The organism is Streptomyces novaecaesareae, from assembly GCF_000716875.1.
GTDB classification, from domain to species: domain Bacteria; phylum Actinomycetota; class Actinomycetes; order Streptomycetales; family Streptomycetaceae; genus Kitasatospora; species Kitasatospora novaecaesareae.
On sequence record NZ_JNWQ01000016.1, the window covers coordinates 1 to 90,438 of the forward strand.

Here is a 90,438-nt window from a genome sequence, read left to right on the forward strand (position 1 = left end):
TGGACCTGCTGCGGCCGATCTACTCCCAGACCGCCGCGTACGGCCACTTCGGCCGTGAGCTGCCGGACTTCACCTGGGAGCGCACCGACCGCGTCGAGCGGCTGAAGGCGGCCGTCGCGTGACCCGGCCGCAGGAGAGCGCCCCCGAGGGCGCGTTCCGGTCCTCCCTCACCTGGGAGGACGGCGCCGTCCTCGCGGTGGACCAGCGCGCGCTGCCGCAGGAGCACCGGGTGCTGCGGCTGGAGACGGTCGACCAACTGATCGACGCCATCCGCTCCCTGGCCGTGCGCGGCGCCCCGGCCATCGGCCTGGCCGGGGCGCTCGGCGTCGCCCTGTCGGCCCACCGGCACCGCACCGGGGCCGACGGCGCGCTGGACGAGGCGGCGGTGCGGGCCGACAGCGCCCGGATCGCCTCGGCCCGTCCCACCGCCGTCCACCTGGCCCGGGCCGTCGAGCGGGTGCTGGAGCGGCTCCCCGACGGGCCCGAGGCCGTCCTGCGGGAGGCCGTGTCGATGCAGGCCGAGGACGCCGCCGTGAACCGGGCCGCCGTGCAGAAGGCCGCCGACCTGGTGGTGGCGCTCACCCCGGACCGGCCGCTGCGGATCCTCACCCACTGCAACACCGGCCGGCTGGCCACCGCCGCGGTCGGCACGGCCCTCGGCACGATCCTCGAACTCGCCGCCCGCGGGCGGGTCGTGGACGTGCTGGTGGACGAGACCCGCCCGCTGCTGCAGGGCTCGCGCCTGACCGCGTGGGAGCTCGGCGAGGCCGGGGTGCCGTACCGGGTGTGCGTGGACTCGGCGGCGGCCGCCGCGATGTCCCAGGGGCTGGTGGACTGCGTGCTGGTCGGCGCGGACCGGATCGCCGCCAACGGCGACACCGCCAACAAGATAGGGACGTACGGTCTGGCCGTGGCGGCCGCCCGGCACGGCATCCCGTTCGTCGTCGTCGCCCCCGAGTCGACCTGGGACCGCGACCTGCCCGACGGCAGCGGCATCCGTATAGAGCAGAGGGCAGCGGCGGAGGTCACCACCGTCGCCGGCGCGCCGGTCGCACCGGCCGGCGCGGCCGTCTTCAACCCCGCCTTCGACGTCACCCCGGCCGAGCTGATCACCGCCGTCGTCTCGGACCGGCAGGTCTTCCGGCCGGCGGCCACGGCAGCCACGGCGGGCGAGCCGGGCGGCGAACTCGGCGAGCGCATCACGGACCTGCTCACCTGCTTCCCCGACCACCCGAAGCCGGGGATCCTCTTCCGGGACCTGGCCGGCGTCTACGCCGAGCCGGGCCTGGTCGGGCGGATCGCGGACGGCATCGCCGACGCCTTCGCCGGGCAGTTCGACTCGGTCCTCGCCATCGAGTCCCGCGGGTTCGTGCTCGGCGCGGCACTCGCCGCCAGGACCGGGACGCCGCTCGTCCTGGCCCGCAAGCCGGGCAAGCTCCCCGGCCCGGTACACCGGGCGTCCTACAGCCTGGAGTACGGCGACGACCTGCTGGAGCTGCAGAAGGGCGCCGTCCGGCCCGGCGAGCGGGTGCTCTGCGTGGACGACGTGCTCGCCACCGGGGGTACCCTCGCGGCCGCGACCAGCCTCGTCACCGACTCGGGCGCCGAGGTGGCCGGGCTGGTCGCGGTGGTCGAACTGCTCGGCCTCGGCGGAGCGGAGCGGCTCTCCGCCCACCGCCTGCTGACCCTGAGCCAGGTGTCCGAGTGATCGCCTCCTCCGCCTCCGCCTCCGCCTCCGCCGAGACCGAGACCGCGACCGCGGCCGCCTCCGACGCCGAGCGCACGAGCGCGGGAGGCCGGCTCGCCGAGCTCTCCCGCGACCTCTACCGGCGCGGCTGGATGCCCGGCACCTCCGGGAACATCTCCGCCCTGCTCCCCGGGGAGCGCCGCGCCCTCATCACCGCCAGCGGCCGGGACAAGGGCGAACTGACGGCCGAGTCCATGGTCCTGGTGGACGCGGACAGCGGCCGGGCCGTCGCCCCGGGGGCGCTGCGGCCCTCCGCCGAGACGTCGATCCACGCCGCCGTCTACCGGACCACCGGCGCCGGGGCCGTGATCCACGTCCACGCGCCGTACTCCACCGTGACGGCCAGCAGGTTCCGCAGCGACCGGGTGAGCCCGCTCCGGCTCGAACACTTCGAGCTGCTGAAGGGGCTCGCGCTGACCGACCCGGCCGGCACCGACCTGCCGGTGTTCCCCAACTGGCCGGACGTGGGCCGGATCGCCGACGACGTCGCGCACTACCTGGAACGCACCCCGCAGGCCCCGCCCGGACTGCTCATCGCCCACCACGGGATCACCACCTGGGGACGCGACCTCGCCGAGGCCCGCAACCGCCTGGAGTGCCTGGAGGCGATCTGCCAGCTCCTGGTCCTCGGCATCGAGCCCGCCGGCCAGGCCACCGCCAACCCCGCCGAGGAGAACAGCCGATGACCCTGCTCCAGATCATGCCCGACCACGCGCCGGAGGAGGTCCTGCTGCGCACCGGTGACGAACACGAGATCGCCGCGGCGCTGCAGGAGTGCGGTGTCGAGTTCCGCCGGTGGAGCCTGCGGCGCGCGCTCACCGACACGGACTCCGCCGAGGACGTCCTCGCGCTCTACCGCGCCGAGGTGGACGACCTGTGCGCCCGCGAGGGGCTGCGGGTCGTGGACGTGGCCCAGCTCCTGCCCGTGCCGGGGCCGGAGTGGGAGGAGAAGGCGAGCCAGGCCCGTTCGACGTTCCTGGCGGAGCACCGGCACGCCGAGGACGAGGTGCGCTTCTTCGCCCACGGCGCGGGCTGCTTCTACCTCCACGTGGACGGCAAGGTGTACGCGGTGGTCTGCACGGCGGGCGACCTGCTCTCGGTGCCGGCCGGCACCCGCCACTGGTTCGACATGGGCGGACGCCCGGAGTTCGCCGCCGTCCGGTTCTTCAAGGAGAAGGACGGCTGGGTGGGCGACTTCACCGGCGACTCCATCGCCTCCCGGTTCCCGGACCTCGACGCGCTGCTGTCGGCGGGCGCGTGATCACGGCGACCGCACGGGCGGCCGTCCTCGACATCGAGGGCACCACCGGCTCCGCCGCGCACGTGTACGAGGTGCTGTTCCCGTACGCCCGGGTCCGGCTCGCGGACTGGTTCGCGAGCCACCGCGACGACCCCCGCCACGGCGAACTCCTCGCGGAGGTGGGCGAGGTGACCGGCACGGCGGTGGACGAGGCGGGGGCGATCGCCGCGCTGACGGCCTGGGCCGACGCCGACGTCAAGGCCGCCCCGCTCAAGCGCCTCCAGGGGCTGATCTGGGCCGAAGGCTTCGCCGACGGCACCCTCACCGGCCACGTCTACCCGGACGTGCCACCGGCCCTGCGCCGCTGGCAGGCGGCCGGCATCGACTGCTACATCTACTCCTCGGGCTCGGTGACCGCCCAGCGGGACTGGTTCGGCCACAGCAACGAGGGCGACCTGTCCGGGCTGCTGCGCGGCCACTTCGACCTGGGCAACGCCGGCGCCAAGACCGAGGCCGCCTCGTACCGGAGCATCACCCGGGCCATCGGGACGCCGCCGCACCTCACCGTCTTCCTCAGCGACCGCGTCGGGGAGCTCGACGCGGCCGCCGCCGCGGGCTGGCAGACGGTGGCGGTGCGCCGCCCCGAGGACCCGAGCGCGCCGATGGGCGAACACCCGCTGGTGGCCGCCCTCGACCAGATCCAGCTGAACGCCCACGCACCGGCCGGGCCGACCGGCCCGGGCTCACCGACTCCCCGAGACGAGGACCCCCGCTCATGACCACATCAGCAGACCCGGTGGCCGAGATCGCGGTGATCGGTGGCAGCGGGTTCTACCAACTGCTCGAAGGCGCCGAGGAGATCAAGGTCACCACACCGTACGGCGACCCCTCGGAGACCGTCTCCGTTGGGACGGTGGCCGGCCGCAAGGTCGCCTTCCTGCCCCGCCACGGCCGGGGCCACGCCCTGCCCCCGCACCGGATCAACTACCGCGCCAACCTCTGGGCCCTGCGCTCGCTCGGCGTCCGCCAGGTGCTCGCCCCCTGCGCCGTCGGCTCGCTGCGGCGCGAGCTGGGCCCGGGCAGCATCGTGGTGCCCGACCAGCTGGTGGACCGCACCTCGGGGCGCGTCCAGACCTTCTACGAGGAAGGCGCGGTGCACGTCTCCTTCGCCGACCCGTACTGCGCCGAGGGCCGGGCCGCCGTCATCGGGGCGGCCGCCACGACGGGTGACGCCGTCACGGACGGCGGCACCATGGTGGTGATCGAGGGCCCCCGCTTCTCCACGCGCGCCGAGTCCCAGTGGTACGCCTCGGCCGGCTGGTCGCTGGTCAACATGACCGGCCACCCCGAAGCCGTCCTCGCGCGCGAACTCGGCCTCTGCTACACCTCGGTGGCCCTGGTGACCGACCTCGACGCCGGGATCGACGCCACCGAGAGCGTCGCCCAGGAGGAGGTCTTCAAGGTCTTCGCCCGGCACACCGAACGCCTGCGCGCTCTGGTGCTGGAAGCGGTGGCCGGCCTCCCCGCGGAACGGCACTGCGCCTGTACCGGCGCCCTCGACGGGGTGACGCTGCCCTTCGACCTTCCGTAACAGCCCAGGGCCTGTCCGGCCAGGATCCGCCGGACAGGCCCTCGGCCGTACCGGAGCACCTCCGCCATCACGCGCGCTCGGCGCGCACGGAACAACAGGGAGACAGATGCCGAACACCAGGACAGCAGGGCGCTGGCGGTCGGTGGTGCCGGAGCCGGGGCCGGTACGGCCGCTCGCCGTCGCCGCACTCACCAGCCGGGTCGGCCGCGGCCTCTTCACCACGGTGCTGCCGCTCTACCTGACCCGGGTGGTGGGCCTGCCGGCCGCCCAGGTCGGCATCGGTCTGACGCTCGCCTCGCTGGTGGGCCTCGCCGCCGGAATCCCGGCGGGCTACCTGTCCGACGTCTTCGGCCCGCGCGGGATGCGGGCCGCCGCACGGGTCGCCGAGGCGCTGCTGCTCTGCGGCTACGTCCTGTTCGACAGCTTCGCCGGATTCCTCGTGGTGGCCTGCCTGGTGACGCTCTTCGAGTCCTCCGGCCTCGCCGCCGAAGGCGCGCTGATCGCCGGATCCGCGAAGCCCGAGCAGCGGGTGCACACCCGCGCCTACCTCCGGTCGGTCAACAACGCCGGCTGGACGCTGGGCGCCCTCATCGCGGGTGGCGCCCTGCTGGCCGACAGCCACCAGGCCTACCTGGCCGTGGTGTTGGTCGCCGCGGCCTGCTACCTGGTCTCCGCGGTGGCGACGATGCGGGTGCCGGCCGTCCCGCCGGCGCCGCGGACGAAGGACGGTCCGCGCTGGGTCGTCCTGCGCGACCGTCCGTTCGTCCTGCTGACCATGCTCAACGGGGTGCTCGGCATGAACCTCGGTCTGTTCACCGTGGCCGTGCCGCTCTTCATGACCACCCGCACCCACGTGCCGGTGGCGCTGTACTCGGTGCTCGTCCTGATCAACACGATCGCGGCCACGGTCTTCCAGGTCCGTGCCAGCCAGGGCTCCGACACCGTGCCCGGCGCCGCCAGGGCCCAACTGCGCGCCGGGATCCTGCTGGCCGGCTGCTGCGTGCTGTTCGCCCTCGCCGACGGGCGGAGCTCGTGGCTCGCCGCCGCCCTCCTGCTGGCCGGCGCCGCGGTGCACGTGGCGGGGGAGCTGTTCCAGTCGGCCGGCGCCTGGGGGCTGTCCTTCGAGCTGGCCCCGGAGCACGCGGTGGGCCAGTACCAGGGGATGTACGGGGTCGGCCGCGACCTCGGGCAGATCCTCACCCCGGTGGTCACCACCGCCGCGATGGTCAGCTGGGGCTGGGCCGGGTGCCTGCTGCTCGGTGCGATGTTCCTGGCGGCGGGAGTCGCCGTGCCGCCCGCCGCCCGCTGGGCCGAACACCGGACGGCCCGCGTCGCGGACCCGCAGGGGGCCGCCGTCTGACCGTCGGCGCCCGTACCCGTTCCCCTATGGCGAAGTGAGAGTCGATGGCTGTCGTACTGTCCGTATCGGGAAGTCCCTCGTCGCGCTCCCGCAGCACCGGCCTGTTGCGCCACGTCGACGCGATGCTGTCCGCCCGGGGGCACACCGTCCTTGCGCTGGACGTCCGCGAGCTGCCCGCCGAAGCGCTGTTCGGCACGGACCCGGGCCATCCCGAACTGGCCCGGGCCGCCGGGCTGTTCGAGCTGGCGGACGCCGTGGTGATCGCCACCCCGGTCTACAAGGCGGCGTACTCGGGGCTGCTGAAGTGCCTGCTGGACCACCTCCCGCAGCACGCCCTCGCGGGGAAGACCGTCCTGCCGCTGGCCACCGGGGGATCGACCGCGCACGTCCTCGCCATCGACTACGCGCTGCGCCCGGTGCTGTCCTCGATGGGGGCGTTCCACATCGTCCAGGGCTGGTTCGTCCTGGACCGCTGCATCACGCTCGACGAGCGGGCGGGCGTGACGGTCGACGGCGCGGCCGACGCCGGGCTGCGGGAGGTGGTCGACCGCTTCTGCACGGCGCTCGGCGGCCGCCTGCTGTCGGCCGCCCCGGCCGATGCCCGCTGACCACGGCGTGTGCCGCCCGCGATGGACGCGGCACACGCCGGTGGTCCGCCGGTCAGCCGGCCGGGGCCGGCCGGAGGTCGCCCTCCTGCTCCACCGCGACGCTCGCGGCGAACCAGTCGACCAGGTCCTGCAGGCGGCGGGCCAGCTCCTCCTCATCCGTCGCCGAGACGACCGCGTGTCCGGCCCGGGTCTGGGGAGCGGCGCCGGCGTCGTTGCGCAGGCTCTCGTCGAGAGCGCAGAACACCACCCCGGGACGGGCCATGACCTCCTCGTGGGCCGGCATGGCCCGGAGCACCCCGGGCGGGGCCGGCAGGCACACCGAGCCGAACACGACGCCGTCCGGGTATCCGGGCTCGGCGGTCAGGCCGGCCGGCCTGCCGAGCACCATACGGGCCCACTCGTCCCGCAGGTTGACGCGGAAGGCGTGCTGGAAGAGGTCGTCGATCCACAGGCCGCCCACGCGGGCCGCGCACTCGCCGAACACGACGCCCCCGTCGGGGGCCTGGAAGGCTTCGAGGTGGAACAGTCCGTCCTGGTACTCCAGGGCCTTCAGCGCCGTCCCGGCGAGGGAGCGCATCGACCGGTAGAGCTCCGGATACCGGTCGGGCCGGACGGCGGAGCTCCCGACCAGTCCGCCGTCGTGCATCCCGATGACGTTCTGCAGGTACTTCGACACGCCCAGGACCAGCACCTCGCCGTCGCGCACGAGGCCGTCGACGTGGAACTCCGTGCCGCGGACGAACTCCTCCAGCAGCCACGGGCCGTCACCCGACCCGGACGCCACTGCCAGGCATTCCCGGAGATGCTCGGGGCCGAGTGTGACGAAGGTATTGTACTGCCCCTTTCCGTCGATCGGCTTGAGCACCCTGGGGAATTCCAGTGAATCAAAATCCAGTGCCGTGGAGGAATCCACCGTCTCGCACCCGGCAGTCGCCACGCCCGCTCCGCGGACTTTCCTCTTCTGAATGAACTTGTCGCGCATGCCGAGCGATTTGACCGCGGCTCCACGGCTGAATCCGTAGAGGTCGGAAATCGCCGCGGCCGGCACGACGCAGAACTCCAGGACGCTGCAGACCGCGTCGAATTCACTGACCGGGAGCTCGGCGCGCTCCAGGCCGCCGAGGATGGCTGACACACTCGTCGGGTCGGTCACGGCTACCGTCGACACGCCTGCTGCCTGGGCTTTTGCGATGTCCCCGGGGGACACCGCGCAGGTGACACGTGCCCCGGCGCGGGTCAGCGCGGCCACCGCGCGGGGCATCCAGCCAATGTGGAGAACATGCGGGAGCTGATTCATCGATACGCTCCAGAGATCGGGCGAAGCGCCTTCGCGGCGAAATTTCGATTGCCCGGAGGATGCTAACAGCCGGACTTTGGACGCGCCATCGTCGGCAATCGAAAAAATGCGAGTGATCCACGCCACAGGTAGCCGCAGTATTGCCTGATGTACTTCTTGGGTAGCTTTGCCATCGCCGCCCGGGGAGGGCGTCCGGCGGGTCGGTTCTCCGCCGGTGCCGGCCACAATTTCGAGGCCCGGCATTCGGGCCCGGCATTCGAGGCCGCTATTCGTGGCCCGGCATTCGTGGCCGCAGCCGACGCCGCGCCACCGCACCGGCCGCGCCACCGCATCGACAGGAGGACGTCGTGACCAGCGAACCCGATCAGGACCGGGGGCCCACGCTCGGTGAGGTGCTGGGCTCGTTCCGGCCGGCCGGTCCGCCCGGAGCCGAGGTCCGCCACCGGCGCCGGCAGCTGGCGGACTTCGTCCGGGCCGCCGAGCCGCGGGTCCACCGGGCGCCGGCGGCGGACCGCGAGCGGATGCGCCGGCTCCTGGGGTGGGACGACGAGTCGCTGCACCGGTTCGTCTCCTCCCCGATGGTCGTGCACACCTCGACCCACGCCAGCCTGAACGCCTACGCTCCGATGCTGACGTTCCCCTGGTACGCGCTGCGGCTGATCAGCCAGGCGACCGGCTCCGCCGACGGCGGTACCCACCTGCGCACGCTGCTGACGCACAACAACGTCACCGACCACCGCTGGAAGCCCAACTCCTGGTGGCGCTGCGACCGGCACGGCCGGCTGGTGCGCACCCAGGTGCTCAGCCAGCGGCCGCGGTTCCGGCACCAGATCCTGCTGACCCAGCCCGTCCCGGAGATCACCGCGGACGACCTGGCCCCGACGGACACCGAGGCGCTCGAACTCGCCCGCCACGCCACCAACTTCGCCTACTTCGCGATGATCTACCGGATCTCGCTGGAACGGCAGCTCGGCCTGCACGTCCCGGGCGGAACCGTCGAGGTGCCCATCGACATGATGAACACCTTCTCGCTCACCACGGGCGACTACGACGGCTGGGTCGACACCCTCTACACCGGGGGCTACGGGCTGCGGGGCATCGGAGCGGACAACAAGCTGCAGGACCTGCCGCGCGAGAGCGCCGCCGCGCTGGCCCCGCCCGAGGCGCTGGACCTCCGCTCGACGCTCATCTGCCCCAACTACATGAACCTCGGCCACTCCTACCGGATGTCCGTGAGCGCGACCATCGGCGCCGACCGGATGACCGCGTACGAGGCGGAGATGGGCGAGGTCCTGTCCCGGTTCTTCAGGACGCTCGGCGAGGAGTTCGACCGCCCGCAGTTCCTGGGCGTCTCCCGCACCGAGATCGACCAGCTCGCACCACTGCCCGACCAGCTCGTGGCAGATCTCGCGGACCTGGGCGGCCAGCCGTCGTTCCCGCTGTACGCCGCGACCTACGGGGAGCGCCTGGTGCCCGCGCTCGACGCGGCCCTGGAGCGCCCGGTGGGGACCGTCGCGACGATCAGCGCGCGCGGCGCGGCCGCCCGGGCACTCGCCTGAACCCCGAAGCCACCGTCTGCCACTCATCGAGTACCCAACGAGTACCCATCGAGAGGAAGCACCGCAGTGACCAGTCTTGACCAGCACGGCGTCGTCATCCGCCGCAGCGAGCTGAAGTACACCGAGGAGGACGGCTGCTGGGTGAGCCGCCCGGTCGGCCCGCACGTGGACGCCCGGTTCGTCTCCGTCGACATCGTGCGCATCCCGCGCGGTGCCAGCTGGAAGCCGGACGTCTACCGGCAGGAGGAGACCACCGCGATCGTGTTCGAGGGCACCGGCTCGGCCCAGGTGGGCGACGAGACCAGCCCGGTGATCAAGGGCTCCACCGCCTACGCCCCGACGGACCAGCAGCTCACCTTCACCGCCGAGAGCGACGAGCTGACCGTGTACTTCTGGCGGGCGGTCCTGCCCGAGGGCAGCCCCCGCGGGTCCGCCCCGACGTTCTTCAACACCGTCTACGACACCTCGAAGGGCATCCACAAGTTCGCCGGCACCGGCGAGATCGCGCCGGTGGACAACGAGCGGCGCGCGTACATGAACTTCCCGCACTGGCCCGGCAACGGCTGCGCCTACCTGTGCATCAACAGCGGCATGGGCGCGCCGGGCAACACCTTCAACATCCACGCCCACCCGGGTGCCGAGGACGCGCTGTTCGCACTGGAGGGAAGCGGACAGTTCTTCCTCGGCGACCAGTGGCTCGACATGGAGCCCGGCGACGGGGTCTTCGCCCGCGCGGGCGCCCTGCACGGCACCCGCAACCCCGACCGCCCGGGGGCTCCCGAGCTGTTCGTCTCCGTCGGCGGGCCGGTCCCGTACGACGCGGAGCTCTACCGCGCGGCGGGCCTGTCGCCCGAGCTCGTCTAGGTCCCGTGCCACCCGCGGGCCGGGGCGCGTCTCCCCTAGGGCCCGTCTTCAAACCCCCGCCTGCGCGGCGACGCCGGGGCACGCGCCTCGCCGCGTTGTCGTCGGTCGCCGATGCTCCGCATGGACTCCCTCCTCCGCCTTGCGATGCACGCACCCCAACGCCGCCACGCCCGCCCTTCGGGCGGACGACGGGGGTTTGAAGACGGGCCCTGGCCCCGGCCCGCCCGGGTGGCGGCCCGTCAGCCGGGCCAGGGAGCCGGAGGACCAGAGGGCCGGAAGACCAGCGAGCCGGCACACCAGAGAGTCAGCGAACCAGAGAGCCAGAGAGAAGGTGCGTCCGATGCCAGTGGTCACCGTGGACTGGTGGAGCGGCAGCAAGCAGGAGAGCCGGCGCGAACTCGTCGAGGAGGTCACCGCGACCGTGTCCAGGATCGCCGGCTGCCCGCAGGACGCGGTCACCGTGATCATCCGCGACGTGGAGCAGAGCCATTGGGGCAAGGGCGGCCGACTCGCCTCGGACAACTGACAGTTCAACGTGACGCACGGCAACCGCCGGAGCGTCGGGAAGGCACAATGATGGCCGTTTTTGAACAGGTCGGCGCGATCGTCCGAGCGGCGGACCTCACCTTCCGCCCGGAGGCCGGGTGCTCGGTGGCGACCGCGGTCGGCCCGGACCTGGGCGCGAGCATCATCCGGCTCGACGTCGTCCGGGTCCCCGCGGGCGGACGGTGGGAGCCGCCGGAGTCGGCGGACGAGGAGAACGTCGTCGTCGTGTTCGCCGGGTCCGGCGAGGCGTGCTCCGGCGAAGCCCGGGCGCGGGTGGCCAGGGCCGACGCGGTCTACGCCCCCACGGGCGAGCGGTACGCCCTCGCCGCGGCGGACACCGACGGTCTGACCGCCTACGTCTGGCGCACCCGCCTGCTGCCCGGCCGCTCGCACGGGTCGCAGCCCGCCCGCTTCAGCAACCTGTGGCGCACGGACACCCAGCTCCGGGGTTTCGGCGGCACCGGGCAGGTGGCCGCCTCCGACCGGACCGCGACGATGAACTTCCTGTTCTGGCCGGGCACCGGAACCCCCCAACTGTGCCTCCACTGCGGAGTGATGCAGCCCGGCGAGTACTTCAACGTGCACGTCCACCCCGAGAGCGAGGAGGCGTTCATCGCCTTCGAAGGGGAGGGGCAGATGTACCTGGCCGACCGCTGGATCGACGTCTCGCCCGGTGACGCGCTGTTCGCGCCGCCCGGCGTCCCGCACGGCACCCGGCACGACAACGAGGACCCGGCGGCCGCCCGCTTCGCCACCTGCGGCGGCCCGACCCCCTTCGACCCGGTCCTCTACCAGCGCGCCGGCGTCCCGGCGCAGGTGAGGTGAGGCGCCCATGTGCAGGATCTTCGGACACTTCGACGCCCAGGCCACCCCGCACGAGCTGAGGACCGTCTCCGCCGTCCAACGCCACGGCGGGCCGGACAGCCAGGCCCTGGCGGTCGGCCGCGGCTGGGCGCTGGGCATCAACCGGCTGGCCATCATGGACCTGGCCGGCGGCCGGCAGCCGTACCGCCTCGGCGAGCACATCACCGTGGTGTTCAACGGCGAGATCTACAACCACGCCGAGCTGCGCCGACGACTGGTGGCCCGCGGCCACCGGATCGACGACGACTGCGACGGCTCCGTGCTGCCCGCGCTCTACGCCGAGTACGGTCCGGCCTTCACCGACCACCTCGACGGCATGTACGCCATCGCCGTGATGGACCTGCGCCAGGAGCCGACGCTCGTCCTGGCCACCGACGACCTGGGCATGAAGCCCCTCTACTACCAGTGGGACGCGTACCGCAGGCAGCTGCACTTCTCCTCCGAACTGCCGGCGCTGCTCTCCTTCCGCGACGTGCGGGCCGCCGTCTGGGAGCCCGGCCTCGACGAGTACCTGTCGACGAAGACCCCGTTCGGCGAGCAGACGATGTTCGACGGGATCCAGGTGCTGCCGCCGGCGGCCACCGTCCAGGTCAACCGCTCGGGCGGGCTGCGGATCCACCGGCGGGCCGTCCTGCCGGCTCCGGAGCCCGACACCGACCCGACGGCCGCCGCCGACCGCGTGCGCGCCCTGCTGCGCGAGGAGACGCACCGGCTGCTGCTCGCCGACGTCCCGGTGGCGGCGATCACCAGCGGCGGGCTTGACTCCAGCCTGGTCTCGGCCCTGGCCGCCGAGGCGGCCGACGCCCTGCACAGCTTCAACATCGCCTACACCGGCCGGTGGCCGAGCGACGAGCGGCACTTCGCCCGCGAGGTCGCGGAACGCAACGGGACCCGCCACCACCAGGTGGAGATCGACCCGGAGAGCTTCCCCGACCTGCTGCCCGACGTGGTCTGGCACCTCGGCCAGCCCAATGCCGACCCGATCACGCTCAGCACCTACGCGCTGTTCGCCGCGGTGCGCGACGCGGGCTTCACCGTGGCGCTCACCGGCGACGCCGCCGACGAACTCTTCGGCGGGTACGACCGGATCCGCACGGCCGTGGAGACCCCGGACGGCGAGGACTGGATCACCGGGTACGTCGACGCCCTCGCGGCGGTGCCGGCCGCGCTGCGCACGGAGCTGTACACCGCGGAGTACCGCCACTACGTCGCTGCCCGGGGGCCGGCCTCCGAGCGCATCGCCGGTGAACTGGCCGCCTCGGCCGGCGGCCGGATGGAGACCCTGACCGCCTTCGAGGTCGGTCAGCGGCTGCCCGCCTACCACCTGCGGCGGGTCGACCACCTCAGCATGTCCGCCTCCGTGGAGGTGCGGCTGCCGTTCTGCCAGCCGTCGGTCCAGCGGTACGCCCGATCGCTCCCGTCGGGCCTGAAGATCGCTCCGGGCCGGGGCAAGGAGGTGCTGTACCGCGCCGCCGACGGGCTGCTCCCCAGGTCGGTGCTCGAACGGCCGAAGCAGCCGTTCACCCTGCCGATCACCGCCATGATCGCGCCCGGAGGGGCCCTCCACGGCTTCGCCCGGGACGTCCTCTCGCCGGCCGCCCTGCACCGCCACGGACTGGTCGAACCGGCCCGGGTGGACCGGCTGTTCGACGAGCAGGCCACCCGGCCGTCGGACCGGTCCGCGCTGGCGCTGTGGTCGCTGATGATCCACCAGCTGTGGATCGAGCAGTTCTGCGCCGCCCCCGGCCGGAAGGCGGACGAAGCGCCCGCCCTCCCCGGCGACGGGACGGCCGCGTGATCGCGTACATCTCCCAGGCGGACGGCGCGCCGTGTCCGACCCTGGTGCTCGACGCCGCCGACCTGCCCGCGGCCGAACCCGAACTGCGGGCGGTGCTCACCGAGGCGCGGGAGTGGCTGGTGGAGACGGGGCACGCCGACGTGCTCAAGATCGCCATCGTGGCGCAGTCCCCGCATCCGCTGTTCGACCTGGACTACCGCTTCGTGCAGTGCCTGCCGGACCGGCTCGACGCGTTCGACTTCCAGGGCAGCTGCGGCCATTCGATCCTCGCCAGCCTGGTCGTCGCCAACGCCCGCCGGTGGCTGCCGCGCCCGGCGCCGGGCGACCGGGTCCGGCTGCGGATCCTCAACAACGGGGACCAGATCGTCTGCGAGGTCGACGAGTCGCGGCGCCACGGCGGCAGCTTCACCATGTACTTCGTCCAGCCGCCGGGGAAGAGCACGAGCCGGGTCCTGATGACCGGCCGCCCGGTCGACCGGCTGACGACCCCCGCCGGCGCGTACGAGGCCTCCCTGGTGTCCCTCGGCAACCCCTACGTCTTCGTCGACGCGAAGGAGCTGGGGATCGGATCGCAGCGCGAGCTGTTCGAGGCGGGCGACGAGGTGTTCGACGAGATGCTGCGGATCCGCCGTTCGGCCTCGGCCCTGCTGGGCCTGCCGGACACCAGCGTGTTCCCCAAGATCGCGATGGTGGCGGCCTACAGCCCCGGCCTGCTGAGCGCCCGGGCCATCAGCGTGCCGCGCTGGCACCCGACGCTGGCCCTGACCGGGATCACCTGCCTGGCCGCCGCGGCGACCGCGGCCGGCACGGTGCCGGCCCGGCTCTACGAGGAGACCGGGGGCCGCCCGCCGCAGGTCGAGATCGCCACGCCCGGAGGCCGCGCCAGCGCGACCTCCAGGGTCGAGGAATCCACGCAGGGGACGGTCCTGCAGTGGGTGAGCGTGAGCCGGAAACAGGCTCAGATCCGGTCCGGCCCACTGGAGATCGCGCCGGCCGTGACCATGACGAGGAGACTGAACGGTGCCCTTCACTGAAGCCATGTCCCGACCCGACGGCCGCGAGGCGCTGGCTGAACGGTACGCGCCGCTGTACCGGACCCTGGAGGCCGAGGCGGCCGCCGCGGACACCGCCGGCGAACTGCCCGGGCGGGTGCTCGACGCGCTGCGCTCGTCGGGGATCCTCGGCGCGGCCATCCCGCGCGAGTACGGCGGTCAGGGCGGTGACGCCGTCCTGACCAACCGGCTGATCGAGCAGGTGGCCGGCCTCGATCCCTCCGTCTCGATCATCCTGTTCCAGCACTTCGCGGTCAGCGCCCGGATCGCCGAGTGGGGGACGCCGGCCCAGCGCGCGTACTACCTGCCCCGGCTCGCCGACGGCTCGTGGCTCGCCGCCTCCGCGTGGAGCGAGAGCGGCGCCGGCGCGGACAAGCGCAACATCGCGACCAAGGCCGTCCGGGTCGCGGACGGCTGGGTCCTCGACGGCGCCAAGGCCTTCACCACCGGCGCGGGCCTGGCACAGGTGTACCTGATCCTCGCCCAGTCCTCGGAGCCGGGTGCCGGAGACCTGGTGTACGGCAGCGACGGGCAGAGCTTCTACCTCGTCGAGGCCGACACTCCGGGACTGGTCGCGGACACCAGCCTGGACCTGGTCGGCATGCGCGCCTCCGCGACGGGCTTCGTCGAGCTGCGCGGCTGCGCGGTGCCGGAGAGCGCCCTGCTCGGCCCGGTCGGGAAGGCGGCGACGATCATCGCCGGCGTGCGCGAGTCGGGAGCCACCCTGGGAGCCGTGGCGGTCGGCATCGCCGACGCGGTCTACCGGATGGCGCTCGCCAAGGCCCGTCAACAGCGGCTGACGAACGAGCAGTTGACCCGGCACCGGCTGTCCGACCTGTCCGCCCAGGTGGAGAGCGCCCGGGCGATCGTCGAGGCGGCGGGCCGGCGGGAGGGGCCGAACCCCGGCCTCACCACGCTGCGCAGCAAGGTGGTGGCCTCGACCCTGGCCGAGGAGATCTGCCTGCAGGTGCAGCGCTACCTCGGCAGCGCCGGCTTCATCGCGGGCCACCCGGTCAACCGGCTGGCCCGGGACGTCCGGGCCGTCTGCCTGATGGGCCCGACCAACGACCTCTGCCGTCAGTTGATCTCCGTGGAGCAGCCGTCATGACCGAACACGAAGTCCCGTACGACCTGGTGATCCGCGGCGGCCGGCTGGTCACCCCCGAAGGGGTCCGGCCCGGTACGGTCGCGGTGCGGGGCGGCAGGATCAGCGCGCTGCTGCCGCAGGACGCCCGGGTCACCGCCACCGAGACCATCGACGCGGCCGGCCGCCACGTGCTGCCCGGGGTGATCGACTCCCACGTCCACTTCCGCACCCCCGGGCTGACCCACAAGGAGGACTGGGCACACGGCAGCAGGGCCGCGGCCGCGGGCGGCGTCACGACCGTGATCGACATGCCCAACACCCAGCCGCCGACGCACGACGCGAAGGACGCGTGGGCCAAGGCGGCGCTCATCGAGGGGCAGTCCCTGGTGGACTACCGCTTCCACCTGGGCGTCGGCACGGACACCGTGGACGCCCTCGCCGATCTCGATCCGCGGGTGGCGACCTCCGTCAAGGTGTTCATGGCCGGCCACCACACCGCGCCGCACGTCATCCACGACCCGGCGGTGCTCGCCAGGATCTTCTCGATCGCGGCCGACCGCGGGCTGCGGGTGGTCCTGCACGCGGAGGACGGGGGACTGTTCGACCTCCTCGACGGCTACCTCCCCAGCCCCACCAGCTACCGCGCGTACGAGCCCGCGCGCCCGCGCACCGGCGGGATCGTCGCCGTCGCACGGGTCATCGAACTGGTCCGCGAGTACGGCACCGCGGCCCACATCCTGCACACCTCCTCGGCGGAGGAGTGCGACCTGCTGATGGCCGCCCGGGAGGCCGGCCTGCCGGTCACCTTCGAGGCCACGCCGCACCACCTGTCCTTCACCCGCAACGACATCACGCGCCTCGGCGCCCGCATCCGGCTCAGCCCCGCCATCCGCGAGGAGCGCGACCGGGAACGGCTGTGGGAGGCGCTCATCCAGGACGGACTCGCGACCCTGGGCAGCGACCACGCCCCGCACACCGTCGAGGAGAAGACCAGGCCGCCGGCGGACGCGCCGCCGGGACTGCCCGGCGTGCAGGAACTGCTGCCCGCCGTCTTCACCGGGATGCGGCAGCGCTGGCCGGACCGCCCGGTCGACGAACTGCTGTCCCAGCTGACCCGGCTGGCCGCCGGGCGCCCGGCCGAGCTGTTCGGCCTGGGGCGCAGCAAGGGCCGGATCGAGGTCGGGTACGACGCCGACCTCGTCGTCTTCGACGCCGACGCGACCTGGTTCATGACGGCCGACGACGTGCAGTCCAAGTGCGGCTGGTCGGCGTACGAGGGGGCGACCCTGGTCGGGCGCCCGGAGACGACGGTGCGGCGCGGGGAGGTCATCTGGGACCGGCGCACGGGCGAGTTCGGCAGCCCCGACGGCCGGTGGCTGACGGGCGACGGACAGTAGACCCGGTCGACGCGTGACCACCGCTCCGGGCGGGCAACCCGGTTGCCCGCCCGGAGCGCGTCCGGGCTGATCCCGGTCAGCGACAACGCCGCTTCGGTCAGGCGTGGAAGCGGTAGACGGCCTGGGCGACGGCGGCGGGCTTGGGCTGCCCGTCGATCTCGACGGTCAGGTCGACGGTGACCTCCGCGCCGCCCTTGACCTCGGTGACCGAGACGATCGCGCCGTGGGCGCGGATCTTGGCGCCGACCCGGACGGGGGAGGGGAAACGGACCTTGTTGAGGCCGTAGTTGACGGCCATCCCGATGCCGCGGACCTCCAGCAGTTCGCTCCACAAGGGGATGAGCAGCGAGAGGCTCAGGTAGCCGTGGGCGATGGTGCCGCCGAAGGGGCCGGCCTTGGCGCGCTCGACGTCGACATGGATCCACTGGTGGTCGTCGGTGGCGTCGGCGAAGGTGTTCACCCGCTCCTGGGTGATCTCCAGCCACGCGCTGTGGCCGAGGTCGGTGCCGCCGAGTTCGAGCAGTTCGGCGATGCCGTTGACGGTACGGGACATGGGGAAGCCTCTCGGTACGGGTCCAGGGGTCAGTGCTGCGGATGGGCGGCCCGGAGCGGGGCCTTGAGCAGCTTGCCCGCGCCGCTGCGCGGGAGGGCGTGGGCGAAGAGCACGGACTTGGGGATCTTGTAGCGGGCGAGCCGCCCGTCCAGGTGGGCGGTGAGCTCCTCGGCGCTCGCCTCGGCGCCGGGCCGCAGGACGACGACGGCGCGACCGACCTCGCCCCACTTCTCGTCGGGCACGCCGAAGACGGCGCACTCGGCGACGGCCGGGTGTTCCAGCAGGGCGTCCTCGACCTCGGCCGGGTAGACGTTCTCGCCGCCGGAGATGAACATGTCCTTCAGCCGGTCCACCAGCCGGATGTAGCCCTCGGCGTCCACCGCGGCGATGTCGCCGGAGCGGAACCAGCGGCCGTCGTGGAAGGCGGTGGCGTTCTCCGCGGGACGGCCCCAGTAGCCGGGTGTGACATGGGGCCCGGCGACCAGCACCTCTCCCGGCCGGTCCACCCCGACCGGATCGCCGAGCGGGTCCACCAGCCGTACGTCCGTGAAGAAGTGCGGTACGCCCGCCGTGCCGGCGTGGGTCAGCGCGTCCTGCCGGTCGAGCAGCAGGACGCCGGGGGAGGCCTCGGTCATGCCGTAGCCCTGGACGAAGGCCAGGCCCCGGTGGAGGTAGCGCCGGATGGTCCGGGCCGGGACGGGCGCGCCTCCGCAGAGCAGGTTGCGCAGGCTGCTGAGGTCCGCGCTCGCCCAGCCGGGCTCGGCGGCCACCGCGTCGTACATCGCGGGGACGCCGAACAGGCAGGTGACCCGGTGGCGTTCGATCAGCTCCAGGGTGCGGAGCGGATCGAAGGCGGACTCCAGGACGGCCGTGCCGCCCTTGAGCAGGGTGGGCAGGCAGGTCATGTTGAGTGCGGCGGTGTGGAACAGCGGCGCGCTGACCAGGGTGACCTCGTCGGCCGAGAGGTCCACGTCGACCAGGACGTTGAGGCTGTTCCAGAGGATGTTGCCGTGGGTGAGCATGGCGCCCTTGGGGGAGCCGGTGGTCCCCGAGGTGTACATGATCATGCACAGGTCGTCCGGGCCGACCGGCGCGTCGAGCGGCTCGGCCGGGGACCCGGCCAGGAGCGCCTCGTAGGAGTCGCCCTCGGCCTCCACCAGCTCGACGTCCGCTGCGAGTTCGGTGGCACAAGGCTGACGCACCGTCAGCAGCAGGCTGCTTCCCGAGTCCTGCAGTTGGTAGCGCAGCTCGGGCACGGCGAGGCGGGTGTTGAGCGGGACGAAGACCGCGCCGAGCTGCCCGGTGGCGAACAGGGCCTCCAGGAAGGCGGGGTGGTTCGGCCCCAGGAAGGCCACCCGATCCCCGTGCCGCACGCCGCGTGCGCGCAGCAGGTGGGCCAGGCGGGTGGCGCGGTCGTACAACCCGGCGTAGCTGGTGGCGCGTTCCTCGTGGATCAGGGCGGTGCGGTGCGGGGTCTTGCGGGCCCGGCGGGCGGGCCAGGACCCGATGCCTTGGTTCTGCAACGCGGGACTCCCTTGTCTGGCGTCACTGCTGCTTGTCGAGGCCGAGCAGCCTGGCGGCATTCTCCTTGAGGATCTTCGGACGGACCTCGTCCTTGATCGGGAGCTCGGCGAAGTCGGCGAGCCAGCGGTCCGGGCTGATCAGCGGGTAGTCGGAGCCGAAGAGCACCTTGTCCTTGAGCAGGCTGTTGGCGTACTTGACCAGCTGCGGCGGGAAGTACTTCGGGGACCAGCCGGACAGGTCGATGTACACCTGCGGCTTGTGGGTGGCCACCGCCAACGCCTCGTCCTGCCAGGGGAAGGAGGGGTGGGCCAGGATGATCGGCATCCCGGGGAAGTCGACGGCGACGTCGTCCACCAGCATCGGGTCGGAGTACTTGAGCCGGATGCCGCCACCGCCGGGGGCGCCGGCGCCGATCCCGGTCTGGCCGGTGTGGAAGACGGCGATCGCGCCGGCCTCCTCGATGGCCTCGTACAGCGGGTAGGCCATCCGGTCGTTGGGGTGGAAGGCCTGGACGTTGGGGTGGAACTTGAAGCCCCTGACCCCGAACTCCTCGACCAGCCTGCGGATCTGCCGTGCGGCCATCCTCCCCTTGTACGGGTCGACGCTCGCGAAGGGGATGATCACATCGGGGTTCTCCCGTGCGGCCTCCGCGACCTCCTCGTTGGGGATGGCCGGGGTGCCGGTGGCCGCCTCGGCGTCCACGGTGAAGACCACGCAGGCCATCCTCCGCTCGCGGTAGTGCGCGGCGATCTCCGGGAGGGTCGGGCGGCGGTGCTCCGCCTTGAAGTACGCCCCGGCGGCGGTGTCCAGCTCTGCGGAGAGCGACCCCTGGCCGCGCGAGGACACCTCGGCGTGCGTATGGACGTCGATGGCGACGAGTTCGTCCAGGTTCATCGGGCGGGCTCCCATGTCATCGGGTGGACTCCCAGTTCATCGGGCGGGCTCCCATCAGATCCGGGGCGCCGGAATGCCGTAGGTCTCCGGCACGCGCCCGACGGAGACGGGCCAGGCGGCGGCGATGGCGTCCGCGCTCCAGCCGCCGTCGGCGTAGGCGACGGAGACCTCCTGCGGGTGCGACCACAGGGCCAGCTTGTCGCCGCCGATCCCGATGCACTGCCCGGTGATCCCGGCGGAGGCGTCGGAGGCGAGGAAGGTGATCAGCGGGGCGACGTCCTCGGCGGTGCCGAAGCCCTCGCCCTTGCGCAGGCCGTCCGGCAGCGGGGTGCCGTGCTGCTCCAGGGCTTCGACGTGCGGGGCGAAGGCGGGGATGGTCCTGGTCATCGCCGTGGCCGCGACGGGGATCACGGCGTTGGCGGTGATGCCGGCCCTGGCCAGCTCCATCGCCCAGGTGCGGACCATCGCGGCGATGCCCGCCTTGGCCGCGGCGTAGTTGGTCTGGCCGAAGTTGCCGCGCTGCCCGGCGGGGGAGCCGGCGACGATGATCCGCCCGCCCCCGCCCTGCTCGCGCATCCGCTCCACGGCCGCCCGGACGCAGGTGAAGGTGCCGCGCAGATGGACCTGCACGACGGTGTCGAAGTCCTCGTCGGTCATCTTCCACAGCACCCGGTCGCGCAGCACGCCCGCGTTGGTGACCATGACGTCGAGCCGCCCGAAGGCCTCGACGGCGCGGGCGACCAGGGCGCCGGCCGTCTCGGTGGTGCCGGCGGCGGCGACCTCGGCGACGGCGCGGCCGCCGGCCGTCTCGATCTCCTTGACCGCGGCGGCCGCCGCATCCGCGTCGACGTCGTTGACCACGACGGCCGCGCCTGCGGCGGCGAGGGCCTTGGCGTAGGCGAGCCCGAGGCCGCGACCGCTGCCGGTGACGACGGCGACTTTGCCGCTCAGATCCATGCGACTGCTCCTTGGCTGGGGTGTCGGCGCGCTGGGGTTGTCGGTGCGCTGGGGTGTGCGCTCAACTTAGGCAGATTGCTGTCGGCCGTCAATGGAACTGCCGAATATTCGGATGCCTTCGCACCCCGGCCGCCCGGGCGTCCTACGCTGTGCCGGTGACCAGTCCCGATCTCGCCCCGCGTCCCCAGTCGCTGATGCTCAGCTTCTTCGGCATCCATGTGCTCGGCCGGGACATCGCCCTGTCCTCCGCCTGCGTGATCGACGTGTTCGCGCGGATCGGCGTCACCGAGGACGCCGTCCGCTCGACCCTCACCCGCATGGTCAGCCGCGGCCTGCTGGAGCGGCACCGCCAGGGCCGGAAGATGTACTTCGCGCTGACCCCGCGCGCCGTCGCCGTGCTGCAGGACGGGCACGACCGCATCTGGCGCACCGGCGCGGTCAATCGCGACTGGGACGGCCAGTGGACGCTGGTCGGCTTCTCCCTGCCCGAGGCCTGGCGGCGCGAGCGGCACGATCTGCGCTCCCGGCTGACGTGGGGCGGATTCGGTCCGCTGCAGAGCGGCCTGTGGGTCGCGCCGGGCGTCGTGGACGTCGGTGCGCTGCTGGAGGACCTCTCCCTGGCCGCTCACCTCCGGGTCTTCCGCGGCACGGTCCTCGAACCGACCGAGGTCGCGCAGGTGGTGGAGTCGGCCTTCGATACCGAGTCGATCGCCGCCGACTACCACGCCTTCCTGGACCGCTGGAGCGAGCCCGGCGCCGGCGGCCCCGACCCGCTGGGCGGGCAACTGCTGCTGCACACCGACTGGCTCGACCTGGTCCGCCGGGATCCGCACCTGCCCGCGGAGCACCTGCCCGCCGACTGGCCGGCGATCCGCGCCGAGGGGCTGTTCCACGCCCTGGCCCAGGGCTGCGCCGCCGCTGCGCGGGCGCAGGCCCAGCGGGTCCTGGACGCGATCCCGGCGCACTGACGGCCCTTCCTGGGAGGTCGATCCACCGCGCCGCCATCGACGGATCCTGGGCACTCTCTTGACCGTCGCCGAAAAACCGCCCTACATTCATCGGGTAGGCCCTGGTGCGGATCCGGGCCGCCGGGCTCCGTCCGCGACGGCCGCCTCCCGCTCCACCGTCTGATCAGCCACTACCCGTTCGCCGACATCGACCGGGCCGTGTGCGACATGACCGCCGGCACGGCCGTCAAACCGGTCCTCACCTTCTGAGGCCGTCCGCCGCTGCGGTGGCGGATCGGGTCGGGCCGGTCCCGCGGCGACGGCGGAGACCGGCCCGGAATCCCTGGTCAGCTGCGCAGGCTCCACTGCTGGTTGCCCGCGCCCGAGCAGGCCCAGAGCTGGATCTTCGTCGCGTTCGCCGTGCCCGTGCCACTGGCGTCCAGGCACAGGCCCGACTGCACTCCGGTGATCGTGCCGTCGGAGTTGACGTTCCACTGCTGGTTGGTCTGCCCGTTGCAGTCCCAGATCACCGCCGCGGTGCCGTTGCTGGTCCCCTTGGCCGAGGCGTCCAGGCACTTGTTGCCGTAGACCACGAGCTGCTTGCCCGCCGTGTAGGTCCACCGCTGGTTGGTTCCGCCGTGGCAGTCCCACAGCTGGGCCTGCGTGCCGTTGGTCGTGGAGGAGTTGCCGATGTCCACGCAACGGCCCGACGCCTGGCCCACGATCTCCTGGCTGCCGCCGCCGGGCGGGGGAGTGGTGGAGCCGAACTGGCTGAAGAACTTCCACACCTCGCCGGACGTCCAGGTGTGCCAGCCGTCGCAGGTGCACCCGTCGATCGGGCCGGGGTCGTGGCCCGCACCGTCGAACGCGGCCCACACGACCGGGTACCCGGGCTTGCACCCGGAGTAGGCGGTGACGATGTGCGTCAGGCTGCCGTACGCCGGCTCGGGCGGGTTCTGCGGGCTGCAGCCGTTGTTCCTGACGAACTGGTCACGCAGGGCCCGTCCCCCGGAGATGCCCAGGACGTTGTCCCGCAGGCCGTGGAGCCCCATGTACGCGATCGGCTGCGTACCGCCGCTGCATCCGCTGAGGTTGGCTCCGGAGTAGACCGCGACCGCGCGGAAGACCGTCGGCCGGGCGCAGGCGAGCGCATAGGTCATCGCGCCGCCGTAGCTGAAACCGGTGGAGAAGAGCTGGGTCGGGTCGACGCACAGGCCGGCTTCGAGCTGCCTGGTCATGTCGTCGACGAAGGTGACGTCCTGGCCGTTGGAGTTGGCCCAGCCGTTGTTGATGCCCTGGGGCGCGACGAAGATGGTGCCGTTGTTGTCGTTGTCCGCCAGGCGCCGCAGGCCGTAGTAGGACCAGTTGTACCCGTCGGTGCCGCCGGAGTCGACGTCGTTGGCGGTGCCGCCCACCCAGTGGAATCCGAAGACCAGCCGGTAGGGGCGGGTCTGGTCGTAGTTGGCGGGGACCCTCAGGATGTAGCTGCGGTTCTGGCCGCTGCTGGAGATGGTGTGGGTGCCGCTCGCCAGCGCCGGTGCGCTGCCGCAGCCGCCGGTACCCGCGGAGGCCCCGGCCGGAGCGGCGGCCGCGCTGGAGCCGGTGCCCGGCACCAGGCCGAGCACGGCCAGGACGAGGGCCATGGCGGCCACGAGGGGTGCGAACAAGGATCTGCGTTTCATCTGCTCTCCCTTTCCACTGTGGTTCGCGGCTTTCCACTGCGGTTCGCGGCGGAGTCCGACCAGGGCCTGTCCGCCGGACAGGCCCTAACCGAGGGCCCACTGCTGGTTGGACTGGCCGTTGCAGGACCAGAGTTCGACCGGGGCGGCGTCGGCGGTGGAGCCACCGGTCACGTCCAGGCACAGGCCGGACTGGACGCCCGTGACCGTGCCGTCGGAGTTGACGTTCCACTGCTGGTTGGCCTGGCCGTTGCAGGACCAGACGACCGCCTTGGTGCCATTGGTGGTGCCCCGGCTGGCGGCGTCCAGGCACAGCACGCTGCCGCCGACCGCGACCGTCAGCTCGTTCGACGAGGTGTGCGTCCAGGTCTGGTTCACCCCGCCGCTGCAGCTGTAGATCTGCTGCTGAGTGCCGAGTGTGGTGGTGGAGTTCGGGTCGTCCAGGCACTTGCCCGCACCCACCGCGCGCAGCGCACCCTTGCCGGTGGGGGTGGTGCCGCTGCCGTCCAGCCCCATGAAGTGGATGGCGTCGGCGGCCATCGGCGTGCCCTGGACGGGCAGTTGGTGCCCGGCCCCGACGATGCTGTAGGTCTCGACCTGCGTGATGCCGGAGCTGTTGGCGTAGCGGGCCCGGTTCCAGTTGGCGGCCGGGGTGTCACTCGACGACGGGGTCTGGCCCACCCCGAGGACGTTCGTCCACTGCTTGGTCTCTTCGCCGAGGTCGCGGTAGTTCAGGATGGGGTCGGCGGTGCCGTGCCACAACTGCACCCGGGGGCGCGGCCCGGTGTAGCCGGGATCGGCGCCGCGCACCAGGTCGCCCCACTGCTGCGGGGTCATGGAGACCTGGCCCCCGGCGCAGGGGCCGTTCCAGCCGCGCACCGTGCCCGTGTAGAAGCAGTGGTGGGGCACGCCCATGAACGCCGAGCCGGCCTTGAACACGTCCGGGTAGTCCGCGAGCATGACGTTGGTCATCATGCCGCCCGAGGACTCGCCGGTGACGTACACGGCGTTGCGGTTCCCGCCGTAGTGCTGCTCGGTGTAGGTGATCATCGACATCAGCCCGACCGGGTCGCTGCCGCCGTTGCGCTTCAGCGCCTGGTCGGAGGAGACGTCCCAGCAACTGCCGCCGGGGTTGGTCGAGGGGTAGATGACGATGAATCCGTACCGGTCGGCCAGCCCGCCGAAGTCGGTGCTGGAGTACAGGTAGGGCCCGGAGCCCTGGCAGCCGTGCAGGGCCAGCAGGATCGGCGGGTTGGCCTTGACGCTGTTCGGCACGTACACGTACATCTGTAGGCCGGTGGGGTTGTTGCCGAAGTCGGTGATCTGGGTCAGCGAGGCGGCGCCGGCCTGGGGCGCGGCGGACAGGCTCACGCCGAACGCGGCGCCGATCGCCAGGAGTACGGCGAGCAGGCGGGACTTCAGGTGCCGGGAACGCAGCATGGAACCTCTTCCTCCGCGGGCTGGTGACGGCGGTGGCGGTGAGCCGCCTGCCCCGGCTGCCCCACACGGGTCCGTCGCAGGCGTGTGAGCGCTCACATTTTCGATCGCGCTACCGGCTGCGCCCGCTCTTGTTTCGGTGGTGTTTCGGGCTGTTGACGCTGCATCAGTGGCTGCAAGCTGTCAAGGGATGGTTGGGTTCATCCCTGACTTCCCCGCGAAATGGCCGATCGGTTCGATCCCGCGGCTGAAAGTTTCACCGTGACGGCGAGGTGGACGGCCTTCGGGCGCTCGATGCGGGCGGCGCTGATCCGGGTCGACGCGCGGGGAGCCATACATCCTATGTTTGACGCCGTCAGGTCGGATGAATCGCCCCTCTTCCCTGCAGTAGAGCGGCGGAAGTTGTCAGAACCCTGGACAAGCACCCGACCTTTGGGGGTTAATCCATCCGATGTCATGGACGCTTCGAGTGGACCACTGTGCGGCTCCACAGCTGACACCACGTCCTCATGGAGAGGTGAACCCCTTGTCCCACTGTCCTTCAGGCGACAGCCGGCCGGTCAGCCGGTGGCGAACCGCACTTGCCGGGCTGCTCGCCCTGGTCGGCGCCTTCTCGGCGGTGCTGCTGCCCGCCGCACAGGCCCAGGCGGCCCCGGCCGCGGCCCCGGTGGCGTTCACCCTGGGAGGCACCCGCACCGACCAGAACGGCAACACCCTTCAGCTGCACGGGCTGGGCATCGTCAAGGCGGGAAGCACCTGGTACGGCTTCGGCGAGGACAAGACCGGCCAGACGTCGGCGAACACCTCGTTCCAGGACATCCCCTGCTACACCTCCAACGACCTCGGCACCTGGACCTACCAGGGCGTGGCCCTGGCCAAGCAGAGCAGCGGAGACCTCGGGCCGAACCGGATCGTCGAGCGGCCGAAGGTCATCTACAACGCGTCGACCAGCACGTACGTGATGTACGTGCACATCGACAGCGCCGACTACTCCGAGGCGAAGGCCGGCGTGGCCACCAGCAGCACCCCCTGCGGCCCGTACGTCTACCGGGGCAGCTTCCGGCCGCTCGGCAACGTCAGCCGTGACCTCGGCCTGTTCCAGGAATCCGACGGCACGGGCTACCTGCTGACCGAGGACCGCAACAACGGCGGCCTGCGGATCGACAAGCTCTCCGCCGACTACCTCTCGGTGGACAGCGCGGTCGCGCTCCTGGGCGGCGGCAGCATCGAGTCCCCGGCCATGGTGAAGGTGGGCGGCATCTACTACCTGATGGGGTCGCACCTGTCGGGCTGGTACCTGAACGACAACGTCTACGCCACCGCGACGTCCCCGAGCGGACCGTGGTCGCCGTGGCGGGACGTGGCCGCCCCCGGCACCAACACGTACGAGAGCCAGACGGCCAACATCATCACCGTCCAGGGCTCCTCGGGCACCACGTACCTCTACGCGGGGGACCGCTGGAACACCGGCGACCTGGGCAACTCCAAGCTGATCTGGCTCCCGCTGACCATCCGGGGGACGACGCTGAACCTCGGCCAGTACCCCAGCTGGTCCCTCGACACCTCCGCGGGCACCTGGTCGGCCGGCGGCGGAATCCCCGCCGCCGGCACCTACACCCTCACCAACGCGGCGAGTTCGATGCTGCTGGACGTGTCCGGTGCCTCCACGGCCACCGGAACCGGGGTCATCCAGTGGCCGTCGACCGGTGGTGCCAACCAGAAGTGGCGGCTCACCAGGGTGGCGGACAACATCTACACCCTGACCGGCGTCAACAGCGGACTCTGTCTGGACGTCCCCGGCTACTCGACCGCCACCGGCGTGCAGTTGCAGCAGTGGACCTGCAACGGCGGCACCAACCAGCAGTGGGCGCTGGACCTCACCGGCAGCCCCACCGGCAACAAGTACGTGCTGGTCGGCGTCGGCAGCGGCCTGACCGTGGGCACCGCCGGCTCGACCACGCAGGGAACGGCAGTGGACCAGGAGACCGGCGCGAGTTCGAGCGCCGCCGGCGAGAGCTGGACCCTGTCCTGACCGGCTGACTAGCTGACCGCGACGGGCCCGGTCGGGCGACCGGGCCCGTCCGGCGGGTGGCCGCAGCCGGTGCCGTCGTTCCTCGACCCGGACGGCGGGCGGATCGACCGGTGCCGTGGTCACGGCTGCGGCCGCTCCGGCGATGGGTGTGAGGGGCCCACCGGGCCGAGGTGGGCGTCCAGTACGGCGGCGACGAGCCGGTCGAGCCGGCTGCCGTCGGGGCAGTGCCCGTCCGACGCCGGTGGGCCGGCGGAGAGTTGGAGGCTGCCCCAGGCCCGGAGTTGGGCGATGCCGTGCAGGTTCGACCACAGTGCGGCGGCGGTGACGGTGGGGGGTGGTCCGGGCCGGGCGGTGTTCCGTTCCGCCCGGCAGTGGGCGACGAGCTCGACGATGCGTTCGAACAGTGGGAGCGTGGAGTCCCGCAGCCGGGTGCTGTCGAGCAGGTCGTGACGGAACATCAGCTCGAACATCGCGCGGCGCTCCAGTGCGTACCCGAGGTAGACCCGCGTGAGGGCGGCCAGCCTGTCCCGCGGCGTCGTCCCGCCGGCGACCGCGGCCTCGAAGCGGGCCCTGAGGTCCTCGAAGCCGCGTCGGGCGATCGCCGCGAGCAGGGTGCGGTGCGTGGGGAAGTGCCGGCGCGGCGCCCCGTGCGACACCCCCGCCCGGCGGGCGATCTCCCGCAGTCCCGAGGAGGCGGAGCCCTCGGTCAGTACCAGGTGCTCTCCGATGTCGATCAGTCGCTCTCGAAGAGAGCTCTCCTCGGCCATGGACAGTGTCTACCACAGCTCATCGGCGGGCCGCGCGGCTCCGTTCCAGGAGCTGCCAGAAGCCGTCCAGCCAGGTCACGGTGTCCCGCATCACGTAGTGGTCGGTGTCCGGCCGGAGCGCGGAGAGCAGGAAGGACCTCCGCCCCTCGGCCGGGGGGCCCAGGACGGTGATGCGGTCCTCCGTCGTGCCGTCGCGTCGGACGGGGTGGTGGCGGTCGGTGAGGTCGAGTCCGCCCGGTTCGAACGCGTCGCCGGTCGCGGAGACGTTGCGCCACAGCCGTACCGTTCCGTGCTCCAGCAGGTTCCGGAACAGGGGTGAGGCGTCCCGGAGCGGGTCGAAGGCGTGCACCCGGGCATCGACCAGGGTGTCCACCCGGCAGGACGCGCCCGTGGCCGGACCGTCCACGCGGAACCGCCCCGTCTCCTCGTCCAGGTGCAGCTCGGCACCGGGGCCGGTGCCGACGTCCAGCAGACCGTGCCGGACGAGGGCGCGGATGCGCTCCATCACCTCGGGCGCCGCGCCGTTGGCGAGGCGGTTGTGCAGCCGGACGTAGCGGCTGAGGAAGACCCGGTGGGAGGCGGGTGTCAGTCCGCCGTCGTCCACGGCCCGGGAGATCACCGAGCGCAGGTCCCGCCACACGCCGTCCGCGGCGGCCTTGTGGGGGTTGTCCAGATTGCCCTGGGTGGCCCACCGCTGGTCGCGGTCCATGAAGTCGAGCAGCGCCTCCCGGTACCGCCCGGGCGTGCCGAGGTCCGCCGCGTCCAGGGGCCCGACGGTGCGCGCCCAGTCGAACCGGTTGCCGGCCGGCCGCTCGTCGAGGCGCCACGGCGAGGTCCACGTCGCCACGGCGCGGCGCAGGGCGTCCGGGCCCCGGAGCCACGCCGTCCGCGCCCGGCTGGCCGGCCCGGCGCCGAAGACGACCTCGATCCAGCGCAGCATCGCCTCCTCGGCCGACCAGCCGGGAGTTCGCGCCACCGCGTCCGCCTGCCGGTCACCGCCGTCCAGGACCGCTTCGAGCACGGCGGTGATCTCGTCCACCGCCGCTTCGAGCGGGCCCAGGAGCCGGGTCGGATCGCCCGGCCGGTCGCCGTGCGGCGACCGGCCGGCGAGGAACGCGCGGTACGCCGCACCCGCCCGGTCCTTCAGGAAGTCGCCCGCCCGCCGGCCGAAGAGCGTGGCGTAGTGGAGCCAGGCCATCTCCAGGACGACGAGGGGCAGGACGTCCCGTTCGAAGTCGAGCTGACCGGACCCGCCGCCTTCGCCGCGCGGGGTGCCGACGCTCGTCCGCAGCCGGTCGATCGCCTCGTCGGTGAGGAACACGCCGCGGTGCTCCAGGCGGTCCGGGTCGGCCTCCTTGCGGTTGTCGGGGCGGGCGAAGGTGAACACGCCCGTCTCGCTGAAGGCCAGGAGCTTCGCCGGCTCGGCACCGCTGGGCCGGTAGCGCAGCCCGCCGTCCGCGTCGGGGAGGAAGCTCCCGCCCCGCCCCTCGGTCAGGTACAGGATCTCGTCGATCGCCGTCAGCCCCAGGCCGGCGATGCCGACGACCCGGGCGGGCCCGGTGATCCGCGGTGGCAGCGCCCGGTCCAGCGGGTAGGCGTACGGAACGTACGCGCACCCGGTGCGGTCGGCGAACTCCGCCGGCCCGCGCGTGCGTTCGGTGCGCCGCGGGTCGTGGTGCGTGTGCCCCGTCACCAGCAGGACCTGGTCCACGGGGAAGGCCTCGCCGTCGGCGGTGTGCACCACGAGCCCGTCGGCGTGCGGGGCGATGTCCACCACCTCGGTGTGGTGCAGCCGCACCTCGACGCCGGGGCGGGCGCGCAGCTCGCTCACGAAGGTGCCGAACATGTCCTGCAACGCCGCCCCGTGGACGTAGCGCTTGGGCCAGTCCCCGGGGGCGAGATCGAGGTCGGCGTGGCCGGTCTCGGCGAAACGCCGTCGGCACCACTCGTGGAGGGTGGGCCGCAGCGGGGCGGGCCGCAGCGGCCCGGCGTCCTTCACGGACTCGTCCGCGGCGAAGGACACCTGGCTGCTGATCCGGTTCAGGTAGCTCGTCCTGGGCTGCGACGGGCTGTGGGCCTCGCCGGAGCCGAACTCCCCGGAACGTTCGAAGACCCGTACGTCCAGGCGCCCGTCGAGGCCCAGCCGGGCGATCTGGGCCGACAGGCGTTCCAGCGCGTACGTGGCCCGGGGGCCGCCGCCCACGAGGGCCAGCCGGTGGACGGCCGACGTCGGGTCGTCCGCCGGGTTCACGCGGCCTCCCCTCCGGGCGTCCGGTCCCGCAGCCGGGGCAGGACCCGGCCGAGCATGGCGAGGAAGCGGTCGATGTCCCGCTCGTCCATGGTGCCCATGGTGGAGAGCCGGAAGAACCCGGCCGACAGCTCCTCCTGGGCCGCGTAGACGACGAACCCCTCGTCCTTGAGGGCCCGGTGCAGATCCGGGTAGCGCACGCCTTCGGGGAGGCGGACCACCGTGAGGCCGACGGCCCGGTGCCGCGGGTCGAGCGGGATGTCCAGCCCGAGCTCGGTGAGACCGGCCCGCAGCCTGTCGGCGAGTGCGCCGTAGCGCCGGCCGCGGGCCGCCGCGCCCTCGGCGAGGGCCAGGTCCAGCGCCGTCTCGAAGGCGTAGAACAGCGGGACCGCCGGGGTGAAGGCGGGTGCCTGGGCCTTTTCCTGCGCCGCGTAGTGCCTGTGCAGGTCGAGGTAGTAGCTCCGCGGGGGGTGGCCCGCGAGCTCTTCGAAGGCGTCCCGGGACGCGCAGACGAACGCGAGGCCCGGCATGCCCTCCAGGCACTTGTTGGCGCTGCCGGCGAGCCAGTCGATACCGTCGCGCGCGACGTCGAGGGACTCCGCGCCCACGCTGCTGACGGCGTCGACGATGATCCGGCGGCCGTGGGCGCGGGCCACCGAGGCGAGCTCGGCCACGTCGTTGAGCATGCCGGTGCTCGTCTCGTGGTGCACGACCGCGAGGTGGGTGAGGCCCGGATCCGCGGCGAGCTCCCGGTCGACGCGGTCCGCGTCGACCGGCGTGCCCCAGCCGAGTTCGAGGCGCACGCACCGGATGCCGTGGGCACGGGCGATGTCGTGGAGCCGTTTCCCGTAGTGGCCGTTGTCCACGACCAGCAGCGCCCCGCCCTCGGGCAGGGCGGAGACGACGGCGGCTTCGAGGGCCGAGGTGCCCGAGCCGGTCAGGACGACCGACGTGTGCTCCTCGCCGCCCCCGCACACGGTGGTGATCTTCCGGCGCACCCGGGTCATCAGCGCGCCGAACTCCGGCTCGCGATGGCACAGGTCGGGCCCGCCGAGCGCGGCGCGGACGGTCTCGTCGGTGTTCACGGGCCCCGGGTTCATCAGGACCGTCCGGCGGGACGCGGAGCCCTCCGGTGGGGCGGCGAACCGGGTCGTCATGCGGTGGCCTCCGCGGAGAAGCGCGCGGCCGAGGCCGGCGGGGGCAGGGCGGGCCGGCCGAGGCCGGGGTCGGAGTACGGCGCGACGTGCACGCGCAGCAGCGACGGTCCGTCGCCGGCGGGCTGCCGCGACAGGGCCTGCGCGAGGCCCTCGGCGGTCGTCACGTCGGCCGCGTGGCGGTAGCCGCAGGCCGTGGCCACTGCGGCGAAGTCCACGTGGGCCGAACCCGTCGGCTGACCGCCCGTCGATTCGTACGCGCCGTTGTCGAAGACGACGTGCAGCAGGTTCGGCGGGGCCGTCCGGCCGATCGTCGCCATCGCCTCCAGGCGCATGAGTGCCGCGCCGTCGCCGTCCAGCACCACCACCTGCCTCGACGGCGCGTGCAGGGCGACGCCGAGCGCCACGCTGGAGGCGCAGCCCATCGAGCCGACGACGTACAGGTTCCCGGGCCGGTCCTGGTCGCGTTCCAGCTCGCGGGCGGTCTTGCCGGTCGTGGCGACGACCAGCGCCCGGTCGCCGACGAGCCGCATGACGTGGCCGATCGCCTCGCTGCGCAGCAGGGCACTGCCGTCGCCGGACGGCTGCCGCGGGGGCCGGGGGAGGGGAGCGACGGCGCCCTTGGGCACGACGAAGGCGAAGGGCAGGCCGGTGGCGTCCATGTGGGCCGCCGCGGCGCGCAGGCGTTCGGCCAGCAACTCCCCGGTGTCCGGGAGGAGTTCGTTGCGGATGTCCATGGCGGAGAGGAGCCCGGGCGTGATCCGCCCCATCAGCTCGTGCTGCGGCTCGTCCGGCGTGCCGGGTTCGCCGCGCCAGGTGACGAGGAGCAGGACGGGCAGCCGCAGCGTGTGGCAGAGCGAGGTCAGCGGGTTGACGGCGTTGCCGAGGCCGGAGTTCTGCAGGATGACGACGGGCCGGCGCCCGGCCAGCCGGGCGCCGGCGGCGATCGCCACGGCCTCTCCTTCGTTGGCCGCGATGAGGTAGTCGTCGGGGTGCCGGCTCTCCAGGCAGCTGATCACCGGGCCGAGGTAGGAACAGGGGACTCCGGTGAACGGCCCGAAACCCGCCGCGCGGAAGGCCGCGACGACCTCCTCCGCGTCCAGCGCCTTCGCGGGGGCCGCCGCCGGGCCGTTCGCGGGGGCGTTCGTGGGGCCGTTCGCGGGGGTCGTCCGGGTCATCACGCGACCTGCCCGGCGACGGGCACGCCACCACGGACGAAGCGCTCCTCGTCCTCCTTCAGCTCGGCCAGCCCCTGGAGGGAGAAGACCGTCGAGAGCGGCGCGATCCGCTCCTCGACGGCCGTGCTGCGGCCCTCGCGGAGGATCGAGTCGAAGACCTGCGTGACCGCGCTGATCGCCGCCCGCAGGCCGTGGTTGGCGTAGATGACCATCTTCGCGCCGGCCGCGCCCAGCTCGTCCGCGCTGATCGTGTGGTAGGTGGTCGGAACCACGACCACCGGGACGTCCGGGCGCCACTGCCGCAGGAATTCCAGCACGGGCTCGGGGGAGGCGCCCTTGGCGTGGATGAGGACCGCGTCCGCCCCGGCCTCCGCGTACGCCTCGCCCCTCGCCAGCGCCTCGTCCATGTCGCGTCCGGCGATGAGGGCCTCGATGCGGGCGATGATCATGAGGTCACTGCCGCGCCGGGCGCTCTTCGCCGCCTCGATCTTCCCGCAGAACTCGTCCACCGGGGTGAGGTCCTGGCGCCCGGGGACGAAGCTGTTCACCTTGGGGAACACCTTGTCCTCGATGCTGACGGCGGCGACGCCCGCACGCTCGTACCGCCGGATCATGTGCATGACGTTGAGTGCGTTGCCGTACCCCGCGTCGCAGTCCGCGACCAGGGGGACGTCCACGGCGCCGGCCATCGCGCCGGCGACCGCCAGCAGCTCGGACATGGTGAGCAGGTCGCAGTCGGGCAGCCCCTGCGACGCGGAGATCTCCAGTCCGCTCGACCACACGCCGTCGAACCCCGCCCGCTCCGCCAGGCGTGCCCCGAGGGGGTTGTGGGCGCCGGCCAGCCGGATGACCCCCGGCCTCGCGAAGAGCTCCCGCAGCCGGGCGGCTCCCGTGGTCGTGCGGTCGGTGGTGGTGTCGCCGGTGGTGGCGTCGGGCGTCATGAGGTCCCCCTGTGGTCGGAATACTCGAAGTTCCCGGTGTCCCGGGCGGGCCGCCAGCCGGGCGGACCGAAGACGTAGCCGGCCCGGTCGCGCCAGCTCTGCGCCCGGCGGATGTCCTGGAACATCCGGGCGAACTCGTGCCACTGGATGCGCCAGATGCTGTGGGTGTCGATCTGCTTCGTCAGACCGTAGGTGGGGCGGTGGAGTTCGGGCTGGAACGTGCCGAACATGCGGTCCCAGATGATCAGGATGCTGCCGTAGTTCCGGTCGAGGTACACCGGGTCGCTGCCGTGGTGCACCCGGTGGTGGGAGGGCGTCACGAAGACGGCCTCGATGGGCCGGGGCAGCTTGCCGATCTTCTCGGTGTGGGCGAAGAGCCCGTAGATCAGGTGGACCGAGTGCATGGTGAAGACCAGGACGGGGGGCACGCCCAACAGGGGGAGCGGCAGCCACATCAGCTTCTCGAACCACTGGGCCCACTTGCGGCGCAGGGCGACCGACACGTTGAGGTACTGGCTGGAGTGGTGGACCTGGTGGCCCGCCCACAGCAGCCGTATCCGGTGCGTCATCCGGTGGTAGGCGTAGATCGTGAGGTCGACGCCGAAGAAGAGGACGACCCAGGTGTACCAGGAGTCCGCCGGCAGCCGGAACGGTGCCGCGGAGGTGTAGAGCCAGGCGTAGAACACCAGGGCCGCCGTGCGCAGCACGCTGGATATCACCAGGGCGCCGAGCCCGGTGACGATGTTCGCCCGGGTGTCCCGGGGGTCGAAGCGTTTCCGTTCGTCGCGGTCCAGGCGTATGGCCGTGAACTCGACGAGGATGATCAGGGCGACGACCGGGAGCGCGTAGACCACCGGGTCGTGCAGTCGGTCCGAGAGGTGAGAGAACAAGGGATTCCCCGGGGAGGCGTCGGGCCGCTCAGCGGCTGGATTTCTCGGCCGTCACCTTGTCCTTCGAGGCGAATCGGCCGACGTATTCGAGTCCCGACAGTTCCTGGATCTGCCGCATGATCTCGTCGGTGACGGAGCGGCGCAGCTTCGGGTCGCCCTCGGACCCCACGTGCTCGGGGAAGAGCATGGGCTGTCCGAAGTGCATGTCGAACCGGACCGGCCTGGGCACGAGGCTGCCGAGGGGCTGCACCTTCTCGGTGCCGGACAGGCCGCACGGCACCACGGGGGCACCGGTCGCCATGGCGAGCCAGCCCACTCCCGTCTTGCCCCGGTAGACGCGGCCGTCCGGGGAGCGGGTGCCCTCGGGGTGGATGCCGAAGACCCGCCCCTCCTCGATGACGCCGCGCGCCTGCTCCAGCGCGGCGACGCCGCCCGGGCCGCCGTCCCGTTCCACCGGGACGATGCCCACGGCGCTGAAGAAGACCTTGCTGACGAGCCCCTTCAGCCCCGTGCCGGTGAGCCGCTCGGCCTTGCCGATGAAGCAGACGGGCCGCTTGGTGGCCAGCGAGATGAAAACGTGGTCCGAGAATGACAGGTGATTTGCCGCGATGATGCACGGCCCGGATTCCGGGATGTTCTCTATTCCGGTGATTCGTGGGCGGAAGAGTGCGCGCATCAGAGCGGCCAGAATCGTCCTGAGTGATGACCGGAGCATGGTCCGCCTAGGTTTGTCGGCAGGTAGGGGAAGCCGCAGGGTCCTGTTGACCGGATGTCGCCGCTGCGGAATGCGACGACTGTAGCAATGCGTTGTGGGCACTCCTCTAAAGCATGGCTAACCGGCGGGGTAAGCGCGGCCGGGCGTGCTGCCCGGATTGGTGAATAATTCGGCCGGGGCTTTGTTTGACGGTGGGCGGGATGACCGACATGGTGGGTCGCATGACGAACCACGCATTACGTGCAGTCGACGCATTGTTCACGCCCGGGGCCCGGGAGGACCCCGTCCCGGTCTACCGCGAGTTGCACGCGGGCGGGCCGGTGCACCGGCTGAACGACGAGTGGGTGGTCGTCTGCGGGTACGCGGAGGTGGACGAGGTGCTGCGCAGCCCCGTCTTCCAGGTCAAGGACAACGAGTTCCGTGAGCGGACCCGCCCCGGGTGGATCGCCGAACACCCCTCGGCCGCCATGATCAACGACTCGGTCATCCGGGCCCGGGCACCGCACCACGAGCGCGTCCGGCGCCTGTTGAGCCGGCCGCTGACCACCCGGCGGGTGGCCGCCCTGCGGGAGGCCGCGGTCGGCCACGCCCGCAGGCTCCTGGACGGCCTGGCCGAACGGGCCGCCGGCGGCGAGCCCGTGGACTTCGTGGACGGCTTCGCCTATCCGCTGCCGATCGCGCTGATCTGCGACCTGCTCGGGGTGCCCGCGGGGGACCGCACCTGGTTCCGCAGCCAGGCCACGGAGCTGGCGTACGTGCTCGAACCGGCCGGCCGCGAACGCGACCTGAGCCGGGCCGACGACGCGGCGAGCGCACTGATGGAGTACTTCGCGCGCATCGTCGGGGAGCGGCGCGAACGGCCGGGACAGGACCTGATCAGCTCCCTGGTCCAGGTGAGCGACACCGACGACGCACGGCTCAGCGAGCGCGAACTGGTCGTGAACCTGGTGCTGATGCTCGCCGCGGGGTTCGAGACCACCGCGAGCCTGCTGGCCAACGGGCTCGCGGTGCTGCTCGACCGCCCGGCGGACCGGGACCGGATCGCGCGGGATCCCGCGGCGGCGGCCGCCTGCGTGCAGGAGGTCCTGCGCTACGACCCGCCCGCGCAGGCCACCGACCGGTGGGCGACCGGGGACGCGGAGGTCGGCGGGGTGCGGATCGCGGAGGGCACCCAGGTGCTGCTCCTGCTCGGGGCGGCCAACCGGGATCCCCGCCGCTTCCCGGAGCCCGACGTCTTCGACCCCGGCCGTCCGGCCGGCCAGGCGCTCTCCTTCGGGGCCGGGCCCCATTTCTGCCTGGGCTCGGCGTTCGGCCGGATGGAGGCGGAGGTGGCGTTCCGGGAGCTGTTCGCGAGGTTCCCGGCGATCTCCCTCGCCGGGACGCCCGCGCGCACCGACCGGCTGGCTCTGCGTGGATACGTGTCGCTGCCGGTGGCTCTGGGCTGACGGGCCGCCGATCGGCTCCGCGGCACCGTCGGTTGCGATCCGCCGGTTGCGAGCTGCTAAAGCGTGAGTAAAGCCATCGACCCGTGAGTTTCCGGTCGAAAGTTGACCGAAAGGTTCCGCTCCTTGGGCCCGAGTGCCGCCGCCCGTTCCGCCGTTAGGCATCACGCGCGGGCGGTGGCGGCGTTCTCGTGCGGCGCGGGGCATCGGACGTGCCGCCGGAGGAGCCGCGACCGCACTTGACGATCCTCGCTCCCTCTGTTGAAGATCAAACCGACCGCGCGGTTTCGCTCGGTTGGGTTGTCAGGTGCGTGACGGTTTGGCTACATACCGTGCGTGCGTGCGCGAGCAAGGGGGATTGTTCGTTGAGGATACAAATTCTGGGACCGCTCGAAGTGAAGACCGACAAGGGAGAGGACGTCACGCCCCGCCCGCTGAAGCTCCGTTCCCTGCTGGCCGCCCTGTGCGTCACCGCCGGTCGCCCGGTCACCGCACCACAGCTGATCAACGTCCTGTGGTCGGACGAGCCGCCGCGCACGGCATCCACCGCGCTGCAGGTCTACGTCTCCAAACTGCGCAAGCACTTCCACGGCGTCGGTATCGACCCGAGCGTGCTCACGACGACACCGGCCGGGTACGTGTTCCGCCCGGGCGGCCATGTGATGGACCGCGACGGCTTCGACGCGCTGGTGGCCCAGGCCCGCTCCGCGGTCGTGGCCGGCCGCACGGAGGAAGCGGCGGGTGCGTTCTCCGACGCCCTGTCCCTCTGGAACGGTCCGGCACTGGCCGACCTCCGGGACGTACCGGCCCTGCGCAACTACGCCCGGCAGATGGACGAACGGCGCAACTCGGTGTACGAGCAGTGGCTCGAACTCGAGATCGGCCTGGGGCGCCACTCGATGCTCACCAGTGAGCTGTACGGGCTCATCGCCGAGAAGCCGATCTGGGAGAACCTCTACTTCTTCCTGATGATCGCCCTCTACCGCAGCGGCCGGATCTCCGAATGCCTGGACGTGTACAACCGCATCCGGCGCATCCTGATCGAGGAACTGGGCATGGAGCCCAGCGCGCGGCTGCAGTACCTGCACCGCGCCGTGCTGTCCAGGGAGGCGTGGCTGGAGTGCCCCACGGCGCCGCTGGCGACGGCGGGCACGTCGTCGCTGTGACGGCCCACCAGGTCCGCCAGGTTCGTCAGGTCCTCCAGGCCGCTCAGCCCACCGGCCGTGGCCGTTCCGCTTCCTGCCGTCGCAACAGGGCGGACAGATGGGTGCTCGCCTCGGCCGCCGCCCGCTCGGCATCGCCGGCCCGCACCGCTTCGAGGAGCCTGCGGTGGGAGGCGAGGCCGGACTCCGCGCCGCACGGATCCATGCAGGTGACCACGCTGGCCAGCACGGCCTCGTAGCAACCGCGGTACAGACCGGCGAGGACGCCGTTCCCGGTGTACTCCACGAGTGCCGTGTGGAACTCGGTGTCCTGCTGCGCCTGGGCCTCCCACCCGCCCTCGCGCGCCGCCGCCTCGCACGCCGAGAGCCGGTCCTCCAGCGCGCGCAGGCCGTCCTCGTCCGCCACGTGGGCCGCGAGCCGCGCGGCCTCGACCTCCAGCCCGCGCCGGACCTGGAGCACGTCGCGCAGTTCGGTCGTGGGCAGGCGGCGCAGTGCGACCGACAACTCGCTGGTGGCCCGCACGTACGTGCCACTGCCCTGCCGGACCTGGAGGAGCCCGGAGTGCGAGAGTGCCCGGACGGCCTCGCGAACGGTGTTGCGGGCCACCTGGAGTTCGTCGACCAGCACCGCCTCGGTGGGAATGCGGCGCCCGACCGGCCAGGCACCGGCGGTGATCTGCCGGCGCATGTGCTCGATCACCTGGTCGACCAGGAGGGCGCGGCGGATCGCCGTCACCACGAGAGCCTCGCCCGGAGCTCGGACGTCAGCACGGAGAGGAACGCATCAGCATTGTCCCGGAGGAAGAAGTGCCCGCCCTCGATCTCGTGGTACCGGAAGTCCGCCGTGGTCTGCTCCGCCCAGGCGCGGACGTGCTCCACCGGGGCGAGCCGGTCGCCGGGGCTGGTGAAGGCCGTGAGCGGGCAGGGCAGCGGGGCCTCGTCCCGGTAGCGGTAGGTGTCCACCACCTCCAGGTCGGCCCGCAGGGTCCGCACCACCATCGCGCGCAGCTGCTCGTCCTCGAACACCCAGGCCGGAGTGCCGTGCATCTCCATGACCCGCTGGACGAACTCCTCCTCCGGAAGGTGGTGGATGGCCGCCCACGGCGGCGGTACCTGCGCCGCTCCGCGGCCCGACACCATGACGAACTCGGGCGCGGGGCAGCCCCGGGCGCGCAGCCACCGGGCCGTCTCGAAGGCCAGCAGGCTGCCCATGCTGTGCCCGAAGAGGGCGTAGGGCCGGTCGGTGCGCTCGGCCAGCACCGCCCCGAGCCCGGCGACGACGTCGTCCAGCCGGCGCAGCGGCTCCTCGCGGAAGCGCTCCTCACGGCCCGGCAGCTGTACGGCGTTGACCTCCACCCCGGCCGGCAGCCGGTGCGCCCAGCTGCGGTACATCGACGCTCCACCGCCCGCGTACGGGATGCAGAAGAGCGTCAACCGGGCCTCGGCGTCGGGCCGGGGGGTGACCAGCCACCGGCTCGTGCGGTTCGTCGTTTCCATGGTGTCCTCCGGGACCTCTCGGTGGGTGGGCGGACTCAGCGCGAGGCGGCGGGAAGCCGGCCGGCGCAGGCGTCCAGGGCATCGGCGACGGTGCGCACCTGCCGCACCGCCGCCAGCGAGCGCTCCTGCACGAAGCCGCGCGCCCGGGCGTCGGCGACCCAGTCGAGCAGGCCGCCGAAGTGGTCGTCGGGGTCGAGCAGGACGAGGGGCTTGTCGTGCGCCCCGACCATGCGTTCCGTCCAGGCGGTGAAGATCTCGTCGCAGGTGCCGACGCCGCCCGGCAGCGCGAGCAGGGCGTCGGCCTCCTCGGTCATCCGCTGCTTGCGGGCACCCATGCTCCGGGCGACGATCAGCCGGTCGCTGTCGCGGTCGGCGCGGTGCAGCAGGGAGTCCGAGACGATCCCCACCGTCCGCCCGCCGGCCGCCCGGGCGGCGGAAGCCACCGCGCCCATCATCGAGACGTGCTCGCCGCCGGAGACCAGCGTCCAGCCGCGGGCGGCGACGGCCGTGCCCACCTCCTGCGCCAGCTTCAGGTACCGGTCGTCGACCGAGTCCGAGGAACTGCAGAAGACACACACCGAAAGAGTCATGGAAGCCGTCCTGTCCGATCCGTCGTGCGAAGGAGTGGTGGCCGCGTGAGGGCCGTCGTCGACATGAATCCGGAACTGCCGAAGGGCACCGTCCACGTGTGGTGGGGGACGGTGGGCGACGTGCGTGCGCACCACCGCGACCTGCTCGGCGAACAGGAGCGGGAACGCCTCGCGCAGCTGCGCCGGGACGGTGACGCGGCCCGGTTCGTCATGGGCTGCGCCCTGATCCGGCTGGCCGTGGCCGGCTACACGGGCGTCGCGCCCGGCGAGGTGCCCGTCATCCGGGAGTGCGACGGATGCGGCGGACCGCACGGCAAGCCCAGGGTGGCCGTGGGCGGGTCCATCGAGTTGTCGCTGTCCCACGCGGGCGAGCACATCGCCCTCGCCGTGGCTCGGGAGACACCCCTGGGGATCGACGTGGAGAGCGACGACGGAACCATCGACCTGCCGCGGCTCGCCCCCCGGGTGCTGTCGTCGGCGGAGGTGCCCGGCTACGCGGAGCTGGCGGAATCCGAGCGCCGGCACCGGGTGCTGTCCGTGTGGACGTGCAAGGAGGCGGCACTGAAGGCGACCGGTGACGGACTGCGCTTCCCCATGAACCGGCTGGGGGTGGCGGATCCGGAGGGCGCGCCCCGGCTCACGCACTGGGAGGGCCGGCCGTGGCTGGTCGAGGAGATGCGGCTGACCCGGCTCGACGCGCCCCCCGGGTACGCCGCGGTCCTCGCCGTGCTCGGACCGCCCGGATCCGCCGTCCGGCACGGGGAGTTCGCGCACCTGACCGCGCTCGCGGAGGGTCACGGGCGGGCAGCCCGCTCGGCCGCCACCAGCCGCGCGGCCTCGGCGCGCAGCGCCACCTTGTTCACCTTGCCGACGCCGGCCAGCGGCAGCGCCTCGGCCGGAACGAGCCGCTCCGGCAGCTTGTAGCGGGCCAGCCCCTTGTCCTCCAGGTGGCGCCGCAGCTCGCGCAGGGTGGGGGCCCCGTCCGCTGCCCCCACCACGAAGAGGCACACGGCCTCGCCGTAGAGGGGGTGCGGCATCGCGACCGCGGCGACGGCGCGGACGCCCGGGTGGGTCAGCACGACCGCCTCCAGCTCGTCCGCGGGGATCTTCTCGCCACCCCGGTTGATGACGTCCTTCACCCGCCCCGCGACCACCAGGTTGCCGCTGGGGTGCAGCCGGACCAGGTCGCCGGTGCGGTAGTAGCCGTCCGCGGTGAACGCGCGGGCGTTGCCCTCCTGCTCGCCGTAGTAGCCGGCCAGCACGCTGGGGCCCCGGGTGAGGAGTTCGCCGGTCTGCCCCGGGCCCACCGCGCGGCCGGACTCGTCGACGACGAGGAGTTCGTCGCCGGCGGCCGAGGGGCGGCCCTGGGTCTCGTCCACCACCGCGTCCGGGTCGTCGAGGCGGGTGAAGTTGAGCAGGCCCTCGCTCATCCCGTAGACCTGCTGGACCCGGCAGCCCAGCTGCTCGCGCACCCGGCGGGCGGTGGTGGCGTCCAGCCGCGAGCCGCCGATCTGCAGCACCCGAAGGCTCGTCAGGTCGTGTTCGCCCGCCTCGGCGGCCGCGAGCCACTGGAGGAGGACCGCGGGGGCCAGGGCGCAGTGCGTCACGCCTTCGCGCTCGATGATCGCCAGGGCCTGCCGGGGGTCGTCGGGGGAGCCGAGGACGATCCGGCCCCCGCGCGAGAGCGTGCCGAGGATCCCGGGGTGGCCGAAGACGAAGCTGTGCGACGCCGGCAGCACCGCCAGGTAGACGGAGGACTCGGTCAGCCCGGACACCTCGGCCGCGGAGCCGATCACGTGCCCGAACGCCTCGTGGGGGCGCGGTATCGCCTTGGGCGGGCCGGTGGTGCCGCTGGAGAGCAGGAACAGTGCGTTGTCCCGCGGGTCGGGCGGCTGCGGGGTGTCGCCCGCGGGGTGGAGCGGTCCGTGGTCCGGGGCGTCGACGCCGGGCAGCACGCCGCCCAGCGCCAGCGCGGTGAGGTCGGCCAGGCCCTCCCGGGCCGCCAGGTCCTCGTCCGCCGTGCCCCGGTCCTCGCGGGTGACGAGCAGCGTGCGGATGCCCGGGTGCCGCTCCCGCAGGCGCTCGGCCATGGCCAGGTGGTCGAAGCGGCGCGAGCGGCGCGGCACGGCCAGCGCGACCGGCCGGGTGACGCTCAGGACGTGGTCGAGCTCGTGCTCGCGCAGCGCCGGCAGGGCCACCACCGGAGGCGCGCCGAGCCGGATCAGGGCGAGCGTGGTGACCACGTACTCCAGGCCGTTGGGCAGCTGGACGAGCACGTGGTCGCCGCGGCCGATGCCGAGGCGGTGGAGCCGGGACGCCGCCGCGTCGACGGCTGCGGCGAGTTCGCCGTACGTGAGCCGGCGGTCGCCGTCGACGACGGCGCAGCGGTCCGGGTACGCCCGCGAGGCGCCGAGCGCCAGGTCGGTGACGAGCCGGGGCTGCCACCAGCCGCGCCGACGGTACTCCTCGGCGCGCTCGGCGGGGACGGGCACGATGCCGTCGGTCATCGGCCGCCCTCTCCGCTGGCCCCGGCCCCGGAGCCGTCCCCAGGGGCCCGGTCGATCGCCTCGGCCAGTTCGGCCAGGGAGTAGTCGTGCCGGTCCCAGAGGTCGACGTGCGCGCGCAGCCGCTCCTCGATCTCCAGCTCCAGCTGGGCGGTCTCGGTGGAGTCCAGGCCGAGGCCGGACCGCAGCCGGGAGCCGGGCGTCAGTTCGTCCGCCGGCACGCCCAGCTCCGTGAGAATGCTGCGCAGTTCATCGAGAGTCGCGTTCACAGAACCTCCTGGAGAAGGACTTCTCCGCGCGGGCTTTTGACGGTAAACCGGATGCCGGGCGGCCATGGATCACGTGATACGCCGCCATGCTAGCGCCCCGCCCGTCGCATTTTTCGCCGGGTCCGCGGGATTTCCGTACTTCTTTAGCGTCGGATATCCGGCCGACTGGCGAACTTTAAGGTCAGTTTTAGGGCGCTCGATTACGTTGATTCCCTCAGACAAATTGGTTCGCCAGGCTTTCGGTTGGAAGGGCTTGAACAGATGACGGCGGAAGCGATTCCCGTGGTGGCCTCGTCCGACGGCGGGCGCGCGGAGGGTGACCTGACCCCGTACGGAGGGGTGGCGGCCGATGCGGCCTGGCGCGAGGAGGTGCTGCGGCTCGCCGAGCAGCACAACGCGGTGATTCTGGCGCACAACTACCAGCTGCCGGAGATCCAGGAAATCGCGCACCACGTGGGCGACTCCCTCGGACTGAGCCGGATCGCCGCCGAGTGCGACGCCGACACCATCATCTTCTGTGGTGTCCACTTCATGGCGGAAACGGCCAAGATGCTGGCCCCGGAGAAGCGGGTCATCATTCCGGACGCCCGGGCCGGCTGTTCGCTGGCCGACTCCATCACGGCCGAAGAGCTGCGTGAGTGGAAAGCCGAGCACCCGGGCGCGGTGGTGGTCTCCTACGTGAACACCACCGCCGAGGTGAAAGCGGAAACCGATATCTGCTGCACCTCCTCCAACGCGGTCGAGGTGGTCGAGTCGATCCCGGCCGACCGCGAGGTCCTCTTCTGCCCGGACCAGTTCCTCGGCGCCCACGTCAAGCGGGAGACCGGCCGGCAGAACATGCACATCTGGGCCGGTGAGTGCCATGTGCACGCCGGTATCAACGGTGCCGAGCTGGCCGACCGGGCGGCCGCCAACCCCGACGCCGACCTCTTCGTCCACCCCGAGTGCGGCTGCGCCACCTCCGCGCTGTACCTCGCGGGCGAGGGCATCGTGCCCCAGGAGCGGGTGAAGATCCTCTCCACCGGCGGGATGCTCGACGCGGCACGCGAGACCGGGGCGCGCTCCGTCCTGGTGGCCACCGAGATCGGGATGCTGCACCAGCTGCGCAAGGCGGCGCCGGAGATCGACTTCCGGGCCGTCAACGAGCGCGCCTCCTGCCGCTACATGAAGATGATCACGCCGGCCGCGCTGCTGCGCGCACTGCGCGAGGGCGCCGACGAGGTGCACGTGGACCCGGAGATCGCCGCTCGCGGCCGGGAGTCCGTCCAGCGGATGATCGCCATCGGCCGACCGGGCGGTGGGGAATGACCGACCCGCGCTGGGAGGCTCGCGCGGACCTCGTGGTGGTGGGGACCGGCGTCGCCGGCCTCACCGCCGCCCTCACCGCCGTCGAACTCGGGCTGAGGGTCCTGGTGGTGACCAAGGGCAACCCCGGTGACGGCAACACCCGCTACGCCCAGGGCGGCGTGGCCGTCGTGCTGCCCGCCGCGCACGAGCCCGGGGACACCGTCGGGCGGCACGCGCAGGACACCCACGCAGCCGGAGCCGGACTCTGCGAAGAGGACGCGGTCGAACAGATCATCACGTACGGCCCGGACGCCGTCGAGCGGCTGCGCCGCACCGGCGCCCGGTTCGACACCGGCGCCGACGGCGCCCTGGCCCGCACCCGCGAGGGCGGCCACAGCGCCTTCCGCATCGTGCACGCCGGGGGCGACGCCACCGGCGCCGAGGTCGAGCGGGCCCTGCTCGCGGCAGCCCGCGACCGCCGCGTCACCGTGCTGACCGGACACACCGCCCTGGACGTGCTGCGCACGCCGGACGGAGCGGTGGCGGGCCTCGCGGTGCTGGACTCGGCCGCCGTGCCGGGCCTGATCGCCGCCCCGGCCGTACTGCTGGCCACCGGCGGCCTCGGACAGCTCTACCAGGCGACGTCCAACGCCGAGGGCGCCACCGGCGACGGACTCGCCCTGGCGCTGCGCGCGGGAGCGAGCCTGGCGGACCTCGAATTCGTCCAGTTCCACCCCACCGTGCTGTTCACCGGCCCCGGTGCACGCGGTCGCCGGCCGCTGGTCACCGAGGCCGTGCGGGGCGAGGGCGGCATCCTGGTGGACACCCGGGGAGAGCGGGTGATGGTCGGCGTGCACCCGCTCGCCGACCTCGCCCCGCGCGACGTGGTGTCCGCCGCCATCACCCGCCGCATGGCGCAGACGGGAAGCGACCACGTCCTGCTGGACGCCACCCACCTCGGGCCGGACGCCTTCCGGCGCCGCTTCCCGACCGTCCACGCCATGTGCGCCGCCGCCGGCATCGACCCGGCGCGCGAGCCCATACCGGTCGCACCTGCGGCCCACTTCGCCTGCGGCGGAGTCGTGGCGACCGTCGACGGCCGCACCGAGGTGCGCGGGCTGTACGCGGCCGGCGAGGTCGCGCGCACCGGACTGCACGGAGCCAACCGGCTCGCCTCCAACAGCCTGCTGGAAGGGCTCGTGGTGGGGGAGCGGGCGGCGCGGGCGGTCGCGGCCGACCTCCGCGACCTCACCCCGCCGGCCCCGGACGCGGCCGGGTGGCCGGACGGCCCGGCAACCGCGGCCGCGGCCGACCGGTCGGTTCTGCAACGGGCGATGAGCCGCCACGCGGGCATCGGCCGCACCGCGGCCGGCCTGGCGGAAGCCGCCGACACCGTCGCCGCCGTCGCCCACCGACGCCCGCTCGACTCGGCCCCGGCGGTCGAGGACGCGGCGCTCACCCTGGTGGCCGAAGCCCTCCTCGGGGTCGCGGCCGAGCGCCGCGAGACGCGTGGCTGCCACGTGCGCACCGACTTCCCCGGCACCGACGACATCGCCTGGGGCCGTTCGACGACCGTGCGGCTGGACCCGGCCACCGGACGACCGGCCATCCACCATCCCGTTCCCGTGGGAGGAGCAGCATGATCGCCGAGGCCTGGTCGCCGGCGACCGACGAGCGCCTGCGCGCCGCCGGCATCGACGCCGAGGACGCCCGTCGCGTGGTCGTCACCGCGCTGGAGGAGGACCTCCGCTACGGCGCCGACGTCACCAGCGACGCCACCGTGCCCGCCGACGCCGTCACCGAGGCGGTGGTCGCCTCCCGTCAGCCGGGGGTGCTGGCCGGCCTGCCGGTGGCGCTGGCCGTGCTCGACCTCGTCACCGGCGGACGGTTCGAGGTCGCCGAGTGCCGCGCGGACGGCGACCGGCTCGGCCCCGGTGACGTGGCGCTGCGCGTCACCGCCGCCACCCGCGAACTGCTCGTCGCCGAGCGCACCATGCTCAACCTCCTGTGCCACCTCTCCGGCGTGGCCACCCTCACGGCCCGGTGGAACGACGCGCTGGCGGGCACGCACTGCAAGGTCCGCGACAGCCGCAAGACCCTGCCGGGCCTGCGCCTGCTGGAGAAGTACGCGGTGCGCCGCGGCGGCGGGCAGAACCACCGCCTCGGCCTCGGCGACGCGATCCTCATCAAGGACAACCACATCGTCGCCGGCGGATCGGCGGGCGCCGCGCTGCAGGCCGCCCGCGCCCACACCCCCGGCCTGCCCTGCGAGGTCGAGGTGACCACCCTCGCGGAGCTCGACGAGGTCCTGGCCCTCGGGGCCGACGAGGTGATGCTGGACAACTTCACCGTCGAGCAGTGCGTCGAGGCGGTCCGCCGCCGCGACGCCGCGCGGACCCGTACCCGCCTGGAGGCCTCGGGCGGCCTGACCCTCGACGTCGCCGCCGCGTACGCCCGCACCGGCGTCGACCTGCTCGCCGTCGGTGCGCTGACCCACTCGGCGCCCGCCCTGGACCTGGGGCTGGACTTCGCCCCCCGCACCGAAGGAGACGTACGGCAGCGATGAGCCAACGTGAGACGGCCACCGCCGACGCCGCCGACCGCACCACCGACCTCACCGACAACCGCATCGCGGTGGTCGGCATCGGCTGCCGGTTCCCCGGCGCCGACGGACCAGGGGCGTTCTGGCGCAACCTGCGGGACGGCACCGAGAGCGTCACGTTCTTCGACGACGGGCAGCTGGCGGCCGCGGGCGTGCCGGAGGAACTGCGCGCCGACCCCGACTTCGTCCCGGCCCAGGCCGTGCTGGACGACGAGTTCGGCTTCGACGCGGGCTTCTTCGGCATCAGCCCCCGTGAGGCGGACATCATGGATCCGCAGCACCGGCTGATGCTGACGTGCGCCTGGGAGGCCCTGGAGGACAGCGGACGCCGTCCCGACCGGCTCGGCGGCAAGGTCGGCGTCTTCGCCGGCGGCTACCGCAGCGACTACCTCCGGCACGTGCGCACCGACGGGGACACGGCCGCGGAGTTCGCCCGCGACGTCGCCAACGACAGCGACTACCTGGCCACCCGCGTCTCGTACAAGCTCAACCTGACCGGCCCCTCGGTGACCGTGCAGACCGCCTGCTCCACCTCGCTGGTCGCGGTGCACCTCGCCTGCCAGAGCCTGCTCCTGGGCGAGTCCGACACCGCGCTGGCCGGCGGTGCCACCGTCCGCTCGGGCCACCAGCGGGGATACGTGTACCAGCGCGGCGGCATCCTCTCCTCCGACGGGCACTGCCGCGCCTTCGACGCCGCCGCCGAGGGCACCGTCATCGGCGACGGCGTGGGCGTCGTCGTGCTGCGCCGACTGGCCGACGCGATCGCCGACGGCGACCCGATCCGGGCCGTGATCCTCGGCTCCGCCGTCGGCAACGACGGCGCCGACCGGGTCGGCTTCACCGCCCCCGGCGTGCAGGGCCAGTCCGAGGTCGTCCGGACCGCCCTGGAACGCGCCGGCGTCCACCCCCACACCATCGGCTACATCGAGACGCACGGCAGCGGCACGCCGCTCGGCGACCGCATCGAGGTCGACGCGCTCGACCGCGCCTTCCGCGCCGCCGGGTGGCGCGAGGGCGGCTGCGCCCTCGGCTCCGTCAAGACGAACATCGGGCACACGCACGCCGCCGCCGGCATCGCCGGTCTGATCAAGACGGTCCTCTCGCTCCAGCACCGGATGCTGCCGCCGACCCTCCACTTCGAGCGGCCCAACCCGCGCATCCGCTTCGCCCGCACCCCGTTCCGGGTCAACCACGAGCTCACCGCGTGGACGGCCGAATCCGGCCCGCTGCGCGCCGGGGTGAGCTCCTTCGGCCTGGGCGGCACGGGCGCGCACGTCGTCCTGGAGCAGGCGCCCGAGCCGGCCCGCGCCGAGGAGGACGAGACCCGTGGCCGCTGGCACCTGCTGCCGGTGTCCGCCCACACCCCGGAGGGCGCGGAGCAGGCCGCCGAGCGGCTGGCCGCACACCTCGCCGACCGTCCCGGACTGCGGCTCGCCGACGTCGCCCGGACGCTCCAGCACGGCCGGAGCCACTTCCCGCACCGGCGGATCGTGGTCGCCCGCGACCTGGACGGGGCCGTCGCCGCGCTGCGCGGCGCGTCCGCCGACGCCCTCTTCGCCGGCCAGGCGGCGCACGACGCTCCGCCGGTCGCCTTCCTGCTGACCGGTCTGGGCGACCAGTACCCGCAGATGGGGCGTCAGCTCTACGAGACCGAACCGGTCTTCCGCGCCGAGGTGGACCGCTGCGCGGCCCTGCTGAAGGAGCGCTCCGGCATCGATCTGCCGGCCGCGCTCTACCCCGGGCCCGCCCCCGCGGACGAGCCGGGGCAGGGGACCGACCTGCGCAGGCTGCTCGGCCGCGGGACGGACCCGGCCGAGGGGCTGAGCCGGACCGAGCAGGCCCAGCCGGCCCTGTTCGTCGTGGAGTACGCGCTGGCCAGGCTGCTGGAGCACTGGGGGGTCCGGCCGGACGCCCTCATCGGCTACAGCCTGGGCGAGTACGTGGCGGCCTGCCTGTCGGGCGTGCTCACCCTGGAGGACGCGCTGACGCTGGTGGCCGCGCGGGCCGAGCTGATCGGCCGACTCGCGCCCGGAGCGATGCTCGCGGTGCCGCTGCCCGAGTCGCGGGTCCGCCCGCTGCTCGGCGACCGGCTCTCCCTGGCCGCGGTCAACGGGCCGGACCTGTGCGTGCTGTCCGGCGAGCCGGACGCCATCGCCGCCGTCGAGGCCGACCTGGCGGCCGAGGGCGTGGCCACCCGCCGGCTGAACGCCTCGCGCGCCTTCCACTCCGTCATGATGGAGCCGGTCGTCGAGGAGTTCACCGAGCTGGTCGCCGGCTTCGTGCTCAAGCCGCCGTCCATCCCGTACCTGTCCAACGTGACCGGTGACTGGATCACGGACGAGGAGGCCACCGACCCCGGCTACTGGGCGCGGCACCTGCGCGAGCCGGTCCGGTTCGCCGACGGCGTCCACAAGCTGTGGGCGGAGCCGGACCGGGTCCTCCTCGAAGTCGGCCCGGGCTCCACGCTGGGCGGCATCGCCCTGCGCAACCGCCCCGCCGAGGACACCGCGGCACAGCTGGTGCTCGCCACGCTGCCCCCGTCCTTCGACCGGCGGCCGGCGGCCGGGTTCCTGCGCGGCACGCTCGGCAAGCTCTGGCTCGCCGGCCTACCGGTGCAGTGGCCCGCCGTCGACGGCGGCCCGGCCAGGGTCGCCCTGCCCACAACCCCCTTCGACCTGCGCGAGCACCGCGTCACCCCCCGTTGGGAGACCGAGCAGGCTCCGCCGGCGGTTCCCGCCCTCGTCCGCAAGGAGAACCTCGCCGAGTGGTTCTCCGTACCGGGCTGGGAACCGCTGCCGCCCCTGCTCACCACGGGCGGCGCCGCCGACGAGCCCGCCGACTGGCTGGTGTTCCTCGACGACCGGGCGGTCGGCGACCACGTCGCCGCACGGCTGACCGAGCGCGGACACCGGGTGGTGACGGTCCGACCCGGCGATGCGTGGCGGGAAACGGGCGACGGGCAGTACACCGTACGGCCCGACCGCGCCGAGGACTACGCCGCCCTGCTGCGCGAGCTCGACCGAGCCGCCGCACGGCCGCGGCACATCGTGCACTGCTGGACGGTGACCGACCCGCAGGACCGTCCCGACACCGCCGAGCTCCGGTGGCGCGCCTTCGACAGCCTGCTGTTCCTGGCACAGGCGCTCGGCGGGACGGGCGCCGGCGAGGAGGTGGCCGTCACGGTCGTCTCCAGCGACCTGCACCCGCTGCACGGCAGCGACTCGCAGCCGCTCAAGGCCCTGCTGCTGGGCCCCACCCAGGTCTGGCCGCGCGAAGCGGCGGGCGTCGCCTGCCGCAGCGTGGACATCAGCCTCACCGCCCCCGCGAGCCGCCGTGACGAGGCCCGGGCCCTGGACGCCCTCGTGGCCCAGCTGCACCAGCCGGTCACCGACACCCAGATCGCGCTGCGGGGCACCGGCCGCTGGCGGCGGGTGTTCCTGCCCGCCCCGGTCGACGGCACGGAGCAGGACAACCCCCGGCTGCGCCGGGGCGGCACCTACCTGATCACCGGCGGTCTGGGCGGCATGGCCCTGGAGCTGGCCGGTCACCTGGCCCGCACGGTCGGCGCCAACCTCGTGCTGGTCGGCCGCCACGGGCTGCCGCCACGCGAGGAGTGGGACGCCCCGGGCACCGGGGCCGACGCCGAGCTGGCCCGGCGGATCGAGCGGGTGCGGCGGCTGGAGGAGCTCGGCGCCCGCGTCGAGGTCGTCCGCGCCGACATCACCGACGGCCCCGCCGTGGCGGCCGCGATGCGCCGGGCCGTGGAGCGCTTCGGGGCCGTGCACGGCGTCGTGCACGCCGCGGGCGTGCCCGGCGGCGGCCTGATGCAGCTCAAGGACCCGGAGGCGGCCGCCGCGGTGCTGGCGCCGAAGGTGGACGGCACGCTCGCGCTGCTGGAGGCCTGCCGCGAGGTCGCGGCGGACCTGGACTTCGTCGTCCTGTGCTCCTCCCTGCTGGCCGTCACCGGCGGGCTCGGGCAGGTGGACTACTGCGCGGCCAACGCCTTCCTGGACGCCGTGGCCCACCACCACGACGCCCTCGGCGACCTGCCGGTCACGGCGGTCGACTGGGACGCCTGGCGCGAGGTCGGCATGGCCGAGCGCACCGTCGGCGGGGCCGCCGCGGCGAACGCCGGGACCACCGGGACCGCCGGCTCGCAGACCGGCCATCCGCTGCTCCAGCGGCGCCTCACCGCCACCGAGCGGCACACGGTCTACGCAGCCGACTTCAGCGCCGACCGCAGCTGGCTCGTCGACGAGCACCGGATGCTGGGCCACCCGGTCGTCCCCGGAACCGGCCACCTGGAACTCGTCCGGGCGGCGGTGGCCGAGCACTCCGGCAAGGAGCTGCGGGAGCTGTCGGACATCACCTTCTTCTCCCCGATCGTGGTCGACGAGGACCGGCCCCGCGAGGTCAGGGTGGTGCTCGACTGCACCGGCGACGACTACGCGTTCTCGGTGGTCAGCCGGTACGACGGCAAGGCCGCGTGGCTCCTCAACTCCACCGGCAGGGCGACCGCCGGCGACCGGCAGGCCCGGCCGGACGGCGCCTCCCCGGACGCCGCGGCCCCGGACGTCGCGGCCCTGACCGGGCCGGGCGGCCTGCGCCCGGTGGAACACCCCGTGCACGAGGGCCCGATGGGCTTCGCGGGCCGCTCGCAGTGCCTGGAGCGGATGTACGCCGGCGACCGGGAGTACCTGGCCCTGCTGGCCCTGCCGGAACCGTACGCCCACGAGGTCCCGGAGCTGGCCCTCCACCCGTCCCTCATGGACCTCGCCACCGCCTTCGTCGGCGTGCACGCGGCGCAGGAGTTCCGCATCCCCATCTCCTACGGCCGGATCACCCAGTACGCCCCGCTCACCGCCCGCGTCTACAGCCACCACCGCTACGCCGTGGCCGACGACGCGGCACTGGAGACCCTCTCCGCCGACGTGACGATCACCGACGAGGACGGCCGCGTGCTGGTCGTCGTCGAGGGATTCGTCCTGAAGCGGACCGGCGACCTCACCGAACGGCTGGCGGGCCTGCGGCACGGCACGTCCGAGGAGGTCGTCGGATACCGCTTCGCCGAGGCGGAGCAGGAGCGCGAGGCACCGGGCGTCGCCTTCCTGCGGCAGCAGCTGGAGCAGGGCATCCTGCCGGGCGAGGGCGTGGCGGCCTTCGACCGGATCGTGGCGGCGGCCCCGGGCCCCCAGGTCGCCGTGTGCACCCAGGACCTGCACGCGGTCATGGCCCAGGTCACCGCCGAGGGCGCGCAGCCGCAGCAGGCCGCCGCAGGCGCTCCGGCCGGCCCCGCCCACCCCCGGCCGCACCTGATGACCCCGTACACCGCCCCGCGCGGGGACACCGAGAGCGCGCTGGCCGCGCTCTGGCAGGACCTGCTGGGCCTGGACCGGGTCGGAGCGCACGACAACTTCTTCGAGCTCGGCGGGCACTCCCTGCTGGGCATCCAGCTCGCGGCGCGGCTGCGCGCGGACCTGGGCGTCGAGGTGGCCGTCGGCAGCATCTTCAACGCGCTCACGGTCGCCGAGCTGGCCACGGTCGTGGACCGGCGGAAGGCGGAGGACCGGTGACGGCCGCCCGGCGGACGGCCGGCCCGGAGAGCGAACGGAACGACAACGGCATGGAGGAGAACATGGACGCGCTGCGTGCGGTGGGTGTGGCCGGCGCCGGAGTGATGGGCCGCGAGGTGGCGCTGGTGCTGTCCCAGCACGGACTTCGGGTCGTCCTCGTCGACGTCTCCGAGGAGGCGCTGGCGGGGGCCCGCAAGGCCATCGAGCAGAAGGTCCGCTTCCAGCGGCTGCTGGGCGCCGGCGGACCGGAGGTCCCGGTGGCCGAGGTGCTGGAGCGCATCACCTTCGCCACCGACTACAGCGGGTTCACCGAGGTGGACTTCGTCATCGAGAACGTCACCGAGGACTGGGAGACCAAGCGCGGGGTGTACGCGGAGATCGACCGGCTCTGCCCGGAGCACGCGGTCTTCGCGGTGAACACCTCCTGCATTCCGATCACCAGGGTCGGCGGCGCGGTGTCGCGCCCGGACCGCGTCGTCGGCACCCACTTCATGAACCCGGTCACGCAGAAGCCGGTCGTCGAGGTCATCCGGGGGCACCACACCTCCGAGGCGACCATCGACACCACGAAGCGGCTGCTCGCGGCGATGGGCAAGGAGGGCATCGTCGTCAACGACGCGCCCGGCTTCGTGTCCAACCGCGTCCTCATGCTGACCGTCAACGAGGCGGTCTTCCTCCTCCAGGACGGCGTCAGCACCGTCGAGGACGTCGACCGGATCTTCAAGACCTGCTTCGGCCACACGATGGGGCCGCTGGAGACGGCCGACCTCATCGGACTGGACACGATCCTGCTCTCGATCGAGGGCCTGTACGAGAGCTTCGCCGACAGCAAGTACCGGCCCTGCCCGCTGCTCCGACGGATGGTCCACGCCGGTCTGCACGGCCGCAAGAGCGGACGCGGCTTCTACGACTACGGCGGGCAGCCCGCCGCCTGACGCCGCCACGCCCCCACCCCGCACACCTTCACAGAGAGGTCTCGATGGACGCCATCAAGTCCGCCACCAGGGAATTCATCGGCAAGTACGTCCGCAACCGCGAACTCGCCGACAGCGACGACCTGTTCGCCTCCGGCTTCGTCAACTCGCTCTTCGTCATGCAGCTGGTGATGTTCGTGGAGAGCGAGCTGGCGACCCCGGTCGCCGACGAGGACCTCCAGATGGACAACTTCCGCAGCGTGGACGCCGTGGCCGCCTTCGTGGCGCGCAAGGCCGCGGCCACGCCCGCCGCCTGACGACCACGGGGGACGCACGATGCAGTTGACGGCGCGGCAGGAGAGCCTGCTCGCGGAAGCCCGGTCCTACGTGGCGCAGGAGATCGCCCCGTACGCCGGCGCATGGGACGAGAACCAGGCCGTGCCCGAATCGGCCGTCGCCGGCTTCGCCGCACGCGGCCACCTCGGCGCACTGGTGCCCCGGGAGTACGGCGGCGCCGGGCTCGACGCGGTCTCCTTCGGACTGCTGAACGAGGCGGTCGGCTACGGCTGTTCGTCGATGCGCAGTCTGCTGACCGTGCACAGCATGGTGGTGCACGCGGTCACCCGCTGGGGCAGCGAGCAGCAGCGCGCCCACTGGCTGCCCCGCCTCGCCGGCGGCGGGAGCATCGGCGCCTTCGCCCTCTCGGAGTCCGAGGCCGGCAGTGACGCCGGGCGGCTGCGCACCACGGCGCAGCGCCTGCCGGAGGGCGGCTACACCCTCACCGGCGGCAAGATGTGGACCACCTTCGGGCAGCGGGCGGACGTCTACCTGGTGTTCGCCCGGCTGGACGGCCAGATCACCGCGTTCCTCGTCGAACGCGGCGCACCCGGGCTGGAGGTCGTGCCCGTCACCGGCATGCTCGGCACCCGCGCCTCCCTCCTGGCCGAACTCCGGCTGGACGACTGCCGGGTGCCGGCCGACGCCCTCGTGGGGCGGCCCGGCTTCGGCCTGTCGGCGGTGGCCACCAGCGCGCTGGACATCGGCCGCTACAGCGTGGCGTGGGGGTGCGTCGGCCTGCTCGCCGCGTGCGCCGACGCCTCCGTCGCGCACGCGGACGAGCGCGTCCAGTTCGGCAGGCCGCTGGGCGAGCACCAGCTGGTGCGCCGCATGATCGCCGACATGGTCACCGACACGACCGCGGCCAGGCTGCTGTGCCTGCGGGCGGGGCAGCTGAAGGACGCCGGGGACCCGGCGACCGTGGACGCGACCTGGACGGCCAAGTACTTCGCCTCCGTCAAGGCGTTCCGCGCGGCGGCGGACACCGTACAGATCTTCGGGGCCGCGGGCTGCGCCGAGGGCCACCCGGCCCAGCGCATGCTCCGGGACGCGAAGATCATGGAGATCATCGAGGGCAGCACCCAGGTGCAGCAGGACTACCTGGCGCAGGCGGCCCTTCGGGAGCGTGCCGTATGAGCGGGACCGGCAAGACCGTGAAGTGCCTGGTGTGGGACCTGGACCACACCGTCTGGGACGGCGTCCTCCTGGAGGACGGGCAGGTCACCCTGCGGCCCGGCGTCGCCGACGCCATCCGCACCCTGGACGAGCGCGGCATCCTCCACTCGATCGCCAGCCGCAACGACCACGCGGCCGCCATGGCCCGGCTCGAAGAGCTCGGCCTGGCCGAGTACTTCCTGCACCCGCAGATCAACTGGGGTGCCAAGTCCGCGTCCGTGCGGTCCGTGGCCGAGGCGCTGAACATCGGCCTGGACGCGGTCGCGTTCATCGACGACCAGCCCTTCGAGCGGGACGAGGTCGCCTTCGAACTCCCGCAGGTGCGGTGCCTGGACGCGGCCGAGCTGCCCGCACTGACGCGGATGCCGGAGCTGATGCCGCGCTTCGCCACGGAGGACTCCCGGCGCCGCCGCGAGATGTACCGGGCGGACCAGGTCCGCAAGGACGCCGAGGAGAGGTTCGACGGCGCCCAGGACGAGTTCCTGGCCCGCCTGGACATGCGGTTCGAGATCGCCCCCGCGGGCGAGTCGGACCTCCAGCGCGCCGAGGAACTGACCGTCCGCACCAACCAGTTGAACACGACCGGCGTCACCTACTCGTACGAGGAGCTCGACGCCTTCCGCACCTCGGACCGGCACCTGCTGCTGACCGCCGCCCTGACCGACCGCTACGGCCCGTACGGCACCATCGGGCTGGCCCTGGTGGAGACGGGGGAGGAGGACTGGCACCTCCGGTTGCTGCTGATGTCCTGCCGGGTGATGTCGCGCGGCGTGGGCACCGTCCTGATCAACCACGTCAAGCGGCGGGCCCGGGACGCGGGCGCCCGGCTGATCGCGGACTTCGTGCCGACCGACCGCAACCGGATGATGCTCGTCTCCTTCAGGTTCAACGGCTTCGAGGAGATCTCCCGCGAGGACGGCCTGGTGCGGTTCGCCGCGGACCTGTCGTCCATCCCGCCCGACCCGGCCTACCTCGACGTCCTGGCCGGCTGACCGGCCGACAGGCCCAAGGGGGCCGGCCGCCCGGCCGGCCCCCGCTCCACATCCGCTTCGTCACATCCGCTTCGTCACATCCGCTTCGTCGCATCCGCTTCGTCACAACGAGGACACATCATGACTCTTTCGCAGAAGAAGGCGCTGGTCACCGGAGGCTCGCGCGGCATCGGCCGCGGGGTCGTCGAGCGACTCGCCGCCGAGGGCGCCGACGTGGCCTTCACCTACCGCGAGCGCGAGGCGGAGGCCAAGGAGGTCGTGGCGGCGGTCGAGGCCGCGGGCCGCACCGCGCACGCCATCCGGGTGGACCTCACCGAGGTCGCCGAGGTGCGCCGCACGATGCTAGAGGCGCACCGCCTGCTGGGCGGCCTGGACATCCTGGTGAACAACGCCGCCGCCGCGGCCACCGCGACGCGCATCGACGCCGTGACGGAGGAGGAGTTCGACGGGGCGATGGCGGTCAACGCCCGGGCCGTCTTCTTCGCCATCCAGGAGGCGTCGCGGCTGATGAACGACGGCGGCCGCATCATCAACCTCTCGACCGCCAACACCGTGCTGCCGGTGCCCGGCGTGTCGCTGCACGCCGGCAGCAAGGCGGCCGTCGAGCAGTACACGCGCGTGGCGGCCCAGGAGCTCGGCCCGCGCGGCATCACCGTCAACGCGATCTCGCCGGGCGCGGTCGACACCGAGCTGCTGCGGGCCAACATCACCCAGGAGGGCCTGGAGCTGGCCGTTCGGATGACGCCGCTGGGCCGGATCGGTGAGCCCGCGGACATCGCCGGCGTGGTGGCCTTCCTCTGCGGCCCGGACGGCGGCTTCGTCAGCGGCCAGAACCTGCGCGTGACCGGCGGCATGGTCTGACCGCAGCGTCACGGCACGGCGAGAGCCCGACCGGTCGGCCGACCGGTCGGGCTCTTCGTCGTCCGGGGGCGCGGGCTCAGGCCGCGCTCAGCTCCTCGGCCGCGGGTTCCTCGGCGGCCGCCTTCCGGTCGCCGCGCCGGGCCGCCACGCGTTCCCGCAGCAGCCGCACGCGCCTCAAGAGCGCCTCGTAGTCGGCGTCGCGGACGATGACGGCGTCGATGGCCATCATGGCGAGGCCGAAGGTCATCAGGCCCATGCCGGCCATGATGCCGATGTGCATCGCGGCGATGCCCAGGACGACCGCCTCGCGGAACCACCGCCGCGAGGTGAGCGCCGCCGGGACGGCGAGCAGCTGCACGACGATGGTGAAGTAGGTGACGATCGCGGTCAGGACCAGGCTGTCCATCAGCTGGGGGAAGGCGGAGCTGTAGGTGTACTGCCACACGTGGCTGATGTAGTAGAGCGCGGTGCCCTCCTGCCACTGCGGTGCGGCCACCTTCCACAGGGCGGAGACGGCGTAGACGACGCACGCCTGGAAGACGATCAGCACGGCCGCCGTGTTGTGCAGCGAGGTTCGCAGGTGCGGTTCGCCGGCGCGCCGCTCCAGCCGCGCGCGGACGCGCTTGGCCAGCGGGCTGAAGTGGGCGTTCGCCGTGGTGCCCATCATGAGGATCAGCACGATGCCGGTGAGCGCGTCGCCGCCCTCCCACATCGTGTAGTTGCGGTGGTAGATGGAGGTCATGAACACCACGTGCACCACGGTCAGGCTGCGCGAGCCGAGCACCGTCCAGGCGAGGGAGACCGCCAGGCCGACGAAGTACACGAGGTTGAACCAGGTCCTGCCGTCGCTGAGCGCGTACAGCGAGAAGATGTGCTGGTCCCCGGTCAGGGCCTTGAAGGCCTCGAAGCCGGAGTAGCTGTGCGGCCCCCAGAGGAAGTCGCGGTAGGGGATGTTGGAGACGTAGTAGAGCGTGGTGCTCAGGCCCAGCAGGATGCGGCAGAGCGAGAGGCCGACGAGGTACTTCGGGTGGCTGGACACACCGCGCAGCGCGCTCGCGGCGGAGTTCTTCAGTCTGTCCATGGCTGGGCTCCAGGCCGGTAGTCGAACCAGCCGAGGTCGGTGAACACCTCGGAGGTGGGGTCCTCGGGCGAGTGGCGGTCGTCGAAGCGCTTGACGGGCGTGTACGTGTAGTAGGCGCGCAGCCGGGTGACCCTGCCGTCCAGGTGGAGCTCGTCCACCAGCGGCGACAGCACCGTGGCGGTGTCCGTCTTCGCCGCCTCCGACAGGGCCGCCAGTTCGTTCTGCGGGCCGGAGAAGTCGGAGAGCGCCTTCTTGCGCGCGTCGTCGACGGCCGCCTGCTTCTCGTGCAGGCTGCCGAGCTCGACGCCGAGGTAGAGGCCGACCGCGCCCATGCGGTTCGGGGCGAGGCGGATCTCACGGGCGGTGCCGGCCATCTTGCGGGACAGCGACGCCGGTTCGGTGGTGTGCGTGCCGGTCGCGTTCTCGTACTCGACCTGGTAGAAGACCTCGCCGTTGTAGTCCACCGAGTACGGCGCGAGGAGCATCCAGCTCTGCCGGAAGTAGGTGTCGGCGACGGGGGCGACCGCCTTGTACGCCTGGGTCCGCGCGGGGGAGACCGGCGCGTTGACGATGAGCGTCATGACGACCAAGGCCAGGCCGAGCAGCGGCGGCAGGCCCATGCTCAGCAGCCGCCACCGGCTGGTCCCGGCTCGTGGCGCCGTCCCGGCTCGCGGTGCGGTCCCGGCTCGTGGTGCCGTCATGACCGGGGCTCCTGCTCCTGCGCGGCGGGCCGGGGGTGGGTGCTGCCGCCGATGCCCCAGCGGTGGGCCGGGACCGGGGTGAGGACCACCCAGGTCTGCTCCCGGATGGACTCGCCGAACACGTCGACCGTGGCCTGGGTGAGCCGTTCGACCAGTTCCCGCTCGGTCTGCTCGGTCAGGCGCTGTTCGAAGATCTTGACTTCGATGAAAGGCATGGTTGCTCCTGTTGTTCAGACGGCGGCGGCCGTGCCGCCGCGGAGGTTCGCGGCCGTGCCGGTGACGGCGGTGAGGCCGGCGGTCAGGGCGTCGACGAGGTGGTCGACCTGGGAGTCGAGCAGCCCCGGGTGGCATGGCAGGTTCATGTGCTGCTCGAACCAGAGCCGTTCCGCGACCGGGCACTCGCCGGGGCCGTGTCCGCGGAAGCGCCACTCCGGCGTCAGGTGCAGCGGGAAGTAGCGCAGTTGGACCTCGACGCCGCGCTCGTCGAGTTCGCGCAGCAGGGCGTCGCGGACGTCCCGGTCGTGCACGAGGAAGGTGTAGAGGTGGTAGGCGTGGTCGATGCCCTCCGGCGCGGAGACCGGCCGGACGCCGGGGAACGCGGCGACGGCCTCGTCCAGTCTGCGGGCGATCATCCGACGGCGCGCCACCAGCTCGTCCAGCCGGTCGAGTTGGGCCAGGCCCACCGCGGCGGCCGCCTCGGACATCGTGGCGTTCGTGCCGGCGTTGCGGATGCCGGCGCAGGCGCGGTCGTAGATCTCGGCGGAGAACATCATCCAGGGCAGTGCGGCGGGCAGCTCCGCCGCGTCCGTCCCGTGGTGGACGTAGACGCCGTCCACCGCGTTGTTCCGGTAGCGGCTCACCCGCTCCGCCCAGTCGTCGCGGTCGAGGGTGATCATGCCGCCCTCGCCGAGGGTGGTGATGTTCTTGGTGGAGTGGAAGCTGAAGGTCGCGATGTCGGCCAGCGAACCGGGCCGGCGGCCGTGGTAGGTGGCGCCGAGCGCGTGGGCGCTGTCCTCGATCACCGTGATGGCGCGGGGCCGGGTGAGCTTCATGATGGCGTCCATGTCCGCCGGGCAGCCGCCGTAGTGGACCAGGATCACGGCCCTGGTCCGGTCGGTGATCAGCGGCTCCAGCGCGGCCGGGTCCATGTTCAGGGTGAGCGGGTCGATGTCGCAGAACCGGACCGTGACGCCCAGGTCGAGCAGCGGTTGGATGCTGGCCTGGAAGGTCTGCGGCGTCACCACGACCTCGTCGCCCGGGGCCAGGTCGAGCAGCCGGATGGCGATGTCCAGGGCCACGGTCCCGCTCGTCACCGACAGGGCGTGCCGGGCGCCGACGTGGTCGGCGAAGGCCCGCTCGAACGCCTCCCGCCACCCCCCGGCGGAGAGCGGGGCGCCCGAGGAGACGAGCTGCCCCAGGACGTCCAGTTCGCGATCGCCGATGACACTGCCTCGACGGCCGCCCGGTACGACGTAGCGTTGCTGCATACGGAGGTACCCCCATGACGGAAAGACGTCCCGCGCCGTGCGGGACGTGGGCTGATGGGTGCCCGCGTGCCGGGGCCGGCGGAGCGGGGCACGCGGGCGCGCCCCGCCGGGAGGGCCGCCTTCCGGTGGCGGTCCCTCCCGGCGGGGCGTACGCGGTCAGGCGGCGGCCAGGCGCTGCGCGAGTTCCACGGCGAGCGCCTTCTTGTCGACCTTGCCGAGCCCGGTCAGCGGGAAGGCGTCGATCACTTCGAGGCGGTCCGGCAGCTTGTACTCGGCCAGCCCGCGGGCGCGCAGCAGGCGCTTGAGCTCGGGGAGGCGGGGAGGCTCGCCGGCCGGGACGACGAAGACGCAGACCCGTTCGCCCATGAGCTCGTCGGGCATCGCCACCACGGCGGCCTGCTGGATCCCGTCGTGCGCGGCGGTGACGTGCCGCTCCACCTCGGTGGCCGAGACCTTGTCGCCGCCGCGGATGACGACGTCCTTGACCCGGCCCTGGACGACCATGTCCCCGTCCTCGGTGAAGCGCACGAGGTCACCGCTGCGGTAGAAGCCGTCCTCGCTGAACGCGCGGGCGTTGTGCTCCTCGGCGCGGTAGTAGCCGCGCAGGGTGTAGGGGCCGCGCGTCAGCAGCTCGCCGGTCTCGCCCGGGGCCACGGGCCGGTCCTCGGAGTCCACCACGCGGATCTCGTCGGCGGGGGAGATGGGCCGGCCCTGGGTGGTGAGCACCCGGTCGAGGGGGTCGTCGTAGCGGGTGAAGGTGAGCAGGCCCTCGGCCATGCCGAACACCTGCTGGAGCCGGCAGCCGAGGGTCGGGGTGACCCGGGCGGCCACCTCGGGGTGGAGCTTGGCGCTGCCGATCTGGAGGACCGAGAGGCTGCTCAGGTCCCGCTCGGTCCACTCGGCGGCGTCCAGCCACATGTGGGCGATGGTCGGCACGCAGGAGGTCATGGTGACCTTCTCCCGCTCGATGAGCGCGAAGCACTCGTCGGGGTTCGGCGTCCTGGCCAGCACGACCGTGCCGCCCGTGCTCAGGGTGCCGAGCACGCCCGGGCAGCCCCAGGTGAAGTTGAACTCGATGGGCAGGACGGCGAGGTAGACGGTGTCGCCGTCCAGTTCGCAGACCTCCGAGGCGGCGCGGATCTGGTAGGCGTAGTCCTCGTGGGTCCGCGGGATGAGCTTGGGAAGCGCGGTCGTGCCGCCGGACAGGAGGAAGAACGCGGGGTCCGCCGGGGACGCGTCGGCCGGCGCGTCCGGGGCCGGGACGGGCGCCTCGGTCGCCGAGAGTTCCTCCAGCGAGCTGTGCGGGCCGGGGTCGCCGAGGACGAACACCTCGCGCACGGTCGGGACCGAGGCGCGGACCTGGGTGGCCAGTTCGCGGTGGTCGAAGCCCTGGTGGACGTCGGGCACCACGTAGGCGACGGCGCCGGAGTGCGAGCAGAGGTGGCTGATCTCGTGGTGCCGGTGCGCCGGGAGCGCGAAGACGGGCAGCGCGCCGAGCCGGAAGAGTCCGAAGCAGACGGCGACGAACTCCGGGGTGTTGGGGAGCTGGACCACGACCCGGTCGCCGGGCCGGATGCCGCGCGCGGCGAAGCCCGCCGCCAGCCGGTCCGCCCACGCGTCGAGCTCGGTGTACGTGACGCGCCGGTCGCCGCCGACGAGGGCGGTCCGGCCGTCGTACGCGGCGGCCCAGTCGCGCAGCAGCTGCCCGAGCGTCTCCCCCCGCCAGTATCCGGCCTCCCGGTATGCCGCCGCGGTGGCTTCCGGCCAGGGAACGCATCCGTCCAGCATTTCCAGTCCTTTTCTCCAGCCATCACAATCGATGGTTTCCGGGGCTGATATCTTGGCGATACTAGCCGAGCCGTCGGGATTTGGATACCGTTAATATCCGGCGCTTTAGGGTGCGGCACAACGCATCAATAGCCCCTTTTAAGGGGGCTTTTAGGGGTGGCGGCTAGGGTTGATTCCAGTTGAGTCATCAGGCGGATCCGAACGGTGCGGTGTGGCAAATTGAGTAACCAGGGTGTAATTCCGGGGAGCAAGTCGGAGCTGCAGCGCGTGCTCGCCGAGCGGCTCGGTGTCAGCATCTCCGAGGTGCTGGACGACGTGAATCTCCAGGATCTCGGCCTCGACTCGATCGGTGTGATGGGCATCGTGTCGGGCTGGCAGCGGCACGGCCTCCGGACCGAAATCGCTGAATTCACCGCAGTGCCCACCCTCAACGACTGGTGGGAACTCATCTCCCGCTAGAACCCGGGTCGGCCCGCACGGCGGCGGCCGTCATCCCTCAACAAGCCATTGGAGTCACGGTGCAATTCGGCGTGAATTTCTTTCCCGTTGTCGACCCGGCGAAGAAGAGCGCGAGCGACTACTTCGACGAGGCCCTGCGGCTGGTGAGCCTGGCCGAGGAGCTCGGCTTCGAGCACGCGCAGTGCGTGGAGCACTACTTCTCCCCGTACGGCGGCTACCTGCCCGACCCGGTCACCTTCCTCACCGCGGCCGCCGCCCGCACGAGCCGGATCCGGATCGGCACCGGAGCGGTCATCCCCGCCTTCACCCACCCGCTGAAGCTCGCCGGCAAGCTCGCGATGCTGGACAACCTCTCCCACGGGCGGCTCGACGTCGGCTTCGGCCGCGCCTTCCTGCCGCAGGAGTTCGAGGCCTTCGGCATCGACATCGACGAGAGCCGGGCGCGCTTCGCCGAGGGCGTCGAGGTCTGCCGGCGGCTGTGGTCCGAGCAGGACGTGGTCTGGGAGGGCTCCTTCCAGCGGTTCGGCCCCGTCACGATGCTCCCGGAGCCCGTCCAGAAGCCGCACCCGCCCATCTTCATCGCCTCCGCGATGAGCCCGGACTCGTGCGCCGCCGCCGGCCGCGCCGGCTACCACCTCCAGGTGGTGCCGTCGGTGACCTCCCGCGAGCAGCTCCAGTCGATGCTGGCCGGCTACCGCGAGGCCTGGCGCGAGGCCGGCCACCCGGGCAGCCCGCGCATCCAGATCAAGTACACCTGCTACGTGGCCGAGGACCGCGCGAAGGCGCTCGACCTCGCCGAGACCTTCGAGGTCAACTACGTCGAGCACATGGCCGGGGCCGTGGCGAGCTGGGGCCGGACGCGCAGCGACGCGTACCGCGGCTACGAGCAGTTCGTGGAGAAGGTCAAGAAGTACGACTTCCGGCAGTCGCACGCCGACAACAAGGTGCTGGCCGGCACCCCGGACGAGGTGCGCGAGCAGATCGCCGTGCTCGTCGACTGGTTCGGCGCGGACCCCACGCTCAGCCTCCAGTTCAACCCCGGCCACATGCCCTACGAGGACTCCGAGCGCGCCATGAGGCTCTTCGCCGAGCACGTGATGCCCGCGTTCACCGGCCCGGAGCAGGCGGCATGACCCGGACCCCCGACGCCGAGGTCGCGGTGGTGGGGCTCGGCGCCTGGGGTTCCTCGGCCCTGTGGCAGCTCGCCTCGCGCGGCGTCCGGGTGCTGGGCTTCGAGCGGTACGGCCTGGGCCACCCCTTCGGCGCCTCGCACGGCGGCACCCGGATGTTCCGCGTCACCTGCCTCGAACACCCCGGTCTCGTGCCGCTGGCCAAGCGCTCCCGGGAGCTGTGGCAGCAGCTGGAGACCGTCACCGGCCGTACCCTCTTCGACCGGGTGGGCGCCGTCCTGATGGGCCCCGCGGACGGACACATCGCGGGCGGTTCGCTGCGCGCCGCCCGCGAGCACGACCTGCCCGTGGACACCCTGACCGCCGACGAGCTGCGCCGGTGGCTGCCACAGCACGCGGCGTTCCAGGACGGCGACATCGGCGTCCGCGAGCCGGAGGCCGGGCTGATCCGGCCGGAGGAGGCCGTCCGCGCCGCCGTCGGCGCGGCGGCGGCGCGCGGCGCCCGGGTCTTCACCGACACCCGCGTCACCGCCGTCGAACTGACCGGGGACGGGGCGGTCGTCCGCACCCCCGCCCGCACCTTCCGGGTCGGTCAGGTCGTGGTCACGGCGGGCCCCTGGCTCGACACGCTGGTGCCCGGCCTGCCCCTGGAGACCGTGCGCGTCCCCCAGACCTGGTTCCGGCCGGTCGCAGACCCCGCGCCGTTCACCCTCGACCGGCTGCCGCCCTTCATGCGGGAGCTCGGCGGCCGCGGCGCCGTCTGGGGCCACGGCTCCCGCGGCGGCCCGGACGTCAAGCTCGGCCTGGAGGACGGCGGAAGCGCCTTCCGGGTCACCCGCGCCGACGACTGCGACCGCGGCGTCACCCCGCAGGACTGGACCGCGGTCGCCGGCCTGCTGGCCGAGGCGGTGCCCGGGATGGGCGCCGTGCCGTCCCGGACGGAGGTCGGCATGTTCAGCCGCACCCCCGACAAGCAGTTCCTCATCGGCCGCCCGCACGGCGACCCGCGACTGGTCATCGGCGGCGGCTGCAACTTCCACGGCTTCAAGCACTCCACCGGGATCGGGGAGGCGCTGGCCGACATCGTCCTCGGCCGGCCGACCAGCTGTCCGCTGGACTTCACCGATCCCAACCGATTCCTGTAAGTCCTCGCCGGGAGAAAGTCTCAAGCATGCGCGATCGGGAAGAGGTGCGCCGGCCGCTCACCGGGGCCCAGCTCGGGGTGTGGTTCGCCCAGCAGGTCGACCCTGCCAACGCGGCCTACAACACCGCCCAGTACGTCGAGGTGACGGCGCCCGCCGACGCGGCCCGCCTGGAGCGGGCGCTGCGGCGCGCAGTGGCCGAAACCGACGCCCTCACCGTGCGGTTCACCGTGCACGACGGGCAGCCCCTGCAACAGTCGGCACCGCTCGCCGAGCCGCTCCTCGACGTGGTGGACCTGAGCGCCGAGACGGACCCGACGGCCGCGGCCGACCGGTGGATGCGCGAGGACGCCGCCACCGTCGTCGACCTGCTGCGCGGACCGCTCCTGCGCAACGCCCTGCTCGTGCTCGGACCGGACCGGTTCCGCTGGTACCAGCGCTGCCACCACACCCTCCTGGACGGGTACGGCTTCCAGCTGCTGGCCGCGCGCACCGCCGAGATCTACACCGCCGAGGCGGCCGGCGCGGAGCCCCGCCCGCGCTGGTTCGGCACCCTCGACGACCTCGTCGGCGCCGAGACCGGCTACCGGGCCTCCGAGCGTTTCGGGGCCGATCGCGCCTACTGGGCCGAGCGCATGCTCGGCGCCCCGGACGCCGTCACCCTCGCCCGCCGGCCCTTCGACGGCCCGGCCGTCGACCCCCTCACCGTCGGCCCCGCCCGCGTCCTCGACCCGCGGCAGGCCGACCGGGCCACCGACCGGACCGCACTCGTGGTCGCCGCACTCGCTGGCTACCTGCACCGCATGACGCAGGCCGAGGACATCACGCTGGGCGTCCCCGTGGCCGGCCGCTGGGGCGCCGCCGCCAAGACCCCCGGCGTCGTCGTCAACGTGCTGCCCCTGCGGCTGTCGGTGCCGCGGGGCACCACCGTCGCCGCCCTGCTGGACCACGCCACCGAGCGGCTGGGCGAGCTCCGCCGTCACCAGCGCTACCGCAGCGAGGACATCCTGCGCGACCTCGGCATGGTCGGACGGCAGCTCACCGGCCCGCTGGTCAACATCAAGTACTACGACCGGGAGCTGGACTTCGCCGGCGGCCGGGCGACCGTCGCCACCGTCGCCCCCGGGCCCATCGACGACCTCTCCGTCGTCGTCGGCGACGACCCGCAGGCCGGCGGCCTCACCGTCGCCTTCGAGGCCAACCCCGGCCGCTACGGTGAGGCCGAACTGGCCGCCCACCACCGGCGGTTCACCGGCTTCCTCACCGCCCTCGCCGAGGCCGACCCGGGCACCCCGCTCGCCCGGATACCGGTGCCCGCCACGGCCCCGCGCCGCCGCGCCCGCCCCGCCCCGGCCCCCGAGCCGCGCGGCGCCACCCTGCACGAGGCGTTCGAGGCCCAGGCGGCACGCACCCCCGACCGCACCGCGGTGACCAGCGGCGCGACGCGGCTCACCTACCGGGAGCTCAACGAGCGCGCCAACCGCCTCGCCCGACTGCTCCTGCGCCGGGGCCTGGGCCCCGGCCGGCTGGCCGCCCTCGCCCTGCCGCGCGGCGCCGACCTGGTGGTCGCCCTGCTCGCCGTCCTCAAGACGGGCGCCGGCTACCTGCCGCTCGACCCCCAGTACCCCGCGGACCGCCTGCGGTTCACCCTGGAGGACGCCGCCCCGGCCCTGGTGCTCACCGACACCGACGGCGCCGACCGCGTCCGCGGCGCCGTGCACCCGCTGCTCCTGGACGACCCCGCGCTCGCCGCCGAGCTGACCGGGCTCCCCGGCACCGACCCGACCGCCGCCGAGCGCCCGGCCGCAGCCGGCCCGGACAGTCTGGCCTACGTCATCTACACCTCCGGTTCCACCGGCCGGCCCAAGGGCGTGGCGGTCACCCACCACAACGTCCTGCGCCTCTTCCGGCAGACGGACCACTGGTTCGGCTTCGGCGCCGACGACGTGTGGACGCTCTTCCACTCCTACGCGTTCGACTTCTCGGTGTGGGAGATCTGGGGGCCGCTGCTGCACGGCGGCCGGCTCGTCGTGGTGCCCTTCGACACCAGCCGCTCCCCGGCCGACTTCCTGCGGCTGCTCGTCCGGGAACGGGTGACCGTCCTCAACCAGACCCCCTCGGCCTTCTACCAGCTCATCGCCGCCGAGCGGGAACGCCCCGACCTCGCCGGACGGCTGACGCTGCGCCACGTCGTCTTCGGCGGCGAGGCGCTGGAGACGCACCGGCTGGAGGACTGGTACGCACGCCACGGCGACGACGCGCCGCGCCTGGTCAACATGTACGGCATCACCGAGACGACCGTGCACGTCACCTACGCCGCCCTCGACCGCGAGACGGTGCGCGCCGCCCGGGGCAGCGTGATCGGCGAGCCGATCCCCGACCTCGACGTGTACGTCCTGGACGGCGAGCTGCGGCCGGTGCCGGAAGGCGCCACCGGCGAGCTCTACGTGGCCGGCCCGGGCCTGGCCAGGGGCTACCTCGGGCGGCCCGGCCTGACCGCCGAACGCTTCGTGGCCGACCCCTTCGGCGCCCCCGGCGGCCGCATGTACCGCACCGGCGACCTGGCCTGCGTGCTCGACGACGGGAGCCTCGGCTACCTCGGGCGCGCGGACAGCCAGGTGAAGATCCGCGGCTTCCGCATCGAACTCGGCGAGATCGAGGCCGCGCTCGAACGCCACCCGGGCGTCGAGCGGGCCGCGGTGGTCGTCCGCGAGGACCGGCCGGGCGACCAGCGCCTGGTGGCGTACGCCGTGCCGGCCGCCGGTACGGCGCCGGACACCACCGGCCTGCGCCTGCACGCCGCGGGAGTCCTGCCCGCCCACATGGTCCCCGCCGCCGTCGAACTGCTCGACGCGCTGCCGCTGACCGCGAACGGCAAGCTCGACCAGCGGGCCCTGCCCGCGCCCGCCGCCCCGGCGCCGGCCGCGACCCCGGCGCCGGCCGAGGGTACCTCGCGGGCGGCGACCGTCGGCGCGCTGTTCGCCGACGTCCTCGGCCTGCCCGCCGTCGGCGCCGCGGACGACTTCTTCGACCTGGGCGGTCACTCGCTGCTCGCCGCCAAGCTGATCAGCCGCATCCGCACCGAGCTGGGCGTCGAACTCGCCATCGGCGCGCTGTTCGGCAACCCGACGGTCACGGGGATCGCCGCCCTCCTCGGCGACGCCGACTCGGCCGTGCCCGCCCTGCGGCCGGAACCCCGCCCGGAGACGGTGCCACTGTCCTTCGCGCAGAGCAGGCTGTGGTTCCTCAACCAGGTCGAGGGCCTGTCCGCCACGTACAACGTCCCGCTGGCGATCCGGCTGTCCGGCACCCTCGACCGGGAAGCGCTCGACCGTGCGCTGGCAGACGTGCTCGCCCGGCACGAGAGCCTGCGCACGATCTTCCCGCAGACCGCGGGCGTCCCGCACCAGCTGGTCAAGCCCGCCGACGACTGCCGCATCGGGACGACCGTCGTCGAGTGCCGGCCCGAGGAGCAGCCGGAGCGGCTGCGCGCGGCCCTGGCCCAGGGCTTCGCGCTGGAGACCGAACTCCCGCTGCGGACCCTCCTGTTCCGCACCGGGCCCGCCGAACACACCTTCCTGGTGGTGATGCACCACATCGTCGCGGACGGCTGGTCCGTCACACCGTTCACCGAGGACCTGGCCACCGCCTACGCGGCCCGGTGCGAGGGCCGCGAGCCCGGCTGGCCTGCCCAACTGCCCGTCCAGTACGCCGACTACAGCCTCTGGCAGCGCCGGGTGCTGGGCGACGAAAGGGCCCCCGGCAGCCGGATGGCCCGGCAACTCGCCTACTGGGCCGAGCAGTTGGCAGGCCTGCCGGAGGAGCTGCCGCTGCCTGCCGACCGGCCCCGCCCGCTCGCGGCCGGGTACGGAGGCGGCACCGTCGGCGGCCGGATGGACACCGGACTCCACACCCGGCTGCTACGCCTGGGCCGGGACCGCGGAGCCACCCTCTTCATGGTCCTCCAGGCCGGTCTCGCCGCCCTGCTCACCCGTCTGGGCGCGGGGGAGGACATCCCCCTCGGCACCCCCGTCGCGGGCCGCGGCGACGAGGCGCTGGACGACCTCGTCGGCTGCTTCGTCAACACCCTCGTGCTGCGCACGGACACCTCCGGCTCCCCGACCTTCCACGAGCTGCTCGACCGCGTCCGCACCACCGACCTGGCCGCCTACGAGCACCAGGACCTGCCCTTCGACCGGCTGGTGGAGGCCCTCAACCCGCCCCGGTCGCTGGCCCGGCACCCGCTCTTCCAGGTCATGCTGGCGCTGCGCGAACCGGCCCGGGAGGTCACCGGCATGCCCGGCCTCACCGCCCGGGTCGAGTCCTGTGACACCGACAGCTCGCGCTTCGACCTGTCCTTCGTGTTCGGCGAGGTGACGGGGGCGGACCGGGCGCCCGGCGGCGTCGACTGCTCGCTGCAGTACAGCAGCGACCTCTTCGACCGGGAGACGGCGCAGCGGCTGCTGGCCCGCCTCGTGCTGCTGCTGGAGGCGGCGGCCGACGCCCCCGACGTCCCCGTCGGCCGGCTGGAGATCCTCACCCCCCGGGAGCGCGAGGACCTGCTGGAGGGCTGGCAGGGGCCGCGGCGCGAGCTCGCGGACACGACCGCCGCCCAGCTCTTCGAGGCCCAGGCGGCGCTCGTCCCGGACAGGACCGCCGCCGTCTTCGAGGGCGCCCGGCTGACCTACGCCGAGCTCAACGCCCGGGCCAACCGGCTCGCCCGGCACCTCGTCGCCCAGGGCGTCGGCCCGGAGCAGGTGGTCGCGCTGGCGGTGCCGCGCTCCCTGGAGATGGTGGTCGCCATGCTCGCCGTCTTCAAGGCGGGAGCGGCCTACCTCCCGGTGGACCCCGACTACCCCGCCGACCGCATCCGCTACATGCTGGAGGACGCGCGGCCGGCCCAAGTACTGACCACGGCCGAGGCCGCCCACGTGCTCCCCGACGCGGTCACCCCCGTCCTCCTGGACGACCCGGGGACGGTGGCCCGCGTCGCCGACCTGCCCGCCACCGACGTGACGGACGGCGAGCGCCTCGCCCCGCTGGTTCCCGCGCACCCCGCGTACGTCATCTACACCTCGGGGTCCACCGGGCGGCCCAAGGGCGTGGTGGTCTGCCACACCGGGATCCCCAGCCTGCTCGCGAACCAGATCGAGCGCTGCGCCGTCGGACCGGACAACCGGGTGCTGCAGTTCGCCACCGCGAGCTTCGACGCGGCCTTCTGGGACGTCGCCATGGCGCTGTTCACGGGCGGCACGCTCGTCCTGGCCCCCGCCTGGCGCCTGCTGCCCGGCCCCGAGCTCTCCGAGCTCGCCGCCGCCCACGACATCACCCATGTGACGCTGCCGCCGTCGGTGCTGGCGATGCTGCCCGTGGAGGGCGGCCTGCCGGCGTCCACCACGATCGTCGTGGCCGGTGAGGCCACCCCGGCCGACCTGGTCGCGCGGTGGTCCCGCGGCCGGCGGATGGTCAACTCCTACGGCCCCACGGAGATCACGGTCTCCTGCGCGATCAGCCCCCCGCTGGACGCCACCGGAGAGCTGCCGATCAGCCCGCCCTCGATGAACACCCGCCTCCACGTCCTGGACGGCCGCCTGCGGCTGGTCCCGCCGGGCGTGCCGGGCGAGCTGTACGTGGCGGGCCCCGGCACGGCCCGCGGCTACCTGGGCCGCCCCGACCTCACCGCGGCCCGCTTCGTGGCCGACCCGTTCGGCCCGCCCGGCACCCGGATGTACCGCACCGGCGACCTCGCCCGCCGGCGCCCCGACGGGCGGCTGGAGTTCCTCGGCCGGGCCGACGACCAGGTCAAGATCCGCGGCTTCCGGGTGGAACTCGGCGAGATCGAGGCCGCGTTGAGCTCCCGCGAGGACATCGCCCAGGCGGCCGTCGTGGTCCGCGCGGAGCGGCCGGGCGACCAGCGGCTGGTGGCCTACGTGACGGTCGCGCCCGGCGCCGCCGGACCACAGGACCTGCGGACGTGGCTGGCCTCCTCGCTGCCCGACTACATGGTGCCGTCCATCGTCGTCACGCTGGACGCGCTGCCGCTCACCCAGTCCGGGAAGATCGACCGGATCGCGCTCACCGCGCGCCCGGTGTCCTGGACGACGGACACGGCGTCGTACGTCGCCCCCGGCGAAGGGCTGGAGCGCCGCATCGCCCAGGCGTGGTGCGCGGTACTGGGCCTGGAACGGGTGGGCGCCCAGGACAACTTCTTCGACGTCGGCGGTCACTCGCTGACCCTGATCGCCCTGCAGAAGCGGCTCGTCGACGAACTCGGGCGCCCCGTCCCGGTCGTCGACCTGTTCGCCCACCCGACCGTGGCCGCGCTCGCCGCGCACCTGGCCGCCGCGGAGGGGAACGGCGAACCCGCGGCCCGGCGCGGCAACGCCGACCGCGCCCGGCAGCGCGCCGGACTCCAGCACAAGGCCATGGCCCGCCGGGCCGCAGACAGGAAGGGAACGCAGCGCAATGGCTGACGACTCGCAGACGGTGCGGGACCTGGACATCGCCATCGTCGCCATGGAGGGCCGCTTCCCGGGGGCCCGCGACGTGGCGCAGTTCTGGGCCAACCTGGTGGCCGGCGAGGAGTCCGTCCGGCCGGTCGGCGACGAGGAGTACCTCGCCGCGGGCGGCGACCCGGCCGCGCTCGGCGACCGCTACGCCGTCAAGGCCGCCGCAGCCATGGACGACGCCGACCTCTTCGACGCGGACTTCTTCGGCCTGCGGGCAGACGAGGCCGAGACGATGGATCCGCAGCAGCGCGTCTTCCTGGAGGTCTGCCACCACGCGCTGGAGCAGTCGGGCCACGACCCCGACCGCTTCGACGGGGTGATCGGCGTCTACGGCGGGGCCAGCCAGAGCAGGTACTACCTGTCCCACGTGCGCCCCCGCCTCGACGAGTCGGCCGAGCCGCTGCGGGCCTGGACGGCGTCCATGGGCAACGACCCCGGCGTCTTCGCCACCCGCGTCGCCTACGCGCTCAACCTGACCGGGCCCGCGCTGACCGTCCAGACGGCCTGTTCCACCTCGCTCGCCGCGATCCACCTCGCCTGCCAGGACCTGCTGTCCTACCGCTGCGACGTGGCGCTCGCCGGCGGCTCGTCGATCAACCCGGCCGCCAAGCGGGGCTACCGCCACACGCCCGACGGCCCGTTCTCGCCCGACGGCCACGTCCGGGCCTTCGACGCGCGGGCCGAGGGCATGGTGCCCGGAGACGCCACGGCGGTGGTCGTGCTCAAGCGGCTGACCGACGCGGTGGCCGACGGCGACCGCATCCGGGCCGTCATCAAGGGCACCGCGGTCAACAACGACGGCAGCCGCAAGGTCGGATTCACCGCGCCCAGCCCGCTGGGCCAGGCCGAGGTCGTCCTCGCCGCCCACGCGGCCGCCGAGGTCGACGCCGACACCATCGGCTACGTGGAGGCCCACGGCACCGGCACCCCGGTCGGCGACCCGATCGAATTCGCCGCGCTCACCCAGGCGTTCGCGGAGACCACGACGCGCACCGGGTTCTGCGCCCTCGGATCGGTCAAGACCAACATCGGGCACACCGACGCCGCGGCCGGCGTGGTCGGCCTGATCAAGGCCGCCCTGGTGGTGGAGCACGGCACGATCCCGCCCACGCTCCACTACACCTCCCCGAACCCGCTCATCGACCTCGACTCCTCCCCCTTCCACGTCAACGACCGGCTCACCGAGTGGCCGGCCGGCCCGACGCCGCGCCGAGCCGGCGTGAGCTCCTTCGGCATCGGCGGGACGAACGCCCACGCCGTCCTGGAGGAGCCCCCCGCGGCCCCGGCGCGCGGAACCGGCGAGGGCTGGGTGCTGCTGCCCTGGTCGGCCAGGTCCGCCGAGGCCGCCGACCGGCTCGGCGCCCTGTTGGGCGACCACCTCGCCCGCACCCCGGACCTCGCCCTCGGCGACGTGGCGCACACCCTGCGCTCGGGCCGCCGGACCTTCGCGCACCGCCGCTTCGCCGTCTGCCGCGACCGGGACGGGGCGGTGGCGCAGCTCGTCGCCCCCGGCCACGCCGCACCGCCCGCCGACGGCCCGACCGAGCGGCCCGTCGCCTTCCTGTTCCCGGGCGGCGGCGCGCAGTACGACGGCATGGGTCGCGGCCTGTACGAGACCGAGCCGGTCTTCCGGGAGACGCTGGACCGCTGCGCCGCCATCCTGGAACCCGTCCTGGGCTTCGATGTGCGCGCCGCCCTGCACCGCGGGGAGGAGGGCCCCCGGTCGAGCCTGCTGCCCGGGCTGGTCTCGACCGAGTACGCCCTCGCCACCCTGCTGATGTCCCGGGGAGTCAGGCCGCAGTCGCTCATCGGGCACTCGGCCGGCGAGTACACCGCCGCCTGCCTGGCCGGGGTGATGTCCCTGGAGGACATGCTGCCCCTGGTCGCCAAGCGGCAGTGGCTCCTGGAGCGGGCCGGCGGAGTCGCGGTGAGCGTCCGGCTCGGCGAGCGGGACCTCGACGCCTACCTCACCGAGCGACTCTCCCTGGCCACCGTCAACGCCCCCGCCCTGTGCACCGTGTCGGGGCCGGAGGAGGACGTCCGGGAGCTGGAGGCACGCTGGGACGCCGAAGGCGTCGAGTACCAGCGGGTCCACTTCCCCAGCGCCGTGCACTCCTGGCTGCTGGACTCCGTCCTGGACGACTACGCGGCGGCACTCGCCGAGGTCACGCTCCGTCCGCCGGCCATCCCCTTCGTCTCCAACGTCTCCGGCACCTGGATCACCGACGCGGAGGCGACCAGCCCCGACTACTGGCTGCGGCACACCCGCCGGACCGTGCGCTTCGCCGACGGGTTGACGGCACTGCGCGCGGGCGGGGAGCCCGTGCTGGTGGAGGTCGGACCGGGTCGGATCCTCACCCGGTGCGCGCAGCTGCAGTTCGGCGACGCCGTGCCCACGGTGGAGACCATGCGCCACCCCCGCGCCGACCAGCACGACCAGCAGGTGCTGCTCACCGCGCTCGGCCGGCTCTGGCAGCTCGGCGCCCGGCTGACGTGGGACGGGGAGAACCGCGCGGACGAGGAGGAGGGGCAGGGCGGCCGCCGCGTGCCGCTGCCCGGCTACCCCTTCGAGCGCAAGCGGTACTGGCTGGACGAGGTCCGCCCCGCCGCCACCGCCTCTGCCACCGCTTCTGCTGCCGCCGCCGGCCGCGGGGCGGTGCGCGACCTCGCCGAGGCCGAACGCGAGCTGCGGCGCAGCACCGACGTGTCCACGGTGCCGGCGCGGCTGCGCGAGGACTTCGACCGGCTCGCCGCTCTGCGGGCCGCCGCGTTCCTGCGCACGGCGGGCGTGGACACCACGGCCGGCCGCACCTACACCCCCGAGGACCTCGTCGGCCGACTCCGGCCCGCGGGGCCCTACCGCAAGCTGCTCGACGCCCTGCTGCACATGCTCCGGGAGTCGGGAGTGCTGGCCCGCGAGGGCGACCTGCTGCGGTTCACCGGCAGCGGCGCCGACGCCGCGGAGGAGGCACGGCTCACCCGGTCCGTCACCGAGCGGCACCCTTCGCTCGCCAAGGACCTGGAGCTGCTCGACACCTGCCTGGCCGGCTGCGCGGACGTGCTGCGGGGCGACACGGACGGCACCGCGGTGCTGACCCCCGACGGCCGTACGGACCTCACCGCCGGCGTGCTCGAAACGCACATGGACGAGGGCGACTTCGCCCTGTACCGCACGCTCCTGGCCGAGCACGTCGCGGAGCTGGCGCGCGCGGCGGGCGGTCGCCCGTTCCGGATCCTGGAGGCGGGCGCCGGGCGGGGACGGCTCACCTGGACCGTCGCCGAGGCCCTGCGGGGCATCCCCGGAGTGCGGTACCACGTCACCGACCTGGGCCGGTCCTTCGTCCTGGAGGCCGAGCGCGAGGCCGCGCGGCGCGGGATCGACTTCATGTCCTTCGGCGTGCTGGACATCGGGCAGGCCGTGGACCCCGTCGCGCTCGGCGGCGCCTTCGACGTGGTGCTGGCCTTCAACGTGCTGCACATCCCCGCCGACCTGCGGGAGTGCACCCGCCACGTCCGGCGGCTGCTGGCCCCCGGCGGCCTGCTGTGCGCGCTGGAGACCGTACGGATGCCGTGGGCGTCCGAGCTGTCCGTGGGGCTGCTCCCGCAGTGGTGGGCGTTCGCGGACGACCTGCGCCGGAACTCGCCGATCCTGCCCGCCGACCGGTGGCGCGAGCTGCTGGTCTCGGAGGGCTTCGACGAGGTGCGGGTCCTCAGCGACGACCGGGCGGACCAGCCGCTGATCCCGCACGCCCTCATCGTCGGCCGCCGTCCCGCCGCGAGCGCCGCCGAGCCCGCCACCGCCGAGCCCGCCACCGCCCGGCCCACCGCCGGGTCGGCGCGGACGCCGGAGGAGACCGGTACGGGACGGCAGCCGCGCCCGGCCCTCGGCGTCGCCCACCGCGCCCCGTCGACCGACACCGAACGCGTCGTCGCCCGGCACTGGGAGGAGCTCCTGCGCGTCGACGGCATCGGGGCCGACGACAACTTCTTCGACCTCGGCGGCGAGTCCCTGCTCGCGTTGCAGCTCGTCACGCGGCTGCGCGACGAACTGGGCGTGGAACTGCGGGTGAAGAAGCTCATGGAGAAGCTCACCGTCGCGGCGATGGCCACCGAGGCCGACGCGCTGCGGGGCAACGCGGACACCGCCCCCCGGATCACCCCCAGCGCCCGCCGGGGGCGGCGCGCCGGCTAGGGCCTGTCCGGCGGATCTTGCCGGGCGCCCGACGCCGCGCGCTGATCCGCCAAGATCCACCGGACAGGCCCCAATCGCCCGCCCCCGCTGAAGTCCCGTCCGAGTCCCGAACCACCGGCGCAGAGCCGGGTGCTAGCCGCCAAGGAGTACACCGATGCCGTCAGCTTCGACGAGCGAGACGCAGGAGCCCGCCACCGACGTGCGGACGGCCCCCGAGGAGGCGGCCGACGTCCTGGAGTTCCCGGCCACCTACGCCCAGCAGGGACTGTGGTTCTTCTACCGCCTGAACCCGCACAGCGCCTTCTACAACGTGTCGATGATGCACCGGCTCACCGGTGAACTGGACACCGCCGTGCTCCGGTCGGCCCTGAACGACGTCGTGCAGCGCCACGAGGCGCTGCGCACGACGTTCCGCGAGCACGACGGCGAGCTGCGCCAGGTCGTCGCCGACGCCGTGGACATCGCGCTTCCCGTGCACGAGGCCGCCGGCTCCGCGGCCGACCGGACGGCCCCGCACGAGGTGCCCGCGGTGCGCGAGCAGCTGACCGGGCTCATCCAGGCCCCCTTCGACCTGGAGAACGGCCCGCTGCTGCGCGCCGCCCTGGTGCGCACCGCGCCCGCCGACCACCTCCTCGTCCTGTCGATGCACCACATCGTCGTGGACGGCTGGTCCCTGGGCATCTTCCTCCGGGAACTCGCCGAGGCCTACCGGGCCCGCCGGGCGGGCCAGGCCCCGCAGCTGCCGGAACTGGCCATCCAGTACGGCGACTACGCGGAATGGCAGGCCGAGCAGCTGCACGGGCCGGCGCTGCAGGACGGACTGGACTACTGGCGTGCGCGGCTGGGCGGCGATCTGCCCGAGCTGCGGCTGGCGACCGACCGGCCGCGCCCCGAGGCCCGCTCCTTCGTCGGCGCCCGCTTCGACTTCACCTTCGACGAGGAGCTCACCGCGGGCCTGAGGGAGATGTGCCGGGCGGAGGGCGTCACCCTGTACATGGTGCTGTTCGCCGGGGTCTCCGCCCTCCTGCACCGCTACACCGGCCAGGACGACTTCATCCTCGGCACCCCGATGGCCGGGCGCGACGACGCCCAGACCCAGCCGCTCATCGGCTCGTTCGTCAACACCCTGCCGATGCGCGCGGACCTCTCGGGCGACCCCTCCTTCACCCGCGTCCTGGGCCGGGTGCGGGAGATGAGCCAGGGCGCCTACGCGCACGACGACATCCCGTTCGAGAAGATCGTGCAGGAGGTCGCACCGCAGCGCGGCATCGGCGCCAACCCGCTGTTCCAGGTCACCTTCGCGCTCCAGAACTACGAGCTCGGCGGATTCGAGCTCGACGGCGTGCACGCGGAGCGGATCGCCGTCGAGGAGGGCACCGCCCGCTTCGACCTGGAGGTGCACTGCTGGGACGACCCGGACCGGCTGCGCGGCTCCTTCGTCTACAGCACCGACCTGTTCGACCGCGCCACCCTGGAACGCATGGCGGCGCACCTCACCAAGGTGTTCGAGGGCGCGCTGGCGGACCCCTCCCGGACCATCGGCGAGCTGTCCCTCCTCACCGAGGACGACCACCTGGTCCTGGACGCGGTTGCCGGCCCGGACGCCGGATTCGACGCCGACGCCACCGTGCCGCGGCTGTTCGCCGCCCAGGTGACGGCCCGCCCCGGGGCGACGGCCGTGCGGGCCCCCGGCGCGACCCTGTCCTACGCGGAACTCGCCGCGGGCGTGAGCGCGCTCGCGGCCCGGCTGCGCGCGGCCGGGCTCACCCCGGGCGCCCGGGCCGGCCTGCACCTCGACGGCCCGGTCGACGAACTGGTGGGCACCCTCGCCGTCCTGGAGGCGGGCGGCGTGTGCGTGCCGCTGAACCCGTCCGACGACCCGGCGCTGCTGCGCCGCTCGACCCGCCGCACCGGGCTCGCCCTGCTGCTCACCCGAGGCGCGGCCGGTGACTGGGCGGACGGCCTCACCGCGGTGGACCTGGACACCGCCGCCCCGGCCGGCGTCGGCCCGGACGCGGCGCCGGCACCCGTACGGCCCGCCGGTTCCGCGCCGGCCCTCCTGCTGGACGTGCCGGGCGGCCCGCTCGTCCTCGACCACGCGGGACTCGCCGACCGGCTGGCCCGGCTGGCCGCAGCGGCCGCGCTGACCACCGGTGACGTCGTCGCCCGGCACGCGCCCTGGGGCCAGGAGCGCGCCGTGTGGGAGGCACTGCTCCCGGTCTGCCACGGGGCGAGCCTGGCGGCCGTCGGCGGGGCCGGTGTCCCCGGGGACGCCACCGTGGTGATCGCCGCGGACTCCGACCTGTCCGGCATCCTCGCCGCGGACGCGCCGACACTCTCCCCGCGGGCCCTGCTGTGCCTGGCCTCCGTGCCGTCGCCCGCCCTCGTCCGGCGCTGCCACGACCGCTTCGGGCCCGCGGCGCGCTGGGTGTACGCCACCTCGCACGCGGGTCCGACCGGTGTCGCCGAGTCGGCCCCGACGGACGCGGCCCTGCTGTTCGCACCCCTGCGCGCGGTCCGGATGCTGGACGCGCGCGGCGCCACCACCCCGGTCGGCGTCCCCGCCGAGGTGTACGTCGGCGGCTCCGGCCTGGCCCGCCCCGCCCTCGGGAGCGGCCCGGTGACGTGGGCCGCCGCCGGCGACACCGGCCGGATCACCGCGGACGGGAAGCTGGAGATCCTCGCCCGCCGCCCCGGCACCGCCGTCGTCTCCGGCGTGCCCGTCGACCTCGCCGAGGTCACCGCGGCGATCCTGGCCGAGCAGGCCGTCGCCGAGGTCACGGTCGTGGAGCGCCGTGCCACCGCAGGCCACACCGAGCTGGTCGGCTATGCCGTCCGCTGCGGCCAGGTGACCTCGCAGCGCCTCGTGCAGGCCGCGCGCGCCGCGCTGCCCGGCGGCGCCGCCCTGGCGGCGGTGGTGTTCGTCACCGCCCTGCCGCGCACCCCCGGCGGCGGTGTGGACACCGCCGCGCTGAGCGAGCTGCCCGTCCTCGACGACGAGCTGATCGGCGCGTGGGAGCAGGCGCTGTCCGAGCGGGGCGTTCCCGCGGTCGTGGTGGTAGCGGAGAGCGACCCGGCGCCGGCCGCCGAGGACTTCGTCGATCCGCGGGCCCTCGGCCGCGACACCGCCGCCGAGAGCACCCCGACCGGCGGTGCCGGGACGGCCGGGGACTCGGACGTGCCGGCGATCAGCAGCGGCGGGCCCGCGCTGGACCCCGGCGCGGCGAACCTCGCCGAGGTGCTCCGCCGGGTCGCCGCCGACCCGGCCTCCGGTGACCTCGTCTACGTCTCCGCCCAGGGGGAGGAGGACCACCAGTCGTACGGCGAGCTGCGCGACGAGGCGTCCCGGGTACTGGGCGGGCTCCGCGCGCTGGGCACGCGTCCCGGCGACCAGGTGATCCTCCAACTCGCGGACAACCGCGACTTCGTGACCGGCCTGTGGGCCTGCGTGCTGGGCGGGTTCGTCGCCGTCCCGCTCGCCGTGTCGCCCACCTACGCGGAGGACACGGCCGCCACCAACAAGCTCGCCGGCGCGTGGACGCTGCTGTCGGGGCCCCTGCTGCTCACGGACCGCACGCTCGCGGGCCCGCTGCGCGGGCTGGGGGAGCGGCTCGGCTGGCAGGAGCCCCGGCTCGCGGTGCTCGACGACCTGCGCGACGGTCCGCAGGCCACCGACTGGCACGACTCCCGGGGCGACGACCTGGTCCTGCTGCTGCTGACCTCCGGCAGCACCGGCCGCCCCAAGGCGGTCGAGCTGCGCCACCGCAACGTCCTGGCCCGCACGGCGGCCGCCCGGCACGTCTACGAACTCACCCAGCGGGACGTCTCGTTCAACTGGATGCCGCTGGACCACGTCGGCGGCATCGTGATGTCCCACATCCGTGACGTCTTCGTCGGCTGCCGGCAGATCCAGGCCCCCACCCAGTGGGTGCTCGCCGATCCGCTGCGCTGGACGGCCAAGATGGCCGAGCACCGGGTGACGACCACCTGGGCCCCGAACTTCGCCTTCGGCCTGATCGCCGAGCGCGCCGCCCAGCTCGCCGGGCAGGACTGGGACCTCGGCGCGCTGCGCCTGATCATCAACGGCGGCGAGGCCATCGTCCCCCGGGTCACCCGGCGCTTCATGGCGGCGCTGGCCCCGCTCGGGCTGCCCGCCACCGCCATGCGTCCCGCCTGGGGCATGTCCGAGACGTCCTCGGGCGAGGTCGACGACCGCTTCGACCCGGCGACCGCCACCGACGACGACCAGTTCGTCTGCGTCGGCGCCCCCTTCCCGGGGTTCACCATGCGGATCGTGGACGGCGACGACGCCGTCGTCCACGAAGGGGTGCCCGGCCGACTCCAGGTCAAGGGCCCGGCGGTCACCTCCGGATACCACCTGAACCCCGAGCAGAACGCCGAGTCCTTCACCGAGGACGGCTGGTTCGAGACCGGCGACCTCGCCGTGCTGCGCGACGGCAAGCTGACGATCACCGGGCGCGCCAAGGACGCCATCATCATCAACGGCCACAACTTCCACAGCCACGAGCTGGAGGAGTGCGTCGAGGAGCTCGACGAGGTCGAACGGTCCTTCACCGCGGCCTGCGCGGTGCGCACCGCCGACAGCTCCACGGACGAACTGGCGCTGTTCTTCTGCCTCAAGGACGGCGTGGCCGACGCCGAGGCGATCTCCCTGATCCGCGCCAAGCTCCAGCGCGAGGCCGGTGTCCACGCCTCCTACCTGGTGCCCGTCACCCGGGAGCGCATCCCCAAGACGGAGATCGGCAAGATCCAGCGCACCCTGCTGCGCACGCAGTTCGAGGCCGGCGAGTTCGCGGCCGAACTGCGGCGCACCGGAGCCGGAACGGACGACGACACGGCGCTGCCCAACTGGTTCCACCGGCCTGTGTGGCGGCGGGCCGCGGACGGCCCACGGCCCGTCGCGCCGGCCGCCGGCCACACCCTGCTCGTCGCCGACGGCCACGGACTGGCGGACGCCCTGGCCGAGCTGTTGCGCGACCGCGGCGAGCGCTGCACCGTCCTTCCGGCCGGCGCCGCCCACGCCGCGCAGGCGCACGGCGCCGTCGACCGCGTCGTCCACCTCGCCAGCTGCGCCCCGTACCAGGAGCTGCCGACGGGCACGCAGGAGCTCGCCGCGGCCTACCGCGAGGGGCCGCCGGCCCTCGCGGAGCTCGTCGGCGCCGTGGTCCGGGCCAACCCGGAGGGCCGGCCGGTGGCCCTGACCGTGGTCGCCACCCACAGCCAGTGGGTGCGCGAGGGCGACCGGGTGGCGCCCGCGCGCGGCGCCTCGACCGGTGTGGTGAAGTCCGTCGGCCAGGAGTACGACTGGCTGCGCGCCACCCACCTCGACGTGGAGCCGCAGGAGCCCGCGGAGCTGGCGCAGCGGATCCTGGAGCTCCTCGACGCCGCCGGCAACGAGCCCGAGCAGGCGCTGCGCGGCGGGGAACGCTGGGTGCGCCGCATCGAGCGGCTGCCCGCCGCCCCGTCCGGGACCACCGGGCTGCGCCGCGGCGAACTCGTCGTCGTCAGCGGCGGTCTGGGCGGCCTCGCCGCGGAGACCGCGGCCCACCTGCTGTCCGTCCACGGCGTGCGACTGCTGCTGCTGGGCCGCACCGTCCTGCCGCCCGAGGAGGCCTGGGACGAGGAGCTCGCCTCCGGCGGAGCGACCGCCGAGCGGATCGCCGTCCTGCGCCGGCTGCGCGCCCTGGGCGAGGTCCACTACGCGGCCGCCGACGTCACCGACGCGGCAGCCGTACGGGCGGCCGTCCGGCACGCCGAGGAGCGCTGCTCGACGCAGGCGGCCACCGTCATCCACCTCGCCGGCCACTTCCACGAGGCTCCGGTGACCGAGGCGGGCGAGGAGGACTGGGCGGAGGTCACCCGGGCCAAGGTGCTCGGCGCCGCCGTCCTGCACCACCTGGTGAAGGACCGCCCGGGGGCCCGCTTCCTGTCCTACTCCTCGGTCAACGGCTACTTCGGCGGCGCCAACGTCGCGGGCTACGCCGCGGCCAACGCCTTCCTGGACGCGCTGGCGGTCCACCAGTCCACCGGGCACGGCATGCGGGCCCAGAGCCTGGGCTGGACCATGTGGGACGAGCTGGGCCTCAGCCGCGGCTACGCCCTGAAGGCCCTGACCGAGGCCCGCGGATACCGCGTGCTCGCCCCCGGACAGGGCGTCGCCTCCGTCGACGTCGCCCTGCGGCACGGCACCCCGCAGGTGCTGATCGGCCTGGACCACACCGCTCCGTGGGTGGCCGGCCGGCTCCAGGCCCCCACCGCGCCACTGCACCGGCTGGTCGGCTACCGCACCGCCGGGTCCGCCGACGGGCGCGGCGACCTCGGCCTGCCGGACCGCTACGGGACCCGCACGGACTGCGAGTTCGCCGTGGTGGCCGAGCTGCCCGTCACCGAGAGCGGGGAGGTCGACCGCCGGCGCCTGGCCGAGGCGGGCGGCGCCGGTGCCGCGACCGCCGCGGCCGACGACCGTCCGCACAGCGCGGCCGAGCAGGCCATCGCCGCCATCTGGTGCGATCTGCTGGGCCTGGCGGAGGTCGGTGTCCACGACAACTTCTTCGACATCGGCGGGCACTCGCTGCGCGCGGCCATGCTGCTCAGCCGGCTCCGCGCCGAGCTGGGCGTGGACCTCACCATCGCCTCGCTCTTCGAGAACCCGACGATCGCCGGCCTGGCCCGCCAGCTCGACCCGATGACGGCCCAGGACCCGCTGGCCGTGGTGCTGCCGCTGCGCCGCGAGGGCGCCGCCGCCCCGCTGTTCTGCCTGCACCCCGGCGGCGGCATCAGCTGGTGCTACTCCGGCCTGCTCGGCGGCCTGCCGGACCGGCACCCGGTCTACGGCATCCAGGCCCGCGGGTTGAACGGCGAGGAGCCGCTGCCCGCGACGCTGGACGAGATGGTCGACGACTACCTGGGGCAGGTGCGCGAGATCCAGCCGGCCGGCCCCTACCACTTCCTCGGCTGGTCGTTCGGCGGTGTGATCGCCCACGCCATGGCGACCAGGCTGACCGCCGAGGGCCACCGGGTCGGGGTGCTGGCCATGATCGACGCCTGGCCTGCGGACCCGGAGCTCGACCCGGAGTTCGGCGACGACCTGAACGTCGAGAAGGAGATGCTCGGCGCCCTGCTCGCCGACGCGGGCTACGAGGGCCCCGTCGACGAGGAGCTCACCCGCGCCGAGGCGCTGCGGATCCTGCGCAGCGAGGGCAGCCCGCTCGGCAACCTCACGGAGGAGAGCATCACCTCGCTCGTCGCCATCGCGACGAACAACATCAAGCTGCGCGCCTGCGAGCTCCCGCCGTACGACGGCGACCTGCTCCTCTTCCACGCGGACGGGGACGACCGCGACGCGGACGCCGTGACGCGCAGCTGGCGGAGGTTCAGCACCGGCCGGATCGACAACCGCCCGATGCCCTACGGCCACAACAGCATCATCCACCCCAAGCCGCTGGCCGAGATCGGCGCGCTCGTCGGGGAGCGGATGGCGGACGGATGACCCGGCCCGCAGCACCACAGGAGAAGACCATGACCAATCCGTTCGACGACCCGGACGGCACCTACCGCGTGCTGGCCAACGACGAGGGCCAGCACTGCCTCTGGCCGGACGCGCTGGACGTCCCGCAGGGCTGGCACACCCTGCGGGGCGCGGGCACCCGGCAGGAGAGCCTCGACTTCATCGCCGGGAACTGGACCGACCTGCGTCCGGCGAGCCTGGCGGCCGGAGAGGACGGCGCCCGGTGAGCGACGCGAGGACGCCCGTCGGCGTCGACCTGCTGAACCCCGACGTCTACGCGGTGGACAACCAGCCCCGGCTGTGGCGGCGGTTGCAGGACGAGTGCCCGGTCGGCTGGCACGAACCCACGCCCGGCGTCCCCGGGTTCTGGGTGCTGTCCCGCTACGCGGACATCATGGAGGTGTTCAAGGACACCACCACCTTCAGCTCGGCCCGCGGCAACATCCTGGGCACCCTGCTGGCCGGTGGCGACCCGGCCGGCGGGCAGATGCTGGCCGTCACCGACCCGCCGCGCCACCGCGACCTGCGCCGCATCCTCCAGGGCGGCTTCTCGGCACGGTCGATGCGGCGCATCGCCGACAGCGTCCGCACGGTGGCGCGCCGGCTGGTCGCCGAGGCGGTCGAACGCGGCGGCTGTGACTTCGTGGCGGACATCGCGGCGCGCATCCCCCTGGAGGCGATCTGCGAACTGCTCGCCGTCCCGGTCGAGGACCGGGCGCGGATGCTGGAGCTCACCTCGACGGCGCTCGACGCGGACAGCACGCCGATGGAGGCGGCCAGGGCGCAGAGCGACATCATGAACTACTACGCGAAGCTGCTGCCCGAGCGCCGGGCGAACCCTCAGGACGACGCCGTCAGCATGCTCGCGGCCGGTGCGATCGACGGGCGGCCGCTGAGCGAGGTCGAGGTCTTCCTCAACTGCTACAACCTCATCATCGGCGGCGACGAGACCACCCGGTTCTCAGGCGCCGGCGGCCTGCTCGCGCTGATCGAGCATCCGGACCAGTGGCGTCTGCTCAAGGAGCGGCCCGACGTCATCGACAGCGCCGTGGAGGAGATCGTCCGCTGGACCTCGCCCGCGTTGCACATCGCGCGGGTGGCGACGGTCGACACCACCGTCCGGGGAACCCGGATCGCCGCGGGCGACATCGTCACCCTGTGGATCGGTGCGGCCAACCGGGACGAGGAGGTGTTCGAGGACCCGTACGCCTTCGACCTGGCCCGCACGCCCAACAAGCACATGGCGTACGGCTTCGGGCCGCACTTCTGCCTGGGCGGAGCGCTCGCCCGGATCGAGATGCAGATCCTCTTCGAGGAGCTCCGGGACCAGGTGGGTTCCGTCAGCCTGGCCGGCGAGGTCGAGTACTCGCGGTCCAACTTCCTCACCGGCGTCAGCAGGCTGCCCGTCGCCCTCACCCCGAGCACCCGCTGACGTCCCCGACCACGGAAGAGGCATGATGCCGAGCACCACCAGCCCCCGAATGCGCCCCGCGCTGGACGCCGTTCCCGGCTACACGCCGGCCCGAGTCCCGGACGGCACCGCACCGGTCCACCGGCTGGCCGCCAACGAGAGCCCCTACCCGCCGCTGCCCGGCGTCCTGGAGCGGCTCGCGGTCACCGCCCAGGACGCCAACCGCTACCCCGACTTCGGGTGCCGCGAGCTCACCGCCGAACTCGCCGCCCGGCTGGACGTCCCGGCCGCGCACATCGCGGTGGGCACCGGCTCGGTCGCCCTCGCCCAGCAGCTGATCCAGATCACCGCCGACCCGGGGGACGAAGTCCTCTTCGCCTGGCGCTCCTTCGAGGCGTACCCGGTGATGACCCGGCTCGCCGGCGCCGTACCGGTCCAGGTGCCGCTCACCGCCGACGAACGGCACGACCTGCGGGCCATGGCCCGGGCCGTGACCGAGCGGACCAGGCTGGTCATCGTCTGCAATCCCAACAACCCGACCGGCACCGTCGTGGGGCGCGCCGAGCTGGAGGCCTTCCTGGACCAGGTGCCGGCGGACGTCCTGGTGGTCCTGGACGAGGCCTACGTCGAGTTCGCCGACGACCCGGACCACCCGGACGGGGTCGAGCTCTACCGCGACCGCCCCAACGTCTGCGTGCTGCGCACGTTCTCCAAGGCGCACGGACTGGCCGGCCTGCGGGTCGGCTACGCCGTCGCGCACGAGCCGGTGGCCGCGGCCCTGCGCACGGCCGCGGTCCCCTTCGGCGTGAGCCAGCTGGCCCAGGACGCGGCGGTCGCCTCGTTGCGCGCCGAGTCCGCGATGCGCGAACGCGTCGCGGCGCTGACGGCCGAACGCGCCCGGGTCGTCCGGGAGTTGGCCGCACAGGGCTGGACCGTCGCGCCGACGCGGGCGAACTTCGTGTGGCTGCGACTCGGCGACCGCACCGCGGAGTTCGCCGACGCGTGCGCCGCGGCGGGCGTGTCCGTGATGGCCTTCCCGGGCGACGGCGCGCGGGTCAGCATCGGGGACGCCGCGGCCAACGACGCTTTCCTGCGCTGTACTTCGCGATTCCGGACCGGGGGCGCGGCGGCGCAGGAGCAGGCGTCCCGGCAGGCGGGGGAGTGAGCATGACCACCGCCGTGGCGCAGGACCGGTTCAAGGACGTGATGGCGGGCGTGGGCGGCCCGGTGACCGTCGTGACCGCCTTCGACGAGGGCGAGCCGCACGGGACCACGGTCACCGCGTTCGCCTCCCTCTCCCTCGACCCGCCGATGGTCACCGTCGCGCTGAGTGAGAACTCCTCCCTGCTCCCCAGGATCATCCGGTCGGGACGGTTCGGGGTGAACCTGCTCTGCGCCTCCCAGGAGGAGCCGGCCGCCCGCTTCGCCCGGCGTGACGTGGACCGCTTCGCCGGCGCGCACTGGTACGCCGACAACGGGCTGCCGCGGCTGGCGGGTTGCCTCGGATGGGTGGCCTGCGACGTCGCGCAGGCCGTCCGGGGCGGCGACCACACACTGCTCCTCGGGGCGGTGACGGATGCTCAACAAGGCACCCCGGAGCATCCGTTGATCTACGTCAACCGGGCCTTCGGTATGCTCCTTCCGGGCCCTGGGATCATGCCCGCCGTCACGTCAAGGACTGTTTCATGAGCGAACGCACCATCACTCCGCGCAACCGAGGATTCCTCTTCCTGGACGCGCACCCGGCCGGCTGCACCCGGCTGGTGAACGACATGTGGCGTTCGGTCGCGGCCGGGCCCGCCGAGGCCCTCGGCGAGGACGCGCCCGTGGCCCTCGTCATCGGCTCCTCCGCCGGCTACGGACTGGCCGCCGCCGTCACCGGGCTCGCCCGCGTGGGGATCCGCGGCATCGGCGTCTCCTTCGAGAAGGCGCCGACCGAGCGCAGGACCGGCACCGCGGGCTGGTACCGCACCGCGGCCACCGCCGAACTGGCCCGGGAGGCCGGGCGGGAGATGCTCTTCCTCAACGGCGACGCGTTCTCCGACGGCATGAAGGAGCAGGTGGCCGACCTGATCGAGCAGCGCTTCGGCCGGCTCGACCACCTGATCTACTCCGTGGCGGCCCCCCGCCGCACCGATCCCGAGACGGGCGTCACCTACGCCTCGGCCCTCAAGCCGATCGGCGGCACGGCCCGCACCAGGACCCTCGTCTTCGACGAGGACGGGAAGCCGGACGTCCGGGAGGTGACCACCGACCCGGCCGACGAGGACGAGATCGCGCAGACGATCGCCGTGATGGGCGGCACCGACTGGGAGCGGTGGGTGTCCCACCTGGCCGGCCGACGGCTGCTGGCCGACGGCTTCACCACGGCGGCCCTCACGTACATCGGCTCTCCGCTGACGGCCGACATCTACCGGCAGGGCACCATCGGCGCCGCCAAGACCCACCTGGAGCAGACCGCCCGGGCGCTCGACGCACGGCTGGGCGAGCTCTGCGGAGGGCGCGCGGTGACCTCGGTCAACGGGGCCGCCGTCACCCAGTCGTCGACGGCCATCCCCGGGATCGCCCTGTACACGGGCCTGCTGCGGGGCGTCCTCGGCGGCCGCATGGTGTCCCCGGCGGACCAGCTGTCGCAGCTGTGGGACCAGCTCACCGGCGTGCGCCCGCTCGTGACGGACGACGAGGGACGGGTGCGGCTCGACACCTGGGAGCTCACGGCCGAGGTGCAGGCCGCCGTCGCCGACCGCTGGCGGACCGCCACCACCGACACCATCACGGACCTCGCCGACCTGGACTGGTTCCGTGACAGCGTCCGGCAGCTGTACGGCTTCAGCGTCCCCGGCATCGACTACTCCGCTCCCGTCGAGACCGACGTGCCCTGGCCCGCCGGCTGATGAGCGGGCCCGACGTCGCGGTCGTGGGGACCGGCCCCAACGGTCTGGCGGCAGGAGTGACGCTGGCCCGCGCCGGGCTGAGCGTCGTCCTCCACGAGGCCGCCGACCGGTTCGGCGGCGGCCTGCGCACGACGCCGCTGTTCGACGACGACGTCGTGCACGACATCTGCTCGGCGGTCCACCCCATGGCCGCGGCCTCCCGGTTCTTCCGCGAGTTCGACCTGGCCGCGCGGGGCGTGGAGCTCCTCCAGCCCGAGATCGGCTACGCGCACCCGCTGGACGGCGGCCGGGCCGCGCTGGCCCACCGCGACCTCGACGTCACCTGTGACCTCCTCGGCCCGGACGGGAAGAGGTGGCGCCGCCTCATGGAACCCCTCGTGGCCCACAGCACGGGCATCGTGGATCTGGTGCTGTCCGGCGGGCGCGCCCTGCCGGACGACTGGGCGGCCCCGTTCCTGCTCGCCGGCCGGACCCTCGCGCACGGCACCGCGCTCGCCCGCGGGCGCTTCGCCACCGAGGAGGCCGACGCCCTGCTGGCCGGCGTCGCCGCGCACGCCATCGGCAGGCTGCCCAGCCTCGCCTCCGGCGCGATCGCCGTGCTGCTGGGCCATCTCGCCCATGCCTCGGGCTGGCCGGTCCCCCGGGGCGGCAGCGCCCGGATCGCCGAGGCCATGGCCGCCGACATCACCGCCCACGGCGGCACCTTCCACCTGGGACGGACCATCACCGACCTGCGCGAGCTGGCCGGCGCGAGGGCCGTGCTCCTGGACACGGGGGTGAAGGGACTGCTGCGGATCGCCGGCGACCGCCTGCCGCGCCGCTACGCGCGCCGCCTGGCCCGGTTCCGCTACGGCCCCGCCGCCGCCAAGGTCGATTTCCTCGTGTCGGACGCCATCCCCTGGTCCCACCCGGAGCTGGGCAGAGCGGGCACGGTGCACCTCGGCGGCACCCGGGCGGAGGTCTTCCGCGCGGAGTCGCTGACCGCCGCGGGCGTCGCCGTCGACGATCCCTTCGTCCTCCTCGTCGACCCGGGTGCCGTCGACGGCACCCGGGTCCGCCCGGGCAGGCGCCCGGTGTACGCCTACGCCCACGTGCCCAACGGCGACGACCGCGACCCGGTGGAACTCGTGAGCGGGCGCATCGAGCGCTACGCACCCGGCTTCCGCGACACCGTGCTCGCGGCCCGCGGCATCAGCGGCCGGCAGTTCGAGGCGTACAACCCCAACTACGTCGGCGGCGACATCAGCAGCGGGGCGGCGACGCTCGTCCAGAGCATCCTGCGCCCCACCGCGCAGCTGGACCCGTACCGCACCCCGCTCCCCGGGGTGTACCTCTGCTCGGCCGCCACCCCGCCCGGGCCGGGTGTGCACGGCATGTCCGGACACCTCGCGGCCCTGTCCGTACTGCGCCGCGAGTTCGGCGTCACCACGCCGCCCCGGCTGGGGCCGGACGCGAGCAACGCGTGAAGTTCGTGATGGTGCCGGGTGGTTGGCACGGCGGGTGGGTGTTCGACGCGGTGGCGGCCGAGCTGCGCCGGGCCGGTCACCAGGTCGAGGCGGTGACCCTGGCGGGGTTGGAGCCGGACGGCCCCGCCGATGCGGACCGTCCGCCGAACCTCGACACCCACATCGACCAGGTGGCCGCGATCGTCGACGGCAGCGCCGCAGGACCCCTCGCGCTGTGCGGGCACAGCTACGGCGGGATGGTGATCGCCGGTGTCGCGGACCGGCTCGGCCACCGCCTCGACCAGCTCGTCTTCATCGACGCCTACGTCCCGGAGGACGGGGACTCCTGCTGGTCCCTGACCAGCGACCACTTCCGGGAGCTGTTCGTGGCCGGCTCCCGCGCCGACGGTCGCTGGGTCGCGGTCCCCGACCGGTTCGACCCCCGCGCGCGAGCGCACCCGCTGGCGAGCTTCCTCCAGTCGGTCAGGCTGGGAGGCGGCCCCGGGCACGGGTTCGGCCGGACGTACATCAGTGGTGGCGCGTGGCTGGGCAACCCGTTCGTGGCGCTGACCGAACGGCTGCGCGAGGACTCGGACTGGCGGGTGCACGAGATTCCCGTCGGGCACGACATCGCCCGCCGCGACCCGTCCGGCCTCGCGGCCGTTCTCGACGCACTGCCAGCGGCCGGTGGGCGGCGATCAGTCGGGCGCGCGGCCCGGGCCCTGGACACCGACTGACGGGCCGCTGGTGTCCAGGGGACTGCCGGGGGGACGGCCGGGGGTGCGAGGTGTCACGCGTGGCAGGGGAGGACGACGTCGAGGATCTCCCGTACGCGGTCGGTGAGGTCCTTGCGGTCGCGTTCGACCCAGGAGATGTGCTGGCTGCCGAAGAACGCGGCGACGACGACGCGGGCGATGATGGCGGCGTCGGCGGTGGGCTGCCAGGCGTTCTCGTGCTGGGCCCGGGCCAGCAGCTCGGTGATGAGCTGGGTGAACCCGCTGAACGGCGTCGGCATGTCGGCGTTGACCAGGTTCCGCTCGATCTGCAGCCGGGCACCGGCCTGCGCCACCGGGTTGTCCCGCAGGAAGACCGCGGTCTGCAGGAGGAACTCGGTGACCGTGTCGAGCGGCGGGAGCTGCTTGTCCATCACCGCTTCGGCGACGGCGGGCAGTTGCGTGTAGAACTCCTCGGTGACGGCGACGGCCACCGCCTCCTTGTTCTTGAAGTGGAAGTAGACGGCGCCCTTGGTCACCTCCGCGCGGTCGGCGATGTCCTGGAGCGTGACGGCGGGGAACCCCTTCTCGGCGAAGGCCCTGGCAGCGGCGTCCAAGAGCTGCCTGCGGGTGTGGCCGGCCCGTTCCTGCTTGAGTTCCCGCAGGGCGGCCTTGGTCCCGACGGCTGTCCACAGATCGCTGTTGCGGCTGTTCATGGTCCCTCTCCCGTGCCGGTCTCTGGCGCAAGCCCGAGCCTTGCTAGATACCTCTGCGAAGGTATATTTTTGTTTCGCACCCGATTTTAATACGCCGGGAGGCCGTGGGCCAGCTGCTTGAGCCGCCGGTCAAGATCCCGGCCGCTTCGAGCGCCGTCTCCAGCCGGTCCGTGGCGGAGGCGAAGTCGCCGTCGGATGCGGGCCGCGCCCGTCCGGAGCGGTCGGGCGGATCCTGGTGGAATGCGCCGACCGGCCCGCGCCCGGCCGGCGGGATCCGGCTCGGCCCGGAATATCCCGGCGATCCGCCGCCCCCGATTTCCCCCCGGTGGAGCGCGGCGGCCCGCCCGCCTGCGGGTTGGTGCACGAATCATCAGGGAATCGCCGTGGGCCGGGCCTGCCGGTGCGCGGCTCCCGTCGCGGTACGGCAGGGGCCGGGCTACGCTGCGACCAGAAGGGCCGCCGCACGGCCACACCCCCGAGGGCCGTGCGGCGGCCCTTCTTCGTTCCCGCCGCCCTGCCCGCCGCCGGCCTCCTCCCCGCCGGCGCCCGGCCGCCCGGTCCGCCCGTGCGGGCACCCGGTGTGCAACCGGGGATTTCCCCGGTTGCACACCGTGCACACCGTGCACACCGTGTGCAGCCCGTGCGGCGCAGGGGTTGGAAAAAAATACCTTGGCAAAGGTATCCTTACGTCAGGTCGATCGGAGCCGCGTACAGGGCTCCGTGGCGCCCGGCCGTGAGCGTCGGGTGCGGCAGGGGAGTGGTCGAGCGCGGCCGGCGGTGGGGCGGTGCCCCGTCGTCCGGGCGTTCGAATCCGTTGCGGCGCCCGGAGGAGTTCGCGGTGAACTCCGGAAAGCGGGGAATCCGCGGTCCTTGACGGGCCATCGAATTCCTTGGTTTGCTCATGAAAGCGAAATTCGAAACACCACAAGAAATGCCGCAGAAAGAGTGCGGGAACAATCCGACGGGCAAGCATCCACAACCAAAGGTGCGAAAATGAAATCCGCATGGATCGATCTCCGTGGTTTCGCCGGTGAGCTCGCGGCTGCCGTCATCGAGGAGAGTGCTCACCTCGGTGTCGAGGCCGTCGTGTTCGACGACCCGGACCTGGCG

Annotated in this window: 68 protein-coding genes and 2 pseudogenes; 44 read left to right on the top strand and 26 right to left on the bottom strand. The window is 73.3% G+C overall.

Translation table 11 applies throughout. From position 1 onward, the window contains the following. From OP86_RS35680 to ssuE, 8 genes are all read left to right on the top strand, one after another. A partial coding sequence (locus OP86_RS35680; protein WP_157849693.1) for a methionine adenosyltransferase domain-containing protein occupies window positions 1-122 on the top strand: 122 nt, incomplete at its 5' end. After that, the gene (mtnA, locus tag OP86_RS08150; RefSeq protein ID WP_157849694.1) at window positions 119-1,708 is read left to right on the top strand and encodes an S-methyl-5-thioribose-1-phosphate isomerase; all 1,590 of its coding nucleotides are present in this window, start codon (window positions 119-121) and stop codon (window positions 1,706-1,708) included. The genes OP86_RS35680 and mtnA, both read left to right, overlap by 4 nt. Continuing rightward, window positions 1,705-2,433 (top strand): methylthioribulose 1-phosphate dehydratase, encoded by a 729-nt coding sequence (gene mtnB / locus OP86_RS08155; protein ID WP_234434950.1) that lies wholly within the window; start codon window positions 1,705-1,707, stop codon window positions 2,431-2,433. The genes mtnA and mtnB overlap by 4 nt, the downstream gene beginning before the upstream one ends. Then, the gene (locus tag OP86_RS08160; RefSeq protein ID WP_030061727.1) at window positions 2,430-3,008 is read left to right on the top strand and encodes a 1,2-dihydroxy-3-keto-5-methylthiopentene dioxygenase; all 579 of its coding nucleotides are present in this window, start codon (window positions 2,430-2,432) and stop codon (window positions 3,006-3,008) included. The genes mtnB and OP86_RS08160 overlap by 4 nt, the downstream gene beginning before the upstream one ends. Then, a complete protein-coding gene (mtnC, locus tag OP86_RS08165) occupies window positions 3,005-3,766 on the top strand; it encodes an acireductone synthase (RefSeq protein WP_030257719.1) in 762 nt (253 codons plus the stop codon). The genes OP86_RS08160 and mtnC overlap by 4 nt, the downstream gene beginning before the upstream one ends. After that, on the top strand, window positions 3,763-4,578 hold the full coding sequence (locus tag OP86_RS08170) for an S-methyl-5'-thioadenosine phosphorylase (RefSeq protein WP_030061726.1): 816 nt from the start codon (window positions 3,763-3,765) through the stop codon (window positions 4,576-4,578). The genes mtnC and OP86_RS08170 overlap by 4 nt, the downstream gene beginning before the upstream one ends. Before the next feature lie 106 nt (window positions 4,579-4,684). Next, window positions 4,685-5,938, top strand: coding sequence for an MFS transporter (locus tag OP86_RS08175; RefSeq protein ID WP_030061725.1), 1,254 nt, complete (start codon window positions 4,685-4,687; stop codon window positions 5,936-5,938). Between the two features lie 44 nt (window positions 5,939-5,982). Next, window positions 5,983-6,546, top strand: a complete 564-nt coding sequence (ssuE, locus tag OP86_RS08180; protein ID WP_030257724.1) for an NADPH-dependent FMN reductase — start codon at window positions 5,983-5,985, stop codon at window positions 6,544-6,546. 52 nt (window positions 6,547-6,598) lie between these two features. Here the strand turns inward: ssuE and OP86_RS35685 are convergent, their stop codons facing one another. Beyond that, on the bottom strand, window positions 6,599-7,969 hold the full coding sequence (locus OP86_RS35685) for an ATP-grasp domain-containing protein (protein ID WP_157849695.1): 1,371 nt from the start codon (window positions 7,967-7,969) through the stop codon (window positions 6,599-6,601). A 221-nt stretch (window positions 7,970-8,190) separates the two neighbouring features. Here OP86_RS35685 and OP86_RS08190 point away from each other — a divergent pair, with 221 nt between their 5' ends. From OP86_RS08190 to OP86_RS08225, 8 genes are all read left to right on the top strand, one after another. Next, a complete protein-coding gene (locus OP86_RS08190) occupies window positions 8,191-9,402 on the top strand; it encodes a hypothetical protein (protein ID WP_030061722.1) in 1,212 nt (403 codons plus the stop codon). Window positions 9,403-9,468: 66 nt separating this feature from the next. Then, window positions 9,469-10,266 carry a cupin domain-containing protein gene (locus OP86_RS08195; protein ID WP_030061721.1) on the top strand — a complete coding sequence of 266 codons (798 nt, stop codon included), beginning with the start codon at window positions 9,469-9,471 and terminating at the stop codon, window positions 10,264-10,266. Between the two features lie 340 nt (window positions 10,267-10,606). After that, window positions 10,607-10,792, top strand: a complete 186-nt coding sequence (locus OP86_RS08200; protein WP_030061720.1) for a tautomerase family protein — start codon at window positions 10,607-10,609, stop codon at window positions 10,790-10,792. Between the two features lie 47 nt (window positions 10,793-10,839). Next, the gene (locus OP86_RS08205) at window positions 10,840-11,637 is read left to right on the top strand and encodes a cupin domain-containing protein (protein WP_199815190.1); all 798 of its coding nucleotides are present in this window, start codon (window positions 10,840-10,842) and stop codon (window positions 11,635-11,637) included. A gap of 7 nt (window positions 11,638-11,644) precedes the next feature. Further along, entirely contained in the window at window positions 11,645-13,474 is a 1,830-nt protein-coding gene (gene asnB / locus OP86_RS08210; protein ID WP_030257727.1) for an asparagine synthase (glutamine-hydrolyzing), read from the top strand. Further along, entirely contained in the window at window positions 13,471-14,508 is a 1,038-nt protein-coding gene (locus OP86_RS08215) for a PrpF domain-containing protein (RefSeq protein WP_051829843.1), read from the top strand. The genes asnB and OP86_RS08215 overlap by 4 nt, the downstream gene beginning before the upstream one ends. A 4-nt stretch (window positions 14,509-14,512) precedes the next feature. Further along, a complete protein-coding gene (locus tag OP86_RS08220) occupies window positions 14,513-15,634 on the top strand; it encodes an acyl-CoA dehydrogenase family protein (RefSeq protein WP_078588782.1) in 1,122 nt (373 codons plus the stop codon). Further along, entirely contained in the window at window positions 15,631-17,010 is a 1,380-nt protein-coding gene (locus tag OP86_RS08225; RefSeq protein ID WP_030061715.1) for a dihydroorotase, read from the top strand. The genes OP86_RS08220 and OP86_RS08225 overlap by 4 nt, the downstream gene beginning before the upstream one ends. 97 nt (window positions 17,011-17,107) lie before the next feature. Here the strand turns inward: OP86_RS08225 and OP86_RS08230 are convergent, their stop codons facing one another. The 4 genes from OP86_RS08230 to OP86_RS08245 are packed head-to-tail and all read right to left on the bottom strand — an operon-like array spanning window position 17,108 to window position 20,938. Further along, a complete protein-coding gene (locus OP86_RS08230) occupies window positions 17,108-17,563 on the bottom strand; it encodes a MaoC family dehydratase (RefSeq protein ID WP_030061714.1) in 456 nt (151 codons plus the stop codon). Window positions 17,564-17,592: 29 nt separating this feature from the next. Further along, the gene (locus OP86_RS08235) at window positions 17,593-19,086 is read right to left on the bottom strand and encodes an acyl-CoA synthetase (RefSeq protein WP_030061713.1); all 1,494 of its coding nucleotides are present in this window, start codon (window positions 19,084-19,086) and stop codon (window positions 17,593-17,595) included. Window positions 19,087-19,108: 22 nt separating this feature from the next. Then, window positions 19,109-19,981: an amidohydrolase family protein gene (locus tag OP86_RS08240; protein ID WP_157849696.1), complete on the bottom strand. Its 873-nt coding sequence runs from the start codon at window positions 19,979-19,981 to the stop codon at window positions 19,109-19,111. Window positions 19,982-20,035: 54 nt separating this feature from the next. After that, window positions 20,036-20,938 carry an SDR family oxidoreductase gene (locus OP86_RS08245; RefSeq protein ID WP_030257749.1) on the bottom strand — a complete coding sequence of 301 codons (903 nt, stop codon included), beginning with the start codon at window positions 20,936-20,938 and terminating at the stop codon, window positions 20,036-20,038. Window positions 20,939-21,087: 149 nt separating this feature from the next. Between OP86_RS08245 and OP86_RS08250 the strand changes: the two genes are divergently transcribed. Both OP86_RS08250 and OP86_RS37860 read left to right on the top strand, forming a co-directional pair. Continuing rightward, window positions 21,088-21,906, top strand: a complete 819-nt coding sequence (locus OP86_RS08250; protein WP_033331368.1) for a PaaX family transcriptional regulator — start codon at window positions 21,088-21,090, stop codon at window positions 21,904-21,906. Between the two features lie 129 nt (window positions 21,907-22,035). Then, window positions 22,036-22,155: pseudogene (locus tag OP86_RS37860) on the top strand (NAD(P)-dependent alcohol dehydrogenase); the annotation flags it as partial. 77 nt (window positions 22,156-22,232) lie between these two features. Here OP86_RS37860 and OP86_RS08255 read toward each other — a convergent pair. Both OP86_RS08255 and OP86_RS08260 read right to left on the bottom strand, forming a co-directional pair. Then, entirely contained in the window at window positions 22,233-23,567 is a 1,335-nt protein-coding gene (locus OP86_RS08255; protein ID WP_030257754.1) for a ricin-type beta-trefoil lectin domain protein, read from the bottom strand. Between the two features lie 84 nt (window positions 23,568-23,651). Continuing rightward, a complete protein-coding gene (locus tag OP86_RS08260) occupies window positions 23,652-25,004 on the bottom strand; it encodes an extracellular catalytic domain type 1 short-chain-length polyhydroxyalkanoate depolymerase (RefSeq protein ID WP_030061708.1) in 1,353 nt (450 codons plus the stop codon). A 523-nt stretch (window positions 25,005-25,527) separates the two neighbouring features. Here OP86_RS08260 and OP86_RS08265 point away from each other — a divergent pair. Then, window positions 25,528-27,033: an RICIN domain-containing protein gene (locus tag OP86_RS08265; RefSeq protein WP_030061707.1), complete on the top strand. Its 1,506-nt coding sequence runs from the start codon at window positions 25,528-25,530 to the stop codon at window positions 27,031-27,033. A gap of 119 nt (window positions 27,034-27,152) precedes the next feature. On the opposite strand, the gene OP86_RS08270 is transcribed toward OP86_RS08265, so the two are convergent. From OP86_RS08270 to OP86_RS08300, 7 genes are read right to left on the bottom strand one after another with little or no spacing between them, the layout of a single operon-like run. Beyond that, entirely contained in the window at window positions 27,153-27,800 is a 648-nt protein-coding gene (locus OP86_RS08270; protein WP_030257764.1) for a TetR/AcrR family transcriptional regulator, read from the bottom strand. 19 nt (window positions 27,801-27,819) lie between these two features. Beyond that, complete coding sequence (locus tag OP86_RS08275) at window positions 27,820-30,051, bottom strand: FAD/NAD(P)-binding protein (protein WP_063832327.1); 2,232 nt, start codon at window positions 30,049-30,051, stop codon at window positions 27,820-27,822. Continuing rightward, window positions 30,048-31,205: a 2-aminoethylphosphonate aminotransferase gene (locus tag OP86_RS08280; RefSeq protein WP_051829845.1), complete on the bottom strand. Its 1,158-nt coding sequence runs from the start codon at window positions 31,203-31,205 to the stop codon at window positions 30,048-30,050. Before OP86_RS08280 ends, OP86_RS08275 begins: the two co-directional genes overlap by 4 nt. Beyond that, window positions 31,202-32,380, bottom strand: a complete 1,179-nt coding sequence (gene aepY / locus OP86_RS08285; RefSeq protein WP_078588787.1) for a phosphonopyruvate decarboxylase — start codon at window positions 32,378-32,380, stop codon at window positions 31,202-31,204. The genes OP86_RS08280 and aepY overlap by 4 nt, the downstream gene beginning before the upstream one ends. Continuing rightward, complete coding sequence (locus OP86_RS08290; protein ID WP_051829846.1) at window positions 32,380-33,321, bottom strand: isocitrate lyase/phosphoenolpyruvate mutase family protein; 942 nt, start codon at window positions 33,319-33,321, stop codon at window positions 32,380-32,382. Before OP86_RS08290 ends, aepY begins: the two co-directional genes overlap by 1 nt. Continuing rightward, window positions 33,318-34,211: a sterol desaturase family protein gene (locus tag OP86_RS08295; protein WP_051829847.1), complete on the bottom strand. Its 894-nt coding sequence runs from the start codon at window positions 34,209-34,211 to the stop codon at window positions 33,318-33,320. The genes OP86_RS08290 and OP86_RS08295 overlap by 4 nt, the downstream gene beginning before the upstream one ends. A gap of 28 nt (window positions 34,212-34,239) precedes the next feature. Continuing rightward, on the bottom strand, window positions 34,240-34,887 hold the full coding sequence (locus OP86_RS08300; protein ID WP_425337751.1) for a lysophospholipid acyltransferase family protein: 648 nt from the start codon (window positions 34,885-34,887) through the stop codon (window positions 34,240-34,242). Between the two features lie 260 nt (window positions 34,888-35,147). On the opposite strand from OP86_RS08300, the gene OP86_RS08305 reads away from it, so the two are divergent. Next, entirely contained in the window at window positions 35,148-36,371 is a 1,224-nt protein-coding gene (locus OP86_RS08305) for a cytochrome P450 (protein WP_030058622.1), read from the top strand. A 392-nt stretch (window positions 36,372-36,763) separates the two neighbouring features. After that, complete coding sequence (locus tag OP86_RS08310; RefSeq protein ID WP_199815191.1) at window positions 36,764-37,534, top strand: AfsR/SARP family transcriptional regulator; 771 nt, start codon at window positions 36,764-36,766, stop codon at window positions 37,532-37,534. 43 nt (window positions 37,535-37,577) lie between these two features. Here OP86_RS08310 and OP86_RS08315 read toward each other — a convergent pair whose 3' ends face one another. The 3 genes from OP86_RS08315 to OP86_RS08325 are packed head-to-tail and all read right to left on the bottom strand — an operon-like array spanning window position 37,578 to window position 39,618. After that, the gene (locus OP86_RS08315) at window positions 37,578-38,267 is read right to left on the bottom strand and encodes a FadR/GntR family transcriptional regulator (RefSeq protein ID WP_030058620.1); all 690 of its coding nucleotides are present in this window, start codon (window positions 38,265-38,267) and stop codon (window positions 37,578-37,580) included. Continuing rightward, the gene (locus tag OP86_RS08320) at window positions 38,264-39,028 is read right to left on the bottom strand and encodes a thioesterase II family protein (RefSeq protein WP_030257776.1); all 765 of its coding nucleotides are present in this window, start codon (window positions 39,026-39,028) and stop codon (window positions 38,264-38,266) included. Before OP86_RS08320 ends, OP86_RS08315 begins: the two co-directional genes overlap by 4 nt. 35 nt (window positions 39,029-39,063) lie before the next feature. Next, a complete protein-coding gene (locus tag OP86_RS08325; RefSeq protein ID WP_030058619.1) occupies window positions 39,064-39,618 on the bottom strand; it encodes an LOG family protein in 555 nt (184 codons plus the stop codon). 210 nt (window positions 39,619-39,828) lie between these two features. On the opposite strand from OP86_RS08325, the pseudogene OP86_RS37865 reads away from it, so the two are divergent. Further along, window positions 39,829-40,248, top strand: a pseudogene (locus tag OP86_RS37865) (4'-phosphopantetheinyl transferase family protein); the annotation flags it as partial. Window positions 40,249-40,412: 164 nt separating this feature from the next. Here OP86_RS37865 and OP86_RS08335 read toward each other — a convergent pair. Both OP86_RS08335 and OP86_RS08340 read right to left on the bottom strand, forming a co-directional pair. Next, on the bottom strand, window positions 40,413-42,125 hold the full coding sequence (locus OP86_RS08335) for a (2,3-dihydroxybenzoyl)adenylate synthase (protein WP_030257782.1): 1,713 nt from the start codon (window positions 42,123-42,125) through the stop codon (window positions 40,413-40,415). Continuing rightward, window positions 42,122-42,391: an acyl carrier protein gene (locus OP86_RS08340; protein ID WP_030257785.1), complete on the bottom strand. Its 270-nt coding sequence runs from the start codon at window positions 42,389-42,391 to the stop codon at window positions 42,122-42,124. Before OP86_RS08340 ends, OP86_RS08335 begins: the two co-directional genes overlap by 4 nt. Window positions 42,392-42,652: 261 nt before the next feature. Here OP86_RS08340 and nadA point away from each other — a divergent pair, with 261 nt between their 5' ends. From nadA to OP86_RS08385, 9 genes are all read left to right on the top strand, one after another. Further along, window positions 42,653-43,699 (top strand): quinolinate synthase NadA, encoded by a 1,047-nt coding sequence (nadA, locus tag OP86_RS08345; protein WP_051829848.1) that lies wholly within the window; start codon window positions 42,653-42,655, stop codon window positions 43,697-43,699. Then, window positions 43,696-45,321 carry an L-aspartate oxidase gene (locus OP86_RS08350; protein ID WP_030257787.1) on the top strand — a complete coding sequence of 542 codons (1,626 nt, stop codon included), beginning with the start codon at window positions 43,696-43,698 and terminating at the stop codon, window positions 45,319-45,321. Before nadA ends, OP86_RS08350 begins: the two co-directional genes overlap by 4 nt. Then, a complete protein-coding gene (gene nadC / locus OP86_RS08355; RefSeq protein WP_051829849.1) occupies window positions 45,318-46,244 on the top strand; it encodes a carboxylating nicotinate-nucleotide diphosphorylase in 927 nt (308 codons plus the stop codon). Before OP86_RS08350 ends, nadC begins: the two co-directional genes overlap by 4 nt. Then, complete coding sequence (locus tag OP86_RS08360; RefSeq protein WP_051829850.1) at window positions 46,241-51,853, top strand: type I polyketide synthase; 5,613 nt, start codon at window positions 46,241-46,243, stop codon at window positions 51,851-51,853. Before nadC ends, OP86_RS08360 begins: the two co-directional genes overlap by 4 nt. Next, complete coding sequence (locus OP86_RS08365; protein WP_234434952.1) at window positions 51,850-52,788, top strand: 3-hydroxyacyl-CoA dehydrogenase family protein; 939 nt, start codon at window positions 51,850-51,852, stop codon at window positions 52,786-52,788. The genes OP86_RS08360 and OP86_RS08365 overlap by 4 nt, the downstream gene beginning before the upstream one ends. A gap of 44 nt (window positions 52,789-52,832) precedes the next feature. After that, window positions 52,833-53,084, top strand: coding sequence for a phosphopantetheine-binding protein (locus OP86_RS08370; RefSeq protein ID WP_030058607.1), 252 nt, complete (start codon window positions 52,833-52,835; stop codon window positions 53,082-53,084). Window positions 53,085-53,103: 19 nt separating this feature from the next. After that, window positions 53,104-54,240 carry an acyl-CoA dehydrogenase family protein gene (locus OP86_RS08375; RefSeq protein ID WP_030257796.1) on the top strand — a complete coding sequence of 379 codons (1,137 nt, stop codon included), beginning with the start codon at window positions 53,104-53,106 and terminating at the stop codon, window positions 54,238-54,240. Then, window positions 54,237-55,271, top strand: coding sequence for an HAD-IIIC family phosphatase (locus OP86_RS08380; protein ID WP_030058606.1), 1,035 nt, complete (start codon window positions 54,237-54,239; stop codon window positions 55,269-55,271). Before OP86_RS08375 ends, OP86_RS08380 begins: the two co-directional genes overlap by 4 nt. A gap of 120 nt (window positions 55,272-55,391) precedes the next feature. Then, the gene (locus tag OP86_RS08385) at window positions 55,392-56,132 is read left to right on the top strand and encodes an SDR family oxidoreductase (protein WP_030257800.1); all 741 of its coding nucleotides are present in this window, start codon (window positions 55,392-55,394) and stop codon (window positions 56,130-56,132) included. Window positions 56,133-56,208: 76 nt separating this feature from the next. Here the strand turns inward: OP86_RS08385 and OP86_RS08390 are convergent, their stop codons facing one another. The 5 genes from OP86_RS08390 to OP86_RS08410 all read right to left on the bottom strand — a co-directional run bounded on the left by OP86_RS08390 (window position 56,209) and on the right by OP86_RS08410 (window position 61,189). Further along, window positions 56,209-57,213 carry an HTTM domain-containing protein gene (locus OP86_RS08390; protein WP_030257803.1) on the bottom strand — a complete coding sequence of 335 codons (1,005 nt, stop codon included), beginning with the start codon at window positions 57,211-57,213 and terminating at the stop codon, window positions 56,209-56,211. Beyond that, the gene (locus OP86_RS08395) at window positions 57,201-57,914 is read right to left on the bottom strand and encodes a DUF5819 family protein (protein ID WP_157849697.1); all 714 of its coding nucleotides are present in this window, start codon (window positions 57,912-57,914) and stop codon (window positions 57,201-57,203) included. Before OP86_RS08395 ends, OP86_RS08390 begins: the two co-directional genes overlap by 13 nt. After that, window positions 57,911-58,129, bottom strand: coding sequence for a tautomerase family protein (locus OP86_RS08400; protein WP_030058601.1), 219 nt, complete (start codon window positions 58,127-58,129; stop codon window positions 57,911-57,913). Before OP86_RS08400 ends, OP86_RS08395 begins: the two co-directional genes overlap by 4 nt. Window positions 58,130-58,144: 15 nt before the next feature. Further along, window positions 58,145-59,401 carry a DegT/DnrJ/EryC1/StrS family aminotransferase gene (locus tag OP86_RS08405; protein ID WP_030058600.1) on the bottom strand — a complete coding sequence of 419 codons (1,257 nt, stop codon included), beginning with the start codon at window positions 59,399-59,401 and terminating at the stop codon, window positions 58,145-58,147. 156 nt (window positions 59,402-59,557) lie between these two features. Continuing rightward, window positions 59,558-61,189 carry a (2,3-dihydroxybenzoyl)adenylate synthase gene (locus OP86_RS08410; protein ID WP_030058599.1) on the bottom strand — a complete coding sequence of 544 codons (1,632 nt, stop codon included), beginning with the start codon at window positions 61,187-61,189 and terminating at the stop codon, window positions 59,558-59,560. 267 nt (window positions 61,190-61,456) lie between these two features. Between OP86_RS08410 and OP86_RS08415 the strand changes: the two genes are divergently transcribed. The 13 genes from OP86_RS08415 (at window position 61,457) to OP86_RS08475 (ending at window position 88,636) form a co-directional block, all read left to right on the top strand. After that, a complete protein-coding gene (locus OP86_RS08415; protein ID WP_051829851.1) occupies window positions 61,457-61,648 on the top strand; it encodes a phosphopantetheine-binding protein in 192 nt (63 codons plus the stop codon). Window positions 61,649-61,719: 71 nt separating this feature from the next. Further along, window positions 61,720-62,781: an LLM class flavin-dependent oxidoreductase gene (locus OP86_RS08420; RefSeq protein WP_324604095.1), complete on the top strand. Its 1,062-nt coding sequence runs from the start codon at window positions 61,720-61,722 to the stop codon at window positions 62,779-62,781. Continuing rightward, window positions 62,778-63,923 carry an N-methyl-L-tryptophan oxidase gene (gene solA, locus OP86_RS08425; RefSeq protein WP_030058596.1) on the top strand — a complete coding sequence of 382 codons (1,146 nt, stop codon included), beginning with the start codon at window positions 62,778-62,780 and terminating at the stop codon, window positions 63,921-63,923. Before OP86_RS08420 ends, solA begins: the two co-directional genes overlap by 4 nt. Window positions 63,924-63,949: 26 nt before the next feature. Beyond that, the gene (locus tag OP86_RS08430) at window positions 63,950-70,393 is read left to right on the top strand and encodes a non-ribosomal peptide synthetase (protein WP_078588795.1); all 6,444 of its coding nucleotides are present in this window, start codon (window positions 63,950-63,952) and stop codon (window positions 70,391-70,393) included. Next, a complete protein-coding gene (locus OP86_RS33430; protein WP_051829853.1) occupies window positions 70,386-74,621 on the top strand; it encodes a type I polyketide synthase in 4,236 nt (1,411 codons plus the stop codon). Before OP86_RS08430 ends, OP86_RS33430 begins: the two co-directional genes overlap by 8 nt. Before the next feature lie 154 nt (window positions 74,622-74,775). After that, on the top strand, window positions 74,776-82,131 hold the full coding sequence (locus tag OP86_RS32835; protein ID WP_051829854.1) for an alpha/beta fold hydrolase: 7,356 nt from the start codon (window positions 74,776-74,778) through the stop codon (window positions 82,129-82,131). Between the two features lie 29 nt (window positions 82,132-82,160). Further along, a complete protein-coding gene (locus OP86_RS08445) occupies window positions 82,161-82,376 on the top strand; it encodes an MbtH family protein (RefSeq protein WP_030062201.1) in 216 nt (71 codons plus the stop codon). Next, a complete protein-coding gene (locus OP86_RS08450) occupies window positions 82,373-83,581 on the top strand; it encodes a cytochrome P450 (RefSeq protein ID WP_030062202.1) in 1,209 nt (402 codons plus the stop codon). Before OP86_RS08445 ends, OP86_RS08450 begins: the two co-directional genes overlap by 4 nt. A 22-nt stretch (window positions 83,582-83,603) precedes the next feature. Further along, window positions 83,604-84,725, top strand: coding sequence for a histidinol-phosphate transaminase (gene hisC, locus OP86_RS08455; RefSeq protein ID WP_280921429.1), 1,122 nt, complete (start codon window positions 83,604-83,606; stop codon window positions 84,723-84,725). A 2-nt stretch (window positions 84,726-84,727) separates the two neighbouring features. Further along, a complete protein-coding gene (locus tag OP86_RS08460) occupies window positions 84,728-85,249 on the top strand; it encodes a flavin reductase family protein (protein WP_051829855.1) in 522 nt (173 codons plus the stop codon). Then, entirely contained in the window at window positions 85,246-86,454 is a 1,209-nt protein-coding gene (gene fabV / locus OP86_RS08465) for an enoyl-[acyl-carrier-protein] reductase FabV (RefSeq protein WP_030062206.1), read from the top strand. Before OP86_RS08460 ends, fabV begins: the two co-directional genes overlap by 4 nt. Continuing rightward, window positions 86,454-87,920 carry a phytoene desaturase family protein gene (locus OP86_RS08470; RefSeq protein WP_033331374.1) on the top strand — a complete coding sequence of 489 codons (1,467 nt, stop codon included), beginning with the start codon at window positions 86,454-86,456 and terminating at the stop codon, window positions 87,918-87,920. The genes fabV and OP86_RS08470 overlap by 1 nt, the downstream gene beginning before the upstream one ends. After that, window positions 87,917-88,636 (top strand): alpha/beta fold hydrolase, encoded by a 720-nt coding sequence (locus OP86_RS08475; protein ID WP_234434953.1) that lies wholly within the window; start codon window positions 87,917-87,919, stop codon window positions 88,634-88,636. The genes OP86_RS08470 and OP86_RS08475 overlap by 4 nt, the downstream gene beginning before the upstream one ends. A gap of 53 nt (window positions 88,637-88,689) precedes the next feature. Here the strand turns inward: OP86_RS08475 and OP86_RS08480 are convergent, their stop codons facing one another. Together OP86_RS08480 and OP86_RS36495 are read right to left on the bottom strand one after the other, a co-directional pair. Continuing rightward, window positions 88,690-89,328, bottom strand: coding sequence for a ScbR family autoregulator-binding transcription factor (locus tag OP86_RS08480; protein WP_051829856.1), 639 nt, complete (start codon window positions 89,326-89,328; stop codon window positions 88,690-88,692). Between the two features lie 684 nt (window positions 89,329-90,012). Continuing rightward, a partial coding sequence (locus OP86_RS36495) for a hypothetical protein (RefSeq protein ID WP_157849698.1) occupies window positions 90,013-90,438 on the bottom strand: 426 nt, incomplete at its 5' end.

Coding starts and splice junctions, on each gene's coding strand:
- OP86_RS08460 (WP_051829855.1), top strand. CDS start 84,728: ATGACCACCGCCGTGGCGCAGGACCGGTTCAAGGACGTGATGGCGGGC.
- OP86_RS08445 (WP_030062201.1), top strand. CDS start 82,161: ATGACCAATCCGTTCGACGACCCGGACGGCACCTACCGCGTGCTGGCC.
- OP86_RS08375 (WP_030257796.1), top strand. CDS start 53,104: ATGCAGTTGACGGCGCGGCAGGAGAGCCTGCTCGCGGAAGCCCGGTCC.
- OP86_RS08300 (WP_425337751.1), bottom strand. CDS start 34,887: ATGCGCGCACTCTTCCGCCCACGAATCACCGGAATAGAGAACATCCCG.
- asnB (WP_030257727.1), top strand. CDS start 11,645: ATGTGCAGGATCTTCGGACACTTCGACGCCCAGGCCACCCCGCACGAG.
- OP86_RS08470 (WP_033331374.1), top strand. CDS start 86,454: ATGAGCGGGCCCGACGTCGCGGTCGTGGGGACCGGCCCCAACGGTCTG.
- ssuE (WP_030257724.1), top strand. CDS start 5,983: ATGGCTGTCGTACTGTCCGTATCGGGAAGTCCCTCGTCGCGCTCCCGC.
- OP86_RS08370 (WP_030058607.1), top strand. CDS start 52,833: ATGGACGCCATCAAGTCCGCCACCAGGGAATTCATCGGCAAGTACGTC.
- OP86_RS08270 (WP_030257764.1), bottom strand. CDS start 27,800: ATGGCCGAGGAGAGCTCTCTTCGAGAGCGACTGATCGACATCGGAGAG.
- aepY (WP_078588787.1), bottom strand. CDS start 32,380: ATGACCCGGACGACCCCCGCGAACGGCCCCACGAACGCCCCCGCGAAC.
- solA (WP_030058596.1), top strand. CDS start 62,778: ATGACCCGGACCCCCGACGCCGAGGTCGCGGTGGTGGGGCTCGGCGCC.
- OP86_RS08175 (WP_030061725.1), top strand. CDS start 4,685: ATGCCGAACACCAGGACAGCAGGGCGCTGGCGGTCGGTGGTGCCGGAG.
- OP86_RS08480 (WP_051829856.1), bottom strand. CDS start 89,328: ATGAACAGCCGCAACAGCGATCTGTGGACAGCCGTCGGGACCAAGGCC.
- OP86_RS08225 (WP_030061715.1), top strand. CDS start 15,631: ATGACCGAACACGAAGTCCCGTACGACCTGGTGATCCGCGGCGGCCGG.
- OP86_RS08320 (WP_030257776.1), bottom strand. CDS start 39,028: ATGGAAACGACGAACCGCACGAGCCGGTGGCTGGTCACCCCCCGGCCC.
- OP86_RS32835 (WP_051829854.1), top strand. CDS start 74,776: ATGCCGTCAGCTTCGACGAGCGAGACGCAGGAGCCCGCCACCGACGTG.
- OP86_RS08260 (WP_030061708.1), bottom strand. CDS start 25,004: ATGCTGCGTTCCCGGCACCTGAAGTCCCGCCTGCTCGCCGTACTCCTG.
- OP86_RS08290 (WP_051829846.1), bottom strand. CDS start 33,321: ATGACGCCCGACGCCACCACCGGCGACACCACCACCGACCGCACGACC.
- OP86_RS08305 (WP_030058622.1), top strand. CDS start 35,148: ATGACGAACCACGCATTACGTGCAGTCGACGCATTGTTCACGCCCGGG.
- OP86_RS08350 (WP_030257787.1), top strand. CDS start 43,696: ATGACCGACCCGCGCTGGGAGGCTCGCGCGGACCTCGTGGTGGTGGGG.
- OP86_RS08245 (WP_030257749.1), bottom strand. CDS start 20,938: ATGGATCTGAGCGGCAAAGTCGCCGTCGTCACCGGCAGCGGTCGCGGC.
- nadA (WP_051829848.1), top strand. CDS start 42,653: ATGACGGCGGAAGCGATTCCCGTGGTGGCCTCGTCCGACGGCGGGCGC.
- OP86_RS08160 (WP_030061727.1), top strand. CDS start 2,430: ATGACCCTGCTCCAGATCATGCCCGACCACGCGCCGGAGGAGGTCCTG.
- OP86_RS08220 (WP_078588782.1), top strand. CDS start 14,513: ATGTCCCGACCCGACGGCCGCGAGGCGCTGGCTGAACGGTACGCGCCG.
- OP86_RS08430 (WP_078588795.1), top strand. CDS start 63,950: ATGCGCGATCGGGAAGAGGTGCGCCGGCCGCTCACCGGGGCCCAGCTC.
- OP86_RS08405 (WP_030058600.1), bottom strand. CDS start 59,401: ATGCAGCAACGCTACGTCGTACCGGGCGGCCGTCGAGGCAGTGTCATC.
- OP86_RS08395 (WP_157849697.1), bottom strand. CDS start 57,914: ATGACGGCACCACGAGCCGGGACCGCACCGCGAGCCGGGACGGCGCCA.
- fabV (WP_030062206.1), top strand. CDS start 85,246: ATGAGCGAACGCACCATCACTCCGCGCAACCGAGGATTCCTCTTCCTG.
- OP86_RS08200 (WP_030061720.1), top strand. CDS start 10,607: ATGCCAGTGGTCACCGTGGACTGGTGGAGCGGCAGCAAGCAGGAGAGC.
- OP86_RS08255 (WP_030257754.1), bottom strand. CDS start 23,567: ATGAAACGCAGATCCTTGTTCGCACCCCTCGTGGCCGCCATGGCCCTC.
- OP86_RS08205 (WP_199815190.1), top strand. CDS start 10,840: ATGATGGCCGTTTTTGAACAGGTCGGCGCGATCGTCCGAGCGGCGGAC.
- OP86_RS08230 (WP_030061714.1), bottom strand. CDS start 17,563: ATGTCCCGTACCGTCAACGGCATCGCCGAACTGCTCGAACTCGGCGGC.
- OP86_RS08380 (WP_030058606.1), top strand. CDS start 54,237: ATGAGCGGGACCGGCAAGACCGTGAAGTGCCTGGTGTGGGACCTGGAC.
- OP86_RS08335 (WP_030257782.1), bottom strand. CDS start 42,125: ATGACCGACGGCATCGTGCCCGTCCCCGCCGAGCGCGCCGAGGAGTAC.
- OP86_RS08400 (WP_030058601.1), bottom strand. CDS start 58,129: ATGCCTTTCATCGAAGTCAAGATCTTCGAACAGCGCCTGACCGAGCAG.
- OP86_RS08170 (WP_030061726.1), top strand. CDS start 3,763: ATGACCACATCAGCAGACCCGGTGGCCGAGATCGCGGTGATCGGTGGC.
- OP86_RS08385 (WP_030257800.1), top strand. CDS start 55,392: ATGACTCTTTCGCAGAAGAAGGCGCTGGTCACCGGAGGCTCGCGCGGC.
- nadC (WP_051829849.1), top strand. CDS start 45,318: ATGATCGCCGAGGCCTGGTCGCCGGCGACCGACGAGCGCCTGCGCGCC.
- hisC (WP_280921429.1), top strand. CDS start 83,604: ATGATGCCGAGCACCACCAGCCCCCGAATGCGCCCCGCGCTGGACGCC.
- OP86_RS08360 (WP_051829850.1), top strand. CDS start 46,241: ATGAGCCAACGTGAGACGGCCACCGCCGACGCCGCCGACCGCACCACC.
- OP86_RS08280 (WP_051829845.1), bottom strand. CDS start 31,205: ATGACGACCCGGTTCGCCGCCCCACCGGAGGGCTCCGCGTCCCGCCGG.
- OP86_RS08240 (WP_157849696.1), bottom strand. CDS start 19,981: ATGAACCTGGACGAACTCGTCGCCATCGACGTCCATACGCACGCCGAG.
- OP86_RS33430 (WP_051829853.1), top strand. CDS start 70,386: ATGGCTGACGACTCGCAGACGGTGCGGGACCTGGACATCGCCATCGTC.
- OP86_RS08325 (WP_030058619.1), bottom strand. CDS start 39,618: ATGACTCTTTCGGTGTGTGTCTTCTGCAGTTCCTCGGACTCGGTCGAC.
- OP86_RS08390 (WP_030257803.1), bottom strand. CDS start 57,213: ATGGACAGACTGAAGAACTCCGCCGCGAGCGCGCTGCGCGGTGTGTCC.
- OP86_RS08410 (WP_030058599.1), bottom strand. CDS start 61,189: ATGCTGGACGGATGCGTTCCCTGGCCGGAAGCCACCGCGGCGGCATAC.